At 63.8% G+C, this 115343-nt stretch carries 104 protein-coding genes (2 of these 104 cut by a window edge); 25 read left to right on the forward strand and 79 right to left on the reverse strand.

The window, feature by feature from the left end; all coding sequences use genetic code 11:
- From GA566_RS24010 to GA566_RS24030, 5 genes are all read right to left on the reverse strand, one after another.
- A protein-coding gene (locus tag GA566_RS24010; protein ID WP_160474226.1) for a LysM peptidoglycan-binding domain-containing protein crosses the window boundary here: on the reverse strand, positions 1 to 6624 show its 5' end (the start). It extends 8175 nt beyond the left edge of the window; the window shows 6624 of its 14799 coding nt (coding positions 1–6624); it begins with the start codon at positions 6622 to 6624; the stop codon falls past the left edge of the window.
- Between the two features lie 325 nt (positions 6625 to 6949).
- Positions 6950 to 7537, reverse strand: coding sequence for a 2OG-Fe(II) oxygenase (locus GA566_RS24015; RefSeq protein WP_160474227.1), 588 nt, complete (start codon positions 7535 to 7537; stop codon positions 6950 to 6952).
- 73 nt (positions 7538 to 7610) lie between these two features.
- Complete coding sequence (locus GA566_RS24020) at positions 7611 to 7799, reverse strand: hypothetical protein (RefSeq protein WP_160474228.1); 189 nt, start codon at positions 7797 to 7799, stop codon at positions 7611 to 7613.
- A gap of 23 nt (positions 7800 to 7822) precedes the next feature.
- On the reverse strand, positions 7823 to 10141 hold the full coding sequence (locus GA566_RS24025; protein ID WP_160474229.1) for a YcaO-like family protein: 2319 nt from the start codon (positions 10139 to 10141) through the stop codon (positions 7823 to 7825).
- Positions 10138 to 11241, reverse strand: coding sequence for a hypothetical protein (locus GA566_RS24030; protein ID WP_160474230.1), 1104 nt, complete (start codon positions 11239 to 11241; stop codon positions 10138 to 10140). The genes GA566_RS24025 and GA566_RS24030 overlap by 4 nt, the downstream gene beginning before the upstream one ends.
- A gap of 301 nt (positions 11242 to 11542) precedes the next feature.
- On the opposite strand from GA566_RS24030, the gene GA566_RS24035 reads away from it, so the two are divergent.
- Positions 11543 to 12136 (forward strand): tetratricopeptide repeat protein, encoded by a 594-nt coding sequence (locus tag GA566_RS24035; protein WP_160474231.1) that lies wholly within the window; start codon positions 11543 to 11545, stop codon positions 12134 to 12136.
- Between the two features lie 55 nt (positions 12137 to 12191).
- Positions 12192 to 12593 carry a class I SAM-dependent methyltransferase gene (locus GA566_RS24040; protein ID WP_160474232.1) on the forward strand — a complete coding sequence of 134 codons (402 nt, stop codon included), beginning with the start codon at positions 12192 to 12194 and terminating at the stop codon, positions 12591 to 12593.
- Positions 12594 to 12619: 26 nt separating this feature from the next.
- On the opposite strand, the gene GA566_RS24045 is transcribed toward GA566_RS24040, so the two are convergent.
- The 33 genes from GA566_RS24045 to GA566_RS24205 form a co-directional block, all read right to left on the reverse strand.
- A complete protein-coding gene (locus tag GA566_RS24045; protein ID WP_160474233.1) occupies positions 12620 to 13816 on the reverse strand; it encodes a hypothetical protein in 1197 nt (398 codons plus the stop codon).
- Positions 13817 to 13845: 29 nt separating this feature from the next.
- Positions 13846 to 14661: a sigma-70 family RNA polymerase sigma factor gene (locus tag GA566_RS24050; protein WP_160474234.1), complete on the reverse strand. Its 816-nt coding sequence runs from the start codon at positions 14659 to 14661 to the stop codon at positions 13846 to 13848.
- Between the two features lie 8 nt (positions 14662 to 14669).
- Positions 14670 to 15686: a flagellar type III secretion system pore protein FliP gene (gene fliP, locus GA566_RS33360; RefSeq protein WP_237380614.1), complete on the reverse strand. Its 1017-nt coding sequence runs from the start codon at positions 15684 to 15686 to the stop codon at positions 14670 to 14672.
- A complete protein-coding gene (locus GA566_RS24060) occupies positions 15683 to 16102 on the reverse strand; it encodes a hypothetical protein (protein ID WP_160474235.1) in 420 nt (139 codons plus the stop codon). The genes fliP and GA566_RS24060 overlap by 4 nt, the downstream gene beginning before the upstream one ends.
- Position 16103: 1 nt before the next feature.
- The gene (locus GA566_RS24065) at positions 16104 to 16349 is read right to left on the reverse strand and encodes a FliM/FliN family flagellar motor switch protein (RefSeq protein ID WP_237380617.1); all 246 of its coding nucleotides are present in this window, start codon (positions 16347 to 16349) and stop codon (positions 16104 to 16106) included.
- Positions 16350 to 16474: 125 nt separating this feature from the next.
- Entirely contained in the window at positions 16475 to 17380 is a 906-nt protein-coding gene (locus GA566_RS24070; protein WP_160474237.1) for a FliM/FliN family flagellar motor C-terminal domain-containing protein, read from the reverse strand.
- Positions 17377 to 18570, reverse strand: coding sequence for a flagellar hook protein FlgE (locus tag GA566_RS24075; RefSeq protein ID WP_160474238.1), 1194 nt, complete (start codon positions 18568 to 18570; stop codon positions 17377 to 17379). Before GA566_RS24075 ends, GA566_RS24070 begins: the two co-directional genes overlap by 4 nt.
- 22 nt (positions 18571 to 18592) lie before the next feature.
- Positions 18593 to 18988, reverse strand: coding sequence for a flagellar hook assembly protein FlgD (locus GA566_RS24080; RefSeq protein ID WP_160474239.1), 396 nt, complete (start codon positions 18986 to 18988; stop codon positions 18593 to 18595).
- Positions 18972 to 19715, reverse strand: a complete 744-nt coding sequence (locus tag GA566_RS24085; protein ID WP_160474240.1) for a hypothetical protein — start codon at positions 19713 to 19715, stop codon at positions 18972 to 18974. The genes GA566_RS24080 and GA566_RS24085 overlap by 17 nt, the downstream gene beginning before the upstream one ends.
- The gene (locus GA566_RS24090; RefSeq protein WP_160474241.1) at positions 19712 to 20185 is read right to left on the reverse strand and encodes a hypothetical protein; all 474 of its coding nucleotides are present in this window, start codon (positions 20183 to 20185) and stop codon (positions 19712 to 19714) included. The genes GA566_RS24085 and GA566_RS24090 overlap by 4 nt, the downstream gene beginning before the upstream one ends.
- Positions 20178 to 21566, reverse strand: a complete 1389-nt coding sequence (locus GA566_RS24095; protein WP_160474242.1) for a FliI/YscN family ATPase — start codon at positions 21564 to 21566, stop codon at positions 20178 to 20180. Before GA566_RS24095 ends, GA566_RS24090 begins: the two co-directional genes overlap by 8 nt.
- Complete coding sequence (locus tag GA566_RS24100; protein ID WP_160474243.1) at positions 21563 to 22336, reverse strand: FliH/SctL family protein; 774 nt, start codon at positions 22334 to 22336, stop codon at positions 21563 to 21565. Before GA566_RS24100 ends, GA566_RS24095 begins: the two co-directional genes overlap by 4 nt.
- Positions 22333 to 22941, reverse strand: coding sequence for a hypothetical protein (locus tag GA566_RS24105; RefSeq protein WP_160474244.1), 609 nt, complete (start codon positions 22939 to 22941; stop codon positions 22333 to 22335). The genes GA566_RS24100 and GA566_RS24105 overlap by 4 nt, the downstream gene beginning before the upstream one ends.
- Complete coding sequence (gene fliF, locus GA566_RS24110; protein WP_160474245.1) at positions 22931 to 24373, reverse strand: flagellar basal-body MS-ring/collar protein FliF; 1443 nt, start codon at positions 24371 to 24373, stop codon at positions 22931 to 22933. The genes GA566_RS24105 and fliF overlap by 11 nt, the downstream gene beginning before the upstream one ends.
- A 49-nt stretch (positions 24374 to 24422) precedes the next feature.
- Positions 24423 to 24749, reverse strand: coding sequence for a flagellar hook-basal body complex protein FliE (fliE, locus tag GA566_RS24115; protein ID WP_160474246.1), 327 nt, complete (start codon positions 24747 to 24749; stop codon positions 24423 to 24425).
- Complete coding sequence (gene flgC / locus GA566_RS24120; protein ID WP_160474247.1) at positions 24746 to 25201, reverse strand: flagellar basal body rod protein FlgC; 456 nt, start codon at positions 25199 to 25201, stop codon at positions 24746 to 24748. Before flgC (GA566_RS24120) ends, fliE begins: the two co-directional genes overlap by 4 nt.
- Before the next feature lie 9 nt (positions 25202 to 25210).
- Positions 25211 to 25591 (reverse strand): flagellar basal body protein, encoded by a 381-nt coding sequence (locus GA566_RS24125; protein ID WP_160474248.1) that lies wholly within the window; start codon positions 25589 to 25591, stop codon positions 25211 to 25213.
- A gap of 60 nt (positions 25592 to 25651) precedes the next feature.
- Positions 25652 to 26803: a flagellar basal body P-ring protein FlgI gene (locus tag GA566_RS24130; RefSeq protein ID WP_160474249.1), complete on the reverse strand. Its 1152-nt coding sequence runs from the start codon at positions 26801 to 26803 to the stop codon at positions 25652 to 25654.
- Positions 26803 to 27402 (reverse strand): flagellar basal body L-ring protein FlgH, encoded by a 600-nt coding sequence (locus tag GA566_RS24135; protein ID WP_237380619.1) that lies wholly within the window; start codon positions 27400 to 27402, stop codon positions 26803 to 26805. Before GA566_RS24135 ends, GA566_RS24130 begins: the two co-directional genes overlap by 1 nt.
- A 14-nt stretch (positions 27403 to 27416) precedes the next feature.
- On the reverse strand, positions 27417 to 28391 hold the full coding sequence (gene flgA / locus GA566_RS24140; RefSeq protein WP_160474250.1) for a flagellar basal body P-ring formation chaperone FlgA: 975 nt from the start codon (positions 28389 to 28391) through the stop codon (positions 27417 to 27419).
- A gap of 8 nt (positions 28392 to 28399) precedes the next feature.
- Entirely contained in the window at positions 28400 to 29191 is a 792-nt protein-coding gene (gene flgG / locus GA566_RS24145) for a flagellar basal-body rod protein FlgG (protein ID WP_160474251.1), read from the reverse strand.
- 56 nt (positions 29192 to 29247) lie between these two features.
- Positions 29248 to 30009 (reverse strand): flagellar hook-basal body protein, encoded by a 762-nt coding sequence (locus tag GA566_RS24150; protein ID WP_160474252.1) that lies wholly within the window; start codon positions 30007 to 30009, stop codon positions 29248 to 29250.
- Positions 30010 to 30025: 16 nt separating this feature from the next.
- A complete protein-coding gene (gene flhA, locus GA566_RS24155; RefSeq protein WP_160474253.1) occupies positions 30026 to 32080 on the reverse strand; it encodes a flagellar biosynthesis protein FlhA in 2055 nt (684 codons plus the stop codon).
- Positions 32077 to 33177, reverse strand: a complete 1101-nt coding sequence (locus tag GA566_RS24160; protein ID WP_160474254.1) for a flagellar biosynthesis protein FlhB — start codon at positions 33175 to 33177, stop codon at positions 32077 to 32079. The genes flhA (GA566_RS24155) and GA566_RS24160 overlap by 4 nt, the downstream gene beginning before the upstream one ends.
- A complete protein-coding gene (gene fliR, locus GA566_RS24165; RefSeq protein WP_160474255.1) occupies positions 33177 to 33947 on the reverse strand; it encodes a flagellar biosynthetic protein FliR in 771 nt (256 codons plus the stop codon). Before fliR ends, GA566_RS24160 begins: the two co-directional genes overlap by 1 nt.
- Before the next feature lie 18 nt (positions 33948 to 33965).
- Positions 33966 to 34208 carry a flagellar biosynthetic protein FliQ gene (locus GA566_RS24170; RefSeq protein ID WP_237380621.1) on the reverse strand — a complete coding sequence of 81 codons (243 nt, stop codon included), beginning with the start codon at positions 34206 to 34208 and terminating at the stop codon, positions 33966 to 33968.
- Between the two features lie 471 nt (positions 34209 to 34679).
- Positions 34680 to 35387: a hydrolase gene (locus GA566_RS24175; protein ID WP_160474257.1), complete on the reverse strand. Its 708-nt coding sequence runs from the start codon at positions 35385 to 35387 to the stop codon at positions 34680 to 34682.
- A gap of 249 nt (positions 35388 to 35636) precedes the next feature.
- Entirely contained in the window at positions 35637 to 36227 is a 591-nt protein-coding gene (locus GA566_RS24180) for an isochorismatase family cysteine hydrolase (RefSeq protein WP_160474258.1), read from the reverse strand.
- Between the two features lie 23 nt (positions 36228 to 36250).
- A complete protein-coding gene (locus GA566_RS24185; protein WP_160474259.1) occupies positions 36251 to 37135 on the reverse strand; it encodes an oxaloacetate decarboxylase in 885 nt (294 codons plus the stop codon).
- Between the two features lie 85 nt (positions 37136 to 37220).
- Positions 37221 to 38639, reverse strand: a complete 1419-nt coding sequence (locus tag GA566_RS24190; protein WP_160474260.1) for an efflux transporter outer membrane subunit — start codon at positions 38637 to 38639, stop codon at positions 37221 to 37223.
- Positions 38640 to 38646: 7 nt separating this feature from the next.
- On the reverse strand, positions 38647 to 39690 hold the full coding sequence (locus tag GA566_RS24195; protein WP_137926470.1) for an HlyD family secretion protein: 1044 nt from the start codon (positions 39688 to 39690) through the stop codon (positions 38647 to 38649).
- Positions 39687 to 41237, reverse strand: a complete 1551-nt coding sequence (locus tag GA566_RS24200; protein ID WP_202126860.1) for an MFS transporter — start codon at positions 41235 to 41237, stop codon at positions 39687 to 39689. The genes GA566_RS24195 and GA566_RS24200 overlap by 4 nt, the downstream gene beginning before the upstream one ends.
- A gap of 97 nt (positions 41238 to 41334) precedes the next feature.
- Complete coding sequence (locus tag GA566_RS24205) at positions 41335 to 42570, reverse strand: NAD(P)/FAD-dependent oxidoreductase (RefSeq protein WP_137926471.1); 1236 nt, start codon at positions 42568 to 42570, stop codon at positions 41335 to 41337.
- Positions 42571 to 42795: 225 nt separating this feature from the next.
- Between GA566_RS24205 and GA566_RS24210 the strand changes: the two genes are divergently transcribed.
- Entirely contained in the window at positions 42796 to 43302 is a 507-nt protein-coding gene (locus tag GA566_RS24210; RefSeq protein ID WP_237380622.1) for a TetR/AcrR family transcriptional regulator, read from the forward strand.
- Between the two features lie 647 nt (positions 43303 to 43949).
- On the opposite strand, the gene flgL is transcribed toward GA566_RS24210, so the two are convergent.
- The 11 genes from flgL to flgB all read right to left on the reverse strand — a co-directional run bounded on the left by flgL (position 43950) and on the right by flgB (position 54948).
- Positions 43950 to 45188 (reverse strand): flagellar hook-associated protein FlgL, encoded by a 1239-nt coding sequence (gene flgL / locus GA566_RS24215; protein WP_160474262.1) that lies wholly within the window; start codon positions 45186 to 45188, stop codon positions 43950 to 43952.
- A 49-nt stretch (positions 45189 to 45237) separates the two neighbouring features.
- The gene (gene flgK / locus GA566_RS24220; RefSeq protein ID WP_160474263.1) at positions 45238 to 47163 is read right to left on the reverse strand and encodes a flagellar hook-associated protein FlgK; all 1926 of its coding nucleotides are present in this window, start codon (positions 47161 to 47163) and stop codon (positions 45238 to 45240) included.
- Positions 47164 to 47529: 366 nt separating this feature from the next.
- On the reverse strand, positions 47530 to 48537 hold the full coding sequence (gene flgJ, locus GA566_RS24225; protein ID WP_137926477.1) for a flagellar assembly peptidoglycan hydrolase FlgJ: 1008 nt from the start codon (positions 48535 to 48537) through the stop codon (positions 47530 to 47532).
- A gap of 11 nt (positions 48538 to 48548) precedes the next feature.
- Positions 48549 to 49733 carry a flagellar basal body P-ring protein FlgI gene (locus GA566_RS24230; protein WP_137926478.1) on the reverse strand — a complete coding sequence of 395 codons (1185 nt, stop codon included), beginning with the start codon at positions 49731 to 49733 and terminating at the stop codon, positions 48549 to 48551.
- 7 nt (positions 49734 to 49740) lie between these two features.
- A complete protein-coding gene (gene flgH / locus GA566_RS24235) occupies positions 49741 to 50445 on the reverse strand; it encodes a flagellar basal body L-ring protein FlgH (protein ID WP_137926479.1) in 705 nt (234 codons plus the stop codon).
- Between the two features lie 10 nt (positions 50446 to 50455).
- A complete protein-coding gene (flgG, locus tag GA566_RS24240; RefSeq protein ID WP_137926480.1) occupies positions 50456 to 51241 on the reverse strand; it encodes a flagellar basal-body rod protein FlgG in 786 nt (261 codons plus the stop codon).
- A 17-nt stretch (positions 51242 to 51258) separates the two neighbouring features.
- Positions 51259 to 52002: a flagellar basal-body rod protein FlgF gene (gene flgF, locus GA566_RS24245; RefSeq protein WP_137926481.1), complete on the reverse strand. Its 744-nt coding sequence runs from the start codon at positions 52000 to 52002 to the stop codon at positions 51259 to 51261.
- A 24-nt stretch (positions 52003 to 52026) separates the two neighbouring features.
- Positions 52027 to 53271: a flagellar hook protein FlgE gene (flgE, locus tag GA566_RS24250; RefSeq protein ID WP_160474264.1), complete on the reverse strand. Its 1245-nt coding sequence runs from the start codon at positions 53269 to 53271 to the stop codon at positions 52027 to 52029.
- Positions 53272 to 53371: 100 nt separating this feature from the next.
- The gene (locus tag GA566_RS24255; protein ID WP_160474265.1) at positions 53372 to 54043 is read right to left on the reverse strand and encodes a flagellar hook assembly protein FlgD; all 672 of its coding nucleotides are present in this window, start codon (positions 54041 to 54043) and stop codon (positions 53372 to 53374) included.
- Between the two features lie 67 nt (positions 54044 to 54110).
- Entirely contained in the window at positions 54111 to 54518 is a 408-nt protein-coding gene (flgC, locus tag GA566_RS24260) for a flagellar basal body rod protein FlgC (RefSeq protein WP_137926484.1), read from the reverse strand.
- Between the two features lie 13 nt (positions 54519 to 54531).
- Entirely contained in the window at positions 54532 to 54948 is a 417-nt protein-coding gene (gene flgB / locus GA566_RS24265) for a flagellar basal body rod protein FlgB (RefSeq protein WP_137926498.1), read from the reverse strand.
- A gap of 419 nt (positions 54949 to 55367) precedes the next feature.
- Between flgB and flgA (GA566_RS24270) the strand changes: the two genes are divergently transcribed.
- The 7 genes from flgA (GA566_RS24270) to GA566_RS24295 all read left to right on the forward strand — a co-directional run bounded on the left by flgA (GA566_RS24270) (position 55368) and on the right by GA566_RS24295 (position 62168).
- Entirely contained in the window at positions 55368 to 56123 is a 756-nt protein-coding gene (gene flgA / locus GA566_RS24270) for a flagellar basal body P-ring formation chaperone FlgA (RefSeq protein WP_137926485.1), read from the forward strand.
- A gap of 230 nt (positions 56124 to 56353) precedes the next feature.
- Complete coding sequence (flgM, locus tag GA566_RS33365) at positions 56354 to 56668, forward strand: flagellar biosynthesis anti-sigma factor FlgM (protein ID WP_160474266.1); 315 nt, start codon at positions 56354 to 56356, stop codon at positions 56666 to 56668.
- Positions 56669 to 56672: 4 nt separating this feature from the next.
- A complete protein-coding gene (locus GA566_RS24280; protein ID WP_137926487.1) occupies positions 56673 to 57137 on the forward strand; it encodes a flagellar protein FlgN in 465 nt (154 codons plus the stop codon).
- 178 nt (positions 57138 to 57315) lie between these two features.
- The gene (locus tag GA566_RS32990; protein ID WP_171020449.1) at positions 57316 to 57486 is read left to right on the forward strand and encodes a hypothetical protein; all 171 of its coding nucleotides are present in this window, start codon (positions 57316 to 57318) and stop codon (positions 57484 to 57486) included.
- Between the two features lie 132 nt (positions 57487 to 57618).
- Positions 57619 to 58662 (forward strand): FUSC family protein, encoded by a 1044-nt coding sequence (locus GA566_RS24285; protein WP_137926488.1) that lies wholly within the window; start codon positions 57619 to 57621, stop codon positions 58660 to 58662.
- A 13-nt stretch (positions 58663 to 58675) separates the two neighbouring features.
- A complete protein-coding gene (locus GA566_RS24290; protein ID WP_137926500.1) occupies positions 58676 to 59572 on the forward strand; it encodes a YihY/virulence factor BrkB family protein in 897 nt (298 codons plus the stop codon).
- A 352-nt stretch (positions 59573 to 59924) separates the two neighbouring features.
- Positions 59925 to 62168 (forward strand): NADP-dependent isocitrate dehydrogenase, encoded by a 2244-nt coding sequence (locus GA566_RS24295; protein ID WP_137926489.1) that lies wholly within the window; start codon positions 59925 to 59927, stop codon positions 62166 to 62168.
- Positions 62169 to 62269: 101 nt separating this feature from the next.
- Here the strand turns inward: GA566_RS24295 and GA566_RS24300 are convergent, their stop codons facing one another.
- Entirely contained in the window at positions 62270 to 64291 is a 2022-nt protein-coding gene (locus GA566_RS24300) for an alkaline phosphatase (protein ID WP_160474267.1), read from the reverse strand.
- Between the two features lie 212 nt (positions 64292 to 64503).
- On the opposite strand from GA566_RS24300, the gene GA566_RS24305 reads away from it, so the two are divergent.
- Positions 64504 to 66099: a serine hydrolase gene (locus GA566_RS24305; protein ID WP_370459348.1), complete on the forward strand. Its 1596-nt coding sequence runs from the start codon at positions 64504 to 64506 to the stop codon at positions 66097 to 66099.
- 70 nt (positions 66100 to 66169) lie between these two features.
- Here the strand turns inward: GA566_RS24305 and GA566_RS24310 are convergent, their stop codons facing one another.
- On the reverse strand, positions 66170 to 67660 hold the full coding sequence (locus tag GA566_RS24310) for an alpha/beta hydrolase (RefSeq protein WP_137926492.1): 1491 nt from the start codon (positions 67658 to 67660) through the stop codon (positions 66170 to 66172).
- A 357-nt stretch (positions 67661 to 68017) separates the two neighbouring features.
- Between GA566_RS24310 and GA566_RS24315 the strand changes: the two genes are divergently transcribed.
- A complete protein-coding gene (locus GA566_RS24315) occupies positions 68018 to 70186 on the forward strand; it encodes an alpha/beta hydrolase domain-containing protein (RefSeq protein ID WP_160474269.1) in 2169 nt (722 codons plus the stop codon).
- A gap of 163 nt (positions 70187 to 70349) precedes the next feature.
- Here GA566_RS24315 and GA566_RS24320 read toward each other — a convergent pair whose 3' ends face one another.
- The 3 genes from GA566_RS24320 to GA566_RS24330 form a co-directional block, all read right to left on the reverse strand.
- Entirely contained in the window at positions 70350 to 72842 is a 2493-nt protein-coding gene (locus tag GA566_RS24320; RefSeq protein WP_160474270.1) for a GGDEF and EAL domain-containing protein, read from the reverse strand.
- Between the two features lie 188 nt (positions 72843 to 73030).
- Positions 73031 to 73588, reverse strand: a complete 558-nt coding sequence (locus GA566_RS24325; RefSeq protein ID WP_160474271.1) for a GNAT family N-acetyltransferase — start codon at positions 73586 to 73588, stop codon at positions 73031 to 73033.
- Positions 73585 to 74643, reverse strand: coding sequence for a diguanylate cyclase domain-containing protein (locus tag GA566_RS24330; RefSeq protein ID WP_137927817.1), 1059 nt, complete (start codon positions 74641 to 74643; stop codon positions 73585 to 73587). The genes GA566_RS24325 and GA566_RS24330 overlap by 4 nt, the downstream gene beginning before the upstream one ends.
- 70 nt (positions 74644 to 74713) lie before the next feature.
- On the opposite strand from GA566_RS24330, the gene GA566_RS24335 reads away from it, so the two are divergent.
- Together GA566_RS24335 and GA566_RS24340 are read left to right on the forward strand one after the other, a co-directional pair.
- Positions 74714 to 75022, forward strand: coding sequence for a DUF1272 domain-containing protein (locus tag GA566_RS24335; protein WP_137927816.1), 309 nt, complete (start codon positions 74714 to 74716; stop codon positions 75020 to 75022).
- 109 nt (positions 75023 to 75131) lie between these two features.
- Entirely contained in the window at positions 75132 to 75485 is a 354-nt protein-coding gene (locus tag GA566_RS24340) for a DUF1428 domain-containing protein (RefSeq protein ID WP_137927815.1), read from the forward strand.
- An 11-nt stretch (positions 75486 to 75496) separates the two neighbouring features.
- On the opposite strand, the gene catA is transcribed toward GA566_RS24340, so the two are convergent.
- The 7 genes from catA to GA566_RS24375 are packed head-to-tail and all read right to left on the reverse strand — an operon-like array spanning position 75497 to position 80992.
- Positions 75497 to 76414, reverse strand: a complete 918-nt coding sequence (gene catA, locus GA566_RS24345; protein ID WP_137927814.1) for a catechol 1,2-dioxygenase — start codon at positions 76412 to 76414, stop codon at positions 75497 to 75499.
- Between the two features lie 31 nt (positions 76415 to 76445).
- Positions 76446 to 77507, reverse strand: coding sequence for an NADH:ubiquinone reductase (Na(+)-transporting) subunit F (locus GA566_RS24350; protein ID WP_160474272.1), 1062 nt, complete (start codon positions 77505 to 77507; stop codon positions 76446 to 76448).
- 18 nt (positions 77508 to 77525) lie between these two features.
- Entirely contained in the window at positions 77526 to 77888 is a 363-nt protein-coding gene (locus tag GA566_RS24355; RefSeq protein ID WP_137927812.1) for a phenol hydroxylase subunit P4, read from the reverse strand.
- A gap of 42 nt (positions 77889 to 77930) precedes the next feature.
- Positions 77931 to 79466 carry an aromatic/alkene/methane monooxygenase hydroxylase/oxygenase subunit alpha gene (locus tag GA566_RS24360; RefSeq protein WP_160474273.1) on the reverse strand — a complete coding sequence of 512 codons (1536 nt, stop codon included), beginning with the start codon at positions 79464 to 79466 and terminating at the stop codon, positions 77931 to 77933.
- Positions 79467 to 79491: 25 nt separating this feature from the next.
- A complete protein-coding gene (locus GA566_RS24365) occupies positions 79492 to 79764 on the reverse strand; it encodes an MmoB/DmpM family protein (protein ID WP_137927810.1) in 273 nt (90 codons plus the stop codon).
- Entirely contained in the window at positions 79757 to 80776 is a 1020-nt protein-coding gene (locus GA566_RS24370) for an aromatic/alkene monooxygenase hydroxylase subunit beta (protein WP_160474274.1), read from the reverse strand. Before GA566_RS24370 ends, GA566_RS24365 begins: the two co-directional genes overlap by 8 nt.
- A 27-nt stretch (positions 80777 to 80803) precedes the next feature.
- Positions 80804 to 80992 (reverse strand): phenol hydroxylase subunit, encoded by a 189-nt coding sequence (locus tag GA566_RS24375; protein WP_160474275.1) that lies wholly within the window; start codon positions 80990 to 80992, stop codon positions 80804 to 80806.
- A gap of 339 nt (positions 80993 to 81331) precedes the next feature.
- Between GA566_RS24375 and GA566_RS24380 the strand changes: the two genes are divergently transcribed.
- Positions 81332 to 83017, forward strand: a complete 1686-nt coding sequence (locus GA566_RS24380; RefSeq protein WP_237380624.1) for a sigma-54-dependent Fis family transcriptional regulator — start codon at positions 81332 to 81334, stop codon at positions 83015 to 83017.
- 4 nt (positions 83018 to 83021) lie between these two features.
- On the opposite strand, the gene GA566_RS24385 is transcribed toward GA566_RS24380, so the two are convergent.
- The 4 genes from GA566_RS24385 to GA566_RS24400 all read right to left on the reverse strand — a co-directional run bounded on the left by GA566_RS24385 (position 83022) and on the right by GA566_RS24400 (position 87580).
- A complete protein-coding gene (locus GA566_RS24385; protein WP_160474276.1) occupies positions 83022 to 83444 on the reverse strand; it encodes a rubredoxin in 423 nt (140 codons plus the stop codon).
- 99 nt (positions 83445 to 83543) lie between these two features.
- Positions 83544 to 84842 carry a gallate dioxygenase gene (locus GA566_RS24390; RefSeq protein WP_160474277.1) on the reverse strand — a complete coding sequence of 433 codons (1299 nt, stop codon included), beginning with the start codon at positions 84840 to 84842 and terminating at the stop codon, positions 83544 to 83546.
- A 21-nt stretch (positions 84843 to 84863) separates the two neighbouring features.
- The gene (locus GA566_RS24395) at positions 84864 to 86192 is read right to left on the reverse strand and encodes an aromatic acid/H+ symport family MFS transporter (protein ID WP_160474278.1); all 1329 of its coding nucleotides are present in this window, start codon (positions 86190 to 86192) and stop codon (positions 84864 to 84866) included.
- 167 nt (positions 86193 to 86359) lie between these two features.
- Complete coding sequence (locus GA566_RS24400; protein ID WP_137927805.1) at positions 86360 to 87580, reverse strand: LysR family transcriptional regulator; 1221 nt, start codon at positions 87578 to 87580, stop codon at positions 86360 to 86362.
- Between the two features lie 130 nt (positions 87581 to 87710).
- On the opposite strand from GA566_RS24400, the gene GA566_RS24405 reads away from it, so the two are divergent.
- The 9 genes from GA566_RS24405 (at position 87711) to GA566_RS24445 (ending at position 97724) form a co-directional block, all read left to right on the forward strand.
- Complete coding sequence (locus GA566_RS24405) at positions 87711 to 88844, forward strand: 4-oxalomesaconate tautomerase (protein WP_137927804.1); 1134 nt, start codon at positions 87711 to 87713, stop codon at positions 88842 to 88844.
- Positions 88845 to 88853: 9 nt separating this feature from the next.
- Positions 88854 to 89879 carry an amidohydrolase family protein gene (locus GA566_RS24410; RefSeq protein WP_160474279.1) on the forward strand — a complete coding sequence of 342 codons (1026 nt, stop codon included), beginning with the start codon at positions 88854 to 88856 and terminating at the stop codon, positions 89877 to 89879.
- Positions 89880 to 89924: 45 nt separating this feature from the next.
- Entirely contained in the window at positions 89925 to 91016 is a 1092-nt protein-coding gene (locus tag GA566_RS24415; RefSeq protein WP_160474280.1) for a porin, read from the forward strand.
- A 323-nt stretch (positions 91017 to 91339) separates the two neighbouring features.
- Positions 91340 to 92563 carry an FAD-binding oxidoreductase gene (locus GA566_RS24420; RefSeq protein ID WP_160474281.1) on the forward strand — a complete coding sequence of 408 codons (1224 nt, stop codon included), beginning with the start codon at positions 91340 to 91342 and terminating at the stop codon, positions 92561 to 92563.
- A 259-nt stretch (positions 92564 to 92822) separates the two neighbouring features.
- On the forward strand, positions 92823 to 94085 hold the full coding sequence (locus GA566_RS24425; RefSeq protein WP_160474282.1) for a flavin-dependent oxidoreductase: 1263 nt from the start codon (positions 92823 to 92825) through the stop codon (positions 94083 to 94085).
- 30 nt (positions 94086 to 94115) lie between these two features.
- Entirely contained in the window at positions 94116 to 95261 is a 1146-nt protein-coding gene (locus GA566_RS24430) for an ABC transporter substrate-binding protein (RefSeq protein WP_137927799.1), read from the forward strand.
- On the forward strand, positions 95258 to 95743 hold the full coding sequence (locus GA566_RS24435; protein WP_137927798.1) for a DUF3237 domain-containing protein: 486 nt from the start codon (positions 95258 to 95260) through the stop codon (positions 95741 to 95743). Before GA566_RS24430 ends, GA566_RS24435 begins: the two co-directional genes overlap by 4 nt.
- A gap of 3 nt (positions 95744 to 95746) precedes the next feature.
- A complete protein-coding gene (locus GA566_RS24440) occupies positions 95747 to 96244 on the forward strand; it encodes a MarR family winged helix-turn-helix transcriptional regulator (protein WP_160474283.1) in 498 nt (165 codons plus the stop codon).
- A gap of 229 nt (positions 96245 to 96473) precedes the next feature.
- Positions 96474 to 97724 carry an IS256 family transposase gene (locus tag GA566_RS24445; protein ID WP_160471830.1) on the forward strand — a complete coding sequence of 417 codons (1251 nt, stop codon included), beginning with the start codon at positions 96474 to 96476 and terminating at the stop codon, positions 97722 to 97724.
- Between the two features lie 175 nt (positions 97725 to 97899).
- On the opposite strand, the gene paoC is transcribed toward GA566_RS24445, so the two are convergent.
- From paoC to GA566_RS24500, 11 genes are all read right to left on the reverse strand, one after another.
- Positions 97900 to 100092 (reverse strand): aldehyde oxidoreductase molybdenum-binding subunit PaoC, encoded by a 2193-nt coding sequence (gene paoC / locus GA566_RS24450; RefSeq protein ID WP_137928427.1) that lies wholly within the window; start codon positions 100090 to 100092, stop codon positions 97900 to 97902.
- The gene (locus tag GA566_RS24455; RefSeq protein WP_137928426.1) at positions 100089 to 101048 is read right to left on the reverse strand and encodes a xanthine dehydrogenase family protein subunit M; all 960 of its coding nucleotides are present in this window, start codon (positions 101046 to 101048) and stop codon (positions 100089 to 100091) included. Before GA566_RS24455 ends, paoC begins: the two co-directional genes overlap by 4 nt.
- Positions 101045 to 101692 carry an aldehyde dehydrogenase iron-sulfur subunit PaoA gene (paoA, locus tag GA566_RS24460; RefSeq protein ID WP_160474284.1) on the reverse strand — a complete coding sequence of 216 codons (648 nt, stop codon included), beginning with the start codon at positions 101690 to 101692 and terminating at the stop codon, positions 101045 to 101047. The genes GA566_RS24455 and paoA overlap by 4 nt, the downstream gene beginning before the upstream one ends.
- 195 nt (positions 101693 to 101887) lie before the next feature.
- The gene (locus tag GA566_RS24465; RefSeq protein WP_370459349.1) at positions 101888 to 102367 is read right to left on the reverse strand and encodes a flagellar protein FlhE; all 480 of its coding nucleotides are present in this window, start codon (positions 102365 to 102367) and stop codon (positions 101888 to 101890) included.
- A complete protein-coding gene (locus GA566_RS24470; RefSeq protein WP_137928424.1) occupies positions 102367 to 103083 on the reverse strand; it encodes an RNA polymerase sigma factor FliA in 717 nt (238 codons plus the stop codon). The genes GA566_RS24465 and GA566_RS24470 overlap by 1 nt, the downstream gene beginning before the upstream one ends.
- 116 nt (positions 103084 to 103199) lie before the next feature.
- Positions 103200 to 104015 (reverse strand): P-loop NTPase, encoded by an 816-nt coding sequence (locus tag GA566_RS24475; RefSeq protein ID WP_160474285.1) that lies wholly within the window; start codon positions 104013 to 104015, stop codon positions 103200 to 103202.
- Positions 104016 to 104027: 12 nt separating this feature from the next.
- Positions 104028 to 106649, reverse strand: a complete 2622-nt coding sequence (gene flhF / locus GA566_RS24480; protein ID WP_160474286.1) for a flagellar biosynthesis protein FlhF — start codon at positions 106647 to 106649, stop codon at positions 104028 to 104030.
- Between the two features lie 10 nt (positions 106650 to 106659).
- Positions 106660 to 108750: a flagellar biosynthesis protein FlhA gene (flhA, locus tag GA566_RS24485; protein ID WP_137928422.1), complete on the reverse strand. Its 2091-nt coding sequence runs from the start codon at positions 108748 to 108750 to the stop codon at positions 106660 to 106662.
- Positions 108747 to 109892, reverse strand: coding sequence for a flagellar biosynthesis protein FlhB (flhB, locus tag GA566_RS24490; RefSeq protein ID WP_160474287.1), 1146 nt, complete (start codon positions 109890 to 109892; stop codon positions 108747 to 108749). The genes flhA (GA566_RS24485) and flhB overlap by 4 nt, the downstream gene beginning before the upstream one ends.
- A gap of 315 nt (positions 109893 to 110207) precedes the next feature.
- Entirely contained in the window at positions 110208 to 111326 is a 1119-nt protein-coding gene (locus tag GA566_RS24495) for a hypothetical protein (RefSeq protein ID WP_160474288.1), read from the reverse strand.
- Positions 111327 to 111423: 97 nt separating this feature from the next.
- Complete coding sequence (locus tag GA566_RS24500; RefSeq protein ID WP_160474289.1) at positions 111424 to 112131, reverse strand: YceH family protein; 708 nt, start codon at positions 112129 to 112131, stop codon at positions 111424 to 111426.
- 144 nt (positions 112132 to 112275) lie between these two features.
- Here GA566_RS24500 and GA566_RS24505 point away from each other — a divergent pair, with 144 nt between their 5' ends.
- On the forward strand, positions 112276 to 113226 hold the full coding sequence (locus GA566_RS24505; RefSeq protein ID WP_160474290.1) for an ABC transporter substrate-binding protein: 951 nt from the start codon (positions 112276 to 112278) through the stop codon (positions 113224 to 113226).
- Between the two features lie 177 nt (positions 113227 to 113403).
- Here GA566_RS24505 and cheZ read toward each other — a convergent pair whose 3' ends face one another.
- The 3 genes from cheZ to GA566_RS24520 form a co-directional block, all read right to left on the reverse strand.
- Positions 113404 to 114039 carry a protein phosphatase CheZ gene (gene cheZ / locus GA566_RS24510; protein ID WP_137925520.1) on the reverse strand — a complete coding sequence of 212 codons (636 nt, stop codon included), beginning with the start codon at positions 114037 to 114039 and terminating at the stop codon, positions 113404 to 113406.
- Positions 114040 to 114051: 12 nt separating this feature from the next.
- A complete protein-coding gene (gene cheY / locus GA566_RS24515; protein WP_137925519.1) occupies positions 114052 to 114438 on the reverse strand; it encodes a chemotaxis response regulator CheY in 387 nt (128 codons plus the stop codon).
- Between the two features lie 92 nt (positions 114439 to 114530).
- On the reverse strand, positions 114531 to 115343 hold the 3' portion of the coding sequence (locus GA566_RS24520) for a chemotaxis response regulator protein-glutamate methylesterase (protein ID WP_160474291.1). It continues 261 nt past the right edge of the window; only the last 813 of its 1074 coding nucleotides appear in the window; the start codon falls outside the window, past its right edge — the gene reads right to left on this strand; its stop codon occupies positions 114531 to 114533.

Here is a 115343-nt window from a genome sequence, read left to right on the forward strand (position 1 = left end):
GCGCGTCGTCTTGCCCGCGGTGAAGTACTGCGCGGCTCCCGTCGCGCTGGAGTCGTAGGTGAATGCCTGCGGTTCCACGAGCTCCACCACGCGGCCGAGCCTGTCGTAGGTACTGGTGATCTGACGATCGAGGCTGTGATCGATACCGGCTGCATTGATGGCGGCTTCGAGCGTGGCACGCGTCGGCGCGCCCGCAGCGCCGTTGAATGGCGTGTTCGACAGGCTCGTACGTGTGGCGTAGCGCACCAGGCGGCTCACCTCGCCATACGTATTGCGGGTATAGCCGGTGACGTAGCCCTCGGCGTCGAGCTCATACAACACATTGCCGAGCGCGTCGTAGACCTTGGCGCTGGTGTTGCCAGCCACATCCTTGCCGCCCACGGCGTTGCCAAGGGTGTCGTACCAGGTCTCGGAAGACAGCACGCGGACGGTTTCCACGCGACCCGCATTACCGTACTGGCCGTTAGCCGCCACGTTGCCGAGCGCTTCGCTGTAGACAGCAACGGGGGGGAAAGTCGTCTTGATCTGGCGGCCCAGTGCGTCGTACTCGTAACGCGTGGTACGTTCTTCCGTGCGGCCTGCTGCTTCGGTACGCGCCAGCAAATTGCCCAGTGCATCGTACTGGAACCGCGTTACCACCGAGCCGTATCCGTTCTGGGAAACCACCAGGGTGCCGCCGGCACCCGTCGCGGACACACCGGTCAACAGCACCTGCGGCGACGTTTCCTGGACCAGGCGACCACTGGCGTCGTAGTCGTAGGACCAGACATTGCCGAGCTTGTTGGTAAAGGTAAGCTTTTCGCCCAGGCCGTTGTAGGTGTAACGCTCGACCGCACCGAGCGCATCGGTGCTCGCCACCAGGTTGCCCGACGCGTCGTACGTGAAACTGTTGACCCGATCCATCGTCGCCGCGGCCACCACTGCCGCACCGATTGCCTCAGCCGTGCTTGCCGCAGACGCCGGAATTGCCAGGGCGTACTGCGTGGTCTTCACGATGTGGCCGATGCCGTCGTACTCGTTCTTCTTGACGTAGCCCAGCGCATCCACCGAATACAGCAGCCGGTTGCCCGCGTCGTACGCGCGGCGCTCGATCCGGTCGTGCGCCACGTCGGCAACGAGCTTGCCGCGCAGCGTAGCCAGCGTGGACGTGGCCGTCAGTCCGCTGGCATCGATAGCCTTGGCATATGTGCGTACCGACACGATGTTGCCCACCGCGTCGTAGACGTTCTCGGTAGCCACGCCCAGCGCGTTGATCGCCAGCGCGGCGCGGTTGGCCACGTCATAACCGTAGCGTTCGATCCGGTCCGCGCCATTGGGCTGGATGGCTGCACGGATGGCCGCCAGCGTAGGGTTGGACAGGGCCTGCGTCAGCGCGGTACCGGTCAGTGCCGTGGCATAGCGCGTGCTGACCGTGACGTTGCCGTTGGCGTCGTAGCTGCGCTCGGTCACGCCGCCCAGGGCGTTGACCTGGAACACCTGGCGATTGGCCGCATCATAGGCGTACGACGTCACCACGTCGGCCGCGCTCGACACCACGGTGCTGAACGCCGCACCGGCAGCAATCGGCGTGGCATACCGTACCGAACGGATCAGGTTGCCGGCCTTGTCGTACACGAACTGCGTGACGGCACCCACCCCGTCGACGCTCCAGACCGGGCGGTCCGCCCCATCGTATTCGGTACGGACGTGTGCATCCTTGGCGGCATTGGCCACCAGCGCCACTGCTGCCTTGATGGCCGCAGCGGTTGCAGCAGTCGCCACCGGCACCGGCGTGGCATAGGTAATGCGCTCCAGGACGTTTCCAGCCTCGTCCCACTTCGTCTCGGTCACGATGCCGCTGGCATCGATCGTATAGATCGGGCGGTTCAGGTCATCGTAGACCGAGCGCACGCGCTGATCATGCGCCGCATCGGCCGTGACCGCCGGGGTCGCCTTGCCGTCCCACTTCGACAGGTCGATCCGGTTCGCGTAAGCCACACGCTCCACGACATTGCCGTTCGCGTCGTACTTGTATTCGACCACCGCTCCGGTGCCGTCTACCGTGAAGCGCAGACGACCTGTCGCGTCGAACACGCTCGACGTCACGCCGTCACTCGCTGCCGATGCCGCAATCCGGCCTGCGATGTCGGCAATCGTCAGCGATGCCGGCAGTCCGGCCAGCGCAATGGGCGACGCGTAGGCAACCGAGCGCACCACATGACCTTCGGCGTCGTACACCGATTGTGTAACCGCGCCATTGGCACCAACCTTGAATACCAGGCGGTTGTTCGCGTCGTAAACGAAGCGTGACACATGGCCCAGCGCATCCACGCTCTGCACCATGTTGCCGTTGTTGTCGTACGCGTATGTCGTGGTCAGGTTCAAGCCCGCCGGGTCCACCTGCTCGCGGACGCGTCGGCCCGCCGTGTCGTAGCTATAGGCCGTGACCACGCCGTTGGGCGTGGTGACCGTCAGCACATGACCCGCGGCATCGTAGGCGTAGGTGGTCTGCAGGTTCAGGCCGCTTGCATCCACGGTCTGCTTCAGTACCTGGCCCTTCTGGTCGAACTGGTAACTCGTGATCGTGCCGCGCGGATCCTTCACCGTCAGACGGTTGCCCAGCGCATCGTACGTGTACGTCGTCGTCAGGTTGACGCCGGTGGGGTCCAACTGCTGCGTGAGCACACGCCCGGCTGCGTCGTACGTGTAGTTGATCGTGTTGCCGTGGACATCGATCGTCTTGATGAGGCGGCCGGCGCGGTCGTAGGTCTGTTTGGTCTGCGTGAGATTGGTGTCCGTCTGGATCAGGGTACCGTTGGGGTTGTACTTGTAGACCGTCTCGAACCCACGCGCATCGGTGAGCTTCACCGTTTGCCCATGACGGTTGCGGGACGTCACCGTCACGACGTTGCCCGGCAGGGTCACCGTCACCGTACGGTTCTTGTCCGAGTACGCGTACTTCGTGACGTTGCCCAGCGCATCGGTCTGCGTCAGCACACGGTCGAACGCGTCGTACGTGCTGCCGCGCAGGCCGCCCAGCGGATCCTTTGTCGACACCGTACGGCCGAGGCGGTCATATGTGACCTCGCTGACGTTGCCATTGCGGTCCACCGAACGGATCACGCGCCCGAATGCATCGTAGACGGCGCTGCTGACCTGGTTCAGGCCGGTGCGGTCCAGTACCGTCTGCAGGGCCAGGCCCCGGTGATCGTAGGCGGTCTCGCGCGTGACTGTGCGGCCATCGCCAAGCGCCGTGGTGCGCGAGACTTCCTCGCCGAACGCGTCGTACGCGAAGCTCGTCTGGTTGCCGGTGGCGTCGGTCGTACCCGATGCCAGTCCATTGGCCGTATACGTATAGGTGACCTTGCTGTCCAGCGCCGGGTTGCGCACGGCGTCGATGGCCGCCTGCAGCACGCTGTTGACGATGCCGCCGGCATTGGCGCCGGTCAGGTTCGCCATGCTGATCCGCGTGGCATAACGGATCGATGCCGTCAGCAGGCCCTGCGCGTTGTATTGCTGCTCCGTGACCTCGCCCAGCGGGTTGACGGTATGCGTCAGGCGGCTGTCGGCATCGTAGAAGTACAGCGTGCGCAATCCGTTGGCATCGGTGCTGCTGGTCCGGCGGCCCGCCGCGTCATACGTGTAGGTGGTGGCGTACTGCGACCAGATCGCGTCGATCTGCGCCTGCGTCATGCCGGCGGTCAGCTTGGATGCGCCTTCGGCCGACAGCTCGGCTGTCACGCGGCCCTGGATGTCGTAGCGTACGTTCAGCGTGCGGACTTCGGTGGTGCCGCTGGCGAGCACAGTCGACGTCCGGTTGCCCATCACGTCATACGTGTAGGCCGTGATCGTACCCTCGACGTTGGTCTCGGTCAGCGCCCGGTTGAACAGGTCGTACGTGCGCTGTACGGTCTGGTCCGCGGCGTTGGTAGCCGGACGGATCGTGGCCAGGTCCGATGCCGATGTGACCGTGCCTACCGCCTTGTTGGCATAGCGAACCGTCTTGGTCACGTTGCCCGCGGCGTCGTAGGTGTTCTCGGTCAGGTAGCCCTCGGCATTGACCGTGGCGATGAGCTGGCCCTTGCCGTCGTACAGGTACACGTCGCGCGCATCGGCGGCCGCATTGGCCGCCGGCAGCAGTTGTGCCAGCGTGCCCGTGGCACGCAGCGATGCGGCAGTGGCCGTGGCATACGTGATGCGTTCGGTCAGCTTCCCCGCTGCGTTGTAGCGCAGCTCCGACAGATAGCCCTCGCCGTCGAGCGTGGCGCGCAGCAGGCCGTCGGCATCGTAGAAATTACGCACGATGCGGTCGTCCGCCGACGTGGCCGGCGTTGCGCTGGCTACACCCGGATTCGCGCCCAGGCCCGCAGTATCGATCCTATTGGCATAGCGGATCACCGCCACCACACGCGAGGCGCCGTCGTATCGCGTTTCAGTCACCGCACCGGTGGCATCCACCGACTTCACCAGGCGGCCGACGCTGTCATAGATGCGCCATGACTTGCTGTCGAGTGCGGAACCGTTCGGGCGAATGCTGGCCAGCGAAGGATTCGTCGGAACACCCTGCGCATCCACCAGTTGCGATGTTACCACCGCATTGGCGTAGACGATGGTCTCGGACAACTGCCCCGTCTTGTTGTAGACGAATTCGGTCAGCGTACCGTTGCCATCAACCTCGGCGCTCTTGCGCCCGGCATCGTCGTAAAGAACCCAGCGACGTACGCCCGTCGGATCCTGGGTCATCACCAGGCGTCCGTCGGCGTCGTAGCTGTAGGTGGTCTGGCTCAGTTGCTGGGACGCCGCATTCGCCTGCGACACGCTGACCAGACGGCCGGCCTTGTCGTAGACACTGGTGGTTACCAGTCCATTGGCCGACAGCACCGACGTCTTGTTGCCGGCGTCGTCGTAGTGGGTGGCGGTCAGTTGATTGGCCGGATCGAGCGTCGCTACCAGTCGGCCCAGACCGTCGTAGCTGTACTGCGTCACGGCACCGGTGCCCGAGATAGTCTTGAGCAGCCAGCCGTGCTGATCGTATACGTATTGGAGCGTCGACGCGCCAGTGGCCACGCCATTGCCCGAGGCATCCACGGTCGCATACGTCACGCTGGACTGCAACTGACCACGGAAATCGTAGGTCATGTCGGTCTGGATGACCCTGCGCTTGTCCTGCGTGGCTGCCCAGGCGGCCGCCTGGGCCTCGGTCACCACCGACGTCTCGGTCAGCGATGCCACGTTGTAAGTGCCCGCGCCATACTCGATACTGCGCACGCGATTGCCGGCCGCATCGTAGCGATACTCGGTCACGCGCCCTTCGGCAGAGATCGTGAATCGCAGCAGCCCCTTGTTGCCGGCATCGTAGATGTAGCGCGTGGTCTGCGGCGCACCAGGCTGACCGGTCCCCGCGCCGTCCGGATCGGCCACAAGATAGGCCGTCTCGCTGAGCAGGCGGTTCTGCGCATCGTAGACACGCCGAACAGTATTGCCCGCGGCATCGCGTTGCAGCGTCTGGTTGCCGTTGGCGTCGTACTCCATGTCGATCGCCCGGCCTTCCGCGTCTACCACGCGGACCAGATCGCCATTGGCGTTGTAGGCGAACGTGGTGACCTGCCGAACGCCGCCGGCGCCCGGCGCGTCCACGCTGGTCAACTGGCCGCTGGCATCGTAGTCGTAGCGGGTGACGAGTCCGAGTGGATCGGTCACCGTGGTGCGGCGGTTGGCCAGATCGTACGTATATGCCGTGGTCTTGCCCAGGCCATCGGTGACCGTGGCGATGCGGTATTGCCCACCCACCTGCACATACGTAAACGCCAGGCTCGTGCCATCGCTCTGCGTCACCGTGGCAATGCGGTTGCTGGCGCCGTCGTACGTGTATGTGGTGCGATAGACATTGCCATCGGCCACCGAGGCGTCATCGGGCGTCAGGTCGACGGTAACGGTGCTCAGCCGATTGCTGGCATCGTAGCCATAGCTGACGGCGCTGACCGCCTTGGGGGTGCCACCAACCAGCACCATGCTGCGCACACGCGCGACGTTGCCATTCGCGTCATAGTCGAGCAGGATCGATTCGCCATCGCTGTTGGCGATGCCAATGACGCCACGGTCGCCCCAGGTATAGGTGAGCGAGCGGCCCTGCGCATCGATACTGCTGGCGATGCGCCCTGTCGGGTCATAAATCTCGTTGCGCTGCGTGTCGCCGTCAATCCACGCGAACCGGCCGGAGATGGTGTCGTAGGCGATGACGTCGTTGGCGCCGCCGCCTGCCGTCGTTACATAGAGGCTGCGCGCCGCATCATAGGTGTAGACCGCCTGCGATCCGTCACGATCGGTGCGCACCACGGTGCTGCCCGCTGTGCCCGCCGTGCCGGAGATCTGCAGCTTCGTATCCAGCCCGTTCCACCAGTTGTCGCCGTTGTCGTCGTTGAACTGGCCCTGGCTGTTGTAGGTCCGCAGGACGCTGGTCGCGCCGCCGATGCCTACCAGCCGGTCGTCACGGTCCTGGAGCACCAGGTTGCCCGTGGCAACGTTGACGTAGGCCTGCTCGCCGTTGCGCCCCTGGGCCGCGTTACCGAGGGCGCCGCGCTGCCCGAGCGTGGCGAGGGACGTAAGGTTCAGACCGAGGCTGTTGCCGCTGACGATCGCTACCATGGTTTTGTTCTTGACCTGTATATGGTGGGTTCACGAACAGTCGGCTCTGGGCATCGCCACAGCAACTCGACCGGTCCTCGAACCAGTACATCCAGCGCTTTTGGATTCCGTTTAGCGAAAGGCGGCCTCGAATAGCAGTAATCGAACGGTCATACGGGAGGGAAATGGAGACAGGCACCGGGCGCGCGGCGACGGCAGGCGCAACCGGTACGGCCGGTTGGCGGGAGAACAGCAGGATAGGGAATGCACGCCTACATCGCCGCCGTCACCATGGATGACGGGGGCGACGCACGGCGCGGGGGGCGCGTCAGGCAGTTAGGGCGGTTCAGACTGCCCAGTACTTGAAGACCAGCACGCGGCGGTCGGTCGGGCAGATGCGCGAAACGGAGCGGCCCACGTGTGCGGGGTCTCCATCGATGATCATCACGCGTCCGGGTTTCGGCATGACGGCAGAGGTAATTTCCATGTCGTCATCGAACACCAGCGTCTCGCCCGCCCAGGCAACCTTCCATTCCTTGTTGCAGTAGACCAGTGCGGTACGGTGGCGGGGACGTTCGCTCGCTTCGGCAATGTCCTGATGCAGCCGGCCTTCGGTACCAAACGTATTGGCACCAAGCATGCACTCGTACAGACGAACCGGGTAGTCGTGGCTGGCCTTGATCAGGCGCCACGCTTCGAGAATAGGGTGCAGGCTACTGTCGAGTTCGGCAAGCGTCGGCTCGATGTCGGTCGTGTACGGCGTCTCCGAAAACGCAACCGGATAGTACCAATGCATATCCAGCTCATGGGACTTGAAACGCTCCCAGCGATTCAGAAAATGCAGCGGCATCCATGAAATGCATTCGATCAGCGACTCGCACAACGCTTCTGGAATCAGCGTGTCCGAGACCCGAACGTTGGACCCAACTAACATGGTGTCTCCCAGGTTTGAAACAGACTGCGCGAAGCGGTAGCACGACCCGGCATACCGCTTCGCGATGTAGCGATCAGCGTTCGATGCCGTCGCCGCAACCACCCGAGCCCAGCGGCAGGCCCATCTTGTGGGGCGGGCGGGCGCGGTGCCACGAGCCCCAGCGGCCGCTGGCGGTCTGTTGGTTTTCCTCGATCTTCTGGTTGCGCTGGACATTGTCCGGCGACGGCGCAGACGTGAACTTCGATTTCTGCTGTTCATTCATGATGCGGGTTCCTTTCTAGCTGTTTAAGGAAACGGATGCGGGAATTTCGATCCAGGATGGACACGAGAAACCATTCCCAGGGGTTCTCGTTGGTAGCCGAACGAGATGGGCAGGAGCCCCGGCACGAATGCCTTCACCACATCGAGACGCGTACGTCCCTGCTCGATGAAACACTCGGTCGGCGTAATGTCGACGACGATGGGACTCAGCCCCTTCCCGGCGAAAGCATCCGTCAGTGCTGCCAGCGTCTTGCCCGGCGCATCTGCCGGCAAGACATCAAGGCAATCGGGAGACTTCGGGAACAGGACGCGATCCGCGCGCCGGTAATACTTTCTGAGTCCGTAGAGCTCGAAGTGGTGCTCGGTGGAGTTGACGAACTCAGGCTTGTCGATACTCGGTGCATGTCCGTGAAGCCAGGCGTAGACGCGGGCTTCGAGCTCTTCGAGCGCGCTTTCGAGCGCCTTGACGAGATCAGTGCTTGCCGCTGTTCCCATCGTCGTGAAATGACGGCCCGCGTGCTGTGCCGCCACCAGCGCCACGTGTGCGAAGTCGGACTGCAGTTGCTGCAGCGTGATCGTGCAACCTGCGGCCTCCATGGCAGCCACGCGTTGCTGCACCTCTTGCGGCAGAAGGTCTCGCGGAATTGTTACGCCCGGCTTCTGTGCCAGCCAGTGGCGCATGAAGGCGTCGCGTTCGATCACTTCCATCAGCGCTCGGAAGCCAGCATCGTCGCGCGAAACGCCTGCGGCGCACCCCGACGAGGTCACCTGCGTATAGGGCCGCGCGGTCTCGAAACCTGCATCCGCGAGGCTGGTGCGCGAAAACACCAGTTCCGCCAGGATATGCACGGGCTTGCCGTCGACCAGCCGCGTACCGCTTGCCCACGGATATTGCCGGTCCGCAGCAAACGGCAAGTAAGTGAAATCGGGGGTGTACTGCCCGTCCGCATACCGGACCACCTCACGCGGGTCAATGGCGTCGGGCAGCGATTCCGCGGCTGCCATCACGATATCGCGTGGCTGCCGGAAGCCCTCGCGTTCAATGGCCTCGGCCACCGCCTTGCGCATGGCCATCCACGGGTCGGTATCCCGGCCCCAGGTATGAGGGCGGTCGTCGCCGGGCGTCTTGACTTTTGCCCGCGCCAGATGGAAGCCCATCGAGAACGGACCATTGGCTTCATCCACCCAGGCAAAATCGATCTCCGGTGCACGCGACACCAGTTGCTGCTGGGCCTCGGTGGCCTTGGCACCAAATACGGCAGAGCCCAGCACCAGGGCTCGTTCGTGCGCACACATGCGCTGGATCACCGTCTCGTAGTAGCCACCGATCGTGGCGTAGCCCATGCCGAGCGCGGCGGCGCTCAGGTTGCCGTTGTGCAGCGCCGCACCGGCCTCCATGAACAGATACTGCAGCGACCTGCTACGGTAGCGCATCGCGCCCACGACGGGATCGGCTGTGAGGAATACGGCCCCAGTCGCAAAATGAAGATCCCACGGGCGGCCAAACGCGCGTGGTACCAGGCCGTGGGCATCCGTTACCTTGTCGAGCACCAGTTGCCTCTCGCCGGGATAGGTCACCCGGTAGACTCCCGGTTCGTGCAGCCCAATCTGGCGCTGCAGCGCCACCCACACCTGCACCAGATGCATGCCGCCCGCCGAGGCAATGGTGCGCTGAGGCGTGACGTATCCCACGCGGGGATGGCGGACCTTCACCACACCGGCCAAGCTCCACAGCAGCGCATGCAGCGCATCCACCGAGACTGGCGCGTCGTCATACGTGTACGACGACATGCGGCTGTCGAAGAACCGGTCCAGTGGCACCTGCCCCACCTCGATCGCGGCGTCCGAAGGCGCCACTGCGCCCTCTTCCTTGTTCCACAGGAAGCGACGGCAGATTTGGTTGGAGACAGCGGAACTGGCGGCCAGCCCGAACGGACTGCCCTGCAGCGCGTACCGATTGGCATGCACGGCGGCCAGGTTGGCATCGATCAGCGCGCCCTCGTCGAGCAGGAACGCGATGAAGTCACCGAAATCGCCATGTGCGGCGGCCGCCGGCAGGGCCAGGATTTCCTGGATCGTGCGCGTGCCATCGCACAGCTGGAAGACCAGCTTCAACAACGCGGCGGGCGCATCGATCTCGATGTCTTCGTACGCTGCGCGCACGGTCAGGTGATTGCCCTGGATCATCGAGGCGCCGGCGAGCATCGGCGACAGCCGCGCCGGATCGCCAATACTGGCGCGCACTGCCTCGGGAACGCCTTCCTGCAGGACGCGGTTGGGCAGCGGGGCGTCGATCGCGACGGCGTTCATGACGTCCAACACGGGTTTTACAACAGCGTTCATGCCGCAATCGCCTGCAGGTTGACGGAAGGATTGACCGCCGGCACCGGCATCAAGGATTCGGCGGGCGCGGCCGTGGCCGGGGCGGGCATCGCCTGTGAGGATGCGGCTTCGTCGGCAGCCGTACCAAACAGCGTGCCGAGCAGATGTGGATAACCTGTTGGCGGGAAGGTCGGATTGGAATTCATTTCGAGCCACCAGACCTTTCCGGCAGCGTCGACCACGCCGTCCAGCGAATAGAGCACCGGCCCCGGAAATTCCTGACGCAGGCGTGCCGCCACCACCTGCCCGGCCGCCTGGAGCTGGTCCACGAGCGGTGCATCCATGGCAGGCAAGTTGTTGTCAATGCGATTGAACCGGTCTTCATTGGCGAACAGCCGGCCGTAGCGGAAATCGATGAAAACCCGGCGGCCATTTTCCAACACCGTATGCCGATCTACCTGCTGGAAAGCGAGCGCAGCGTATACCGCCTCCATCTCCGCCCAAGTTTCCACCGACAGCCCCACGCTCGCGAAGCGCTCTGCCAGCAGCACAGCCACGGTCCGATGGCCATCGCCTTCGATCTCCGGATAGTCATGCAGGTGAGCGTGGAACGGCGTATCGCCCCAGAACCAGGCCTTGAGATTCCTGCCTGCGACGAAGGCTTCCCGGAATACCTGCCCGCCCGGCTGTCCCGGCGGCATCGCAGGCTGCGCCTGGTTCACGCGATATGGCCCACTCAGGTCATAGCCGAACGACCCACGCGACGATTTCAGGACATGGTCACCGGCGGCCGGCGCCGTGGCGTCCCAGATAGCCGGTGTAGCGATGCCCTGCTCCCGCATGCATTCCTTGAACAACAGCTTGTCCGTGGAGATCGACCACCGCAACGGCCGGTACGGCAACCAGCCGATGAAACCAGTGACATCCTCGGTCATGGCTGGTACGTAGCAGACCCGTCCGCTCATCACAGCCAGGAACTGGGGATACAGGCTGAAGTACCGGTTGCGCGTCTTGATCTCGAGTTCGAACGTCTGGACATTGATCGTCGCCGTACCACCATGCCGGTCAAGCCACGCTTTGACGGCGCGGAGGTGATTCATGGTGACGGTGATATAGCTCATGAAATGTCCAGGTATGTGTTGTTGGAGGTTTCCTTTCCCCGATCGACAAATGCCGCGTGCCAGCCACCGGGCCATGACAAGCCCTGGCCCGCGCCTTGACGTGCCTGTCTGAACCAACATATCCACGCGTTTGCAGGAATGTTTAGTCCGCAATCGGCCGGAACGGCTGCCTGGACTTTCGCCGGTGCTAAACCATGTGGAAAAGGCGCGGATATACTCCAAAGGGTCCGGTTCCGAACCCGCGAAATCGCTGTGGCCGCGGGGAGTGATGCGCGGGCCCCATCGAACCCGCGAGGAAACCATGCAGACCACCGATCCCGATGCGCTGTTGCGCGAAGCCATTGCCGCCAGCCAGCAAGGCGATAGCGAGGCCGCACTGGCGCTACTGGCACGTGTGACCGAGATGGCGCCACAAGCGGCCATTCCACATCTGCTGACTGCCGGCGAACTGGCCTCGGCTGGGCGTTACGCCGAAGCGGAAGCTGCCTTTGCGCGCGCCCTGCTGGCCGATCCCGCCCTTCACATCGCCCGTTTTCAGCTTGGACTGCTGCAATTCACGTCGGGCAATGTCGCCATGGCGCTACTGAGCTGGCAGCCGCTGGCGGCACTGGGCGAAAAACACGCCCTGGCGTTGTTCGTGCAGGGATTCACCGAGCTGGCGCAGGACAATATGTCCGAGGCCGCACGGCTGTTCCACGCCGGCATGGAAGCCAATACCGAAAATGCGCCGCTGAACGCCGATATCCGCATGGTGCTGCAACGAATGGCGGAAACCATCGCCGCCTCTCAGCCTGCCGCACCGGCTTCGAGCCAGGCGCCGGCGCAGGTTGCGGCCGCGTCGAGCGCCGAAACAGAAACACACGTGCTGCTGTCGAACTATGGATCGCTCAATTGAATGCAGGCAGCTCTTCGGCCCCGGTGAGCGTCAGTGAGTCCGGGGTGAGGCAGCCATGACGCAGATCGACAGCGCGAGCCGGCTGGCCGCCCTCATCCGGGCCCAGGTGGCGTCGCTCGGCAGCCGTCGTACCAACGCCTCCACCGCGCGCAAGGAATCGGCCCGTCAGGAAGCCGCGCACGGCACGGGCACGGAGCCGGATCTTGCCAGCGTCATCGCACGCCGCGTGGCGGCGATCGACCCAGATGACCCCGAGCGCCGACGCAAGGCATTCCGGGTATTTCTCGAATCGGTACTGTTGGCCGAATTCGGCGAGTCGCTCATGAACGATGCGCGCTTCTACCAGCTTGTGGAAGACGTCCACCTCCAGATGGAATCAGAGCCCGAGGTAGCAGCCGCCATCGAGGAAGCATCGCAACTGCTGGTACAGGGGCGGCCGGGCGCCCAGTCAGCCTGAGCGCCCGCCTTGAGTTCGATATCGGCTCACTGGGCTCCGGAATCGCCGGAAGCCCCATCAACGGTGACTGCCACCACCGGCTGGATCCAGTCCGCCATCGATCCGCCGGCCGGACCTTCGCGGCGTGCCAGCAGCCGCATGGCGAGACGCCTGATGGTTTCGCCGTCGCGAGCGTCACCATTGAGGATGGCCTGTGCATAGTGGCTGGCCAGGTTTCCCTTGTCCAGGCCGTTGGCCCGTGAGATAGAGGCCTCCGCGGCCTCGCGCTTGCCCTGCATCGCGTACGCTACCGCCAGCCCGCCATGGCTTTCACCAAAGTTGCGGTCCAGCTCCACAGCGCGTGCGAATGCGTTCTCCGCTGCGCCAATATCGCGGCGGACAATATTCGTCCAGCCGAGACCGTTCCATGTTCCCACGTGCCCGGGCATGTTCTGCACCGCGCGGTGGAAATCGAAAAGCGCATCGTCGAATTGCATTTCCAGCAGGTGAACGAAACCCAGCGCGGACCATGCCCGGCCATCTTCCGCGTGTACCGCCAGCGCTTGGCGCAATAGACCTTCCGCGCGCGCGGCGTTACGTTCGGCCAGCGCGACAGTGCCCATCGTGACGAGGGGCTCCAGCCGCTGGTCGTTTTCGCCCAAGGCGGCCACGGCCCAGGCTCGGGCCATATCCAGTTGCCCCAGGTCCAGCGCGGCCAGGCTGGCCACCCCGGCGGCCTCCGTAGCCAGTGTGTGCGCGGCCATGCGCTCGCGTGCCCAGGCGACGGCACCATCGAGATCGCCCGAATGATGCAATACGCGCAGCCACAACACCTGCAACGCGGCCGGCGCACTGGGAGCGGTCAGGGATGACAGGCGCGGCGCCAGTGCATCGCGAGCCCGCGCAAGATCACCCTGCCGGAAGGCAGCATAGGCCAGATCATGGGTGATGGCTTCGTCCGCCTCCACGGAAAGGCCGCCTGCCGCCAGCAACGCCTCCAACCGCTCGGATGCGGCGGCCCAGTTGTGCAGCGCCAGGTCGATGCGGCTCTCCTTGAACTCGACGGCGGGTCCCGTCACGCCCAGCGCTGCGGCATGACGGAGGTGAAATCGTGCGCGTTCCCACTCGCCTGCGGCACACGCCGTCTGGTAAGCCTCGTCGAGCAGGGGGAGGTTGTTCGGGTCCTCGCGCAGGTACTGTTCGAGCCTGGCAAGGCGAGCATCGGCAGTGGGGTCCTTGACCATGTGTCTATTGTCCGGTTATCGATGAGGCGTCACCACGCCGTGTCGGAGGATTGATGCGATTTCAATGATTTCCGCAGCTTGTCGAGCGCCGCACGGTGAATCTGCGCAATACGCCCCTTCGTGACACCGAGCGTGGTCGCGATTTCTTCGAAGCGGATTTCCTGCAGGTAGTGCGATCGGATCACGGTCTGCTCCTGGGAGGACAATGTTCCGATGAAATGCCGCAAGCGCTGCTGCAACTGCCGATACTCCAGGCTGCCATAGTAATGGGACGTGGGCGCGCTGGCGAGCGCGTCATTCTCGATCAGTCCGGTGCCTTCCAGCAGGAATGTCAGCGCGACACCGATGCCAACCTCGGCAAGGTATCGAAAGGGGGCATCCTTACCTGCGCCAATACTCTCTCCGGCCTCCTCTACGGCGGCGCGCGCGGCGGCCTTGACCTCCTTCATGCGTTCCTGGCGCAGTCTCACGCGCAGCGCAATCTGCTGCTGCTTCTCGGTCAACCGCTCGAGGCCGTTGAGGATGGCGCCGTGCATGCGCCGCGATGCGAAAGTCTTGAACTGCGCACCACGGTCTTCGGCATATCGGTCCACCGACTCCACCAGTCCCACCGTGGCGAACTGCAGGTATTCCTCGAACTCGATCTCATCATGGGTACGCCGGCCGTAGTAGGTAGCCGCCACGATCTGCGCATATGGCAGATAGTGGCGGATCAATACGTCGCGATCGGCCTGGGCGCCAGTTTCGCGGTAGCGGCGCCACAAGGCGGCCTCCGTGACATGGCCTGCCTCGTCACCCGGCTTCCGTTCATGCGCATCGCCATCCGTGTCGAGCTGTTTGGCCATGGTGCGCGTCAATGAAACGACCCCACCAAGGCCTTCAGCAGCACGCTCCAGCCGTCGACCAGAATGAACATCAGGATCTTCAGCGGCAGTGCGATGGTCATTGGCGGCATCATCATCATGCCGAGCGCCATCAGGATGCTCGATACGATCAAGTCGATCAGCAAGAACGGCAGGAATACGACGAAACCGATCTGGAAGGCGGCTCGCAGCTCTGACAGCATGTAGGCCGGAATCAGTTGCACGTTGCTGATATCGTCCATCGACTCCGGCTTCTTCCCCTTGGACAACTCAACCATCAGGGCCAGATCCTGTTCTCGCGTCTGGCGGACCATGAACTCCCGCATCGGGCCGCTGGCACGCGTGTATGCCTGCTCCATGGTGATGCGGCCCTGCATGAATGGCTGCAGCGACTCCGTATTGACCGTCTGGAACACAGGCGCCATGGTGAACAACGTGAGGAACAGCGCGAGCCCGATCAGCGCCGTGTTCGGCGGTGTCTCGGGCATGCCGATGGCATGTCGCAGCATCGAAAGCACGATGATGATGCGCAGGAATGCCGTCAGGCACACGAGCATGGCCGGCAATACTGCCAGCGCCGTCAATCCGATCACTGCCCGCAAGGCGAACGATGTCTCATTGGGTGAAACACGCACGTCCTGCACACGCGTCGGCTCGTTGGCACGCACGGGGGCGGCACTGATTCGAAAGGCGCTTCGTACCGGCTCCTGGTTCGCCCGCACCGGGGCCGTTCGCGCCGGCTGTTCTGCAGGCTGGTTCCCGGTGGCAGCAGGTGTGGACCGTTCAATTGCGATGCGTCCGCCGGAGGTGGCCGGCGTCTGCACTGCTTCTGCCGAGTCGTCGTCCAGTAGCGTGACCACCGTTTGCGGCTGGGCGTCCGATGCAGGAGCACGCAACGCGTCGGGTGATTGGGCCAGCGAGGCATTCGCCAGCGCAAGGCCGCCCATCGCCAGGACCATTCCGGCGATCCATCGCTGCATACGGCCGCGTGAGCGAACGGCGCTCATTGTTCGTCGCCTCCCGGAGCACGTTCACCGGCTGCGGCCTGGAGCACGGTCACCTGCCCTGCAGCATTGACGGCAGCCAGCACACGCCCGCCTTCCCAGCGTATGACATGTAGCCGCACACCACCGTGCAGTTGGGCCTGCGCAGATACTTCGATGGCGGCGTCCCGCGTGTCCGCCTGCATGCCGCGTTTCAGTACGCGTGCCAGCCAGGGCTGTTGCGTCCGCCCGCGCGCGGCGAACCAGAGCACTGCGACGACAGCGATCAGCAACAGCAGGATCGACACTCCAGCCGGCCCCGAAACGACATCATCGTCCTGCCGGAACGGCAGCGGTGCAGGCACGCCCGATGCCGCCACGGCAGATGCAGACGCGGAGCCGGCGTCCGAGCGGGACAGGATGCTATGGGATTGCGGCATGTCAGGGAACGAGCGGCGCGGGCAGTTCCGTCAGGCGTACGGCAAAGCTGTCACCGACTGCCACCAGCACGCCGCGCGCCACGACCTTGCCGTCGAGACGCACGTCAACCGGTTGATCTACATTGCGGTTCAGCTTCAGGACATGACCGTCGCGCGCCGCCAGCAACTCGCCGACCGTGATCTGGGCTTCGCCTACGCAGACCTCAAGCCGCGTTTTCACGGCCAGCAGCGGGCTGGTGGATGCCATGACCGCTGCGCTCCCAGTTGGCGCAGCCTCATGCAATGGCTCATAGGCCAGCGGTTGTGCCACGGCGGAAGGAAATTGGCCGTCGTCGGCAACGGATTCTGATGAAGTATGGATCGACATGATGCTCAGGATAGGGAATTGCCGGTATGCGCCACCGCGTGAGGCAGTAGCTGTATAGCCTTGTGTTCGTTCAGTTCACCGAGGTGGCCCGTCGCGAGCGGCCGGCCACTTTCGCCAGCCGCCTGCAGGTACAACGGAACGGGGTGGTCGAGTGCATGGCCGACAGTGATGACATCGCCAGGCTCCAGGGCCAGCAGCGCACCCAGTTCCAGTTCGATATCTGCCAATCGGACCATCAATCCGATCGATTGGCGGTGCATCGCATCAAGAACCGGCGTCAGCGGCACGCGCGATGCGCTGTCCGCCGCAACGCTGATGCGGTTCGGGATAGATGCTTTGGCAGCCAGCGGGTCAAGATGCCACCCCAGGCTCACCGAGGCCTCGCCTTCGATGGTGATCAGTCCGCAGATCGCGCCAGACCACGGCAACTGCTGCCCGGCAGGCAGCGCGGACTCAGTGTGGGCCGCATCCATCGCCATCGCATCGCCAGATAGCTTGCTGCCATCGGCGCCAGTCAGAGCCGCAACCAGTCCGCTCCATGCCCTTGCCGCCACCGCGCCGGCTATCGACGTGTCGTTGTCGTACGTGACAGGTAGTGACGATCCCTGGACTTCGCCAAACATTGCGCGCTGCAGCAGCAGCGCTGGTGCTGCTGCACCTGCAACCCACATTGCACCCTGGGCAGCGGGGCGGCCCGTTTCCAGACTCATCCACGCAGACGCTTCGCGCATGGCCGGCGGCAGCGCGAAGTCGCATGCGTTCTCCAGCGCGGACAACGCGACGTTCAGGCCCCAGTCCCTGCCAAACCGCGTGAGTCGCTCGTCGATGCCCGCGCGCAGGGCGCCAAGCTCCGCGTCGCGCCACCAGATCAGCGCGCGCGCGGTGCTTGCCTGTGTCCGCGTTCCGGTCATGCCTTGCCCTTCATCGTGAACAGTTCCTGGATCATGTCGTTGGCGGTGGAAATTACTTGCGACGACGCCTGGTAGCCCCGCTGCATGATGACCAGGTCGCTGAACTCCTGCGACAGGTTCACGTTCGAAATCTCGACCGATGTCGTCTGCAGCGTCCCAAATGCGCCAGTGCCAGCCACGCCGACGTGCCACAGCGCGTCATTGGTGGAGCGGAACAGGTTGTCGCCCACGGACGCAATGGCATCGCTGGAATCGAAACGGCCCAGCAGCAGCTGATCGCCTCGCCCCACCTGGCCGTTTGAGTACGTGAGCGTCACGAAACCATTCGTATCGAACGCCACGCCGGACAGCGACCCCGCCGCCAGGCCATCCTGCTTCGTGGCCGCGAGCGTGGACAGGTTGCCTGACGCAAACGATGTAACGTCCTTGCTGAAGTCCAGCGTGACCGACATCGGTGCCTGACCCGCTGGCGTGTAGGTAAACGTCAGACGCGCCGTGGCCGGATCGGGGCTTCCGTCCTTGAACTGCAGCGTACCGGTGCCGACCTCGACCGTGCCGTCAAGGATCGATACCTTCCAGCTGCCTGGCGTGGTCGCGCTGCCATTGGTGAACTTTGCCGACAGCGTGTGCTGCACGCCGGCGGCGTCATAGACACTGATATTGCCCACCGTCTGTTCGGTGGCCGTGCTGGACAGGTTGCCTGTCATGCTGATCGTGCCCGTCGGCCTGGCGGGCGACGTACGATAGCCGTCCAGCGAAACCACGCCCATCACCCCGTTCCTGTCGATACCCAGCACCTTCAGGCCACCGGTGCGTGTCACCAGCAGGCCATCGTCGTTGAACTCGAACTGGCCGGATCGGGTGTAGCGGACGTTGCCGTCGGCGTCCTGTATCAGGAACATGCCGAGACCATCCACCGCCACATCCATCGCATTGCCGGTCTGGCGCAGCTCACCGCCATTGAAGTTCAGTGTGGTGCCGTACGTGGCCAGCCCGAAACCGTAGTTGCTCTGGCCGCCATACAGGCCGGACTGACCACCGTTGCCGGTGGCATAGACCAGATCGCCGAACTGCAGCGTCGAACTCTTGAAGCCCGGCGTGTTCATGTTGGCGGTATTGTTGGCAATTACCTTGAGCCCTTGGGAATATCCCATCAGGCCGGTCATGCCCAGATAGATTGAATCGAGCATTGCGGACTCCCGTAAGTGCGATTCAGCGGATGGTGTTGATCTGCGACAGACTGATGCCGGGCAGCGTGGCACCTGCCGTGGTCGTGATCGTCAGTTGCGGGGTACCGCTGGCCAGCGACAGCGACGACACCGTGCCCACCGCCGTGCCCGACTGCGTGGACACCTCCACGGTCTTGCCGATGAGACCCACGGACTGCTGCGACGACTGGCTCGACAGCATGGTGTCGAGCTTCGTGTTGATCTGCTGCGCCTGCTCCAGTGACGTGAACTGGGCGATCTGGGCCATGAACTCCTGGTTGTCCATCGGCTTGAGCGGGTCCTGGTAGGTCAGTTGGGTCAGCAGGATCTTCATGAAATCCTGCAGACCGATGGAACCTGATTGCAGACTGGCGCTGCCAACGCTATCGATCGATGCCATGGATGACTCCCTCCTTTGAATATGGGGCCGGCTGTGCGGTGTCCGCGTGCGCCGAAAGATTCTGTTGCCAGGCCTTGCCATTGCAGGTCACCCCTGCCAGGGCAATACCACGCTCTGCAAGGCGTCTACGGACTTCCGAAACCGCCTGCTCGATTTGCTCGTTTGTAGGGGCCGTCATACCGATCCACAGCCGTGCTCCCGATTCGTCGACCTCCACATGCAGACGCATCGGCAGGTCGTCTCCGTCCTGATCCCGCTGCAGGCTGGGCGAAGTGATGCTAGCCGCGCTCGCGGCTCGCGCAGCGACGGGGGGGTCCTTGGCAGCGGGCTGAACCGCATTGGGAGTATCCAGGGAGGCCTGCCATGCAAGGGCAGGCGCGATCTGCGTGCTGGCCGGCGGCGTCGCCAGCTCCGCTGTGCCAAGGCCAAGCCGGATCGCCTGGATCGCTACATGCTGTACGGTGGCGGACAACGCCCTCACAGTAGTGCCAGCGGATGGCGCCGCTGTGCCAACGGCGTCTGCCGGGTGCGCGTCATCAGCCTGCGCCGCCATGCCATGCTGACGGTACGCCACCGCGCCCTGAAACCAGTCCTGGGTCTGGGCCCGCTCCATCTCGCGCTGCCATGCGCGGGAATCGACCGGCGTGCCGTTACCTCGCGCCGCACCACCGGCCTGTGTGCCAGCAGCAATATCAGCCAGCGATGACGCATCCAATGGCATGGTCATGATTCCTCCACGGGCGAGTCGGCTTGCTGCCACGCATGCCTGGCCGTCCAGTCGTCGTCCGCCGCGATGGCGGTCTGCCGTGCAACTTCCACCGCATGGGTGCGTCGGCTCTCGGCCTTATGCTGCGTCAGCAGTTCCAGAGCGCCGTGCGCTTCCGAAAGCGCGCGCTGCGCGGCTTCCCGTGCGTCCGCATGCGATTGCAGTTCGCGCGCACTGTCCTCCAGCCGCGCGCGTGTCTGGCCCAGATAGCGAAGTGCCTGCCTGCGCGTGGCGACGTCGATTGACGCGCCCTCGGTTCGGTCCAGTGCCCCGGCTACCTCCGCATGTTCCTGTTCGAGCACCGTGTGCAGGTCTTGGTGCTGTTTCCAGGCGGTAGTGGCGGCGGCCAGCACGCGCGTGGCCTGATTGACACGCCAGTCAGAACGCTTGAGCACCGGGTCGAGCGCATAGCGGAATCGGGCGTTAGCCATGGATCGGCTCCCGCTGCGCATGGCGTGTGGCGCCGCGCATGGGCTGCATGTCGAGGACTTGTGCCGGCGCGCCGGCTACGATGTCGCGCAAGGTTTCGACCGCACCCGCCCGGTCAGCGCCGCCATCGGCCTGCGTCAGGAAGCCGCGCAATCCTGCGGCGCGCGTCAGCGCGGCATCGAGTTCGGGGTTGCTGCCCGCCTCGTATGCGCCGATATCGACCAGTTGCCGGTTGCGCTCCAGCACGGCCAGGTTGCGCACCGCTTCGGTGGCCACCTTCCGGGTCGGCCGGTCCACCAGATCAGACATCAACCGGCTCGCACTCTGCAGGACATCGATCGCCGGATACTGACCCTGATGGGCCAACGCGCGGGACAGGACAATATGCCCGTCGAGCGTGGCGCGCAGTGTGTCGGCGATGGGTTCGTTCATATCGTCGCCTTCGACCAGCACCGTCATCAATGCCGTAATACTGCCGCCGCCGGGTGCGGTGCCACACCGTTCGCAAAGCTGTGGAAGCTCTGCGAACACCGACGGGGTATAGCCACGAGCCGTCGGTGGCTCCCCGGCAGAAAGTCCGATCTCGCGCCTTGCCATGGCAAGGCGCGTCACGGAATCCATGGTCAGCAACACCTGCTTGCCGGCATCGCGGAACGATTCGGCGATGGCGACGGCGGCGTATGCGGCGTGCACACGCGCCAACGCGGGCTGGTCGGACGTGGCCACCACGACCACCGAGCGTTGCATGCCCTCCGGCCCCAGTTGATTGTCGATGAACTCACGCACCTCGCGGCCACGCTCGCCAATCAGCGCGATCACATTGATATCGGCCTTGACGTGCCGCGCGATCATGCCCAGCAGCGTACTCTTGCCGACACCGCTGCCGGCGAAGATACCCACCCGCTGGCCATTGCCGAGTGTCAGCAGGGTATCGATGCTGCGCACTCCGGTTTCCAGCACATGTTCGATACGGGGCCGCTGCATCGGGTTCAGGGGCTTTGCGTGCAACGCCCGGCGCTCGGTACAGGCCGGACGGAGGCCACCATCGAGGGCCTCGCCGAATCCGTCGATTACGCGCCCCAGCAGCGCGTCGCCTACCGGGATGCTGGCCATGCGGCCGGTTGCCACCACGCGACTGCCCGCGCCAAGCCCCTGAACGGCGGTGTATGGCATCAGCGTGACGGCGCCCGGCCGTACACCGACGATTTCCGCCATGACCGTCGCATCGCCATGCCGAGTCGAGATGGCGCACACCTCGCCGATCACCGCATCCGGGCCTTCAGCCTCTATGGCGAGCCCCGATAACCGCCGCACCGTACCGGTACGTTCGGTCAGGATGACGGTGGCGGTGGCCGCGCGGACGGCGCTGAGGATGGCAGTCATGAGGATCTGACCTCCGTGGCCGCGTTTCGCCAGGCTTGCCCCAATGCAAGCAGTTGGACTTCCAGGCGCGCATCGAGGGTTCCGGCAGCGCTGTCGACCATACAGCCGCCCATCGAGACACCGTGGTCCGCGGTCCAGCTTACGGCCGCAAAACCTTGCAGGAGTGCCTGCCCATCCGGGCTTGCCTGCAGGGTCGCGAGATCGCGCGGATGCAGTCGGACGCCAAGCGCCGGCTTGCCATCCAGTTCGGCCAATGCACGCGTCACGATAGTTCGTACGGCGTCCGCCTCCACTGCGGCATCGCCCACGATGCGGCAGACCGCTTCGTACGCGATAGCCACGGCCTGTTCCTCGATCTGGCGCATGGCGCCGGTGACATGTTGCTGCACCTGTTCGAGGACATGGCGCGTCAGGGCGGCGTGCTCGGCCAGGGCGGCATCGATACGCTGGCGCTCGGCCTCGCGTGCCGAGCGGAGTTCGGCCTGTGCACTCTCCACGGCCTCGCGCGTGGCCTGCTCGACCTGCTGCGCAGCTTCGGCCAATCCTTCGCGCTGACCACGTGCAAAGCCCTCCTCGTAACCGCTGACATCGCCGGCTGGCACAACCGCTTCCGGCGCGGCCGGCGGGCCTGGCAGCGGCGCCGATGCAGCCATGCCACCCGACACCGGCGCAACGACCGGCGCAGGTGCGGTACGGCGGCGTCCAATGGTGCGCGCGGCGCCCTCGACGTCGACCGCCTTGAGCACGCGTGTGGGTGCAGTGCGGCTCATGCGGCGACCTTGCGGGAGAACAACGCCACCAGGCCAGCCACATGCTGGCGTGCACGTCCCGACGCGGCCGTTCCGTGTGCTCGTCCTGCAGGCACGTGCGCCTGCCGCGCCCCGGCGGCACGATCGAGCATCGCCTGCAGCAGCGCGGCGTCGCGCGCAGGCGCAGGGGGCACGCGAGCGGTCATGGTCGCCTCGGCAACGCGACGGGCATGGCTTGCGCCAAGCATATGCATCACGGATTGGCGCCACGGCCAATCGCTGATACCAAGCAATGCCGCCACCAACGGTACCGACTCGCGCCTCAGGATGTTGGCAATCACCTCCGGCTCCAATACGGCCACGTGGGCGATCATCGCCTCGTACGTGCCGTCGGGATGGGGCCGGACAGCCGATACCGCGCGTACGGTGGCTAGCAGCGACGGATCGCGCGGCACACCCAGCGCATCGAGTTCGTCGAGCCACTCACGCAGCTGGCCATGGGAAGAAGCCGGCAGGCGCGACAACATCCAGCCGCGATCGACCGGCGTCATCGCATGCAGGGCCAGCGCAACCCGCCGGTCATCGGCTGGCGGCACATCATTGACGCTTGTCGGCTCAACGGTCACGGTGACCTCCGTCGTTGCGCGGCTTCCCGTCGTCCTGGAGCCAGGCCTGTAACTGATTCAGCATCGCGTGGCGCTCCGCTTCGTTCATCGGCGTATGGGCGGCGGATGCCGGCCGGCGAGTCCGACCGAGCCACCAGCCCAGGCCCAGACAGACCACCACCGTCAGCAACGCCGCCAACACCTGAGCGATGCCCAAATGCTGTGCGGACCGCGTCTCCGATCCTCCAGGCGTCGCCGCAACCGCAGCAGCGTCGGTCGGGGCATCGGCAGCGGGGGCAGCATTGCCGGCACCATACGTGCCCATGGTCTGCACCAGCACCACGTCGCCGCGTTCCGCGACAATGCCCGTGGCGGTGGCAAGCAGCGCCTTGGCCTGCTCGATCTGTTCGGGCGACAGTGGCTTCTTGATGATGGCCAGCACCTGCATGCGCTTGACAGCCCCCGGTTGCCCGATCACCTGCTCCACGCGCTTGCCCACCTGATATTCGATCTCCCGCTGTGTACTGCCGCCGGCCGCGTCGCGCACGCCCAGCGGGAGTCCACCGTCATTGCTGCTTTCGCGCTCCCGCACCACCACCCCGGTCAGCGCCTGGTTACCCCGGCCAGGCGTTCCCACCACGTCCTCGGTCGTGATGCGCACCGCATCCATGCTCAGGGTCACGTCGACGCTGGCCATGGCCTGTCCGGCGCCGAACGTTCTCTCCAGCACCTCAGTTGCCTTGCGGGCCAGTGCATTCTCGGTATCGCGTTTCAAGTCCAGCCGCGCGCCGCCGTCACTACCGGCCTCCGACTGGCTGGCGCGTGTCAGCGCCACGCCCTGCTCGTTCAGGATCGTCACGTCCTGGCTGATCAGCCCTGGGATCGATGCGGCAACCAGGCGCTGGATGCCGACGGTCTGGTCCGGGGCCAGCGACTTGCCGTCCTTCATGGCAATGGTGACCGACGCCTTCGCCTTGTTGTCGGCCCGCTTGAACAGCCCATCTTCGGGTAGCGCCACATGCACCCGCGCGGACTTCACGTCTGCGATCGACAGGATGGTCCGCGTCAGCTCGCCCTGCAGTGCACGCTGGTAGTTGACCTTCTGCGCAAACTCCGTCATGCCGAAGTCGCCGGCATTGAAGAGCTCGAAACCCACGCCACCGTGCAAGGGCAGTTCCTTGCCCATCAGCTTGAGCCGCGTCTTGTGTACGAGGTCGGCATCCGTGAGAATGACCGTGCCTTCGTCTGCCAGGCGGTACTGCACCTTCATCCGGTCGAGTTCCGCTGTCATCACCGCAGCATCCTGCGGCGACAGACCCGAGAACAGCACCTGCTGGTCCGCACGCAGCAGCCAGATACCGGCGAATGCCGTCGCGCCGACGATCACGGCGGCCCCAATTACAAGACTGACCCGGCGCGTACCGGACAAGCTATTCCAGAAGTCCTTCAGCACATCATCCCCTGCGTATCGATTGCCATTTCGTTCACGGTATCCACGCGGCCTACACCTGCATGCGCATCACGTCCTGGTAGGACTCGAGCAGCCGGTTGCGTACCTGCAGCATCAGTTGGAACGCGATCTTGCTTTCCTCCAGCCGGATCATCACCTGGTGCAGGCTCTGGACATTGCCCACAGCAAGGTTCTGCATGTCCTGCTGGCTGACCAGCAGAGACTGGTTGACCTGCTGCAGCCCGGCGCCCACCATGCCGCCGAACGATGCCTGGCTGGTACGTGCCACCGAGGTTGCCGCTGGCTCGGCCTGCGCTACTGCCGGCGACACGATCGCTGCAGCGGCAGCCGCTACTTCGGCCAATGCGGGGATCGTCATACGTTGCCTCCAATTTCCAGAGCCTTCATCGCCATCGAGCGCGCCATCGTCAGCGCTGCCACATTGGCCTCGTAGGCGCGCGTCGCGGCCATCATCGTCATCATCTCTGTGGCCGTATCGACGCCCGGGTAGGCGACGAAGCCCTGCGCGTCGGCGTACGGATGTCCCGGTTCATATGTCCTGCGTGCCGGTGCGGTAGTGGGTTCCACCCAGGCACCCGGCGCGGCCAGTGCGCGATCGACCATCGCGTTGAATACGCCACCGTCCGCAGACACGGAACTGGCCATCTGCGGCGTGCGCGCGTAGGAAACCACCCGCATTGGCTGGAAAGCCGTGCCGTTGGCACCTGTCACCGTACTGGCATTGGCGAGGTTGAGCGTGGAAACGTCCACGCGCATGCGCTCCAGGCTCATGCCCAGTGCGCTGACGGCAAAGGATTGTTGGTAGTCCATGTCGGGTGTCTATCGTTTGCCGTCGGATGCGGCACTCGCGAGAATCGAGAAATGCTTGTCCAATGCGGAGGCCAGCGCCTGGTAGTGCAGCGCGTTCTCCGACATCGCCGCGACTTCCTGGTCTGGTTGTACCGTTGCTGCCGCACCGCTGGCATCGAATGCGGGCTGCAACGACATACGGACAGCGAACATGGATGCCGGATCCGTCGCGGCTGTTGCCTGGCGTACGGCGCCGCCCTCGATCCGCGCCGCGAAACGCAGACGCATCGGCACGTAGCCCGGCGTGTTGGCATTGGCCACGTTGGCCGCCAGCACTCGATGCTGCAACGACGCAGCGTCAAGCGCCAGCGACAGTGCCGCTGTGGTGACCCCTTCGATTCCTGGAACCATCGTCCACCCCTTTATCGTTAATGTCCTTCAGGCAGTCACACCGGCTCTGCCTCCGATGCCTTACTGCACCACCAGTTCGGCGTGCAGCGCTCCCGCCGCCTTGACCGCGCGCAGGATCGAGATGATGTCGCGTGTATTGGTCTTCATCTGTGCCAGCGCCTGCACCAGATCCGCCACCGTGTTGTTGGTGGCCGCAACGAATGCCGGTGAATTGCGCTCTTCCACATCCACCCGCGAGTTGGTCACGATCGCCGTGCGGACGCCCGGGTTATAGCCATAGCCGACGAACATCGGTTGCGACGCCGTATGGTCAGTTACGATGGAGATCTTCAGGTCGCCATGCGAAATGGCCACCTTGGCCAGTCGCACGTCGCCGCCAGTCACCACGGTGCCGGTACGCTCGTTGATCACGACTTTCGCGCGCCGGTCAGGCTCGACCGTCACGTTCTCCACGCGCGAGAAGAATCTGACCGCATGGCCGCGCTGCGCCTCGGGAATGTTGATCTGGATGCCGGACGCATCGCGAGCCTCCGCCAGCGCGGCCCCCAACTGGGCATTGATGGCGTTAGCCACCCGGTTCGCCGTGGTGTAGTCGGGCTCAGACAGGACAAACGTGATGTTCTGGCGCGCGTCCACCATGTTGGCATCCGTACCCACTTCCACAGTGGCTCCCGCGGGAATCGCCCCCACGGTAGGATGATTTTTCTGCACGACGTTGCCGTTCGCATCGTATCGGTAGCCACCAACCGACAATGGGCCTTGTGCCAGGGCATAGATACGCCCGTTGGGCGCCTTGAGTGGGGTCAGCAGCAGCGTGCCGCCAACCAGGCTGCGCGCATCTCCCGCGGAGGTCACTGTCACATCCACCGTGTCACCTTCGCGTGCAAACGTCGGCAAGGCGGCAGTCACCATGACCACGGCGACGTTGCGGCTTTGCACCTGCTCGGGCGCGATTGTCATGTTGAACTGCGAGAACACGTTAGCCAGCGCCTGCTTGGTGGAGCGATTGGTGGGCGCGTCACCGGTACCGGCCAGGCCGGTCACGACGCCGTAGCCCACCAGGGCGTTCTCACGCCAGCCCTGCAATTTCCCGAGATCCTTGACGCGGACAGGAGCTTCGGTAGCCGCATGTGCCGTGGCAGCCAGAAACACAATGCCAAGCAGCATCACGCCCCACAGATTGGCCAGCGGGGAAGTCACGATGTTCTTCATCACAGCCCCAGAAAATCCAGCGCCTTGCGCCACCAGGCGCGCGTCTGCCGTTCGGAGAGATCGCCTTCCCCTACATAGGTAATCCGTGCGTCGGCGATACGCGTGGACAGTACGACGTTGCTGTCGGAGATATCGAGCGGACGCACACGACCTTCGAGATTGATGCGCTGCTGCTCGCCATTGATTACGAGCGATTGCTCGCCACCCACGCGCAGATCGCCGTTGGGAAGGATCTCCTGCACACGCACCGTCAGCAGGGCCAGGACCTTGCCCGCGCGGCTGGTACGGCCCCCGCCGTCAAAATCGCCGGCGACGCTGAGATTAGCGGCGAATGGCGGCGTACGCGTCACCGTAAGGTTGCCGCCTACATCATTCTTGCGCCGGGTAGCTGTGTCGGCATTGGCAGCGGCCGACGCATTCTCGTAGACCTGAACGGTAATGACGTCATCCACGCGGAATGCCTTGTTATCCGCGGTGAGCGGGCGAAACCGTTGCTCACTGAACAGGCTTTCTGCGACGGCTGGCAGACTGCTGGCACACAGCAGGACAGCCACGCCGCAGGCCGTTGTCGATCTCAACAAGAAGCGCTTCATGTTCATGCTCGGCATGTCCTTCACTGAACGAGTTCCACGGTGCCATCCTCGGCGACGCGCGCCAGGACAGGCGCGTTACCGGCGGGCATGCGCACCTGCACCCGGCCGCCGGGCCAACCATCCTGCAGCACCTCGGCACGGCCCTCCAGCGCAATGGCACCGATCTGGCTGCGCAACGTCACCATCTGCCCGCGCGCCACCGCCGGCACGGCTTGCACCGCCGCTTGCAGCAACGGTGTGCCGGCCAGCACGTTGTGGCGTATCCGCGAGCCGTCAGGAATGACCGCCACAGGCGCGCTGCCGAGCCGGGCGATGTCGACCTGCTTGCGCTCGAAGTCGTCGGTGCGCAGTGCATTTCCGGCGCGGACGTCGTGGCGCGCCACCCACGCATCCTGGTAGACATTGACATCGAAAGCGACGGAAACCGTGCGGACGAAATCCCCGGCCACCCAGATATCGATCCAGACAACCATACGTCGAGTGGCCAGTTGGTTATCGGGAATCTCCCGCGGCCGCAGCTCAAGGCTGCCCGCCGGCACGGCAAGCGCCTGGATATCCTGCGCTGCCGATGCCGCAAAGCGTGCGTGGCGCGCCTGCAGCCAGGATTCGAGGCGCTGGCGGGCCGCTGCCTGGATCTGTTCTCCCGAGAGTGCCTGCATGGCGCGTTCGATGCGCACCCGCGGCGCGCCTTCCCACACCACGGCATGCTCTGGGAGCTTCACGTGTGTCTGCACAAAGCGTGCAAGCGTCTTTGCATCCACCACCACGGCCTCGCCGGTACGCGGTGCAGGCCCGATCGACATCGACATCAGTTGCCGCAGCGTATTGAGATCCTGCGTGCGCAGTTGTGCCACATCGCCCAGCGCCACGTCGGCACGATGCACCTGTGCGCGTTCGGGCAGCACCACATGCACACCGGGAGCGGCCACGGCCATGCTGGCCCCCAAGCAGGGCAACACAAGCAGCGGCAGCAGGGATCGAAGCACGCGTCGCATGGCTATGCTCAACGTCGCAGGTTGTTGATCATGCCGAGCATTTCGTCCGATGCCTGGGCAATCTTCACGTTGGCTTCGTACGCGCGCTGCGCCACCATCAGGCTCACCATCTCGTCTACGAGCTTGACGTTCGACGATTCCACAAAGCCCTGCTGGATCTGCGACATGCCGTCATCGCCAGCGCGCATGGCGATGGGCTCGCCGGTGTTGTCGTTGGTCCGATAGAGGTTGTCGCCCATCGGCGTGATAGCGGATGCGTTCGGGAACTTGACCAGTTCCAGCTGTCCGGCATCGGTGGCCGTGGATTGCCCACTCACACGCACCATGACGTGTCCGTCGGCTGTAATCGTCATGTCCGTCGCGTTCTCGGGGATGGCAATACCGGGCTTGAGTGGATATCCACCCAGCGTGGACAACATGCCATCGGGATTGACTTTCAGCGTCCCGCCTCGTGTGAAGGCGCGGCTACCGTCCGGCATCTGCACCTCGATGAATCCCTGTCCTGCGATGGCGATGTCGTACGGCGAGTCGGTCTTCTTCAGGTCGCCCACATCCAGCACGCGGCCCATGCTCGCGACGCCAACGCCCATGCCGGTACGTGTGGCGGCGCCCAGGCCCGCTACGGCGTCGATGCCGGTAGAGGCCAGTTGCCGGGTCTCTTGCGATACCAGATCGGTAAAACTGACCCTGGATTTCTTGAACCCGGGCGTATTGACGTTGGCCAGATTGTTGGCAATCGTGTCGACGTTGGTCTGCTGGGACTGCATGCCGGTGGCGGCGATGTGGAGTGCATCAAGCATGGCGCGCGTATCTCGTGGTCGTGTTCAGGGTCGTGGTCATTGGCGTCCGGCGAGGCTCAGCCCTCGCCAAGTTTGCGGATAGCCTGTCCGACCATCTCGTCGTAGGCCTGGGTCATGCGCTGCAAGGATTCGAAGTGGCGCATTGTTTCCACAAGCTGTGACATCTCGGTCAGTGCGCTGACATTGCTGTTCTCGAGGTAGCCCTGGCGAACGCTCTGGGTCGTATCGGGCGACAGGGTCATGCCCTCACCCTGCGCCCAGAGCCCGTCGCCCAGGCGGCGCAGCGACTTGGGTTCGGCAAATGTCACCAGCTTTAGCTGGCCAACCACGTTGCTGCCCTCGCGGATAACGCCGGCCTGGTCGATCTTCGGATTGGAAGTGGTGAGCACGATCTCGCCCCCCCGTCCCATCACCGCGTTGCCACTCGCCGTCACCAGGCGGCCTCGCGTATCGAGCCTGAAGTCGCCATTGCGGGTGTAAGCCGGGCCCGAATCGGTGGCAATCTCGAAAAACTCGGAACCGGTCAGCGCCACTTGCAGGCTTGCACCCGTGCTGCGCAGGGTGCCGGCACGCGTATCGGACACGGTAATCGGCGCGAATCGCGCCGCCGAGCCAGGCGCCATCGATGCCCCCGGCACGCCGCTCGCATGGCCGGCTTCCACTTGCGCGGAAAACGGCATCGCCGACGAGCGCGGCAAGGCGCCCACCTCGCGGCGGTATCCCGGCGTAGACGCATTGGCCAAATTCAGCGCGATACGGTCCAGCCGGTCTGCATCCGTTTGCAATCCGGTAAGGGCCACGGCCAGGGTTTGTTGCACGATCTGCTCCTTCGTATTAGAGACTCACGACGCCAAACGACTTCAGTTCCACCGCGTGTGGCACCTCGGCCATCGAGATCACGCGCAGGTGCGGCAGCACGCGTTCCGAAAGGCTGCGGACATGCCGCCGCAGTTCGGGCGCGCATAGCACCACGGGCAGAAGATTGCTTTTCATCATTTTTTCGGCATGGAAGACCAGTCTCTGGATAAACTGCTCGGCCATGCGCGGATCGAGCACGAAATGTCCGCCGGCCTCGGCCGACTGCAGGGTCTGCAGGAAGCCTGCTTCCATCGCGGCGTCCAGCGTCAGCACCTGGAGTGCGCCGGCATCGCCCACCAGTGCCTGGCAGATGGCAGGCCCCAGGCGCTGGCGCACGGCCTCGGTCAGCGTCAGCGGATCCTTGGTCGCGCGACCCGCGTCGGCAAGGGTTTCCAGAATCGCCTCGACATGGCGGATGCTGACCTTCTCGCGCAGCAAGTGCTGCAACACCTTCTGTACGTCTCCCAGTGACAGCACTGTGGGGATCAGTTCCTCGACCAGCCCCGGATGATCGTCACGCACGCGCCCCAGCAGGCGCTCGGCCTCGGCGCGCGTGAGTAGCGTCGCCGATTCACGGCGCAGGATTTCCGTCAGGTGCGTGAGGAACACCGTCTGTGCATCGACCAGCGTAAACCGGGCCGCGATGGCTGCCTCGCGCTGCCCAGCGTCGATCCACAGCGCCGGCAGCCCATACGTGGGGTCCTTGGTTGGCTCGCCTGGAATCGCGCGAGTGTCCCCAGACGGATGAATCGCCAGCAGCTGCTCCATCCGTACCTCGGCCTTCGCCCGCACCACGCCGTCGATCTGGATCTCGTACTGATTCGGCCCCAGGCGCGCACCCTCCCGAAAGCGCACCGGAGGCAGCACGAGGCCCAGATCCTGTGCATGCTGCTTGCGGAACAGCGCGATGCGCTCCATGAACAGCCCACCTTCCTGGCTGACCAGCGGCAACCACGCGGTGCCGACATGTACCTCGATCGGCTCGACGGCAAGCGAAGCGTAACCGGCGTCGTCCTTGCCGCCGGACGGCGTCTCTGCAGCGGCATCCGCTCTTCCGTCTTCGTGTGCGGCACGACGTTTAATACGGGCAGCCAACAGCGCAACGCCAACGACGAGTACCAAAAGCACGAGTACCGGCAACGACGGAATGCCGGGCAGCAGTACCAGTCCGCCCAGCGCACAGGCGACGAGAAGCAGCGTCTTTGGGAACGACGTGATCTGGCGGAGCACCTCGTTGCTGAGGTTGGCATCCGACGCCGAGCGCGTCACGATGATGCCGGTGCCCACCGCTATCACCAGGGCTGGAACCTGTGTCACGATGCCATCCCCGATCGTGAGCAGGGTGTAGGTCTGCAAGGCTTCGGACCAGCGCATACCGAACTGCATCGTCCCGATGACCAGGCCGCCGACGATGTTGATCAGCATGATGATGATGCCTGCAATGGCATCACCCTTTACGAACTTGCTCGCACCGTCCATTGCGCCGTAGAACGCTGCTTCCTTCTCCAGGTTCTTCCGCCGACGCTGGGCTTCCTCCTGGTCGATGAACCCCATGTTCAGGTCGGCATCGATACTCATCTGCTGGCCGGGCATGCTGTCCAGCGTGAAGCGGGCCGCGACCTCGGACACCCGTTGCGCACCACTGGTCACGACCACGTACTGCACGACGATCAGGATCAGGAAAACGATCAGCCCGATCACGTAATTGCCGCCCACTACATACGAACCGATGGCCGCGATGACCTTGCCGGCATCGGCATCTGCCAGGATCAGCCGCGTTGCTGCGACGTTCAGCGACAAACGGAACAGCGTGGCAATCAGCAGCAATGACGGGAATGTGGAGAACTCCACAGGCCGCGCCATGTAGAACGTGAGCAGAAGAATCAGGAACGCGAACGAGAAGTTCGTGAGGATCAGGAAATCCAGCAGTCCGCGCGGAATCGGCGCGAACAGCACCAGCAAGATGCCAAGTACGAGGCCAACCAGCAGTACGTCTCCCTGGCCGGACAAGAGTTTGCGCCAGTTACTCATGACGTCGCGCCTCCTGCCGTCATCGCATGCGCCGCCTGCCGCGAACGCTGCATGGCCAGAACCCAGACCATGATTCGCGCAAGGTCGGCATACAACGCGGGCGGAACATGCTGCCCGATCTCGACCTGTCGGAACAACGCTCGCGCCAATGGCCGGTTCTCCACGATGGGCACGCCATGCGAACGCCCGATCTTGCGGATGGCAAGTGCAAGTGTTCCAGCACCCTTCGCCACCACACGCGGCGATTCCATCTCGCCGTGGCGGTATTCAAGCGCAATGGCAAGGTGAGTCGGGTTGGCGATGATCACGTCGGCGCCGCCAGCGTTGGAGGCCGCACCGAGCTTCCTCGCCATCTTCTGGCGCAACTCGCGCTGACGTTGTCGAATGCGCGGGTCACCTTCGCGCTGCTTGTGTTCGTCCTTGACTTCGCGCTTGCTCATGCGCATACGCGTGGCGAACTGGCGCCGCATGAACAACAGGTCCACCGCGGCAATCAACGTCAGAATGATGACCACCCGCATGCCGATGGCGCCAATATCATTGAGCATGGTTTCCACATAGCGGCGCGGCGGCAGGGCCGCGAGATGGTGGAATTGCGGCAGAAGGTCTACGAGGGCATACCACACGACGAGCGCCAGCAGCGCGAGCTTCACACAGGAACGCAGCGCCTGGAACAGCGTCCGCACGGACAGAAGCTGCTTGAGCCCCGTCACGGGGTTCAAGCGGTTCCAGTCGGGCTTCAGGGCCTTCGGCGCGAACATCGGACCGGTCTGCAGCACATTGCCCACGATAGCCGCCACCATCACCGTAACCAGGAATGGCATCAGCGACCACACCAGGTGGTCCAGCGTCGTGGACACCAGCCCCATGATCTGCGCGCTGTCGTGCGACATGGCGGCCCGCTGCAGCAACGCACTGTCGAAGCGGAATTCATGCAGGATGCCCTCCAGTCCTCGCGCATGCAACGTGGCGATGACAACGGCCATGACCAGCGTGCCGGTCACCTCCTGGCTCTTGGGCACCTGGCCCTGTTCGCGCGCCTGCTCCAGCTTGTAGGCCGAAGCGGCTTCGCTCTTATCGAAGTCTTCGTCGGCCATTATCGGAACAATGCCTCCCAGTTGTGAAAGACAGCATTGAAGATACGCGCGACGTAGTCACCCGCCGCGCCAAGCCAGACCGCCAGCGCTCCGAGACCCACGATGACTTTGATCGGCATGCCGAGCACGAACATGTTCATCTGCGGCAGGTTGCGCGCCAGCAGCGACAATCCCAGTTCTACAAGCAGCAGGCACGTCACAACCGGCGCCACCAGCGCGAAACCCAGCACGAACATGCCGGAAACATGGCGCAGTACAACTGGAAGGCTCTGCTGAATGGGCCACGGCGCGCCGAGTGGAAAGTGTTCGAAGCTGTATGCCAGCGCGCGAAGCAGCGTATGGTGCGCGTCCAAGGCAAAGAAGCAGAGCACCGCCAACTGCGTCATGGCGCCCGTCAGCAGCGGCAGGCTTTGCCGAGTGGCTGGATCGAACAACTGCCCCATACCGAATCCGATCTGGATGTCGAGCACGCGACCGGCGACGGAAAATGTTGCGAACGCCAGCAGGATGCCAAGACTGAGCAGAACACCTATCGACACCTCCAGGCAAGCTGCGCCAAACAACGACGCGAGATCTGTCTGGCCGCGATAGCTGGTCGTTGGTAGCGCCGCCGACATTGCCGCCGCAATGCCCAGCACTACGAGCACACGAACGACGGCGGGCATTGGAATAGCCGATAGCACGGGAGTCATGGCAAACACCATGCCAATGCGGATGCTGACAAGCAGCGCGGATACGGCCCACGGGCCATAGGAGAGGCTTCCCACCACGACGTCTGCCGGACGGTGTTAGAACAGGGTGGGAATACTGGTCCAGAGCTGCGTGCAATAGCTTGTGAGCTTGCGCAGCATCCACGGACCCAGGGCGATCAGGACGATTCCGGAGGCGATAAGCTTCGGAACAAATGTGAGAGACATTTCCTGGACCTGCGTCACCACTTGCAAGAGGCTGATGACTAGTCCTACCGTCATGATGACTGCGAGCAGTGGCAAGCAGACCGTCAGGCCCGTCCACAGCAGGCCCGACATCATGCGTAACGCGAGATCCGCATGCATAGCGACCCAACCCTTCTTTTTTTTGCCGATTCGGCTGTTTGTTTTTTGTTATTCCCATGCTTGCGCACCCCTTCCCAAGGGGTTGTCTGCGCAAACACATTCCAGACATCGTACATCCGCAACGCGGCCGAATTGTGCGACCTGGCGGTTTGGAGAACAAGCCCAACTTTCTTGGGGTATGCCTCCAGAAAACCATGGAGGGTCTTAAAGCCATTAAAAAAGCACTATTTGCGGCCGATTTGCTGCCATGAAATTGGCAATTGACGTTTTCTTGCCACAATTAGTATCTTGGATCGTTTATCACTTTTATCGCTTACACCAATAGTCGACTGTTGGCAGCACACCACGCTCGAGCGCCGTTACCAATACGCAAAAAATGAAGACCGCTCCCATCCAGGCGAGCGGCCCTCCGGAGAACCAGTCTCCCTGAAGCTGTTGTGACTTGACTTAGAGTTCGATCACCGGCGCATGCACCGGAGCAATCGACTCATGCGTCGTCTGCGTGCGTTGCGCGGCCTTGTGGACCATCGTATAGGCGTAGTCGATGCCCATGCCGTAGGCGCCCGAGTGTTCCTTGGCCAGGCTCGTCACGGCGTCGTACGTTTCCTTGTTCTTCCAGTCACGCTGCCATTCGAGCAGCACTTGTTGCCACGTCACCGGCACCACGCCGGCCTGGATCATGCGCTGCATCGCGTAGTCGTGCGCTTCCTTGGTCGTGCCGCCCGAAGCGTCCGCCACCATGTAGATCTCGTAGTCGCCTTCGAGCATGGCGCACAGGGCAAACGTGGTGTTGCAGACTTCGGTCCACAGGCCGGCGACGACGATCTTCTTGCGGCCATTCGCGGCCAGTGCGTCGCGCACCTTCTGGTCGTCCCAGGAATTCATCGAGGTGCGTTCGAGCGTTTCCTTGCCGGGGAACACGTCGAGCAGTTCGGGGTAGGTATAGCCGGAGAACGATTCGCTCTCGACGGTGGTAATCGTGGTCGGCACGTCGAAGATCTTGGCTGCCTTGGCCAGGCCCACGACGTTGTTCTTCATGGTCTGGCGGTCCATCGACTGCACACCGAAGGCCATTTGCGGCTGATGGTCGATGAAGATCAGTTGGCTATTGCGCGGGGTCAGGACTTCCAGCTTGGCGTTGTTGGCGTTCGACATGGTGATTCTCCGGAATAAAAGGTATTCAATAAGTTTGAGGTTTTATCGGGCAGCGCTGGCTTGGCTTCGTTGCGTTGCTGCGCTGTCCATGGGTTGAACTATAGCGGTGGCCCCGCCGTAGAAAAACGGGGGTTCGCTGTCATAGTTGTTCAAATTTATTGAAATAAGGAATCGGAGGATTTCCGTAGGGAATGAAGCGGATGGGATTCCTGCGCCCGAAGTCGCGCGCCGCTACGCGGGAGCGATTCGCTAAGCGCTTGCAGCGTCGTTGATGATTTGATCCACCGACGTCACGGCAGCGATGGCCGTGAGGTTTTTCATCGACCTGCCGTGGTCGTCCTCGCTACGCGCGGCACACGCATCCTCGACGATCACCACCTGATAGTCCCGGTCATGCGCGTCGCGCGCGGTGGACTCTACGGCCCATGTGGTGCTGACACCCGTCAACACCAGCCGCTCGATATGGTTCGCACGCAAGATCGCTTCGAGCGGCGTGCCATAGAACGCGCTGATGCGATGCTTGACCACCACGTGGTCGCTCGCCTGCACATCCAGCCCATCGACAAACGCCGTACCCCAACGCCCAAGCGCAAGCGCGCCCGCCGTATGCGCCTTGCCGAAGAACGGCGACGCCTTGGGCTGCTCGGCATATTGCGCGGTGAAACCCACCTTCACGAAGATCACCGGCCATTGCCGAGAACGCGCTTGCGCAATCACCGCATTCACGTTGCGCAACAGGTTGCGATCCTGCGCGTGGGCCGCCGTACCGCCACCGGCGAGCTTGCCCTGCGGATCGACGATGTCGTTGATGACATCGAGCACGATCAATGCAGTCTTCATCGGCGCTCCTTCAGTCGTCGCTCTCAGTCTTCGCTCTTGTATCGCGCATCGAGTTCGTCGTACAGGGGCTTCCGGACCAGCCGCTGACGCTCGTTGAATGGCACGACAATCGCCGGGTTCTCGTCCATCTGTCCGTTCGACTTCAGCATGCCCAGCGCCTGCTGCATACCGCGCACCGCGCCCTGCAGCGCCGCATTCGCATAGAGCACCAGGCCATAGCCGAGCCCTTGCAGCGCATCGCGCCCCTGCACGGGTGTCTTCCCGCCAATGACGATGTTGATCAGCAACGGGGTCTTGAACAACTGCGGCAATCGCTGGATATCGGGCAACCCTTCGATGGCCTCCAGGAACAGGATGTCCGCACCCGCCTCTGCAAAGCGGTGCCCGCGTTCGATGGCATCCTCGATGCCATGCACCGCCGCCGCATCGGTACGCGCGATGATCTGGAAATCGGCATCGTCGCGTGCATCGGCAGCCGCGCGGATCTTGGCGGCCATCTCGTTCATACCGACGACATGCTTGCCGGCAAAATGCCCGCACTTCTTCGGCATGACCTGGTCTTCGAGCTGGATGGCATCGGCGCCTGCCCGCTCCAGCGTGCGCACGGCATGCTGGACGTTGAGCGCATTCCCGAAGCCAGTATCCGCATCCACGATCAGCGGCAGCGCCACGGCGTCGCGTACACGCGCCGTGTGTTCGGCGATATCGCTGAGCCCGATGAAGCCGAGGTCCGGCAAGCCAAACGACATATTGGTCACGCCAGCGCCAGTCAGATAGACCGCCTGGAACCCCAGATCCTCGATCACGCGCGCACTCATGGCATTGAAGGCGCCCGGCACCAGCACCGCTTGCTTTGACGCCACAAGTTGCCTGAACGCCTGTCTGCGCGCAGAAGTGCTGGATGTCATCGCTCGTCTCCTGTGACCCCGCTTGTGGAGGATCTTCACCGAAGATAGGCGCCCGCATGGGAAGGTCAAGCCGTTTCTATGCGGATCAACCGATGGGCCCACCCGGCCATCCACCACCGAGCGCCTTGTACAGGCGAACCCGGCCGATTGCGGTCTTCGTGCCGCTTTCGACCCTGGCGGACTGGGCCAGCAATAGCGTGCGCTGGACATTGAGCACGTTGAGGTAGTCGATAGCGCCCTCCTTGTAGCGTTGTTCCGCTACGGCCAACGCCTCGCGATTCTGCTCGACAGCCTCGGTGAGATGGCGATGCTCGCGCTCCTGCGCGGCGTAATCGGACAGCACGTTGCTCACCTCATGCCAGGCCAGCAATACGGTCTTGCGATACGCAATCGCAGCCGCTTGCTGCTGCGCCTTTCGCAAGGCCAGCGTGCCGACCAGCCGCCCGCCCTGGAAAAGCGGCAGGTAGAGGCTTGGGCCATAGGTCCATTGCTGCGCGGCCCACGAGCCGAAACTCGAACCATTGAGCGTCTGATAGCCGTAGTTGGCACCCAGCACGACGCGTGGATAGAAGTCGGCCTTGGCGGCGCCGATCTCCGCGGTGGCACGATGCAGATCGGCTTCTTTCATGCGGATGTCTGGACGCCGGCGCGCGATCTCCGACGGAATACCCACGGGGATTTCGTGCGTGTCGTCGTTGGTACGCGACGGAGATTTCAGCAGCTCGTCATCCAGCGTGCCGGGCGCCTGGCCGACGAGCATCGCCAGCGCGTTCAGCAAACGGACCTGCTCGGCCCCAAGCGCCTCCATCCGTGCGCGAACCGTACTGATCAACGCTGTGGCATTGTGTACGTCAAGACGCGTAGTGACGCCGTTCTCGTAGCGCGAGTTCACCAGGGCGAGGCTGCGTTCCGCGATCAGCAGGCTTTCGCGCGTGACCGATAACTGCTCACGCACGCCCTGCAGCTTCAGGTAGTCGGAAGCCGTCTCCGCAGCAACCGAGAGCAGCACGCCATCCATTTCAGCCGAGGTCATCGTGACTTCGGCCTGCGCGGCTTCGATCCTGCGTCTGACGTGCCCCCACAGATCGACTTCCCAGCTCAGGTCAAACGCCGCGCCCCACAGCTCATAAGGCGATTTCCCATCGCGCCCGGAAGGATCGATCCATCCCTTCTCGCTCTCTTCCGCGCGACGATAGGAGGCACCGACCCCGACATTGGGAAACTGCGATGCACCATTCACTTTCAGATGAATGCGGCTTTGTTCCAGACGGTTGCTCATCGCCAGGACGTCGAGGTTGCCCGATACGGCGCGCTCGACAAGGCTTGCCATTTCCGGGTCATCGAACGTCCGCCACCAGTCATGCGCCACGTCTCCCGCGCCGCAAGTCGGCGCACCGCATTGCCAGGACGCCGGCAGTTCCGCGGGCGGGGCCACGAAGTCAGGCCCTACCGCGCATCCACCCAGTGCAATCGACAGCAGGCACCCGCCCAATCCTTTGCGCATCCCCATCTCAAACCCCGTCCTTCGTCTTGACACTGACCACGACGGACATGCCGACGCGAAGCAGGTCTGCGTCGACGCCAGGTTCGTCGAAACGAATTTTCACCGGCACGCGTTGCACGACCTTGGTGAAGTTGCCAGTGGCGTTGTCAGGCGCCACCGGCGAGAAACTCAGACCCGTGGCAGGCGCCACACTGTCAAGATGCCCCCGGAAGGATTTTTCCGGATTGCCATCCACCTGGATGGTCACCGACTGGTGCGGTTTCATCCGCGCCAATTGCGTTTCCCTGAAGTTCGCCACCACGTAGATATCGTCGAGCGGCACGATGGCCATCAAGGGCGTGCCGGCTGACACGTAGGCACCTACCCGGGCAGATCGCTGCCCCACCATGCCATCGAACGGCGCCACGATGTGCGTGTACGAGACATTGAGCACGGCTTTCTGAAGCGTCGCTTCATGGCGTTGCAACTGCGCCTGCGCGGCTTCGAGCTGCGCGGTCAGCACCATCAATGTTCTGGATGCCGCCTCGCCCGACGCTACGTCGCGGTCCCGGTTCGCACGTGCCGCACTGAGGTCGGCGTCGGCGCGTTGCCACTCCTGCTGGGTACCAGCGCCGGAACTGGAAAGATTGCGATACCGCTGCGCATTCAATTCCGTAAAGCGCAGGCTTGCTTCGCTCGCGCGCACGCTGGCGCGTGCCTGTTCGACGAGCGCGCGCTGCCGGGCAATGCCCGCTTCCAGGTTCTTGATATCGGCGCGCGCCACGGCCACATTCGCCGTGGCCTCGGCCTTTGCCGCCAGATAATCGGCGGCATCGATGCGGGCCACCAGTTGGCCGGCCTTCACGCGCTGGTTGTCCTGCACCAGTACCTCGGTGATCTGACCCGTGACGCGTGGGGACACATACACCGAATCCGCACGGATGTAGGCGTCGTCGGTGCGCTGTTGCCGCCCGGCGTCAAAGATGCGAAAGCCGGCGTACAGGGCACAGGTCACGGCGGCGGCGCCGATCAGTGCATAGAAGATTCGGGGAGAGTGGCGAGGGACAGTCATGATCTGACGGGAGATTGAGGCGGAAAGGCACGAACAGGAACAAACCAGAGCACAAGTGCCATCAGTGCAATGACGAGGATCAGCGCGAGGAAGGTATCGGCATAGGCGAGTACGAACGCCTGTTGTCTTACCTTTTCCGCAAGCACGCGAGCCGGTATCTGCAACGGACTCGCGTACGCTGCGGTCATGGCGTGATCAAGCAGGACGTTGGCGTGGAAGTGCTCGCGCCAGGTGACGAAATTGCTGAAGGCCGCGGCGGCTACCGTCGATGCCAGCGCACGCATACTGTTCACCATGGCGGACGCGAACGGTCCTTCGGCAGGCGCCACCACGCCAGTGGCCATCATCAGCAGCGGCACCACCACCATGGGCTGCGCCACGGCATGCATGAGCTGGAGGACGAAGAACTGTTCGCGAATCCAGTCCGGGGTGAGATATGCGCCCGCAAGGCAGGCCAACGTCATCAATGCGAGGCCGGTAGCGATCACGTAACGGCAGTCCACCGTGCGCCGATTGACGATGAAGGCGACCAGCGGCGACAGCACAATCTGCGGTACGGCAATCAGCAGGGCCAGATCCATCGTCTGCACGGGACGATAGCCGTGGATACGCGCGAGGTATGCGGTGGGCAGCGCGCTGCCGGCGAACGTTGCGCACACGAACAGCATCAGCGTGGCAATGCCATAGGCGAAGTTTCGCCGGCGCAGCAGCCTGAACTCGAACAACGGTGCGGGGTGGTGGAACTCGTGCACGAGGAAGGCCAGGAGACTCGCGGCGCCGCACGCCGACAGGACGCCAATCAGCGGCGAGGCAAACCAGTCCAGCCGTTCTCCGTGCGCCAGCGCGAGCGTCGTGCACGACAAGCCCGTCACGCCGAGCAGTGCGCCCTTCCAGTTGAATTTGCGAATGCGGTCAAGATGCACCGGGTCCTGTGGAATGCCATGCCAGATCAATGCGGCGGACAGCAGACAGAGTGGCATGAACTGCCAGAACAGCAGCCGCCAGTCCGCGCTTTCGGTCCAGAACGCGACGAGCGGCATCGTGATGTTTGGGCCGAACGTCGAGGTCAGCGCATACGCCGACAACCCGAAGAGCCGGTAGTGCGCGGGCAGGAAGCGCAGCGCTGCCGTCATCAGCATCGGCGGCAGGCAGCCACCGACCAGCCCTTGCAGCACACGCAGCAAGAGCAGGATTTCAAAGTTCGGCGCGAACGGGCAGAGCACGCTGATCAGCCCGAACAGCAGCGTGGCTCCCGTGGCGAAGCGGCGCATCGAAAAGGTGTTCGCCAGCCAGGGTGCCAGCAACATCGCCGAGACTTCGGCGGCTGCATAGCTCGACGACAGCCAGATCCCTTCGTCGCGGCCCAGACCGTAGCCGCCCAGGATATCGGAGAGGCCAATATCGCCAGTGCGGTTGTTGATGCCGGACACGAGCGCGGCAATCAGCACGCCTTTGAGCCCGATGCCGAGCCGCAATGAAAACGGGGCATGAACGGGCGCGGCGCCGCCAGTCGGGGCGTGCGGGGACAACGTGGAGGAAACACTCACGGCTCAAAGCGCTGAAGTTGGAGATGGAAGCAGTCCGGCTGACGAACCGGTCGCACGACGATGGGATGCAGCAATCGCGCGACCGGACGGCCGATGGTCAGGCGCGCGAAAGCGGCTCCAATACTGGCGGCCGTTGCAGCTCGGTCGAGGCCGCATCGAAGATATCGGCCCGGCTGCCGTTACGCGGCGGATAGATGCGTTCGCGATTGATGACCTGCTTGGTCTGCTTGGCTTGCTCGCCAATGGCGACGACTTCGCGGTCCCACCCCTGGGCGTACACCGCGCCGGCCGGACCCAGATCGATGATGTTCGTGTACCAGTCGATATGCAGCGGCAGCAGATCCTCGCCAAACAGTTCGCATACGACGTTGTGACCCGCGTACCGCCCCATCGGTCGGGCGTGCTGGCAAGACATCACCGATGGATGCTCGCCATCGATCAAGGCGTGCGCCACATCGCCTGCCGCATACACGTCGTCCATGCCTTGCACGCGCATGTAGGCATCCACCATGAGTCGGCCATGCACGTCGCGCTTGCCGCTAAAACATGTGGTCAGCTCGCTCGCACGCATGCCCGCGCACCAGACCACGGTGGAGGTGTCGATATGCTGCCCGTTGTTCAACGTCAGGCCGTAGCCGCTCAGGGACTTCACCGTCGCGTGCGGGAACAACTCGATCCCAAGCTCCCGACAGCTTTGCTCGATCACTGCCTGCGCGCCACCGAGGTGGCCAGCGATCTTCTCGTTGCTATCGACCAGGATCACGCGCACCTGCTGCGCGGCGTCGGGGATGCCGCTGGCCACCGCGGCTGCGCGCAACCGCGCCGGCAGTTCGCAGGCCAGTTCCACGCCCGTCGCACCCGAGCCCACCACCACCGCCGTGTACTGACCGGGATAGGGCGCGCGGGCATGCAGCGATGCGATGTGTTCCTGCAACCGATGGGCTTGCGCGTAGGTATCGACATCGAACGAGAAGACATCCACATCCACGATGGGCGGCCGCTCCAGCTTGCTGCCGCTGGCAAGCACCAGCTTGTCATACCGCGTGGTGATGAACTTGCCGTCGGACTCGATCCGGACGGACTTGCCATGCGTGTCGATATCCACCACGTTGCCAATCTGCAGCGTCACGCCGATGGGATCGAGTACCTCTCGCAACGGTACCAGTGTGGCGGCGAGGTCGTCCTCATAGTTGCGTACGCGAATGCTGTGCTGCGCGTCACGATTGACGAGCGTGATGTGCACAGCCTTGCCCAACGTTTCCGCCATGCGCGCCGCCCCAGCCGCTGCCCATAACCCGGCGAAACCGCCGCCGACTACCACTATTTCCTTCACGTCAGAATCCTCGCTATTCGGGGGGCCGAAACCCCTGATTGACTGTGCCGATCGACCCAGCAATAATGCGAGCAATCGCTCGTCTTTTCAACTCGCGTTCCGACCATGGCCCGACAACCCGAGACAACACCCCGCAAAGCCCCGCGCCAGCGCCGTTCCATGGCAATGGTAGACACCATTCTGGAAGCCAGTGCTCGCGTTTTGATGGAGCGGGGATATGCCGAAATGAGCACGAATGCAGTCGCCCAGCAGGCCGGCATCAGCGTCGGGTCGCTCTACCAGTACTTTCCCAACAAGGCGTCGTTACTCACCGCGTTGCATCAGCGACACGGCATCCACATGGCCGAATCGATCGAGAAAGTCTTGGGGGAAGCGCACGAAGAAGGACTGCGCGGCGCCGTCACCAGCCTGATTCGCGCGGCAATGGCTGCCCACGAAGTGGAGCCGGAACTGCATCGCTTGCTGGAGAAGGAGCGCCCGCTGCTGGAAGCCAACATGGGCGCAGCCGGAGATCGCATCCATCGCCATGTGATGGAGTTACTGCTGCGGCACCGCGACGAACTGCGCCACGACGACCTGGACATGGCCGCGTGGATGACGATGAAGATGACGGAAGCGCTGGTGCATGGCGCCGTGCTGGAAGCGGTGGACGGCCAGAACGCGCGGAACGTCGAGGCAGGGATCGTCGACGGGATTCTTGGATTTTTATCGGCGACGCCGAAGCAGGCATGAGGACGCTGGGTCTATAGCGGTTGACAGCGACAGCGCCCCCAGGTAGCCACCAATGAGAGAGGTGCCTCGCAATGGGACTACCAACTCATAGTCGTGTCCCGATGCCGGCGTGAAGGCAGCTGCATCGCCACAGATGTAGCTCCCGTCGACTCGCGCATCGAGTTGTAGCCTCAATGGACGGTTCCCCGTGACATACCGCTCCAAGACGGGGAAAGTTGCACGCGCGCCATAGAACACGCCGGCGAGATCGATTGACATCACCTTGCGCCACTCGTCGACCGACGCCTCGGTGGCCCGGCCCTCGGATGCCACGCCGGCATTCTGGTGACGGGAGGCCTCGTCTTACTTTGGTTTGGATACGTTTCAATGCCTGGCAGATTGCCCAACGGGCACTCGAGTTGAGCAGTCGAGACTAGGGATCGTGAAGCTCGGCAGTTGTCTGTGCCCATACAAGGGCTGGACGATGCCGACCTAGTAGACGGCACGAAAAAAAAGACCCGCCCCGTGTAAATTGGGGCGGGTCTTTCTATAGCGGCCACAGAGCCAATCGTTCCAGGCTGTTTAGCGAGTTTGACAAACGCACAAGCAGCGATTTGCCAACTCGCATTCCCTCAGAACAACCTTGTTTTTACCTCACCACCATCCGCTTACCGCAGATACTGGAACAAATTCATGCCCTGGATCTGCATGAACGATTGCTGCGCGCCTTGCAGTGCCGTCTGGCGCTGGTAGTACTCGCCGATTGCCGCAGCGTAGTCCAGGTCCTGCAGGTTCGACAGCGTCTGCGCGTTGCTCAGGTCGCGGTTCTCGCCGATGGTGTCGAGTGCGTCCAGTTCGTTCATGCGCGAACCCACCGATGCACGTACCGTCAGCACGTTGTCGAGCGAGTTGTTGTTCTGGCGCAGGCCCGTGGCAATCACGTTCTGCAGGTTGGCGTTGGCCGTTTCCGGCGACGTGCCGGAGTTGATCGGCTGCTTCAGTGCGTCGATGACGCTCTTGAGGTTGGCGAACACATCGGCGCCAGCCTGTTGCGCGGGCTCTGCGGACATCGTGTCGCCGTCGGCCGGGGTGCCCTTCACCGAGAACGAAACGCCTGCCACGTTGATGGAACCGCCGTCAACGTAGTCCACCGGGCCGCCGATTGCCGCACCCGTCGTCGCGTTGGTCACCGTGTATTGCATCTTGCCGGTGCCGGCGTTGGTCTGGAACGTGACCGCCAGCTTGGTGCCGTAGAGGGGGTTGCTCGGGTCGGTCACGGACGGCGCGCTGTACGTGGCCGTGCCCGTGTTGGCACTGTTGCCTTTGAGCACGTAGCCGGCGCTGTTGCTCACCGACTGGAATACTTCCGCGCCCGTGTTGCCCGCGGGCATCTGGCGCGACACATCCACTTGCAGCAGCTTGTGGCCGGTATCGCCCTGGTACGTCACGTTGCCGGCGGCGTCGGCCGCGAACGGCACGGTGCCGGTTTTCAGGCCCGCGAACAGGTAGTTGCCCGTGCCGTCGTCGGCATTGGCCAGACCCAGCAGTTGGTCGTACTGGCCTTGCAGCGCGGTGGCCAGCGAGGCGCGGTCGGTATCGCTCAGCGTACCGTTACCGGCGTTCACCAGCAGCGTCTTCACGCTCTGCAGCACCGTGGTCACGGTAGTCAGCGAGTTTTCTTCCAGTGCCAGCGCCGAGTTGGCTTCCTTGCGCGAAGCGGTGTACTGGCCGTTCACGGCACCTGCCTGCGTCACGCCCAGCGCGCGCGTGGCGGCAACCGGATCGTCCGAAGGCGTGAGGATACGACGGCCCGTGCCCAGCTGTTGCTGAACATGCATCAGCAGGGACTGCTGGTTGTTCATCGACTGCAGGCCCTGGCGGTAGAGGGTAGAGGTTGCGACGCGCATTGCGAGGATTCCTTCGGGTTGATCTCAGGGACGGCGGGTAGTGGGCCGCTTAGCGGGCGATGCCGATCAGGGTGTCGAAGACCGTGCTGGCTGCCTGGATGACCTTGGCGTTGGCCTGGTACAGCTGCTGGAACTTCAGCAGGTTCACGGTTTCCTCATCCATGTTCACACCCGACACGGACTGCTGCGCGGCGTAGACCTGGTTCGTGATGCTGTCCTGCGAGGTGGAAGCGATCAGCGCCGACTTCGTCTTGCTGCCCACGTCGTTGACGAGCGTGGCGTAGGCGTCGTTGAAGCTCGACGTGCCGTTGATCGTCTTGGCAGTCTGCAGCTTGGCCAGCAACAGCGCGTTGCCGTTGTCGGACACGGAGCCGGCGTTGTTCGACAGCGTGAACGTGTCGCCATCCTTGGGCGTGCCGCCGAAGCTGAACGTCATGCCGTTGATCGTGTAATCGACGCCCGTGGCCGTGGCGGTGGGCGCCGGCTGCGGTGCCAGCGGCGTACCCGCGGCATCGGAGAAGATGTAGGACGTCGTGGCGGCGTCGTACTTCACCGTCAGCGGTCCGGCCAGCAGCGAGAAGCCAGGCGCCACATTGGTCAGCTTGGCCGTGGCCGAGCCGGCATTGTTCGTGGCGGCGTCGGCGCGCGACGGCGAGGCGGCAGCAATCTTGGCGGGGTCCGTGATCAACGTATCGAAGCCAGCGGCGGCATTGCGCGTGGGCTGGATCTCGAACGAGTCGCTCACCGTCATGGCACTATCCAGATTGATCTGGAAGCCGTCAGCTTCGAGCGTCATCGGATACGTGGCCGTGGCCAGCGGCTGCGTGGCGACTACGGTGTTGTCCGACTTGCGCGTCAGCGTGTAATTTCCGTTGGTCAGACGCAGCGTGTAGTCACTGACCGTCAGGTTGCTCGTGTTCGTGATCGTAGCCTGAACGATGGCGCCCGAGGTGTTCTTCGCGTTGGCAAACACTTGCGCCTTGCCCAGCGCAAACAGATCGGTGCCGATGGCGCCGTTCAGGTCGATACCGAGCTTGTGCTGGTCGTTGAACTTCTGGCCGATGGCCAGCGAGAGGCGGCCGATGGCGTTCTGCGCGGCGTCGAGCGAGTCGGTGCGGAATCGCAGGAAGCCACCGAGCGAGCCGCCCGTGATCGAACCTTCTTCCGCCTCGTACGTGCCATTGCTGCCCGGCACCGTGTAGCCGATCACGGTACGGCTGGGGTCCGATGCCGAGGGAATCGCCTTGATGTCGTACGAATCGGTGCCCAACACCAGCGGTTGACCGTTGCCGACGACCACGTTGTACGTATTGCCGTCCTGGATCACCACCTTGGCGCCGACGAGTTCGGTCAGCTTGGCCACGGCCTGGTCACGCTGGTCGAGCAGGTCGTTCGGCGCCTGGCCGCCCGATGCGGCGGTCATGCGCGAGATCTCGCCATTGAGTTTCGCGATTTCCTTCGTGTAGTCGTTGACCTGCGTGACCGTCGACTTGATCTGCGTATTCAGGCCGTCCTGCAGTTGCTTGAAGTAGTCGCTCGACGACTTCATTTGACCAGCCAGCGCTTGCGCGGAGGACAGCAGGCCCTGACGCGCCGCGGCATCGGCCGGCGTGTTCGACACGGTCTGCACCGCAGCGAAGAACTTCTGCATCAACGGCGCCAGGCCGCCCTTCTGGTCAGCCAGCAGGTTGTCGATCTGCGAGATCTGGTCGGCGTACGTGGCCAGATCCGAGCTGGCCGAGGTGGCGCCACGCAACTGGCCCGTCAGGAAGCTGTCGTACACGCGCTGCACGGTGAGCGTGTTGGAACCCTGGCCGTAGAAGCCCGAGCCCGTGTACTGGCCGCCAGCCGAGGCGATGATCGTGTTCTGGCGCGTGTAGCCGGGGGTGGCTGCGTTGCTGAAGTTGTGGCCCACGGTTGTGAGGGCGTTCTGCGCAACGTTCAGGCCCGACAGACCAATATTAAACAGAGACATGTTCGTCTGACTCCGGATCGAATGGCTAGCCGGCGGCGTCAGGCCGGCGGCGATGGATACGTTGGATAACGGCGCGAAAGTGGCGCGACTTTAGCGCCGCAATTGTGTGAATTTCGTGGTTGTTGTTAGCGCTTACTCTTGACACATCCGAGCGTGCAAGCGGGTACAGCGCGACCGGGTGGTAGCGTTGTCCTTGGAAATTCTGTGGTCTTGCTCCCCTCTCCCGCTGTGCGGGAGAGGGGTTGGGGGAGAGGGCCGGAGGTTCTGCTTGCCAACTGGTGGCAATTTGAACGGCTGGCCCTCTCCCCCGCCCCTCTCCCAGAGGGAGAGGGGAGCAAACAATCGGGAATCAAATGTCTCGACTTCTTACGTCGAAACCTTCTTCATGATCCGCACCAGCTTCTCGCCGTACGCCGGATCGGTTGCATACCCCGCGCGCTGCAGACCATGCGCGGCTTCATCGGCGTTCGATGCCGATACCACGTTGGCATAGCGCGGGTTATTCGTCAGCAGGCGCGCATAGTCGTTGCACGCTTCTTCATAGGAACCATAGGAGCGGAACTTCGCGCGGGTCTTGACCGGCTGGCCATCCACGTATTCCGTGGTGAGAATCTCGGTGGTCGGGCCCTTCCAGTTGGCGCCGGCCTTGATGCCGAACACGTTGAACGAGGTCGAGCCATCGGGATTGCGAATTTCGCGGCGGCCCCAGCCGGATTCCAGCGCGGCCTGGCCGACGATGAGCTTGGCCGGCACGCCCGAGGCGCGCGCGGCGGCCATCGCGGGCTCTGCCATGCGATTCACGAAATTGCTGATGTGTTCGGGCGAATCGTCGGGCAACTGGCCGAGCTGCGACTGTCCGTTGCCCTGCCACTCGGACTGATTCTGATACTGGCGCACACCGGCCGTGGGATTCCATGCGCCACCGGGCAGCGTCGTGCCAACCGGCGGGCCATCGGCATCGGTCGCGCCTCGGCTGTTGAGCATCTGCGCCATCTCGGCATCGCGTACGCTGGCACCTGTAATGCCACCTGCGGCGGCCATTCCCGGCGGCAACTCGGTGCCGGTGGCACGTGCAAGCTGCCGCAGCATGGCGTCTGCCAGGCCGATGCCGCGCGACGAAATCTGCTGCGACATCTGCTGGTCCATCATCGACATGTAGAGCTTGGTCTGCTCGTTGTCGAACAGGCCATCCGACGGCGTGGCATCGCGCATGCTCTTGAGCACCATGTGCGTGAACACAGCCTCGAACTGCTTGGCCGCAGCCTGCAGCGTGGCGGTGGTGTTCCCGGCGCGCGACTGGTTCTTCAGCGCTTCAAACCCTTGCGTGTCGAGGGCGAAGCGCTGGGTCAGATCGCCCGCGCTGCTCGTCGTCATCCCTGCCGCCATCAGATGATCTCCAGTTCGGCGCGCAGTGCGCCGGCCGAACGCATCGCTTCCAGAATCGTCTGCAGGTCCTGCGGCGTGGCGCCCAGCGCATTCAAACCCTTGACCACGGCGGCCAGCGACGCACCTGCCTTGACGATCTGCAACGATCCGCCATCGCGCTTGAGGTCGATCTGGGAGACCGGCGCCACCACGGTCTGGCCCTGGCTGAACGGTGCAGGCTGGCTGATCACCGGCTGCGTATTGATGACCACCGACAGGTTGCCGTGCGCAATTGCGCAGTCTTCCACGGTGACCGTCTGGTTCATCACGATCGATCCGGTGCGTGCATTGAGGATGACCTTCGCGGCGGCCTTGGCCGGCGTGACATCGAGGTTCTCCACGCGTGCCATGAAGCCCACGCGCGCGGCCGGCGTCTGCGGCGTGCGCACCTGCACCACGCGTCCGTCCATGGCGGCGGCAGTGCCCGGGCCAAGGTTACGGTTGATGGCTTCGACCACGCGCTCGGCAGTGCCGAAGTCTGTGTCCTTGAGTTCGAGATTGACGTAGCCGCCCTGCGGCTCGAACGGCGCCACGGCGCGTTCGACGATGGCGCCGTTCGCAATGCGGCCCACCGCGAGCTGGTTGATCTGCACCTTGCTGCCATTGGCCGACGCACCGGCGCCACCCACCAGCATATTGCCCTGTGCCACGGCATAGACCTGGCCATCGGCGCCCTTGAGCGGCGTCATCAGCAGCGTGCCGCCGCGCAGGCTCTTGGCGTTACCCATCGACGAGACCACCACGTCCATCTGGCTGCCCGGCTGCGCATACGGCGCGAGTGTGGCGGTGACCATCACCGCGGCCACGTTCTTGAGCTGCATGTTCTTGCCAGCCGGCAGCGTGATACCCAGCTGCGACAGCATGTTCTGCAAGCTCTGCGTGGTGAACGGCGTCTGCATGGTCTGGTCGCCGGTGTTGTCCAGCCCCACGACCAGTCCATACCCGATGAGCGGATTGTCGCGCACGCCCTGGAACGTTGCCAGGTTCTTCAGGCGTTCCGCATGCGCGGCGCCCGTGCCGAACCCGAACAGCAGGGCCAGCACAAGGCAGGCAAAAGATACCGCACGGCCATAGCGGGAACGAAGACCGGGCGGGTTGCCGAAAAGCGAGCCTGGCATGTTGAGAGGCATCGGAGGCAGAAACATGGCGGGATCAGAACGGTAGGACATTGAGGAAGAAGCGCTGCAGCCAGCCCATGTTTTGTGCTTCGTCGATGTACCCCTTCGCGGTGTACTCGATGCGTGCATCCGCCACCTGCGTGGACAGTACGCCGTTGTCGCCCGTGATCGTGCGCGGATTGACCACACCCGAGAAGCGGATGAACTCCGCGCCCTGGTTGATGGCCATCTGCTTCTCGCCGGACACCACGAAGTTGCCGTTCGGCAGCACTTCAAGCACCGTCACCGTGATGGTGCCGTTGAACGTGTTGGCCGCCGACGCACCGCCGCTGGCCTTCAACGCATTGGCACCGCTCACGTCGGCGTTCTGGCTCGTGCTGAACAGCCCCGCCAGGGCGCGCGGCACCGCATTGAACGCGAGGTTCGTGCTGCCCGTGCGGCTGGCGTTGGTGCCCGAGTTCTTGCTGGCGTTGACGTTTTCCGTGATCACGATGGTCAGGATGTCGCCAACGTTACGTGGCCGCCGGTCCTCGAACAGCGGATTGCTGGCGTACGAGGATGCAAAGATCGAACCCGAAGAGGGGCCCAGCGGACGCGGTTCTGCGCGTGCCGTGGTGGGCAACTGCACGAGCGGCTCCTTGGGCACCAGCGCGCAGCCGCCGCTCGCCAGCGTAGCCAGGGCGACGATGGCGTAGACGACGATTGCACCGATGCGATACTGCTTGGCGGCCATGGTCATTCCCGTTTCTTCAACCCATCTGGGTCAGGCGTTGCAGCATCTGGTCAGACGTCTGCACAGCCTTGCTGTTGATCTCGTAAGCGCGCTGGGTCTGGATCATGCTGACCAGTTCTTCCACCACGTTCACGTTCGACGATTCGACATAGTTGTTCTGCAGCGTGCCCGCACCGTTCAGGCCCGGCACCGTGGTGTTCGGTGCGCCCGAGGCGTCGGTCTGCGCGTACAGGTTCTCGCCCAGGCTTTCCAGACCGGTCGGGTTCGCAAACGTGGCAACCTGGATCTGGCCCACCGTCACGGCGTTGGTCTGGCCCGGCTGCGTCACGGTCACCGTACCGTCGCGTGCGATGTTCAGGCCCGTGTAGTTGGCCGGCAGCGTGATGGCCGGGTTCAGCACGAAGCCGCTCGACGTGACGAGCTGGCCGTTCGGGTCTACCTGGAACGAACCGTCACGCGTGTAGGTGGTGGTGCCGTCCGGCATCGTCACCTGGAAGAAGCCCTGGCCGATGATGGCCACGTCGCGCGCATTGCCCGTTTGCTGGGGGTTGCCTTGCGTATGAATGCGTTCCGTTGCCACGGGGCGCACGCCGGTACCGATCTGCATGCCCGACGGCAGCACGGTCTGGTCCGACGACAGCGCGCCAGGCTGGCGTACGGTCTGGTACATCAGTTCCTCGAACACCGCGCGGCTTTTCTTGAAGCCCGAGGTCGACACGTTGGCCAGGTTGTTCGAGATCACGTCCATCTGCGTCTGCTGCGCGTCGAGGCCGGTCTTGGCAATCCAGAGAGAGCGGATCATGGTGTTCCTAGAATTCGTTAGTTGTTCGACAGCAGCGCATTGGCACGCTGGTCATTGGTGTCGGCGCCCGTGATCATCTTCATCTGCATCTCGAAGCGGCGCGCATTGGCGATCATTTCCACCATGGACTCCACCGGGTTCACGTTGCTGCCTTCGAGCGCGCCGGAAATCACGCGCACGGTGGCGTCCTGCTGCAGTGGATCCACGCCGGGACGCAGGCGGAAGTAACCATCGTCACCGCGCGCCAGCCCTTCGGGCGGCGCCGAGACGACGCGCAGCTTGCCAACCTGCGCCAGGCCGTTGGCCGCTTCGCCCGGACCACGTGCCACCACGCTGCCATCGGTACCGATGGACACCGTGGCGCCCGGCGGCACGGCGATGGGGCCACCATCGCCCATCACCGGCCGGCCAGCCGAGTTCTGCAACTGGCCGTCGGCCGACACCTGCAGCGCTCCCGCGCGGGTGTAGGCTTCCGAGCCGTCCGGCATCTGCACCGCCAGCCAGCCGTTGCCACCGAGGGCAACGTCGAGGTCGCGACCGGTATAGGTCAGCGGCCCGGCCTTCATGTCGGCGCCCGGTGTCGAGGCCAGCGTGAAGGCGCGCGTCTGCGTTTCCTGGCCCTGCACCGGTACTGCACGGTACAGGTTCACCTGCGCCTTGAATGCCGGCGTGGAGGCGTTGGCCAGGTTGTTCGATACTGCGGCCTGCTGGTCGAGTATCTGCTTGGCGCCCGACAGGGCGGTGTAGATCAGGCGGTCCATGGCGATCCGTCAGCGGGGGCCGGCTTAGATGTTCACCAGGGTCTGCAGGACGGTGTCCTGCGCCTTGATGGTCTGGGCGTTGGCCTGATAGTTACGCTGCGCAACGATCAGGTTCACCAGTTGGCCGGACAGGTCCACGTTCGACTCTTCCACGGCGTAGGAACGCAGCTTGCCCAGCGAGCCGCCTGCGGCACCCAGCAGTTCCTGGCCCGACGAACCGGTGGCGCTCCACACGTTGTCGCCTTCGGGCTTCAGGCCTTCGACGTTGCCGAACGATGCCAGGGCGATCTGGCCCAGCGACAGCGTCTGTTCGTTGGAATACGAGCCCAGGATCGTGCCGTCTTCCTGCACGGCGTAGCTGACCAGCGCGCCCGAGGTGTAGCCGTTCTGCACGATGCTCTTCGGGTCGTTGTCCGCACCGAACTGCGTGCTGCCCGTCAGGTCCAGGCGTGCCGTCATGGCGGCAGCGCCGTTGGCGGCCGGCAGCGTGACGTTGGGCATGGTGGCAGCCGTCGGCGCGCGCAGCGTACCGTTGGCGTCGTAGGACAGCGTGACCGTCTGCAGCACGTTGCCGTTGGCGTCGGTGACGTTCATCGACCAGTCCGTACCGCCAAAGGCGTTGGTCGGTGCCGGGGCAACGGGCGGGCCGGCCACGACCGACTTGCCGAAGTAGGCGGTGAGCTGCTGCTTGTTGCCCAGCGAGTCATAGGCCGTCATCGGCGTGCTGTAGCTGAACATCGACGAATCCGCACGGACGGCAGGCGTGCTGGCGAACACGTTGGTCGGCGCGGCGCTACGCGAGTCCAGCTGGAATTGCGCGGCAATGTTCGTGGTGGCCTTCGGCGGCATCTGCGCGTTGCTGATCGTCAGCGGCTGCGGCGCCACACCACCAGCGGTGGTGCCGGCCGGGTAACCCGTGACCTGCAGGCCCGTGCCGTTCACCAGCGTGCCGTCGTCCAGACGCGAGAGCTGGCCGTTACGCGAGTAGAAGACCTGGCCGTCCTGGTTGACCAGGCGGAAGAAGCCGCTGCCGTTGCTGATGGCCACGTCCATGCTGCGGCCCGATGCCGAGACCGTGCCGTTGCTGAACGATTGCACCACGGCGTTCACGCGCGTGCCCAGGCCGATCTTCGAGCCTGCGTACACGTCGGCGAACTGTGCCGTCGATTGCTTGAAGCCAACCGTGTTCGCGTTGGCGATGTTATTGCCGATCACGTCCAGGTTGGACGCTGCGGCATTGATGCCGCTTACCCCTTGACCAAAACCCATGATTTTCCCCTATGTAGGCTGTCGTTCGTGAATTGCCCGCGCGTATGCCGGACCGGGTTGATACGTGAATGTCTTGATAAAAACCGTGTTGCCGTGCCGATCAGGAAATGCGGCGCACGTCGTCGACGTTGGCCATCTTGCCGTCGCCCAGATCCACCAGCACGCCAGTGCTGTCGCCGCTGATGGCCTGCACCTTGCCGTAGATCAGCGGGATCGGGCTCACGTCCTTGCCGCCGGCCGTGGCCGTGACCTTGAACGCATAGTCGCCGTCTGCGACGAGGTTGCCCGCATCGTTCTTGCCGTCCCACTCCACGTCATGCACGCCGGCCTTCTGGCCCTTCATGTCGATGGTGCGCACCACGTTGCCCTTCTCGTCGAGCACCTGCACGGTCACGGCGTCTGCCGTCGTCGGGATGTCCACGCCGAACTTGCCCGACACGCCATCGGTCACGGTCAGGGCGTTGCCCGGCACCATCACGGTCTTGCCGATCAGTGCGGCGGAGTCCATCGCACGGCCAGCCGCGGTTTGCGTCAGCAACTGCGTCATGGTCTCGTTCATCGTCTGCAGACCGCTCACCGTGCTGATCTGCGCCAGTTGCGAGGTCAGCTGCGAGTTGTCCATCGGATTCAGCGGGTCCTGGTTGGTCATCTGCGTGACCAGCATTTTCAGGAAATTGCTCTGCAGGTCGGCTGCGCTTGCGCTACCGCTTTGCAGGGCCTGGTTCACCCCCGAGTTGGCGGTGCTGTTACCTACGGAAGAAGTCGATGCCATGTTGTGTTCCGGCTAGTGTTCTTGAATTCTGGAAATCGGAGATACGGAAAACGCGTTTCGGCTGGCGTCACTGACCAATGGTCAGCGTCTTGAGCATCATGGTCTTGGCGGTGTTCAGCACCTCCACGTTGGCCTGGTACGAACGCGATGCCGAGATCATGTTGACCATCTCTTCCACCGGGTTCACGTTGGGCATCGTCACGTAGCCATTGGCATCGGCCAGCGGATGCGTGGGGTTGTGGATCATGCGGGCCGGCGCGGAATCCTCCATCACGCCCGCCACCTGCACGCCACCCACATCGGTCTGGCCCGGTGTCGGGGCCATCTCGAAAATCACCTGCTTGGCCTTGTACGGCTGGCCGTTCGGCGCCACGGCGCTGTCGGCATTGGCCAGGTTCGACGCCGTCACGTTCATGCGCTGCGACTGCGCGGCCATGGCCGAACCGGCCACGTCGAAAATGTTCATGGAACCCATTGCAGCGCCCCCCTTAGTTCTGGATCGCGGACAGCATCGTCTTGATCTTCGAGCTCATGACGGTCAGGCCCGCTTCGTAGTGCACCGTGTTGTCGGCAAACGCCACGCGCTCGGTGTCCATTTCCACGGTGTTGCCATCGATACTCGATTGCAGCGGAATGCGGTACTGCAGGTCGCGCTCGTTGTTGCTCATCGCAGGCGCCTGCGCCGGCATGTGCCGCACGGACGTAGTGGACAGCGACACGCCGTCGCGCTGCTGGTTGCCGCGCTCCACGGACTGCGCCAGCGTGCTGGCGAAATCGAAATCGCGCGACTTGTAGCCCGGCGTATCCGCGTGGGCGATGTTCGAGGCAATCACCGATTGCCGCTGGGTCCGCAGGCTCAGTGCTTCCTGCTGGAAGCGGAACGCCGCATCGAGTCTGTCCATGATGTCTGCCTTTCCTGCTTTGGCTGTGGCTTCATTTCGGGGAGAGAACTGCCGTAGACCTGGGTATACCTTCCGCACACGCCAGACCGGGCTTCTTCAGGGTTGCCATCTTAGGGGCCGGGTTGTCACGCCAATCGTGCGAATAGGCAGGAGAAACCCGCGCATTTCCGGTTCGGTCTCTCGCGCGAGCCTGCCTACAATGACTCCCACTGACCGATGCCAAAACCTGGCTCGCCCGCCCCGCGCGGCGCGCCGCACAAGGCTTCGCCGTCAGTGCCAGGCGCGGCGCCGTCACGGTGCGCCAACCGCCTGTGCAAACGTTTACCGATGTTCAACTGTTGTGCGACGGCATCGACCGCGGGTTTACGCCTCCGTATTGGATTCGCAGCCCCTGCCGTCTCATCCTTGCTGGGATGACCCCTATGACTTTCTCTCGCCAGGCCGCCGCGCTGATGGCATTCGCCGGCATTGCGCTGGCGCCGTCCGCCATGGCCGCTCCCGCCCAGGTCACGCCCGTTGCGCCGCCCGGTGCGGCACCGCAAACCCAGGCCGCCCAGAATCCGTTTGCCGATGACCCCGCGCGCGTGGCCGTCGAACAGTTCCTGCAGCGCCAGTCCATGGGACTGCCGGGCAAGATCAGCGTGCAGGTGGTGCCGCCCTCGGGTGGCCGCGCGCCGGACTGCTTCAACCCCGAACCGTTCCTGCCCGCCGGCGCGGCCCCATATGGACGCGTCAACGTGGGCGTGCGATGCGGCGGCGACCGGCCGTGGACGCGCTATATGCAGGCCCGCGTCTCGGTGATGACCGATTACTACGTGGCCGCGCGTTCGATGGGTCCCGGCGAGACGATCTCCGCCGCCGACCTTGAACTTCGCCAGGGTGACCTGGCCGCCCTGCCGCGCGCCGTGGTGACCGATCCGGCACAAGTGGAAGGGTCGGTATCGGCCAACCGCATCGCCGCCGGCTCGCCGCTGCGCACGGATCTGCTCAAACGGCCGATTGCCGTGAGGCTCGGACAGACGGTCAACGTCACTGTGGAAGGCGAGTCGTTCCAGCTATCGAGCGAAGGCAAGGTGCTGAACGACGCTCCCACCGGCGCCCATGTGCAGATCCGTCTGCGCAACGGCCAGGTGGTCAGCGGCGTGGTGCGCAGTGGCGACACTGTCGTGCTGCAGTAACACAATCGGGTTAGCGTCACAAAGTTGTACCGGGAAGTTAGTCGTCACACGGGCTGGGACCCTCGACCAGGCAGGAAAATGATGTGGCAGCAACCGGCGCAGGCAGACCGTGCGAGAATGCGGCGAGCCCGTTCCGGGATCGGCGGAAAAGCGTCGGAAAACACAGGATCGAACCTAAAGTTTCCGGCGGCCAGTCCGATAAGTCAGAGGAACCCAGCAAGGATTTCACCGTGAAGATCAATAACTCCACTCCGTCCCGGCCCGCCGACACCGCGGCTACCGAAGGCAACGCCCGTGCGGCGGCCACCGGTGCCACGTCGGACCCTACCGCCCTGAGCGGCGTCAGCGTCAGCCCCCTGGCTGCGCAGGTTCGCGAGATTGGTACGCGCCTGCTGCAGGACAGCGACAGCGACATCGACGCCGCCAAGGTTGCGGAAGTCCGTCAGGCGATTGCGGAAGGCCGGATCAAGATCGATCCCAGCAAGATTGCCGATGGCTTGCTCGCCTCTTTGCACGAGCTGAGCCAGGCACCCAGCCAAACCTGACACCATGAACCAGGCAGCCCTGATCCAGTCCCTTTCGCTTGAAGCCAACGCCATTGCGGCCTTCGGCCGTGCCCTTGCAGATGAGCGCGAAGCCATCAAGCGACAGGATTTCCAGGCGTTGAGCACGTTGCTCAACCAGAAGATGGAACTGGCCCAGGGGCTGAACCTTGCCACCGCCGCGCGCGAGGCCCAGATGATCGCGCAAGGCTTGCGCGTTGGTCCCGGCGGCCTGCTGGTAGGCCGCGAGGTTGACCCGCAGGTTGCCGAACTCTGGCGCAAGGTGGTGTTCTTCGCCCACAAGGCCAAGGATGCCAACGAACTGAATGGCGCCATCGTCCATGCCCATCTCGAATTCACGCAGGAAGCCATCCAGGTCCTGCGCCAGGGCGGCACGCCGCCCAACGAGATGTATGGCCGCGATGGCAAGGCGAACACCGGCGCCGCCGGCGTGAGCCTGGCCGCAGGCTGATCGCCCCACGCCTTCCCCGACCCGGCACGCGTCAGCGCCTGCCTACGTCATGCTCGGCCAACGTCCTATGTTGGCCGGCGCGCTTCCTCCCTACATTGACGGTAGGCCACTCGCCTTTGGGGTCATCCCGATGCGGCTAGTGGCATCCGGTAAGCACAACAATGTCCGGAGGACCGCCATGTCATTTGCACTTTATGTAATCGGGCTCCTGCTGCTGGTGGGCGGCATTGCGTGGGCCATGTCCACTGCGGGCCTGGCGCCCGTCTATATCGGTATTGCCTGCGTGATCGTGCTGGGTATCGGCATCATGTCGGCGGTATCGCGCACGCGCACCAAAGATCCCTCGTAGTGCCGCGGCGTGGAACTCTCTCCACCGCCGGGCTCGCCGCAGCCCCATGTTTCGCAGAATGTAAACATTGCGGAACATGGGGCTCGCTCTATACACTCGAAGCGTTCAGATCTCCGCACGGTGATCGTCGCCATGTTCGAGGCACTGCGAAAAACAACCAGCGCGCTGTTTGACCCCGACCGTCGATTCCGCCAGGCTCGCATCTTCCACGCCGTCCGCGTGGCGCTTGCCCTGCTGGCCTCGATCGCGCTGACTACCGGCATCAATATTCCGCATGGCGAATGGGCCACCATCACGGTGCTCGTCGTCATCGGCGGGCTCCAGCACCACGGCAACATCCGCAAGCGCGCCGCAGAACGCGGGGCCGGCACCGTGCTGGGCGCCCTGCTCGGTCTCTTCATCATCGTCCAGGGTACGTACTTCGGCATTCCGATGCTGACCTGGGGACTGCTCGCCCTGATCAGTGGGTACTGCGCCTATCACGCGGTGGGCAAGGGTGGATACGTGGCGCTGCTGACCGCCATCACCGTGATCATTACCGCCGGGCACGGCAACCAGGATGTCTATGACGCGGTATGGCGCACCGTGGATGTATTGATCGGCACGCTGATCGCGCTGGTGTTCTCGTTTGCACTGCCCGCCTATGCCTCGTATTCGTGGCGCTTCAAGCTCGCCGGCCTGCTGCGCGCCTGCGCGGCGGTGCATGCCAAGATCGAGCGCGGCATGCGCGACGAGAAGGAGCGGCAGCAGGACATGATGAAGCTGTCCGCTGCGCTCGTGCAGTTGCGCAGCCTGATTCCATCAGTAGCCAAGGAAACCAACGTCACATCCGCCGATCTCGAAGAGGTGCAACACAGCGCGCGCGTGTGCATCAGCGCATTGGAAATGCTGGCGGCTGTGGAACCCGACGTGGCCGATACCAACGCCGATGGCAAGGAGCAGACCATCCGCGATCTGCTGCTGGAGATGGCCTCGGCGCTGGAGGCTGGCGACGAGACCATGGTGCGTGAGAACACGTCGCTGCCCGCGCCACATCCCGACGATCCGTCGATCGGCCACAGCTCGCACGCCTTCCTGACGCTGCAACTCTCATCCGAACTCGCTCACCTGCGCGACCACCTCTCGCAGATGGCCGTCCAGACCCGCTTCCCGTACACGATGCGGGTAACGGGTTGATGGCCGCATGGCCATGCAGTGGCTAGACACCCGCACGCGGCAGGTTCTCCAGCATCCCGCGCGCTTCCTGCTCCAGGCACTGAAGAACTTCCGCGCCAACCAGGGCCTGCTGTTGGCGGGCGCAGTGGCCTACTACGCGCTGCTGTCGATCGTGCCGTTGCTGATCCTGATGATGATTGGCCTGTCGCATGTGATCGAACCCGACCGGCTGCTGGCCACGCTGGCGCGTTACCTGGAATGGCTGCTGCCCGGTCAATCGCGCGCACTGGTGGGTGAACTCTCGCGGTTCCTGACCAATCGATCCGTCATCGGCTGGGTACTCGCCATCACGATGGTCTTCTTCAGTTCACTGGCCTTCACCGTGCTGGAAAACGCCATGTCGGTGATCTTCGTCCACCGCGTGGCCATCCGGCGCCGGCATTTCCTGGTCTCCGCCATCCTGCCCTATTGCTACATCCTGGTACTCAGCGTGGGCCTGCTGATCGTGACGGTCATGGCCGGCGGCCTGCAAACCCTGGGGGAGCGGCACCTGGAGGTTCTGGGCTACGACTGGTCACTGGATCACCTCTCGGGCGGCCTGCTCTACCTGCTGGGATTCGTGGGCGAAGTGCTGCTGCTGACTTCCATCTATCTGGTGATGCCGGTCGGCCGCCTGTCCGTGCGGCACGCGCTGATGGGTGCCCTGTTCGCCGCCGTGTTCTGGGAAATCTCGCGCCACGTACTGGTCTGGTATTTCTCGACCCTGTCCCAGGTCGGGCGCGTCTACGGCTCGCTGACCACGGCCATCGTCGTGCTGCTGAGCCTGGAGATCGCGGCCACCCTGCTGCTCTTCGGCGCCCAGATCATCGCCGACTTCGAACGCGGCGAAGGTCCGCCACGCGGCGCCCGCGATGGCGCATTCCATACCTGACCACGCGCGGACTATATTGGTACGTCGTAGCCCCGTGCATCCTTGAGTAGCGCATCCGCCACATTTTCGTGGAGATACCCGAGTAGGCTACTTGGACTCTTCTATAAGACATAAGAATTGCGCATTTCGTCCAGCGGATAACTGCGTCAAATTGACGGAGGTTACGCGAAGATGACAGCACGAAGTCGGATAGAAGTTAAAAACCGAGCGGAATGCGTCTGCATGCACCGAACAAATTTCACATGAAGGATCACACCCCCGCCATGCAAAATCAGGCAAAATTCCATCCTTGCCTCGATCCGCAACCCGGAGCCGGGGCATTCCCCAACCCGAATTTGATGCGAGATACGCGATGAGCAACCAGCAGCCCACCATCATCTACACCCTAACCGACGAAGCTCCGCTGCTGGCCACCAGTGCCTTCCTGCCCATCATCCGCACGTTCACCAAGCCTGCGGGCGTGAACGTGGAAACCAGCGACATCTCCGTGGCTGGCCGTATCCTGGGCGAATTCCCCGAGTTCCTGACCGAAGAGCAGCGCGTGCCGGACAACCTGGCCGAACTGGGCAAGCTCACGCAGAACCCGGACACCAACATCATCAAGCTGCCGAACATCAGCGCCTCGGTGTTCCAGCTGATCAGCGCGATCAAGGAACTGCAGTCGAAGGGCTACCGCATCCCCGACTATCCCGAAGATCCGAAGACCGACGAAGAAAAGGCCATCCAGAAGCGTTACTCCAAGTGCCTGGGCAGCGCCGTGAACCCGGTACTGCGCGAAGGCAACTCGGACCGCCGCGCGCCTGCCGCCGTCAAGAACTACGCACGCAAGCATCCGCACAGCATGGGTGACTGGAGCATGGCCTCCCGCACCCACGTGGCGCACATGAAGCACGGCGACTTCTACCATGGCGAGAAGTCCACCACGCTGAACGGCGCCCGCGAAGTGCGCATGGAACTGGTCACCAAGAGCGGCAAGACCATCGTGCTGAAGCCGAAGGTCGCGCTGCAGGACGGCGAGATCATCGACAGCATGTTCATGAGCAAGAAGGCCCTGCTGGCCTTCTACGAAGAACAGATGGAAGACGCGCGCAAGACCGGCGTCATGCTGAGCCTGCACGTCAAGGCCACCATGATGAAGGTGTCGCACCCCATCGTGTTCGGCCACGCCGTCAAGGTCTTCTACAAGGACGCGTTCGCCAAGCACCAGAAGCTGTTCGACGAACTGGGCGTGAACGTCAACAACGGCCTGGTTGACCTCTACACCAAGATCGAGCAACTGCCCGAATCGAAGAAGGAAGAAGTCATCCGCGACATGCACGCCTGCCACGAGCATCGTCCGGAACTGGCCATGGTGGATTCGGCCAAGGGCATCTCGAACCTGCACGCACCGAACGACGTGATCGTGGATGCGTCGATGCCGGCCATGATCCGTATCGGCGGCAAGATGTGGGGCGCCGATGGCCGCACCAAGGACACGAAGTGCCTGATTCCGGAATCGACCTTCGCCCGCATCTATCAGGAGATCATCAACTTCTGCAAGACCAACGGCGCATTCGATCCGGTCACGATGGGCACGGTGCCCAACGTGGGCCTGATGGCACAGAAGGCCGAGGAATACGGTTCGCACGACAAGACGTTCGAGATCAGCGAAGACGGCGAAGCCCGCATCGTCGACAACGCCACGGGTGAAGTCCTGTCGGCGCTGACGCAGCAAGTGGAGCAGGGCGACATCTGGCGCATGTGCCAGGTCAAGGACGCACCGATCCGTGACTGGGTGAAGCTGGCCGTGACGCGCGCCCGCAACTCGGGCATGCCGGCCGTGTTCTGGCTCGACCCGTACCGTCCGCACGAAGCCGAACTGATCAAGAAGGTGGAAACCTACCTGAAGGATTACGACACCAACGGCCTCGATATCCAGATCATGTCGCAGGTGCGCGCCATGCGCTTCACGCTGGAACGCGTGATCCGCGGCCTGGACACCATCTCGGTGACCGGCAACATCCTGCGCGACTACCTGACCGACCTGTTCCCGATCATGGAACTGGGCACCAGCGCCAAGATGCTGTCGATCGTGCCGCTGATGGCCGGTGGCGGCATGTACGAAACGGGCGCCGGCGGTTCGGCTCCGAAGCACGTGCAGCAACTGGTGGAAGAGAACCACCTGCGCTGGGATTCGCTCGGCGAGTTCCTTGCCCTGGCCGTGTCGCTGGAAGAACTCGGCATCAAGTCGGGTAACGCCCGCGCCAAGACCCTGGCCAAGACGCTGGACGCTGCAACCGGCAAGCTGCTCGACAACGCCAAGAGCCCGTCGCCGAAGACCGGCCAGCTCGACAACCGCGGCAGCCAGTTCTACCTGGCCATGTACTGGGCCCAGGAACTGGCCGCGCAAACCGCCGACGCCGAACTGGCCAAGACGTTTGCACCGCTGGCCAAGACGCTGACGGAAAACGAGAAGACCATCATCGGCGAACTCTCGGACGTGCAAGGCAAGGCCGTGGACATCGGCGGCTACTACAAGCCGGACGAAGCCAAGCTGGCCGCCATCATGCGCCCGAGCAAGACGCTGAACACGGCGCTGGAATCGATCAAGGGCTGAGTCGTTTCCCGACCGTTGGACTGACATGGCCGCGCAGATTGGCGGCCATGAAGAAAAACCCCCGGAGCATCGCAGCCCGGGGGTTTTTCTTTTCTGTCCGGCTACAGCACGCTCACATCGGCCGTATTCGATGTGACCTGCAGCGCTTGCGTCCCGCCCGTGGCCACTGACGGCGCGGTGCCGCCCGATACCCGCTGCATCGTATGGAACGTGCAGTTGAGCTTGTCCGGCGTCAGCGTCACCAGCGCGTACCCTTCCGCATTGGTATCCACGTGGCGCAGCCATGGATTGAACGTCCGCAGGGTGCTGTCGAAGGTGTTGATCAGCGTGCCGCCCACGTTGCTGTAGATCAGGTCGCGCAACGCGGCGAATGCCTGGTCATTGTCCACCACCGCGCGAAATGAACTGAGCAGCGTGTTGCTCGACAGGCCCGCCGTCACCAGGTCCACCATCACTGGTGCCGGGCTGGGCGCGTCGAAGTCGTCCATCACCTGCCCCGCGAAGAACGCGTGGATGTCACCGCTGAGCGCCACCACGTTGCGGATGCTGTTGCTTTTCAGGAACGCCATCAGGTTCTTTCGCTCGGCATTGAAGCCATCCCACTGGTCGGCGTTGAGAATGAACTTGCCGAGCAGCGTGACCGACGGCAGCCGCGCCTCGATGAACGGCTTGATGGTGGCGTCGAAACCCGCCGCGTCGATGCCCACGGATACCAGCACGTTGCGCAAGGCCGCGTAACCCAGCCCCACGTAAGTGCCTGCCGCCTTGGCAACGGCCAGGTCGCTGGCCAGCGCAGTTGCCATTGCACTCTCCACCGGGGCCAGCGTGCCATTGACGAGCACCAGCGCACGGGCGATCAGCTTCGACAGCGCCTCGGTGATATCCACCTCCATTCGCAGCATCGAGAGCTGGTTGCCCCAGAGCTTCCACGTCGTGTTGCCACCGCCCATGCGGTCCTGCCACCACGCACGCTGCACATCGCCCAGCATCGACACAGGCGTCAGTACCCCGCCAGCATTTGCGATCTTGGCGGCTTCCGCTGCCGCGAGCGTATCGGCCTCCACCAGGAACACACTCCCCACGGCGCGTCCGGTGGATTGCTCGGGGATGATGTGGTCCGCCCGGTACAGCCGCTCGTCGGTCATCACCAGCGTGGCGAGATTGCCGAACGTGAACGCGCGGTATATCTGGATGTTCTGAAACGAAGGGTTGTCCGCGTCGAAACTCACATCGGCAGGCATGAACTCGAACCATGCCTGGTTGGCTGCGCGTCGGCGCGCCGTGCGTGGCGTGAGGTCATCGTCCGAATCGTAGGTCTGGCGGTCCTGCCAGCAGTTATCTGAAAACTCATGATCGTCCCAGATGGCGATCATCGGCGCCGAAGCATGCAACGCCTGCAAGCGGGCATCCGCCCGGTAGCTGCGATACAGGTAGCGGTAGTCGTCGAGCGTGGTGGCGTAGACACTGCCGTCGGGCAGCGCCGTACCGCTGGGCAAGGTAAGCGGCGCATGCCGATCTTCGACGAGTCCCGTGCGCGAGCCGCCTGGCACGGCTTCGTAGATGTAGTCGCCCACATGGACGATGAAATCGAGATCCTGCTGCGCCAGTTCCTCCATGCCGGCCCAGTGGTTGGCGTTCCAGTCCTGGCAACTCACGAATGCGAAGCGCAGTTGCGACAATGCCGTGCCCGCCGTGGCGGCCGTACGCGTACGGCCCGTCGCGCTTGCCCGGTTGCCAAGCAGGAATCGGTAGTAGTAACGCGTACCGGCGCTCAGACCGGTCACCTTGTTGCGCAGTGTGTAGTCCCATTCTGGACGCGCCATGAGCGGCTGGTTGACCAGCAGGGTCGGTGGCGCGAAGTCGTCCTGCGTGGCGACCTGCAGGCGCACGACAACGGGCCGCTTGCCGTTGGTTCCCTCCACGCGTGTCCAGACAATCACGCTGTCGGGCCGCGGGTCTCCGGAGGCCACACCATGCACGAAGTTGAAGTTTTCAGGATTGCCGGAATCGCCGGCGGGGTCGGGCGGTGGATCATTCCCGCCACCACCGCAAGCGGCCAGGCCAGTTGCGGCAACGGAAACGGTAAGAAATCCTCCCAACCTGAGAAATTGGCGTCGGTCCATGGCTGTTCTTCCTTGTATGTGGGGATAGGCAGCCAGGGACGGGTTGCCACGCAAGGCACCGGGCTTGCTTGCGGGGCAGGTCGCAACTCGATACTAGGCGGGCACTACTGCTTGTGCCGTCGGTGTTCGTCCGACAGTTTCATCGCAGCATCGAACGCAGCACGCGCAACGCGACATTCACAACGCGGCAGGCATCGCCTACAGTACATAGCATGCTTCGGCGCCAGCGGCGCCTTCCCAAACAGGGGAACGCCTTGAGCCCACCGCAAGACCGCCGCCGCTTCCTGGGCGCTGCCCTCGGCAGCCTGCTGGCTCCCGCCCTGCCCGCCTGCGGCGGAGACGACGATCCCGCGCCGCAGCCTTCGCCCGGCACCATTCCCGACGCACAGATCACGCAGGCCATCGCCCAGGTCGATGCGCTCGCAACCACCCTGATGACCAGCTCCGGCGTGCCGGGCATGGCCGTTGCCGTGGTGCGCGGCGGACAGACTGTCTATGCACGCGGCTTTGGCCGGCGACTCGTGACAAATCCTGCACCGGTCGATGCGGACACGGTGTTCCAGCTTGCCTCGGTCTCCAAGTCGGTGGGCGCCACGGTGGTGGCGCGGCAGGTGGGGCGCGGCAGCATCCGGTGGGACACGCCGGTCGTGCAGCCATTGCCGTGGTTCGCGCTGTCCGACCCGGAGGCCACGCAGGCCGTGACGGTCGGCGATCTCTACGCGCATCGCTCCGGACTGCCCGACCATGCAGGGGACCGTCTCGAAGACATGGGCTACGACCGGCGCGAGGTCCTCACGCGGCTGCGCTATCTGCCCGTGCATCCGCTCGGTGCTGTCTACGAGTACACGAACTTCGGCATGACCGCCGCCGCCGAAGCGGTGGCCACCGTCGCGGGCATCGACTGGGCCACGTTGTCGGAGCAGGCAATCTACCAGCCGCTCGGCATGACCCGCACCAGTTCGCGTCATGCCGACTTTGCCGCCCGCGACAACCGCGCGCTCGGCCACGTCAGGGTCAACGGCAACTGGGTGCAGGGCATGGGCACGATGCCCGATGCGCAATCGCCGGCAGGGGGCGTCAGTTCCTCGGTCAACGACATGGCGAAATGGCTCGTCATGCTGCTGGCCAAAGGGCAGTACGCCGGCCAGCAGGTCGTCGATGCCGCCGCGCTGGCACCCGCGCTCGACGCGCAGATCCAGAGCAATCCGCCCGTCAGCGGACGCCCGGCCAGCTACTACGGCTACGGCTTCAACGTCGGCACGACCGAACTGGGCCTGGCATCGCTGAACCATTCCGGCGCGTTCGCAGTGGGCGCGGCCACGAGCTTCACCGCCGTGCCGTCGCTGAACCTGGCCATCGTCACGCTGACAAACGGGTATCCGATTGGCGTCCCCGAGACGCTGAACGCGCAATTCTTCGACCTGGTGCAGTACGGTGCCATCCGTCGAGACTGGGGCGCGATCTTCACCGATGCCTTTGCGCCGCTGCTGGCTCCCGAAGGCCGGCTCGTCGGCCAGCCGCCGCCAGCCAGCCCGCTGCCCGCCCGCGCGCTTTCCACCTACACGGGCACCTACCGCAACGATTACTACGGTCCGCTACAAGTGACAGAGCAAGGCGGCGCACTGGTCATGACGCTCGGCGCACGGCCCCTCACGCTGCCGCTTTCGCACTGGGACGGCGACGTCTTCACGTTCACGCTGCAAAACGAGAACGCATTGCCGGGCACGATCTCGCGCGCGGAATTTTCGAGCGATCGCGTGTGGCTGGAGTATTACGACCACGAAGGACTGGGAGTGTTCGTCCGCTAGGCGCGGCACGCTCAGACCGGGCACGCGACGATTGCCGTGCGTGCCGGTCTGCCCGCTCACTTCCCATGCATCACGGCGTGCAGCTCGCCCCAGGCGTGAGCGCTATCACCTGCCGCAAACCCTTCGTCGTGGCATCGTCGTCCGCACCTACCGTGTTGTCGGTGAACGTGCAACCATAGTTGGCATTCGCCACCACCGATGCCGTCAGCACGTCATCGCCCGCCGGCCGTGGGCCGCCCTGCTCCCACGCCACCATGTCGTCGAACGCCTTGTTCTGCTCGGCAACAGTGAAGTCGCAGTGCGCGATGCCGCGAATGGCGCGCTGCACCAGCCATGACGACGTACCGTTGGCATCGGCGCGGCGCTTGTAGATCTGCTCCATGCTGAAGGGCACGTACATATCGCCGAGCGTATGCAGTGTCACCACCGGCACGCTGATCTTCGCAGCGGTCTGCGGAATCCAGCGCAGGCCATCGCGACGCACGCGATTGGCGTCCGCCACCGGCTTCACACGGAAGATTGCTGCATTGAATGCCTGCTCTTCGACGGACAGCGCAGGATCGTCGTCGAACTGGTAGCGCAGCGCGGTAGTGTCCACCACGTTCTGCGTCAGCATGCCGTCGACCGTGCCATCCGAGCCGAACGTGCTCCATACCGCGTCCTGGTACGCCTTGGACGCCGGGCTCTTGCCGAATCCCAATTCGAACAGCGGACGTTCGCCACCCGTGAGGTTCTTGACCACGGCCTTGAGCTTGTCGCCCGCAGCAGTGGTGGCCGAGGGATACGTGGTGAACAACGCAGCTACCAGCGGCGTCACGATCTGCGCCCAGTTCGACACCGGCCACGATGTGGCGGGCATCCCGCCCAGTTGTTGCGCGGCGGTCTGGTAGCCCCCGAAGTAGTTGAACAGCTCCGTATCGCCGAGCACGCCGCACATCGGCACCGCCCCGTGGTACGAGACCTTGTGCACCGCATTCTGAATGTTCTCGGCATCCACTGCGGCGGCGGCGATGTGCCCGCCCATCGAATGGCCGACGATGTACGTGCGTGTGGGCGCCGCGAGTGTGCGGCCATTCTGCTTGGCGATATCGGCAAACGCCAGCGCCAGCGCATTGGTGTCCTCGATACCGGCGCGCACGTCGTAGTAGTTCGTGGAATAGGTGGACGCCGCCCATGCATAGCCCGCTTCCAGCAGATGCCTGCGAATGCCCGGAATGCTGACCGACAGCGCGGACCCCATGCCCGCATAGCCATGTGCATACATCACGAGCTTGCCATTCCACGCAGTGGGCACTTCCACCACGTAGCCGGCCTTGCCGAGTACACCGCTCCAACGATCGGACGCCGGCGCACCTGCCAGGGGCGCGATCTTCGCGGCCAGCGCTGCGGGATCGACCGTGAAAACACGGCTGTCCTGCGGACGGACATCTTCCGGCTGAACCGTGGGCGGTGGCGGGGGAGGCGGCGTGGTCGTCGATCCGTTGTCGTCGTCGCCACCGCAACCGTAAAGCAGCAGGCCGGCAGCCAACGCCAAGGCAGTGCTCTGGAATGCGCGATGCATGTTGTCTCCTCTGTCTTCTTTATCGTGAGTGTGGAGTGCGCCGGCACGCGTCCTCGATCCGCAGCATTCGCAAAGGCAATACCCTTCCCCCGCGTGGCAACGCCCGACCAATGTACCCGTTGGGATACCTACCGCCAAGTATCCAAACGGGCGACTGAATGCCCTGCGCTGCGCTGCATCATGGGGTTATCACGGCATCCCAATGGCGAAGTCACAAGGGACATCCTTCTGCTGTATCGATAAATCAATCCAAACAATCAATTTATCAGCGCAATCCTCGACACCTATAGTTGAGCCGCCTTCCGCCCCATGCGCGGCAGGTTTCAACACAAAGAGATAAGACCGAGGAGACATCAGATGGAAGGACGTGCACATGGCCGGCACGCGGCGGCGCTCGCGCTGACGGCGGCACTCGCGGTAGCAGGCTGCGGCGGCAGCGACGATAACGGCAGCAGCAGCGGTGGAAATAATGGCGGCGGCTCGGGTGGCACCCCAACGGCGCGCACGCCGGCACAGACACTGACGATCACTGGGCGGCAGGATTTCGCCGGCACCTATGGCGACGTTGGCCAGTACGAACAGGTAAGCGGCACCCTCCGTGGCGAGGTCGATCCCAAGGACCCCAAGAACGCCATCATCCAGGACCTTGCGCTGGCCCCCGTGAACGCCAACGGCATGGTCGAGTACACCGCCGACTTCACGATGCTGAAGCCCAAGGACATGAGCAAGGCCAGCGGCGTGTTGCGCTACGACGCGCCGAATCGCGGCAACATCCTGACCATGCCGAACCCGGCCACGTCACCCAGCGATGCCGTGTATTTCGAACGCGGCTACGTGATGCTCTACTCGGCCTGGCAGGGCGATGTGCCAAAGTCCAGCGCGGCGCGCCTGACCGTTACCGTACCGGTGGCGAAGAATGCCGACGGCACCTCGATCACGGGCACCTATCGCACGGAACTGGTGCCGTCGACGGCCACCGCCGCCATGTCGCTGCCCGGTGGCGTGTTCAACGGTACGATGATCCCGTATGCGCCGGCCAGTCTCGACAACACACAGCCCGGTTACTCGCTGACGCGCCGCCAGAACGAGACCGATGCACGTGTGGCCATTCCCGCCGCCGACTGGAAGTTCGCGAAGTGCGACGGCAGCGTACCGTTCCCCGGCACGGCCGATCCGGCCAGCATCTGCCTGCGCGGCGGCTTCGATCCGCAGTACCTCTACGAACTCGTCTATGTGGCAAAGGACCCCAAGGTCATGGGCGTGGGCCTGGCCGCGTTGCGCGATACCGTGACGTTCTTCCGCAGCGCGGCTGCCGATAGCGCAGGCACGCAGAATCCGTTGGCTGGGCGCATCCGCTACACCATCGGCCAGGGCACGTCGCAGTCGGGCAACGCGATGAAGACATTCCTGCACCTCGGCTTCAACCAGGCACTCGATGGATCGAAGGTCTTCGACGGCATGTATGCCCACGTGGCCGCGCGCCAGACCAACATCAACACGCGGTTCGCGGTGCCGGGTGGGGGTGGTGGCCTTCGCACCGACCACACGGCATTCGGCCAGACAGCGCCGCGCGGACTCGATAAAGACTACGTCGACGACATCGCCGGCAAGTCCGGCGGCGTGATGGCGCGCTGCGCGGCCACCAGTACCTGCCCGAAGTTCTTCCTCGGCTTGTCGGGCACGGAGTTCTGGCAACTGCAAGGGTCACCGGTGCTGACCGATGCGAATGGCTTCGCCGACCTCAAGCAGCCTGACAACGCGCGCATCTACTACTACACGGGCACGCAGCACGGCGGTGCTGGCGGCACGGCCAGTATCAGCTATGCGCCCACGCGCAACGTCTATCCGGCCGGCACCGTGATCCATTTCAACGACACGTTCCGCGCGCTGTTCCTCGATCTGGAGGACTGGGTGGTCAAGAACACCGCGCCGCCGCCGAGTCAGGTGCCGACGCTCGCCGATGGCACGCTCGTGCGGCCCGCCAGTCTGACGTTCCCGGTCATGAAGGGACTCTCCTGGCCTGTCGGTGGCGTCTCCACACCGATCCCGGCCTTCCAGTACCTGGCGCGCTACAACGGCTACTCGCTCCTCGATTTTGGCCCGCAATACCGCCGGGAGGATGAGTCGGGCATCGCGACGGTCCTGCCACCCGCGAACCTGAACCGCGACTACGCGATCCTGGTGCCGCAGGTGGACGCCACCACGGGCATCCCACGCGCAGGCATCCGCTCGGCGGAAGCGCGCGCACCGGTCGGCACCAGCATCGAGTTCAACTACGTTGCCACGCCGGGCATCACCGACCTGTCGAACCTGACCGGCGCGTTCATCCCCTTCCACAAGACAGAAGCCGACCGCATCGCGGCAGGGGATGACCGCCCATCGCTCGAATCGCTCTATACGAACCAGGCCGGCTATGTCGCCGCTGTCACGGCCGCGGCAAACGACCTCGTCGCACAGCGCTTCCTTCTGCAACGGGATGCCGATGCCATCGTGGCACGCGCCGTGGCGAATCCGGTGTTGCCGTGATGGTGTCTCCCCTCTCCCCGCGTGCGGGAGAGGGGTTGGGGGAGAGGGCGGGCGCATCAATCCGCGACCTGTCTCAATTTGAATCCCCTGCCCTCACCCCCGCCCCTCTCCCACTTCGTGGGAGAGGGGAGAAAACCGATCGCGATACGACACGTAAGACGCTTTACCCCACCGTCGCCCGAAACCACGCCTCCATGGCTGCCGGCACCTCGCCGCCGCGTGCCAGCTTTAGCGCCTCTTCCTCGGGGACAGGTCGGCCCAGCAAATATCCCTGCCCCTCGTCGTAACCCTCCTCGCGCACCACCGCCAGTTGTTCCGGGGTCTCGATACCTTCTGCTGTCGTGCGCACGCGGAACGCTGCGCCGAGGCTGCGCACCGCGTGCAGGATCGCGCGCGATTCGTTGCTGGTGGCGAGGTCCGATACGAAGGAGCGGTCGAGTTTGATCTTGTCGAAGGGGAAGCTGCGCAGGTAACTCAGCGACGAATAGCCGGTGCCGAAATCGTCCATGGCGATGCGCACGCCCATGCCGCGCAACTCGCGCAACATTTCCAGGTTGACGCGATCGTTGCGCAGCAGGACGGACTCCGTGATCTCCAGTTCGAGGCGCGACATCTGTACGCCAGCCTCCTCCACCGCACGTCGCACGGCAGCCACGAGCGCCCGGCCCCGGAACTGCAGCGGCGACAGGTTCACGCCCACGCAGATGCCCGACGGCCAGCGCGCCAGTTGCCGGCATGCTTCGCTCAGCACCCATTCGCCAATGGGCACGATCAGTCCGGTCTCTTCTGCGAGCGGAACGAACTCGGCGGGTGACACCAGTCCATGCAGCGGATGACGCCATCGCACCAGGGCTTCGAAGCTGCGCAGGTGTCCCGAGCGCAAGTCGTAGATCGGCTGGTAGTGCAACTCGAATTGCCCGGCGGCCAGCGCGTGATGCAGCGCGCGTTTGCGTTCGAGCCGCACCTTCGTGCGGTCGCCTTCGTCTGCCGAGAAGAAGCGGCATGTGCCCGGCCCTTCGGCCTTGGCCTGATAGAGCGCCATGTCGGCCGCTTGCAGCAGATCGTCGGCGTTGGCGCCATCGGTCGGAATCATCGCGATGCCGATGCAGCCACCCAGCGTCACAGGCTCGCCATTGAGCCGGAACGGTAGCGACAACTGGCAGATGAGATGCCGGGCGAGATGTTCCACAGCTTGCCGGTCCGCAACCTGTTCCTGGATCACCACGAACTCGTCGCCACCGATGCGCGCCACGGCATCGGGTTCCGCCACGCAGTCGAGCAATCGCTTCGCCACCTGTTGCAGCACGATATCGCCCACGTAGTGCCCGAAGGCATCGTTCACGCCCTTGAATCCATCGAGATCGATATACAGCAGCGCGGAACATCTGGCCGGACAACTCGTGGCGATCGTCTGTCCGATCCGTTCGCGCCACAGCAGACGGTTGGCGATACCGGTCAGCGGATCATGGCGCGCCATGTGCGTGAGCGCCGCCTGATTGGCGATCAACTGCTGCTCGGCAAGCTTGCGTGCAGAGATATCGCGCAGGAAGACCGACAGCCCTTCCGCAGTGGGATACACATGCACCTCGTACCACGCCTCCAGTGGTTGCAAGTAATGCTCGAACACCACCGGCCGCTGCGTCTGCACGGCGCGCGCGTATTGCTGCGCGAACACACCGTGCCGTTCCTCGGGAAAGATGTCCCACACCGAGCGACCCAGCGCCGGATCGCGTCCCGCCATCGCCCGCCCCGCCTTGCCGTTGAAATACGTCAGGCGCCACGCATGATCGAGTTGCACCACGGCATCGGTGGTGCTTTCCAGTACGGCGGAGAGACGCGCGGCCAGTGCCTCGGTATCGCGTCGCCGCTCGGCCAGCGCCATATTGGCGCGCTTGCGGTCGTCCACATCCTCCAGCGTGCCGTACCAGAGCACCACGGCGCCATTCGCATCCAGACGAGGGGCTGCCCGCGCGCGAAACCATCGATAGCTGCCATCGGCCATCCTGACCCGATACTCGCGATCGAAATTCTCGCGGCTCTGCAGCGCGTGGACCCATGTTTCCACCACGCTTGGCAGGTCATCGGGGTGCACACAACGCCCCCATCCCTCGCCCAGCGCCTCTTCGGCAGGCATGCCTGTCAGTTCCGTCCAGCGCGGCGGGGCTTCGGTTACCTGCCCGCTTGCATCGGCGGTCCATGGAATCTGCGGATTCAGCGCGACGGCCCACCGGTAGTGCTCCTCGCTTTCGCGCAGTGCCTGCGCGAGCTTCTGCGATGCCGTGATGTCCGTGACCCACACCAGCAACAGTGGTTCTCGCGCATCGGGCATGGTCACCAGACGCTTGCGGGTGCGCAACACCCGAGGCGCACCGTCGGGCCCCTGCACCGTCTCCGTGCTTTCATGGCCGACGCCCGTCGCAAACACCTCCAGATCGACGGCGCGATAGCGCTCGGCGCGCGATGCGTCCAGCAATTGCGCATCGGCATGACCCAGCAGTTCCTCGGCTGGACGCTGCATCAACGTGCACAGCGCTTCGTTGACGAACACCCACCTGCCCTGCCGATCCTTGAGCAGCAGAGGTTGTGGGAACTGCCAGAGCACGTCGTCGAATGCCGCGCGGATGGACGGCGCGTGCTTCGGTCTCCGATCATTCATATCGTGTGGCAACTTGTAGCCATTCAAAAACGCTCCCGCTGGCCTGGATGCACTGGTGTAACGAAGACATTACGCGACATGGACACTTCGCGGCAGCCTGTTTATCGGCATTCAGACGGGCGTTTTGATGGGATTTGCAACAGTCGTGCGGGATGCGTGGGATAGATCACGCGAAATGATGGCAATGGTCAATCGGAGGGGAGCGGCGCGCACATTCTGTACAACACATGTCGCGCCAACCGATGTCCAGCGGGTAATGCCGGATGGTCAAAATCGCCATCCACGTCATGCCGCATGCCGAGCCGCTGCATGACGTGCTCGGAGCGTTGATTGACGGCGGCGGTGAACGACACGATCTCTTTCAGGCCGACGACCTGGAAACCGAAATCGAGTGCGGCGCGTGCGGCCTCGGTAGCGTAACCGTGTCCCCAGTGATCATGCGCGAGTCGCCAGCCAATTTCCACGCACGGGCCGAACGGCGGATGCCATTGCGGCACCGCCAGGCCGGTGAAGCCGATGAATCTGGATGTGGTCTTCAACTCCAGCGCCCAGAGTCCGAACCCGTGCTGCGCATGGTGCGCAACGATGCGGTCGAACAGCGCATCGCTCTGTGCGTCGTCGAGTGTGGAAGGAAAGCATGCCATCACGCGCGGGTCTGCGTTGATGGCGCGAAAGGGCACGCGGTCCGCTTCGCGCCATGCCCGCAGGCAGAGCCGCGCCGTAGGCGCTGGCGCGGCGGCGTTCAACGCGAATGCACCTTGAACGAATCGCCCTGCATGCCCGCGCGATCCACGGCGGCGATGCGGTTCCGGCCGTTGTCTTTGGCGTGGTAGAGCTGCGCATCGATCAGGTTCACGAATGCGGTGGCATCGGTGCGGTCACCGGGTACGATCGTTCCCACGCCGAAGCTGGCCGTGAGGCGTTGCTCGTAAGGCGAGCGCAAGTGGGGAATCGCGGCATCGGCCAGCAATTCGCGGCAGCGCTCGGCAATTTTCACGGCGGTATCGGCATCGGTATCGGCCAGCACCATCGCAAATTCCTCGCCACCGAAGCGGCCAAGGAAGTGGTCGCTGCCCACGGCCTCGCGCAGTACGGCAGCCACGCGCTTCAGGCATTCGTCGCCTTGCACGTGGCCGTAGTAATCGTTGAATGACTTGAAGAAGTCGATGTCCGTGATGATCAGCGAGAGCGGTGTGCCGGCCTGTTCCGCCGCCTGCCACTGGTTGGCGAGCGTGACATCGAACATGCGGCGATTGCCCACGCCCGTCAGGCCATCGGTGAACGACAGCCGCTCCAGTTCCTGCTGCAGTTGCGCGAGCTTCTCTTCGGTACGCTTGCGTTCGCTGATATCGAACATGAAGCCGATCAGCGACTCCACCTCGCCATTCGGCTTGCGCACCACGTGCACCACATCGCGCAGCCACACATAGCCACCGTCTGCCGTCAGCGCGCGGTAATCGGCTTCATGGTCGGTGCCCGCCTGCGATTGCGACACGCAAAAGTTCACCACGGCTTCGCGGTCATCGGCATGCATCCGGTCTGCCCAGTCATTGACCGTCTTCCATGTCGAAGGTGCCCATCCCAGCAGTTTCTCGATCTGCGGACCGATATAGGCAAACTCCATCGTCGCCCAGTCGATCTTCCACGGAATGGCCTTGGTCGATTCCAGCAACGTCTGATAGACCGCCGTATCGTGCTCGCCGGGCGGATGTCCGCCAGGTGCCAGGCTTTCCTCATGGCGCAGGAAGGCGGCCCTGAGGGGGCTGTTGGCGGATTCGTCGCGGTCGTCGTGGGTCGTCATGGGAACCAGTCGCTTGCTGTGAGAGAAGGCGGCTATGATGGCACGAACCGATTCCCAGGAAGGAGAGACCATGCTCGAACTGCGCCCGACGTGTGAGAACTGCAACACTGCCCTGCCGCCGGCCTCCACTCAGGCCCGCATCTGCAGCTTCGAGTGCACGTTCTGCGCGGATTGTGTGGACAATGTCCTGGGCAACGTCTGCCCGAACTGCGGCGGCGGCTTTGCACCGCGCCCTGTGCGTCCTGCCCGTGACTGGAAGAACGGCAACACCGTGGGCAAATACCCGCCGTCATCGACGGTCAAGCATCGGCCTGTGGATGCTGCAGTGCACGCATCGTTTGCGGCATCGTTGCGCGACATTCCGGCCGAGGATCGATAGCCCCGCGTCCGGCAATGCGATGCATGCCGTATCCGTCGCACGGCTTTTCCATGGACTATTCTCGAAGACCCTGCCCATCCAAATCGATCATCGATCAAGGAGTCTACCCATGGCATATATCGACGGATTCTTGCTGGCTGTGCCCACGGACAAACGAGAAACCTATCGCGACGTGGCGGAAAAGAGCGCCGTGCTATTCAAGGAACACGGCGCGCTGAAGGTGGTGGAATGCTGGGGAGACGATGTGCCGGAAGGCAAGGTCACATCGTTCCCGATGGCCGTCAAACGCAAGGACGACGAGACCGTGGTGTTCTCGTGGATCTGGTGGGCGGACAAGGCGAAGCGCGACGCCGGCATGGCAGCCGTCATGCAGGACGCGCGCTTCAAGGAGATCATGGAGCCGATGCCTTTCGACGGACAACGCATGATCTTCGGCGGCTTCGAGGTAATCGTCGACGCCTAGGCTGTCGCAACCTAGGCCGTTGCCACCGACCGCTGCCTTGCCACTTCCGCCTGCGGTGCCCCCGCACTGTCTGCATGGAGCGTGAAGTCGAAACTGATCTTCGCGAACGGCCGGTCAGCGCCGGCCGCCTGCATCGCAGCCTGATCGTCCACGCGCGTCACTGCTGGCACCAGCCCCTCGCGTGTGGCGAAAGCAAAGTCGTCCCACAGGAACGGATCGCCATCGATATTGATTTGCGTAGTAAGCTTGCGGTGTCCCTTTGCGGAAACAAAGAAGTGGATGTGCGCCGGGCGGGTGCCATGCCGATCCAGTTGCTTGAGCAGCCGATCCGTCGTGCCATTGGGCGGCACGCTGTAGCCCACCGGCATGATGCTGCGGAAGCGATAGCGTCCTTGCTCATCGGTCACGATGCTGCGGCGCAGGTTGAATGCGCTTTGCGTGGGATCGAAGTGCGAGTAGTTGCCGAGCGAGTTGGCGTGCCACACCTCCACCACGGCACCCGGCAGCGCGTTGCCGTTGGCGTCCCTGACCTGTCCTTCCATGAACAGCAGTTCCCCTTCATCGGTGCCGTCGTCCAGGCGCGCCGCGCCCTGGGCCACGGGTGCGCCTGCGACATAGAGCGGCCCTTCGATGGTGCGCGGCGTGCCACCCGCGATACCCACCTTTGCCTCGGCCTCGTCCATGCGCAGATCGAGGAAATGGTCGAAGCCGAGTCCCGGCGCAATCAGTCCCAGTTCGCCACCCCGTCCCGCCTCGGCCAGGAAGTTGAGTCCCGACCAGAATTCCTCGGGCTGCACATCGAGGTCTTCGATCATGTAGAACAGGTCGCGCACCATCCGGTGCACGATCGCGGCGATGCGCGGATTGGCATGCTGGCCGGTGGTCTCCTCGATGTGGTTGAGCACCGCGTCGATCTGAATCTTGTCCATGGTTGTCTCCTTCGTGGGGTGGTCTTCGTTGTTACAGCGAACGGAACAGCGGACTGCGTGTGGCCTGGCTGGCATCGGCGGCCGACAGGAACTTCTCGGTGAAGATGTCTTTCTCGAACAGCCTGCCTTGCATGAGCTTGGCGATGCAGGCTTCGATCATCGGCGGCGGCCCGCACAGGTAGGCACGCCAGCCGCGAAAGTCGTGGCCGAAATGGCTCGACGCCACGTCATGCACGTAGCCACGCTCGCCGGCCCACGTGCTGGCCTGTGGTTCGGCGGACAACACCGGTACATACGTGAAGTTGTCGTGCTGCTCTGCCAGCGCCGCGAACTCCGCGCAGTAATACAGTTCATCGACGGTACGCGCGCCCTGTACCAGTACGATCTGTCGCGTATCGCCGGATTCGAGCAAGTCCAGCACCATCGAGCGCGGACTCGACAGTCCCGATCCGCCGGCCATGAACACCAGCGGACGCGGATCGCTCTTGCGCACGAAGAAGCGTCCCAGCGGCCCGGACAACTGCAGCCGCTCGCCAACCTTCAATTGCTCGTGGATGTAGGTGGTGGCACTGCCACCGGGTACGAGTCGGATATTTAGTTCGATCTCGTCGGACGAAGGCGCCGACGCAATCGAAAACGCACGCGGTGCCGCTTCCTTGCCGATCCAGACATTGACGTACTGCCCGGGCTGGAAACACATGGCCTCGCCACCTTCGATACGCAGGAACACACCCTTGATGGTGGGCGTCAGCGATTCGATGCGCGTGACTTCCGCCGTGAAGTCCAGCAGCGGCAAACACGCGTGATCGGGATCGGGCTCGATGTCCGCTTCGATGGTCATGTCGGACAGCAACGTGGCGCAGCAGGCCAGGCACTTGGCTTCCTCGCGCTCGAAGTCCATCAGCGCGAACGGCGACGCTTCGCCGTGTTCGATCTCGCCGTCGAGCGTCTGGACCTTGCAGGTGCCGCACAGGCCGTGACCGCAGGCATGAGGCAGCCAGACACCGGCACGCAGGCAGGCGTCGAGGACCGTCTGGCCCTCGGCCACATCGATGGTCTGGCCCAGCGGTTCGATGGTCAGTTGATAGCTCATGACAATCTCTCCCTCGCTTCAGTTGCAGGAGCCGGCGATGCCGCGCAATTCCGGCGTGCGCAGCCGCAGCAATGACTTGTGGCCCAGGCCGTTGTCGATCAGGCTGGCTTGCGCATCCGGCGTGAACGGCGTGTTGCCGCGCAACCACTGGACTGATGTCCAATCGATGACAGCGCCTTCGGGATGTGCACCCAGCAGCGGCACGATCACGTTATCGACGAGCGCGCTGAACGGCATGTCAGGCGGCAACGGCAGTGTGAAAGGACTGCAGAACAGGCGATGCTGATCCCAGCCGAAGTACACAAGCTGGTTGCCTCCAAAATTCTCCACGCGATCGCGGACCTCACCCGTGTAGCCGGGCGCTAATGCAATGACTGGCATGATGTGTCTCCGTTGTCTTGTCGAGCGTGCGTGCGTGCGGGCTTATTCGTGGCCCGTCCAGCGCTGCCAGTTCGCCCGGTCAGGCGAATCCGCATAGTCGCCGCGGTCTTCCGGCTTCAAGTGATACCAGTCCAGTACCTCGGGCAGCGTGGCGCCGCCGCAGTTGCCCTGGAAGATCTGGTGCACCGGCAACCACGCCTGCACATACTTCTCCGGTTCATCCACGAAGATGTCGCGGCAGCCATCCGAACAGAAGTGGTAGTGATCGCCGTTGTGCTCGGCCTCGCGATAGCAGATCTGCGTCGGATCGTCGGGCTCGGTAAAGGCCATCGGAATCTGGCAGATCTGGCACAGCATCGGCAGACCCGGATTGGTCCAGCGCTTGCCAGCTTCCTGTTGCTGCTTCCAGTAGTCGAAGCGCGGCCGATAGTGTTCGTCGAAACTGTCCGGGTACTTCTGCGCGAGCCAGTCCATTTCATTGGGCTCGGGCACCCACGTATGAATCGCCGCTGCATGGTTGAAGTTGTAGAAGATCGACCACGCGATATGCGAGAGGTGATCCTTCTCCTTGGCGGCCTGCTCGTGATACTTCGGCATGCGGATGCCATAGCGCGCCAGGTCGGTGAACAGCGCGCCACCGTTCTGCTCGAAGTAGATCTCCCAGGCTTCCTTCCAGCTCATCACGCGCTTCGGACACATGTAGTCCATCATCATCGCCACCAGCGTCAACAGCCGATAGCCGCGCCAGAACCACTTGTCGATCCACTTCTGGATGATCGGCAAGTTGGCAGGGTCCTGCTCCAGCATGAACTTGACCACCTCCAAGCCCAGCGTCATGTGCCGCGATTCATCGGATTGCGCCGAGAAGCCGAACGTCACCGTGGCCATGTCGCCGTTGTACGCGGCGCCCGACATGAACGGCATGAACAGCAGGTTGGTCAGCACGTATTCGAACGAGAACGAGATGGCCGTGATGAACTCGAACGGCCCCGCCGTCATGGCATCCTCGAAGTACGACTTCGGCACCGACAGATACCAGAGGCGGTCATGCAGATGGCGCCAATCGGAGAACCCGTTGAAGAACTTGTTGTAGTGGCTGATGGTGTGGATCTGCGTCTGGCAGTGGCGCAGTTCGTCGATCGATTGCATCTGGCAGGCCACGCGCGCACCCACGCCGCGCAGGCTGCGGCCCGTCATGGCGAAGCCGCGATGCGCCGCATATTCGAGCGGCGACACGCCCGTCAGGAACAGCTTCAGCGCATTGACGTAGCGGGCATCGCTGACATTGAGCTGGCCGTTGTTCTGCTGGAAGGCGTCGATGATCGCGTAGAGCTTGCGTTCCTTCTCGGACTGGAATTTCCAGTACGAATCCATGGTCAGGCGGAACGGGTCTTCCCAGCCGTCCCAGTCGTGAATCACGATGCCTTCGAACTTGTCGTGCGGGAACACGCGGTCCATCGGCTGGTAGGTGGTGTCCCATCCCAGGTCGCGCGTCAGGATCGCGTATTTCTCGCGGATCGACAGCTTCGGCTTGACGGCTGCCCGTGCGGCCGCTGCGGTGGCGGTAGTGGTGGTCATGGTCTGTCTCCTGCGCAGTGCGCGCTCAGTGCCACGCGAGCACGAATGCGTCTTCGGTTTCGTCGATATTGCCGGCCAGCGAGATCAGGCCGAGTTGCAGTTCCTGCAGATCCCACGCGCGGCCAATGCGTTCTTCCACGCTGGCGCGATGGATGGACAGTCGACCCGGGGCGTCGATCTTCACCATGGCGGGGTAGCGATGCACCGTGGCGTGCGGGTTGTCCTCTACGATGGCGTCGATCACGGCGCGCATGTCCTCGGTGGCTTGCAGGGCGATGAACACGGGTGCGTTACTCATGGTGGTCTCCCGATTCGGACTGGCGGGTCAGGCCGAGGCCGGACAGTCGCTTGTTCAGCGCATCGACGGCGCTCGCCAGTTCGGCCTCGCCATCCGAGCCGAACAACCGCAACGACAAGGGCCGCAGCGCGTGCGTGAATCGATCGAGCCATTCGAACGCGAACCCTGCGATGACGGCAGCGTTCTCCGGGCTTTCCTGCGCGGCCGTCTTGACCGTGGCGTCCACCCAGCGTGTGGACTCCGCATACCAGACCGCCATGAAATCCGTCACCAGCGAGAAGGCCGGGTTGGTGGCCGAGCGGTAGCGATCGAACTGCTGGTACACGAGTGGATAAACGAGACCATCAAGTACAAGGTTCTGCGCCACATGCAGTTCGAACCAGTCATCGCGCACGAGCAGGTCTTCCGAGGCGTGGCGCAGCGGCTGCCACGTCATGTCTTCCATCCAGGCCGTCTTGGCCTGCTCCACGGCCTCCTTGTCGCCGATCACCAGTCCCAGGCGCGTCAGATACTGCGCGATGCCGAGGCGATCCATCGTATGGAACATCGCCGCCTGCGTGATGGCCGAGCCAAAGCCGTACGCGGTAATCGCAGCGTTGTTCATGTTCGCCGCCCACTCCAGATGGCGCAGCGGCACCACACCGGTAATCAGCACGTCTCGCACGTCCGCAGGTAGCGCGCCCAGCAGTCCGCGCTTCTCGACGAACTCGAAGTTCTTCTCCATCGCATCCTGCTGACGGGCGCGGGCGTTGACGTAGGCACCGTAGAAGTACTGCCGGGGGTCCTTCAGCGCGTACCAGTCCTGCATGACCACGCGGGTGCGGCGTGCATCGTAGAGTTCGTACTGTGGTTGCCAGAGCGGACGATAGTGAAAGCTCGTCACCGGCTGCAGGTCGAACATGGCCTCTTGATAGCGCGTGGCTGGCTTGTCAGCACCGAGTCGCCGCGCAATATGGGCGAAGGTTTGCCGGATCGGACTGACGCTGCTGTCGGTCCGGATATCGATTTGCATGGCTGTCTCCTGGTGTTCTTGTGGGCTTCAAATACGATCTGACGGGGCGGGCAGTGTTTGCGCAGACTGATCGACGCAGAACTGCTGGAAGTGCGCGGGCGGCATCACCAGCTCCACGAAGATGGCCGGGTCACCAATCGAAAACTCGAATTCGACCCAGCGTTCGTCGCGCTCGACCACACGCACATAGCGCTGGTCCTTGAGGGAAAGGGGCATGTCTCGCTCCGGTTGCGTTGCACGCGCCGTTTGGCGGCGCATTTTTTTTGAAGTCTTGTGCAGGACCTATAGCGAGCGGCGTGCCAGCTGACGAGAAGCGTTGTGGCACAAGGCTTTGCGGCCGATTCCTTGCGATGCCGGAGCGCAAGGCTGCTTGATCATTTGATGAGGTGATCAGGGCCGATTTCATCAAATGATCAAATCGGCATTCGCTGCGCCGCAGCATTGATGCGAGGAGTCGCATTTGCCCCTATGCGGCGATAGAAAGGCGCATGCTAGGCTTGCGGAAAACCGAGGCGTTTCGCCAGAAAACGTCCGCATGAACTCCGGAGTGAGAGGATGACAACGCCCCCCAAGCTGCCCGAACAACCCCTGCAAGAACCCTCTGAAGCGCCGTCCTCGGGACCGGATCTTTTCGACCTCGCATCGCTTCTGACGATCGATGCCAAGGCCGCGCAGATCCGCCTGGGCGAATCGCGCATGGTGCTGATGCATACGGAAGCGCTGAGCTATCTGCGCCGCGAGATTCTGGACACCCTTGGCCTGGAACGCGGCAAGGGTCTGCTGATCCGCATGGGCTATGCGCAAGGCATGCGCGACGCCGAGATGGTCAAGCGCGAACGCAAGGAAGAACTCGCCAGTTCCCCGCACGAGGCATTCCTGTGGGGTCCGCAACTGCATATGCTCGAAGGCGTCACGCGCGTGGAACCGGTGCGGCTGGAAGTGGACCGCGACACCGGCCACTTCTACGGCGAGTTTCTCTGGAAGGATTCGTGGGAAGGCGAAGCGCCGTTCAATGAAGAACTCAGCCGCGAAGAAGCTGGCTGCTGGGTGCAGCTTGGCTATGCATCGGGCTATTCGAGCACCTTCATGGATCGGCTGGTCATCTACAAGGAAACCGAGTGCGCACGGCGTGGCGATGAACAGTGCCGCATTGTCGGCAAGCCCGCCGAGGCATGGGACGATGCCGAGTATCTGAAATACTTCGAACCCGATTCCGTCATCAGCGATCTGCTCTCGCTGCAACAAGAAGTCAGCACGTTGCGCGAAACGCTGTGCGGTGCCAACCAGGGCAATCTGATTGGCCAGTCGCCTGCATTCCGCGAGGCATTCGCGCTATTGTCCGCCGCCGCCGACAGCCACATCACCGTGCTGTTGACTGGCGAAACCGGTGCGGGCAAGGAGATGTTTGCGCGCTGGCTGCATGACAACGGCCCGCGTCGCGAGCAGCCGTTCATTGCAGTGAACTGCGCGGCGATTCCGCATGAACTGATCGAATCCGAACTGTTTGGCGTGGAGAAAGGCGCCTACACCGGTGCGCAGCAATCGCGTCCGGGACGCTTCGAGCGCGCGCATGGCGGCACGCTCTTTCTCGATGAGATCGGCGACCTGCCACTCGCCGCGCAGGTCAAACTGCTGCGCGTGTTGCAAAACAACGAGGTGGAACGACTGGGCGGTGTGGAAGCACGCAAGGTCAACGTACGGCTGATTGCTGCGACCAACGTGAACCTGGCACAGGCGATCAAGCTGGGGCAGTTTCGCGCAGACCTGTTCTATCGGATCAGTACGTATCCCGTGTCGATCCCCGCATTACGCGAGCGCAAGGACGATATTCCGGAACTGGCACAGGCGTTCATCACGCGTTTCAACGCGCGCTATCAGAAGCAGGTGCGCGGCCTGACGGGCCGCGCACGCGACGCGCTCACGCAATATCCGTGGCCCGGCAATATCCGCGAACTCGAAAACATGATCGAGCGTGGCGTGCTGCTGGCGTCGCCCACGGGCATGATCGATGTGCCACACCTGTTCGCGAGCCAGCAGGCCGGCGCAGACTGCCCGGATGCCGGAGAAGATACCGATGCGCAGATCGAGCGACTGCTGAACCAGGGACTATCGTTGCCGCAGATCGAGGCAAAGCTGATGCAACTTGCCATGACAACCACGCGCGGCAACCTGTCGTCGGCCGCGCGCATGCTCGGCATCACGCGGCCACAACTGGCTTATCGATTGAAGAAAGACGCTTAAGCGCTCAGAACTCCACCATCGCGAAGTCTTCCTTGCCGACATCGCACTCCGGGCAGCGCCAGTCGTTGGGGATGTCTTCCCAGCGCGTGCCGGGTGCGATGCCATCCTCGGGCCAGCCCGCCGCTTCGTCGTAGACCCAGCCGCAGATGATGCACACCCACTGCTTGAATTCGGTCTCGACGGCGGGCGCTTCGCTTTGCGCAGTGTTACCTGCGCTGCTCGCGGCCTTGTCGCCGGCCGGATCTTCGAGGCTGAAGACGAGCGGTGCGGCGGTGCCTTCGGTGGCGCGGGCCAGATGGCTTTGCAGGCGCTCCAGCAGGGCCTGGGCTTCCTCCAGCGAGAGATCGACCCAATACGGATCGCCAGCGCCATCGTTCAGGCGTTGCGGAGAAAACTGAAGTTCGACGGAAGTGCCTTTCGTGTACATGCGGGGGCGAGTGCAGAGTAGAAAAGAAAACAGCGCCGTATATGGCGCCGTTTTCCTGAACTTCAAGTGACCTGCGTGTCATCTCGTCACAAGAAGCCTTCAGGTCTTTCCTTGCGAGAAGCTGCTGCTCACCTGCCCACCCGCCACCGAATACAGCGCACCGGGTGCGTTACGCGTCTTCTGGAAATCTTCCAGCGACTGTCCGCGCATGGCCGCATAGATGTGCAGGTTCGACACACCGCTGACGGCACCGAGCTTCTCCAGCAGGAAGAAGATGACGCCGTAATGAATCATGCCGCGCCAGTCGCGCCGCGTGATGAGATCGCGTTCCTCATCGTTCAGCTTGGCTTCCTCATACGTGGCAACGGGATCATTGCGGAAGCGCTCGCGGAATTCGGGATCGATCAGTTGATGCAGATAGCGATTGATCCGATACGCGCGCACGCTGGTCTCCAGCGTGAACGGGTACGTGCCTTCGAGCGCCTCGATACCCTTCAATTGATGACCGATACGTTCGCGCTGGATTGCCGCGCGATCGGCAATCGCTGCATCGCTTTCCGTCTCGGCATCCTCGTACACCGCCACCGCGATGCCCGTCATCGACGGCAGGTAGTAGTCGCGATGCAAGCACCGCACGTGTTGACCCATCGCTCCGCGCATCACCATCCACATCACGACCTCGGCGCTCTCGAAACCACCGCGCTTGGCAAACTCGGCATGCGTGATGTCGAGCAGCGTCTCGGGCTCGCGCTCGAAGCGGTCGAGAAACTCGTGATCCCACGCGGTGTTGTTGAAGCCCGCGCGCTCGCCATGCACCTGGTGCGACAAGCCACCCGTTGCCACCACGGCCACCTTGATATCCTCGGGGAAGCTCTCTACCGCACGGCGGATGGCCTGGCCGAGCTTGAAGCAGCGTCGCGCCGTGGGTGCCGGGAATTGCAGCACGCCGACTTGCAGCGGCAGGATCTTGACCGGCCATTCGCCATCGTGCGGCAGCATCACCGACATCGGCGAGAAGCATCCGTGATCGAGCGCCTTGTCCTGGAAGAACGACATGTCGAACTCGTCGGCCACGAGCGATGCGCCCACGTGCCGCGCCAGCGCAACGTGTCCGCGCGCAGGCGGCAACGCACGTGGGCCGCCGCCTTCGTCAGCCGCTTCATATTGTTCGCCGATGCCCAGTGCAAACGCCGAGTAGTGATCGAAGAAGAACGACGTGACGTGATCGTTGTAGATCACCAGCAACACGTCGGGCTGCTTCTGCGCCAGCCATTCGCTGACTGGCGCATAGGCCGCGAAAATCGGCGCCCACGCGGGGTCCTGCTGCTTGCCCGCATCGAGCGCGAAGCCGATGGTGGGCGTATGGGATGACGCGATCGCGCCGATAATCCTTGCCATGTCTTTTCTACCGTAACAACTTCAAGCCGTGACCGGATGCGGTTGTGCCTTCCGGGTCGAAACAATGGAAATGGCTGCGAGCGTGGCGGGAATGGCCAGCACGGCAATCACGGCACTGAACGTCCATCCCATCGACAACAGCACGCCGCCTGCCATCGAACCGGTAATGCTGCCAAAGCGACCGATGCCGAGCATCCAGCTCACACCCGTGGCGCGCACCGGCGTGGGATAGCACTGCGGTGCGAAGGCGTTGAGACCGGTTTGCGCACCGCTCATGCAGAAGCCCGCCAGCAGCACGTATGCGGCGAACATCGACGATGTGACGCTGCCCGATGCCAGCAGCAGGATAAACACCGCCCCCATCACATACGATACGCCGATCACGCGGTTCGGTGCGAAGCGGTCCATGCAGTAACCCACCACGAGCGCACCAACGGTGCCGCCCAACTGGAACAACGCCGTGAGATTGGCCGCGCGCTCGATCGGCAGGCCGGCATCCTTGATCAGCGTGGGCAGCCATCCACTCAGCAGGTAGATCACCAGCAGGCCCATGAAATACGTGGCCCACAACGCCAGCGTCATGCTGCGGAAGCCCGACGACAGCAGCGTGCGCACCGGCTGCTTGCCAGACACCGGCGGCTCGCTGAGCGTGAACGTGGTGCCATCGGCAATATTGCTGCCCACTACGCGACGCAGCGTGCGGGCGATACGATCCGGCGACGCGTTGCGCACCACCATGTAACGCACCGACTCCGGAATCAGCAGCATGTAGAACGGCAGGCAGATCAGCGGAATCGCACCGCCGACGATCAGCACTGCGCGCCAGCCATGATGCGGAAGAATCGCGGCGGCACCAAAACCCACCAGTGCCGAACCGAGGTTGAAACCCGTGAACATCGTGGCCAGCAACATGCTGCGCGAACGCTCGGGCACATACTCGGACAGCAGCGTCGTGGTGCTGGGCATGGCAGCACCCAGGCCCAGGCCCGTCAGAAAGCGCAGCAGCGACAGCGTGGCCACGCTATCCGCGAAAGCACACAGCAGGTTGAACAGGCCGAACAGGAAGATCGATACCAGCAGCAGCTTCTTGCGGCCAAAGCGGTCGGACAGCGGTCCCACCATCAGCGCACCGGCTGCGAGACCGAGCGGTGCCGCGCTCATCACCAGACCGAAGGCCGCTTTCGAGATCCCCCATTCGCGGGTGATGTCCGGTGCCAGAAAGCCCATGATCGCCACGTCGATGCCATCGGTGGCCACAATCAAAAAGCACAGCACCAGCAGCAGCCACTGGTAGCCGGACATCTTTCGTTCGTTGATATGCTCTCGAATATCGAGCCGTTGGGTTGTCATCGTGCCGTCTCCTGGCGTTCCGCCGCGCCGTACGCAGCGGATTCTCGTTATCAAATCTCTAATCGCCGCGAGCGCGGCCGGCCATGCACCCCCTTGCACATGGCAACGGCAGTCTACGTTTTGGCAGGATTCGCAGTATTGCTTTGTGGGGCGCGCTGCGTTGCCTTTTACTTATCGGTTGGGGTTTCCATGGATTGGCTCGCCTGTCGCAGCGCGGCGATCAGGGCATCGGCACCCGGCGACAGCCGTGCACCGGCGCGCGTGGTGATACCGATGCTGCGCGTGGTGTCGCGCAGAGGCAGATCCAGCTCGCGCAGCCATCCTGCGTCGATCTCGTGACGCAACTGGTGTGCGGACAGCGCGGTCACCATATCGCCCTGCAGCAATAGACCGCGTACCAGCGCCAGATCGCCGGTTTCCACCAGCGGCTGCGGCAGCGCAAGCCCGCGTGAGGCGAACACGCCATCGAGTGCCTGCCGCGATGGTGATGCGGCACGCGACAACACCCATGGATAGGGCGCCAGGTGTTCCAGTTTGAGCCGCTTCCTTCCGGCCAGTGGATGCGATGCGCGCGCGATCAGCGCGATGCGGTCGGCAAACAGCACTTCCGTGGCAAGCCCCTGTGAAGGATGCGGACGTAGTGCGCCGAGAATGAAATCGATACGTCCACTGAGCAGGCCCGCTGTCAGTTCCTCATAGGGACTTTCCAGGGTCTCGAAGGACAGGCGCGGGTGGCGACTATGTACATCGGCAATCGCCATCGGCAGCAGCAACGTACGGCCCAGCGGCAACGCGCCGATAGTGACAGCGCCTACGAGCACCCCCTGCAACGCGGCGATATCGGCGCGAATGTGACGCAGATCCGCCAGCGCACGCTCGAAGCGCACCACCCAACGGCTCCCCACGTCGGTCGGGACCATGCCGCGCGCCGTGCGCGTGAAGATGGGCTGGCCCAGTGCATCTTCAAGACGCGATATCGCCTGACTGACGGCCGATTGCGAGACGCCAATCGACGCGGCAACGCTGGGCATGTGATGGACTTCGGCCAGCAACGCCGCCACTTCGAGCCGACGTTCGTTGTGCAGGGCTTCCAGACTCGCCACCGTGACACCGGGCCGCGTGCGCAGCCGCACGGCTTCCTCGCGCACCTCGCGCAACGCCGCCTCGATATGGCGCGCCCGCTCCAGCACGATCTCTCCGGCGCGCGTCAGCAACATGCCGCGCCCCTTGCGCTCGAACAGCGCCACGCCAAGCGTCTGCTCCAGCGCCGCCACCGAACGCGCGATGGCGGACGATGCCCGATGCAGCGTTTCAGACGAGCGGCGCACGCCGCCGGCCGCCGCCACACCGGCAAAGACGTGAAGGTGATGCAGGCTGACTGTCTCCATGTCGTTCTCTTTCTCGTTCTGTTCTTGTCCCCGCGATAAGCAGATTAGAACAATTGTCCCGCGACATCGCAACCAAGGATTTGTAGCGGACGCTGATACTTGCGAGCACTGAACGACCTTGCACCACGCCATGACGCCCTGCCGAGAATCCGATCTGCGCGCCATTTCCTGCACCCTGATGCGGGGTGGCACGTCGCGCGGACCATTCTTTCTGGCCAGCGATCTGCCGCAGGACATTGCCACGCGCGACCGCGTGTTGCTGGCCGCGATGGGCAGTCCCGATCCCCGACAGATCGATGGACTCGGCGGCGCACATCCGCTGACCAGCAAGGCCGGTATCGTCTCGCGCGGCACGCCGGGGCATGCCGATCTCGACTTCACGTTCGCGCAGCTACAGCCGAATGGCGACACCGTGGACACCACGCCCAACTGCGGCAATATGCTGGCCGCCGTGCTGCCCTTCGCCATCGAGCGCGGCCTCATCACGCCGCAGGGCGATGTCACGCGTGCCCGCGTCCACACACGCAACACGGGCATGCTTTGCGATATCACGATGCAGACGCCGCAAGGCAAGCCACGTTTCGGTGGCGATGCGCGCATCGACGGCGTGCCCGGCACTGCTGCGCCCATCGTGATCGATTTCCTCGATACCGCTGGTTCTGTCTGCCGCGCGATGCTGCCCACTGGCAACGCCATCGATACGTTGACGATCCCCGATCCGCGCAGCGGCAAGCCTTTCAGCGTGACCGCCACGCTGATCGACAACGGCATGCCGATGGTGCTGATTCGCGCCGCCGATCTGGACCGCACCGCGCGCGAGGCCGTGGCCGATCTCAATGCCGATACTGTGCTGAAGCAGCGCATCGAAGCATTGCGGATCGTGGCGGGCGAGGCCATGGGACTCGGCAACGTCGCCAGCAAGAACTATCCCAAGATGTGCCTGATCGCATCGCCGCGCGATGGCGGCAGCCTTTCCACGCGCTGTTTTATCCCTCGCGTTTGTCACGACGCGATTGGCGTGCTGGCGGCAATCACGGTCGGCACCGCATGCGTGTTGCCCGGCACCGTCGCCGAAGGTGTCGCCGTGATCGACGCCGGCCCGATCCATACGATTGGCGTGGAGCATCCCACCGGCGCCTTCACCGTCGAACTCGAAACCGATCCGGCGCGTCCCGGAGCGATTCTCCGCAGCGCGCTGGTCCGTACGGCGCGTCCCATCATGCGCGGCGAGGTGCTGGTGCCATCCAGCGTCTGGCCTGACTGACACCTGTTCATGATCATCGATTGCCACGGCCATTTCACTACGGCCCCTGCGTCCCTCGAAGCCTGGCGCCAACGCCAGATCGCCAGCCTGACTGCGCCGGAGCTCGCGCCTTCCATCGACGACCTGCGCATCTCCGACGATGAACTGCGCGACGCTATCGAAGGCAACCAGCTACGTCTGATGCGCGAGCGCGGCGCGGACCTGACGATCTTTTCGCCGCGCGCCTCGTTCATGGCACACCACATCGGCAATGCAGAAACCAGCGCCACATGGGCGGCCATCTGCAACATGCTCTGCCATCGCGTGGCGCAGCTATATCCCAAGCATTTCGTGGGTGCGGCCATGCTGCCGCAGTCGCCCGGTGTGGATACGCGCACATGCGTGGCCGAACTCGAGCGCTGCGTGCGTGAATACGGATTCGTCGGCGTGAACCTGAATCCCGATCCGTCTGGCGGACACTGGACCTCGCCACCGCTCTCGGACCCGCACTGGTTCCCGATCTACGAAAAGATGGTGGAGCTGGACGTGCCCGCGATGATCCACGTCAGCACGAGTTGCAACGCGTGCTTCCACACCACGGGGGCGCACTACCTTAACGCGGATACCACAGCGTTCATGCAGGTGCTGACCAGCAACCTGTTCCAGCGCTTTCCCACGTTGAAGTTCGTGATTCCGCATGGCGGCGGCGCGGTGCCGTATCACTGGGGCCGCTTCCGTGGGCTGGCGCAGGAACTCAAGCTGCCACCGCTGCAGGATCACTTGCTGAACAACGTGTTCTTCGATACCTGCGTCTATCACCAGCCCGGCATCGATCTGCTGACACGCGTGATTCCCGTGCGCAACGTGTTGTTCGCCTCGGAAATGATTGGCGCGGTGCGTGGCATCGATCCCGAGACCGGCCACTACTACGACGACACGCGCCGCTATGTCGAGCATGCCGCGCTATCGGATGAAGACCGCCATCTGATCTTCGAAGGCAACGCACGACGCGTATATCCGCGCCTGGACGCGCAATTGAAGGTGCGCGGCATGTAGCAACCGATCGATTCATCCAGAAAAAAATCAACGGAGGAGAGAGAAATGAAACTGCGCCACCTGGCGTTGTCCATCGCGCTTGGCTTGCCCGCCATCGCACAGGCCCAGTCCGTGACGCTCTATGGCGTCGTGGATACCGGCATCGAGTATCTGAATCACGTCGGCACGGCCAGCAATTCCGTGGTGAAGATGGCCAACCTGAGCGGCACCGTACCGTCACGCTGGGGCCTGCGTGGCACCGAGGACCTGGGCAGCGGCCTCAAGGCCAATTTCGTACTCGAATCGGGCTTCGCGCCCGACAGCGGCGTGACGAACCAAGGTGGACGACTGTTCGGCCGGCAAGCATGGGTAGGGTTGAGCGGCAACTGGGGACAGGTCAGTCTGGGACGCCAGTACACGATGATGTTCTGGGCCATGCTCGACACTGACATCCTCGGACCCAACGCCTACGGCTCCAGTTCGCTCGACAGCTACCTGCCCAATGCACGCGCAGACAACGCCATCGCCTACAAGGGCAAATTCGGCGGCTTCACGGTGGGCGCCACCTACAGCTTCGGGCGCGATAGCGTGAACGCGGGACCGAGCCCGTCCGGCACGAACTGCGCCGGAGAGAACGCCGCGGACAAATCCGCGTGCCGCGAATGGTCGGCGATGCTCGGCTATGAAACCAACTGGTGGGGCATTCTGGGCGCGTACGATTCCCTGCGCGGCGGCCCCGGTGCATTCGGCGGTCTGACGTCGAGCGAGTTGAAGGATGATCGCGCCACGCTCGGCGGCTACATGCTCGTCGGCCATGCCAAGGTCGGCGCCGGCATACTTGCCCGCCGCAACGGCGCGCTCGCCACACCGCGCAGCAATATGTACTACGCGGGGCTGGCCTACGACATCACGCCGCAAATCACGCTGTCTGGCGAGGCGTTCTACCTCGACTATCGCCACAGCTCGGACCGCGCCTGGCTCGGCGCCGTCCGCGCCAGCTACGCGTTCTCCAAGCGCACCTCTGTCTACTCGACACTCGGCTACATCAACAACAACGGCAACCTCGCCCTCTCCGTGGACAGCGCATCCACCGGCGCCTCACCCGTGGCCGGCGGCTCGCAGCTCGGCGCGATGGTCGGCATCAAACACACCTTCTGACCCTGTTTCGGCACGCAGGGTGCTCTGCTTCCCACGCCCCGTCAGTGCTGGCGGCGCGTGGGTTTTTTTGTCGTGTTTGATCTGGCACCGTTGCGACGAGGGATCGACTGATGCACAATCGCATCACTGCCCTAATCTGTCCTCTCCCGGATGTATATACCGGTGATGACTCTAGGTCGATTGGCCCGCCTTGTGCGGGCCAACATTTTTTCTACCTCCCGCTTTTTTCTTCTCGGCCGCCATCGCGCGTGACACACTCGCGCATGCACCATCCTGGCGCGCCCTCTTGCCCTGCGGCGCAATCGGCAGTACCGTTTCGCGCCATGAGCGCTCCCACTCCCTCCTCTGAAAGTTCCGCCGTGCGTGTCGCGGTGATTGGTGCCGGCATCGTCGGCAGTTGCATCGCGCTGACGCTACGAAAGCGTGGTGCTGCGGTGACGCTGATCGATCGCGAAGGGCCGGCCAGCGGTTGCAGCTTTGGCAACTCCGGCGCGATCAGCGTCAGTTCCATTGCGCCGCTGGCGATGCCCGGCGTCTTGGCGTCGGTGCCGAAGATGCTGGTCGATCCCGATAGCCCATTGCATTTGCGGCTCGGCTATCTGCCTGCGGCGGCGTCGTGGCTGACACGCTTCGTGCTGTCGGCTTCGCCGGATCGCGTGGAGCAGGCGGCCAGCACGCTCGCCGCGCTGCACGCTGGGTCCATCGACAAGCACGAGGCGCTCACGCGCGAAGTGGGCGTGCCGGAACTCTTCCTGCGGCGCGGCCATCTGCATCTGTATCGCGATGCGCAGGCGCTGGCCGATGACAACGCGGCGTGGCAGTTGCGTGAGCGCTTCGGATTCCGTTTCGAGCGGCTCGACCGTGCGTGCATCGACGCGCTGGAACCCGGTGTTGCGCCGCACTATCAATCCGCCATCTACCTGGCCGATCACGCCACGATCCTCAACCCTGCGCGCTATACGCAAGCCGTTTCCGCCGCGTTCATCAACCGTGGCGGAGACTTCCTGCGTGACGACGTGCAAACGCTGCAACGCGATGGCGAACGCTGGACCGTCACGGGTACGAAGGGTACGCACACCTTTGATCATGTGGTGGTGGCTGCCGGTGCATGGTCGCGCAAGCTGCTCGATCCGCTTGGCGTGCGGCTGCATCTCGAAAGCCAGCGCGGCTATCACGTACAGTTCACCGGCGCGCGCGACATCGTTTCGCGCACGGTCGTGCTGACCGATCAGAAGATCTTTGTCACGCCGATGGAAGGTGGGTTGCGCGTGGGCGGCACCGTGGAGTTTGCGGGACTGAAACGTCCGCCCGATCCGCGTCGATCCGCGATTCTCGAACGCATTGCGCGCGAGACATTCCATGGACTCGATGGTCGCCCCGTGACTACGTGGATGGGCCATCGCCCCTGCATGCCCGACTCGGTACCGGTGATTGGCGCGGCGCCGGGTCAGCGTCACCTCTGGCTCGCCGTGGGCCATGGACATCTGGGACTGACCGATTCGATCAATACCGCCGAGCGCATTGCCGGTGCGTTGCTGGGCGCGTGACATATCGGCCAGCCAGTCAGGGAAATCGCTAACTCTCTCCGCGAGTAATTAGTTATACAGTAGAACAATTCAGCGGCAGGGTAGTTGCTCCCCTCTCCCCCTGGGAGAGGGGTTGGGGGTGAGGGCTGGAGGTTCTGCTTGCCAACCACGTCGCAATTTGCGCGGCCGGCCCTCACCCCGCCCCTCTCCCGCAAGCGGGAGAGGGGCGCACACCGCGAGCTAATCAAGAATCTGCGGGTCAAAATCGCGGAGGAGACATATGAAGATTGCAATTGCCGGCGGCGGCATTGGCGGGCTGACGCTCGCCCTGCTCTGTCATCGCCATGGGCTCGATGTCGAGGTGTATGAAGCCAGCGAGTCATTGCGTCCGCTTGGCGTCGGCATCAACCTGCTGCCCCATGCCGTGCGCGAACTCTCTGCGCTGGGTCTGCAGGATGCGCTCGCGCAGATTGCCATCGAAACGTCTTCGCTCTCCTACTACAACAAGCTCGGGCAACGCATCTGGCATGAACCGCGCGGGCGTGCGGCGGGTTACGACTGGCCGCAGTTCTCCGTGCATCGTGGCGAATTCCAGATGCTGCTGTACCAGACCGCGCTGGAGCGGCTTGGTGCAGATCGCATGCATACCGGGCATGCACTGGAGTCCATTGTCGACACGGGTGGTACATCGAACGCGCCCGCCCAATTCACGCTGCGCCGTCGCAGTGACAACGCGCTGGTGGAAGCAGAGGCGGATGTGCTGGTCGGTGCCGACGGCATTCATTCCGCAGTGCGGCGGCACTTCTATCCCACGGGCGATACCCCGCAGTTCTCGCGTCGCTTGCTGTGGCGTGCCACCACCGATGCGGCACCGTATCTCGATGGCCGCTCGATGTTCATGGCCGGTCATCAGGACCAGAAGTTCGTGGCCTATCCCATCTCTGCACCCCTGCACGCACAGGGTCGCTCGCGCATCAACTGGATTGCCGAATTGCGCGTGCCCGATGACTATCCCGATTCGCCGCCGCGCAGTGACTGGAACCGCGAAGTCGACAAGTCCGTGTTCCGCGCCGCGTTCGAACAGTGGCGCTGGGACTGGATCGATATTCCCGCATTGATCGATGGCGCCGAAGCCATCTACGAATTTCCGATGGTCGACAAGGACCCGCTGCCGCGCTGGACGTTTGGCCGCGTCACGCTGCTTGGCGACGCCGCGCATCCGATGTATCCGATTGGCTCGAATGGCAGCGCGCAAGCCATCGTCGATGCCCGCTATCTGCTGGATTGTCTGCTGGGCGAGCGCGATATCGGCTATGCCCTGCGTGAGTACGAGGCCGAGCGGTTGCCGCGCACCGCCGGCATCGTGCTGCGCAATCGCATGAACGGTCCCGAGCAGGTGATGCAGCTTGCCGAAGTGCGCGCGCCGCAGGGCTTTTCCAATATCGACGATGTGATTCCACGCAGCGAGCTTGAAGCCATCTCCCAGCGCTACAAGACGCTGGCAGGCTTTGGGCAGCAGCAGTTGCAGACGCCTCGCCCCTAGCTCATTCCCATAAGAAACGGAGAGACAACCATGCCCCAGTTCCGCATTCCCCGTGCCTGCATTGCCCTCGCTGCATTGAGCATCGTCAGCGGTGCCGCCCTGGCCGACGTGACCGTTGGCGTCAGCATTGCGTCCACCGGCCCATCGGCTTCGCTCGGCATTCCGCAGAAGAACACCATGCCGTTCCTGCCCGAGACCATCGGCGGCGAGAAGATCCGCTACATCGTCATGGACGATGCCTCCGACCCGACACAAGGTACGAAGATTGCGCGACGCTTTGTCTCCGAGGACAAGGTCGACATCATCCTCGGATCGTCGGCCGTGGCGCCTTCGATCGCGATTTCCGAAGTGGCCGACGAGAGCCAGACCGTGCAGCTCGCGTTCTCGCCCATCGAACTGAAGCCGGGCCGTGGCGCATGGACGTATCGCCTGGCGCAACCGGTCAGGCTGATGGCCGATGCGGTGGCCACTGCCGCCAAGGGCAATGGCGTGAAGACCGTGGCGTTCATTGGCTTTGCCGATGCCTATGGCGAGACCTGGCTCAAGGAGTTCACCGCTGCCGCCGAAACCAACGGCATCCGCGTCATTGCGGCCGAGCGTTACGCGCGGTCGGACACCAGCGTGACCGCGCAAGTGCTGAAGCTGATGTCCGCGCGCGCCGATGCGGTATTGATTGCCGGTGCGGGCACGGGTGCCGCGCTGCCGCACACCACGTTGCGCGAGCGCGGCTATACGGGGCCGATTTACCAGACGCACGGCGCGGCCACGCGTGACCTGATCCGCATCGGCGGCAAGGCCGTGAACGGTGCGATCCTGCCGGCCGGTCCCGTGATCGTGGCGGAGCAACTGCCCGCGAGCAGCGAGGTCAAGAAGCCGGGCATGGACTACGTGACACGCTATGAGAAGCAATATGGTCCCGAGACGCGCACGCAGTTCGGCGCGCATCCATACGATGCCGGTCTCGTGTTGCAGCGTATCGTGCCGGTGGCGTTGAAGAAGGCGAAGCCGGGTACGCCGGAGTTCCGCAAGGCGTTGAAGGATGCGCTGGAAAGCGAGCGCAACATCGTGGTATCGCATGGCGTGCTCAACTACACCGCGCAGGATCACTTCGGCTTCGATCAGCGCGGACGTGTGCTGCTCACCATCGAGAACGGTAACTGGAAGCTGCTCAAATGACGCCGGATATCGCCACGCCGACGCTGGAGCACATTGCAGACTTCAGCTTGCAGGTGGCGCCCCCTACCGAGGTTGGCGTCACGCCACTGGGCCAGCGCCGCGTGATCCCGATCCTGTCGGGTACCGTGCGCGGACCGCGCCTCAACGGGCATGTCGTGCCGGGTGGCGCAGATTTCCAGTTGATCCGGCATGCGGGTGGCGATGATGTCACCACCGCCGACATCGAGGCACGCTACGTGCTGGAGACGCATGACGGTGCGCGCATCTACATCGTCAATGCAGGGGTGCGCAGCGGCCATGCCTCGGTCATCGCGCGCCTGAATCGTGGCGAACAGGTCGATCCGGCCGAGATCTACTTCCGCACGGCGCCGCGCTTTGAAACTGCAGCGCCGCAGTATCGATGGCTCATGCAGCATCTCTTCGTCGCCTCTGGCGCACGCTTTCCCGATCGCGTGGAACTGCGTTACTTCATGGTGCGCTGACGCATGCCCATTTCCCGCAAACCGCGCGAGACGCTGGCCCCCGACCCTGACACCGGCCACTTCGAACCGCATGTCCCCGATGTGGACTACGGCGTGCTCGATTCACTGATCGGATATGCGATCCGCCGTGCGCAGATTCGCGTCTACGAAGATTTCGTTTCATCGCTCGCTGCGTGGAACATCACGCCCCCGCGTTTTTCTGCGTTGCAGATCATTGGCCGCAATGCGGCATTGAAGCTGACCGACCTCGCGCAGATCCTTGGCATCGCACGTTCCGGTGCAGTGTTGCTGGTGGATGCGCTGGAATCGATGGGACTCGTGGAGCGTTTGCCATCGGCAACGGATCGGCGCGCGTATGGGCTGGCGTTGACTGACGCAGGAAGGCAGACGCTGGAGGACGTGACCGCAGCAGTTTGTGCGCATGACGCGCGGATTGCTGCAGGGTTGTCGGCGGAGGAACAGGGAGTGTTGAAGGGGTTGTTGGAGCGGTTGGGGCGTTGACGCGGCCTCTCCTCCGGTTTTGGCTCCCCTCTCCCACAAAGTGGGAGAGGGGTTGGGGGAGAGGGCCGGAGGCTCTGCTTGCCGACCACGTCGCGGTTTGCACCGCCTGCCCTCTCCCCCGCCCCTCTCCCGCTTGCGGGAGAGGGGAGCAAACCTTCGCGGAGCGGTCGCGTTTAGGGCCTGTCAGGAATTTTGTGTGTAGGGCATAACATGTCGTTAAGGAGCATGTATGCCACGCAAACCGAAAGCCCCATTGCGGGAATTGCCCGCCATCCCGAAGGAATTGATTGATCAGTTCGTCAAAGGCCCGATGACCGCCGAGGCGGTGCAGGATGCGGCCATGGCGTTCAAGAAGGCGCTGATCGAGCGTGCGCTGGGTGCCGAACTGGGCCATCACCTGGGCTATCCAGCCGGTACCGAGCGCCCGGCAGAGACAACCAATCAGCGCAACGGCAAGAGTGCCAAGACGGTGCTGACCGAGGACGGGCCGCTGCGCCTGGACATCCCGCGCGATCGGGATGGCAGCTTCGCTCCGATCTTGATCCCCAAGCACGAGCGGCGCTTCACGGGGTTCGATGACAAGATCATCGCCATGTACGCCCGCGGCATGACGGTTCGCGAGATTCAGGCGTTTTTGGTCGAGCAGTACGGCACCGAGGTTTCGCCCGAGTTCATCAGCTCGGTGACCGACTCGGTGATGGAGGAGATCACGGCATGGCAGGGCCGTCCGCTCGAGATCATGTACCCGGTGGTGTTCTTCGATGCCCTGCGGGTCAAGATGCGCGAGGACGGCGTGGTGCGCAACAAGGCCGTCTATCTGGCGCTCGGCGTCTTGCCCGATGGGACGCGCGACATCCTTGGCCTATGGATCGAAACCACCGAGGGCGCCAAGTTCTGGATGAAGGTCTTCAACGATCTTAAAACGCGCGGCACGCAGGACATCCTGATTGCGGTGACCGACGGCCTCAAGGGCATGGAGCCCGCGTTAAACGCCGTATTCCCGAACACCACGCTGCAGACCTGCATCGTGCATCTGATCCGGGGCAGCCTGGACTACGCAGGGTGGAAGGACCGTCGGGCGGTGGCCGCAGCGCTCAAACCGATCTACACGGCGCCCAGCGCGGAAGCGGCCATGGCCGAGTTGGCAGCCTTTGAGCAAGGGCAATGGGGACAGCGGTACACACCGATCCCGGCTGCCTGGCGCCGGGCTTGGGATCAGGTCATTCCATTCTTTGCATTCCCGCCGGCGATCCGCAAGATCATCTACACGACGAATGCCATCGAAAGCATCAACGCGCAGCTACGCAAGATCATCAAGACCCGAGGCCACTTCCCCAGCGACGAAGCTGCCACCAAGCTGTTGTGGCTGGCCCTGCGCAACATCACTGGAAAATGGGGGATGGCAACGCATGACTGGAAGGCGGCCATGAATCAGTTCGCAGTGTTGTACGAAGACCGATTTACCCACCCGCACCTCTGAGAGAATGCAGGCTTGCCAATCCATTCGACCGGCAAGCCTCTAGCTGTCCTGCACACAAAAAAACTGACAGGCCCTCAAGATACGACATCGGCAATTTGAACTGCCATGCCCTCACCCCCAGCCCCTCTCCCACTTCATGGGAGAGGGGAGCAAGACAGCGGTGAGCGAGAGTGACTTATGCCACCACCGGCATCCCCGCCAGCAACTTATCCAGCGTCACCGGATAATCCCGCACCCTCACACCCGTCGCGTGGTACACCGCGTTCGCCACTGCTGCAGCCACGCCGCAGATACCCAACTCGCCCACGCCCTTCGCTTTCATCGGCGACGAGATCGGATCGGTTTCATCCAGGAAAATCACCTCCTGATGCGGAATATCGGCGTGCACAGGCACTTCGTAGCCCGCCAGGTCATGATTGACGAAGAAGCCAAGCCGCGTGTCCACGGCAAGTTCCTCCATCAATGCAGCGCCCACGCCCATCGTCATCGCGCCGATCACCTGACTGCGCGCGGATTTCGGATTGAGGATTCGCCCCGCCGCACAGACCGCCAGCATACGTTGCACGCGGATCTCTGCTGTGGCCATATCCACGGCCACCTCCACGAAATGGCTGCCAAAGGTGGATTGCTGATATTTCTTGTCGAGGTCGCCGAACTCGATCGCGTCTTCGGCGGACACACCCGCGAACTGCGCGAGCGGCACGCTACGGCCACCTGCACGGATCTGGCCACCTTCGAACGTCACGTCATTGGTGTTGAACCCTGCGCGCCGTGCCAGCGTCTGGCGCAGCTTGTCGCATGCTGCATACACACCCGCGGTCGAACTGTTGGCGCCCCACTGTCCACCCGATCCCGCCGATATCGGAAACGATGAATCGCCGAGCCGCACCACCACCTGTTCGAGCGGCACGCCCATCATCTCCGCAGCGGTCTGCGCGATGATTGTGTACGTGCCCGTGCCGATATCGGTCATGTCGGTTTCCACCACCACCGCACCACCCTGATCGATACGCACACGCGCGGCGGATTTCATCACCAGGTTGTTGCGGAATGCCGATGCCACGCCCATGCCGATCATCCATCGTCCTTCACGCATCGACCCTGGTTTCGGGTTGCGACGATTCCATCCAAAGCGCTCGGCGCCCTGCTGCATGCATTCCACAAAACGACGCTGCGAAAACGGACGCTCTGGCTTCTCGGGATCGACCTGCGTGTCGTTGACGATGCGAAACTGCACAGGGTCCATGCCAAGCTTCTCGGCCATTTCGTCGATGGCGATTTCCAACGCCATCATCCCCGGCGCCTCGCCCGGCGCACGCATCGCGTTGCCTTCGGGCAGATCGAGTGTGGCAAGCCGCATCGCGGTCATGCGGTTGGCGCCCGCATACAGCAAACGCGTCTGCATGACCGCCGTTTCCGGATCGCCACCCTCCAGGTTGCCGGACCAGCTTTCATGGCCGATGGCCGTGATCTTGCCGTCGCGCGTGGCGCCGATGCGAATGCGCTGGATCGTGGCCGGACGGTGCGTGGTGTTGTTGCCCATCACCGGACGCGTCAGCGCCACCTTCACGGGACGACGCGCGGCGCGCGCACCCAGCGCCGCCAGCAACGCCTCCGCGCGCACGAACAGTTTCCCGCCGAAGCCACCGCCGATAAACGGCGAGATGACCTGCACATTCTCCTTCGGCACCCGCAGCGTTTCAGCCAGATCCTTGTGCGCCCACGCGATCATCTGGTTCGATGTCCACAGCGTGAGCCGGTTGCCATTCCACGCGGCAATCGACGCATGCGGCTCCATCATCGCGTGCGACTGGTCCGGCGTGGTGTACTTCGCATCGAGTTGCACGGGCGCTGCGCCAAAGGCTCCTGCGAAATCACCTACGGCGGTATCGGGTTCCTGATCCTTCGACGGCGGCTTGGCGTAGCAGCAGGCGTGAGCCAGATCGTAGCTGCCGGATTCTTTCGTGTATGACACCCGAATCATCATGGCCGCCGCGCGGGCCTGTTCGAATGTCTCCGCCACCACCAGTGCAATCGCCTGATGATAATGCTGGATCTCGGGACCGCCCAGCAGCTTCGCCGCATTGCGCTCGCCCTTGCCCAGCTTGCCCGCATTGGCGGCTGTCACGATGGCGAGTACGCCCGGTGCGCGACGCGCGGCATCAAGTTGCATCGATGCGATGCGGCCCTTGGCGATGCCTGCGCCGAGCACGTAGCCGTACGCCTGATTCGGCACCACGTCGTGACGTTCGTACGCATACGGCGCGGTGCCTGTGGTCTTGCGCGCGCCATCGATGCGGTCGGTGGGATGGCCGACCACACGCAACTGGTCGATCGGATTGGTGGTAGCAGGAGTGTCGAACTTCATGACTTCGCTCCTTTCTCTTGCATCATCACCGCAGCCAGCGTACGGCGCACGAGCTGCAGCTTGAACTCGTTATCGGTTGTCGGTGTGGCGCCATCGAGCAATCGTTGCGTGACCGCAGTGGGTCCGTGCGCCATCTCCGCATCGGCGGCTTCCACGCGCCACGGTTTGTGTGCCACACCGCCCAGCGCCACGCGCCCCGTGCCGTCTCGCTGCACGATGGCTGCCACGGAGATCAGGGCAAACGCATACGATGCGCGATCCCGCACCTTGCGATAGACATGCGTGCCGCCCAGCGGGGCCGGCAGCGTGACGGCGGTAATCAGTTCGCCGCGCTCCAGCACCGTTTCGATATGAGGTGTATTGCCCGGCAACTTGTGGAAGTCCGCAATCGGAATCACGCGGCGTGCGCCGTTGGGCTGCACCGTCTCCACGCTCGCGTCGAGCACACGCATCGCCACGGCCATGTCGCTGGGATGCGTGGCAATGCACGCCGTGCTGCTGCCGATGACTGCATGCTGGCGGCTGATGCCACCAATCGCCGCGCATCCGCTACCCGGATTGCGTTTGTTGCACTGCTGGTTGGTATCGTAGAAATAGGGGCACCGCGTGCGCTGCAGCAGATTACCCGCCGTGGTGGCGCGGTTGCGCAACTGGCCCGAAGCCCCCGCGAGCAACGCGCGCGACAGCACACCGTAGTCGCGTCGCACTCGCGCATCGGCAGCCAGATCGGTGTTGCGCACCAGTGCGCCGATGCGCAATCCACCTTGCGGCGTCGCTTCGATCTTGTCGAGCGCGAGACCGTTCACGTCGATCAGGTGCGTCGGCGTCTCGATGCCGAGTTTCATCAGGTCCAGCAGATTGGTGCCGCCCGCGATGAAGCGCGCACCGGGCGATTGCATGGCTGCCGCCGCAGCCTCGGCGGGGGAATGCGCACGCGCGTAGGTGAAGGGGTTCATGACTGGCTCCCTGCAACTTCGGTGATCGCTTCGAGGATATTGGAGTAGGCGCCGCAGCGGCAGATATTGCCGCTCATCCGCTCGCGGATCTCGCCTGGCGATGCATGCGGCCGCGCGTTGAGATCGGGACTGACATGACTCGGAATACCTGCGCGGATTTCATCGAGCACGGCCACGGCCGAGCAGATCTGTCCTGGCGTGCAATAGCCGCATTGATAGCCGTCGTGCTTCACGAAGGCCACCTGCATCGGATGCATGCGCGTGGGCGTGCCGAGTCCCTCCACGGTCGTCACCTTCGCACCTTCGTGCATCACGGCCAGCGTCAGACAGGCATTGATGCGCCGCCCATCGACGATCACCGTGCAGGCGCCGCACTGTCCGTGGTCGCAGCCCTTCTTCGTGCCCGTGAGATGCAGATGTTCGCGCAGGGCATCGAGCAGCGTAGTGCGCGTGTCGAGTTGCAGCGAGCGGGGCTGCCCGTTGACCACGAACGAAACGTTTGCCGCCATAGGCGTCATCGACGCCGTGGTACGCTGTGTGGAAGGCGTGGCCGCGCCAGCCGGTACGGCAACCGCCGAGACCGAGGCCGCGCCGGCCATCACGAACTCGCGCCGCGAAAGTTTGATGTCGCTAAATTCTTCCATCGTCGATCCTTTCAGGCTCATGGGCTGAGGGAGCAACGTGGCGAGACTTGCGCGTAGGAATTACACGGCGATCATGCTCGCCGTGTAGCCAGGGTCACACAGGAAGGGAATTGCGGGGTTCTGTGTCGCGCACTCTGCACGTTGCGTGGCCGGAAAGGCGCACGAAACGTGCCATCGAGCGCGCAGTGCTGACAGTCAGCGATAGCTGACGGTAACTTCGTTGCTGCGGCCCTGCAGCATCGGGGCAAGGCTGCCCTGACCCGGCACGCGATACGCGAAGACAAAACCCTTGGTGGCGTTGTCGCCCACAAAGGCGTCGGTCTTGCCTTCGGCGCCCGGCAACAGCACGCATCGATCTGCGTTGCACAGGTAGGCTTGCATGTCGACCGGCGGCACGCGCGTGAAACTGTAGCGCCAGCGCACGGACGTGATCTGTCCCGATGCCTGCGGCATGGTGGCCACCGGCATCACGGGCGACGACAACGTGCGCTGGCCCCGATTCGTGATCTGGGGCGCCTGCACCGAGGCAGTCCACGCGTAGCGCGATCCGGCAAGCTCGTACGTGGCCTTCATGAACACCGGCGCCACGGTCTGCGCATCGCTGCGCGCAGCCGCCAGTGCGAAGCCCGCGCAGAGCGCGGCAGCGATGCAGGGGTTGACCATGGCGCTGCGCATCACAGCATGCCGCGCAGTTGATTGCGCAGACGCGTGATGGCCTGGCTGCGGATCTGGCACACGCGCGATTCCGTGACCTCCAGCACCGCGCCGATCTCGCGCAGGTTCAGTTCCTGGTCGTAGCACAGCGACAGCACCAGCTTCTCCCGTTCGGGCAGCTTGTCGATGGCGCGGATCAGCGCATCGCGCATGCCGGACTCCATCAGCACGGTGAGCGGGTTACCGTCATCGGTCACGCCGAGGTGGCGATCCAGGAAATCTTCTTCTCCCGAGCGCTCGAAATCCTCGTAGTGCAGCAACTGGCAGCCATAGACCTCGTTGAGCAGCTCCTGGTATTCGTCGAGCGCCATCTCCAGCTCGGCGGCCACTTCCGAATCGATCGGTGTACGGCCGAGCTTCTGTTCGAGCTGGCGCTGCGTGCGTTCGATCTTGCGCGTGAACTGCCGCAGGCTGCGCGACTGCCAGTCGTTGGCGCGCACCTCGTCGAGCATGGCGCCGCGAATACGCTGGCTGGCATAAGTCTCGAACCGCGCACCGTGGTTGTCTTCATAGCGCTTGGCGGCGTCGAGCAGGCCGATCATGCCGGCCTGGATCAGGTCGTCGATCTGTACGCTGGCGGGCAGTTTGGCCGCCAGTTGCAGCGCGATGCGCCGCACCAGTGGCGCGTGTGACTTGACCACGTCCGCCTGCTCGAGCTTTCCCTGAATCGTGTACATGGTGGAACTCTCGGTAAATGCTGTCTGTGTGTGCCGGGGCCGTCGGAGACGATGGCGGCCACTGGCTGGCTGAGTTTCGGTTTCGGGTCTTGTCGGGACTTCTTGTTCTTGGCGTGTCACGCGGGCACGGCCGAAGCCATGCCCTGGGGCGATGATTCGTGGCGCAGCGGCCATGCGCCGGTACCACCGGCGATGTGCCGCAACGCACCGGTGGCCGCAGCGGCGGGGTACGCCTCCACCACGCACCGTCCAAGCTGGAGCGCACGCGCTACCAGCGGATCCATCGGCAGATACCCTGCCAGGCTGGCCTCCACGCCCAGGTACTGGCTCGCCGTACGGGCCAGGTTGCGCGCGAGGGCCACGACCGTCCCTTCCGCCGCCGCAAGATTCACGACGAGCTGGAACTGACGGCATGCATATTCATGGTGCAGCCGCTTGATGCAGGCATACGCGGCGGTGATCGAATTGGCCTCGGGCCGCATCACGATCACCATGTTGTGCGCAACTGCAGCCAGCGGTGACAGCGCGCCCGTGCCATCGCGGCGTGCATCGACGATCACGGTGCGCATGTCGGGCCATTGCGCGGACATTGCGGCGTCATCGAGCCGCGTGCCCGACGGCAACGCGCCGGCCGGCAGCACGGCAATGCCCGTGGCGGCGCGCGTGCCGATGGCCGAGGCCAGCGTCGTGCGGCCTGCCATCACGTCACCCAGCGTGGCCGTGGGCGATGCACCCGCGAGCCGCGTGGCGCGTGCGCCGAACGTGTCTTCATCGACCAGCAGCACGCGTTCGCCCTGCATCGACAACGCGTTAGCCAATCCCAACGCCACGGTGGTCGTACCGGCGCCGGGTTCGGCACCGACTACGGCAATCCGCCGCGTGACGCGGGGCGCCAGCAGCCGGCGCAGACTTTCTGCCTGATCGGAAGCCATCGGATTCAAGTCTTACTCCCCTGCGGCCGCAAACTGCGGCATGGCTTCGGTGGACTGCATCGCACGCATCGCGTACATGGCAGCCTCGGCCGGCTCTTCCACCTTCTCCGCTTCCACCATCGAAGGCGAGGCGGTGTTGCGGCCCGGATAGTTTTCAAGCACGTCGAGCAGCGCCAGCAGGCGGCCCATGCCTTCGTTCAGTACGGTGCCCGCCACCGGCGCATTCACGCGTGCCGAGGCACGGCCCGCGAGGCGCGACAGGAACGCGGGCGCGGTCTGCGTGGGCGAATGCTGCAGGCGCAGCGTGGTCAGGCCCAGTTGCAGCGAGGCCATGCTATTGCACAGCGCGGCATCGTCATCGCCCGGTTGTGCGAAATGTTCCATCGCGTGGCGCAGCGTGCGGAATTGTTCTTCGGCAGCCAGCGTCCATTGCGACCAGCGTGCGACCTGCGCGGCCACATCGGCCAGTGCAGGATCGCAAAGCAGGTAATCGACGGACAGCATCTCGCCGCTTTGGCGATCCACCAGGCGCGACACCACGAGGCATGCCTCGCTGCCGACCTCGCCACCCGCGCCGCGCTGGCGTGCCGCGGTACGGACCTGCCCGTCCGGAATACGGACGAGGCCATGGGCCAGCCAATGCACCGCATCGCGCTCACGAAACTCCACATCGCCAATCGCATGGAACGTCAGCGTGTCGGCGATCGTATCGAGCTTGTTGGCCTGGCCATCGGCAATCACGCGCGTGGTCTTGCGCGTGCCGGCGACCCAGCGCTCGCCCAGTTGCTGCCAGCGCGCCAGCGTGGCGGGCGTGGGCAGCGACGACACCAGATTGACGATGGTGCGTGCAGCGGCCAGCGTGCTGCGCACGGTAGCGGCATCCGCATCGGCTTCTGCTTCGGCGATCGACTGACGTGCGCGCGTGGCCGGCACAACGGTGCTGGCGAGCGGCAGGCCATCGCGATCCGCGAGCCACAGCGTGTGCTGCATCATCTGCGGGGCGCGGCGGCCTTCCACGGCGTGCGCGGCGTTGTGCGTGACGGCCAGCACATACTTGTCGCAGGCGCGGCTCGCCTCGCGGCACATCGTCAGTCGAACCTGCTGGGCCATCGGACGCAGTGCCGTGGCACCTGCCGTGCGTTGCTGCCAGAGCTGGCGGGCCAGCTCGAAGCCATAACGTTCGGCGTTCAGTTCTTCCACGCAGACGCCTACGGCACTGGCGCTGTCGGTCAGCGAACGCAGCATGTCGTCGGCACCGCTGCGTTCCGGCTGGCGCGGCGCGGCTGCGGCTTCTGCGTTGGCGGCCTGACGGCGCGCCACATCGGCGTCATTGAACAGCGAGCCACGGCGCGGCGTCAGGAAGGCGCGCTCCACGAGTGCGTCGGCCTGTGCCAGTTCCAGATGTTCGGGCACGCGCTGACCCGTCGAGGCGTAGTACACCGGCAGGCGGTGACGGATCACCACGTCGAGTACGGAGCCGAGGTGCGTGGCTTCATCGAGCTTGCTGATGATGCAGCCATCGATACCACCGGCAGCCCCGGCGCCATCGTTGCGATAGGCGTGAACCACTTCGTTGAGCGTGTCGCCATGCGCGGCGCCATTGAGCAGCAGCACGCGTTGCATCGGCGTCTGCACGCCAGCCAGCATCGCGATCTGATCGGACAGGCTGCGGTCGCGCTGGCTCATGCCCACGGTGTCGATGATGACGAGGTGCTTGTCCTTCATCGCCGACAGCGCGAAGCGCAGGTCCGCTGCATCCTTCACGGCATGCACGGGCACGCCAAGGATGTCGCCATAGATGCGCAGTTGTTCGTGCGCGCCGATACGGAAGCGGTCGGTCGTCAGCAGTGCCAGGCTTTGCGGGCCATTGCGCAGCACAAAGCGCGCGGCCAGCTTGGCGGTGGTGGTGGTCTTGCCCACACCGGTCGGACCGATCAGGGCCAGTACGCCGCCTTGCGAGAACAGTGCATCCTCGTTTTCGAGGACGGGCACCTTGCTGGCGATTTCCGCGCGAATCCACGCCATCGCGGCAGGACGATCCGTACCGACCGGCAGGCGTGCCAGCAGCGTGCGCGACAGTTGGCCCGAAAACCCTGCATTGATCAGCCACTCGAACAGCGACTCGCGCAGCGGATCGCCAGCGGCCACGCCCGGTGCGCTGGGGTGTGCCAGGCCGGCAAACTGCCGTTCGAGCATCGAGCGCATCGAGGCGAGTTCGCCACGCAGATCGCCCAGCGCGGCACCTTCGGGCGCGGCAGTGGGAGCGGTAGCGGCAAACGCGTGATGCGACGGCGTGATCGACGAAGCTGCAGGTGCCAGGGAAGGCAGCGGCGACATCGACGGTGCATTCAGCAGGCCGAGCGGTGCGTAACCGGGCACGGCTGGCTCATGGTCGTCGTGCAGTGCCTGCAGCATCTGCAGTTTCGAGGGCGCAGTGGCGATGGCAGGCACGACGGGTTCGTACATCTGCGCGCTGGCGCTGACAGCGCCGAGGTCGGTGTCGCGCATGGCCACGATTTCCACGCCGCCTTCGATGCTGCGGTTCGACAACACCACGGCGTCGGGGCCCATGGCCTCACGTACCTTGCGCATCGCCTCGCGGCCATTGGCCGCCACAAACTTTGCCACGCTCATGATTCAGTCCTTACGCTGCACCGCCGATCATGGCGGTGATACGGATATTGCGGTTGTCCGGTACTTCGGCGTGCGACAGCACTTTCAGTTGCGGCAGCGTGCGGCGCAGGAAGCGCGCCATCAGCGGCCGCAGCGGCGCCGGCACCAGCAGCACCGGATCGAAGCCCATCTGTTCCTGGCGCACCACGGCGCCCTGTGCCTGCTGCAGCAGCGCATCGGCCAGACCCGGCTCGATGCCGCCGCCGTTGGTCATGGCCTGCGTCAGCACGCGCTCCAGCCCGGCATCCAGGCCGATGACCTGCATGTCCGCGTTGTTCGGGAACAGTTGCTGCGTGATCGCACGGCCCAGTGCCACGCGCACGAGCGTAGTGAGTTCGGATGGATCGCTGACCTTCGGTGCATGCTCGGCCACCACGTCGAGGATGGTGCGCATGTCGCGGATCGCCACGCCTTCGTCCAGCAGGTTCTGCAACACCTTCTGCAAACCCGTGAGCGAGATCGTCTTCGGCACCAGGTCTTCGGTCAGCTTCGGGGCTTCCTTGCCGATGCGGTCCAGCAGCGATTGCACTTCCTGACGGCCCAGCAGTTCCGACGCGTGCATCTGGATCACGTGATTCAGGTGCGTGGCCACCACGGTGCTGGCATCCACCACCGTGTAGCCGTATGCCTGCGCCTGTTCCTTGAGGTTGGCATCGATCCACACCGCCGGCAGGCCGAACGCCGGATCGCGCGTGGCCGCGCCTTGCAGCGTGCCGCTGACCTGACCGGGATTGATCGCCATCCATTGGCCGGGATTCGCTTCGCCGCTGCCCACTTCCACGCCCTTGAGCGTGATGCGGTAGGCGTTGGGCTTCAGTTCGAGGTTGTCGCGAATGTGTACCACCGGCACCAGGAAGCCGATGTCCTGTGCGATCTTCTTGCGGATGCTCTTGATACGGCCCAGCAGTTCGCCGTTCTGCCCGCGATCCACCAGCGTGATCAGCCGGTAGCCCACTTCCATGCCGAGCGGGTCCACCATCGTGACGTCTTCCCACGTGGCTTCCGCGGCTTCGGCTGCGACGGCGGGCTTGCGCTCTTCCTTCGCCTTGGTTTCCGTAGCCTTGACCTCGCGCTTGGTCATATGGCGGCCCAGCCAGATCAGGCCGCCGGCCAGTGCCAGGAAGGCGAAGTGCGGCATGCCGGGGATCAGGCCCATCAGGCCGATGATCGCGGCGGTGATGTACATCACGCGCGGATTCGAGAACAGCTGGCCCGTCAGCTGCTGGCCCACGTCCTGCTCGTTCGACACACGCGACACGATCACACCGGCTGCCGTGGAAATCACCAGTGCCGGGATCTGTGCCACAAGGCCATCACCGATTGTCAGCAGCGTGTAGTTGTGAACGGCGGTGCCGAAGTCCAGGTCGTGCTGCACCATGCCGACCACCATGCCGGCAGCCACGTTGATGAACATGATCAGCAGGCCGGCGATGGCGTCGCCGCGCACGAACTTCGACGCACCGTCCATCGCACCGTAGAAGTCCGATTCCTGCGCCACTTCGGCACGGCGCTTGCGCGCGCCTTCTTCATTGATCAGGCCGGCGTTCAGGTCGGCGTCGATGGCCATCTGCTTGCCGGGCATGGCATCGAGCATGAAGCGCGCGCCAACTTCCGCGATACGCCCCGCACCCTTGGTAATCACCATGAAGTTGATCACCACCAGGATGGCGAACACCACGATACCGACCGCGAAGTTGCCGCCCACCAGGAAGTGGCCGAACGCCTCGATCACCTTGCCGGCGGCGTCGGGACCGGTATGGCCTTCGAGCAGCACCACGCGCGTGGATGCGACGTTCAGAGACAGGCGCAGCAGCGTGGAAAACAGCAGCACGGCCGGGAACGCGGCAAAGTCCAGCGGGCGCTGCGTGTACATGCCCACCAGCAGCACCATGATGGCCAGTGCGATGTTGAACGTGAACAGCAGGTCCAGGATGAACGGCGGCAGCGGCAGGATCATCATGCCGAGGATCATGACGATCAGCAGCGGACCTGCCATCGCCTTCATCTGGGTGCCGCCGCGCATCAACGCGGGCAGGTTGAAAAGATTGGTCAGTGCGTTCATGCGCGGCTTTCCGGTACGGCGAGTTCATCGGGCACAGCCAGATCCGACGGTGCGTCGGGCTGCGGACCATAGCTGTAGTGCCAGTTCTTCAGTTGAAACACCCAGGCCAGGATTTCAGCCACGGCGGTATACAGTCCCGCCGGGATTTCATGGCCCAGTTCCACGTGACGGTGCAGCGCCCGCGCCAGCGGCGGAGCAGACAACACCGGCACGCGATGCTCGGCGGCCAGCTCGCGAATGCGGGCGGCCACCTCGTCAGTGCCCTTTGCCACGACGCGCGGCGCATTCCAGCGCGCCTTTTCGTCGTAGCGCAGTGCCACGGCGAAGTGGGTGGGGTTGGTCACCACCACGTCCGCCTTCGGCACCTCGGCCATCATCCGGCGACGCGCCATGGCCCGCTGCTGCTGGCGGATACGGGCCTTGACGTGCGGATCGCCATCGGTTTCCTTCATCTCCTGCTTGACCTCTTCCTTGGTCATGCGGAGCTTCTTGTAGTACTCCCATAGCTGCCAGGGCACATCCAGCGCCACCACCAGCAGCAGGGAACCGGCCACGATGCCGCACACATACAGCACGAGTTCCATCGTGTGCAGCATGGCTTCCTCGACCGGCGCGTTCATCAGCGCGATGGCTTCCGGCAGCTTGCGCCAGACCATCCAGCCACCGACGCCACCGACCAGCAGGGACTTGGCGATGGCCTTGGCGAGTTCCACCAGCGAATGCATCGAGAACAGGCGGCCCAGCCCGGACAGCGGGTTGAGCCGTTTGAAATCGGGCATGAACGACTTGGTGGAGAAGATCCATCCGCCCAGCGCCATCGGCGCCACCAGCGCGGCCACGCCAAACATCAGCAGCAGCGGCATGAAAGCCAGCAGCGCATCGAAAATGGCGATGCCGAACTGCGACAGCATCCGGTTGGTATCGAACGCCGTGGCCGGCTCGAACGCCAGGCTCGTCTGCATCACGGCGTTAAGCTTGCGGCCCAGCGTGCCGCCCAGGGTCCAGAGCCCGATGACGCCCGTCATCAGCATCACGAACGTGCCAAGCTCGCGCGAACGCACCACCTGCCCCTCCTCGCGCGCCTTTTCAAGGCGCCGGGGTGAGGCGGGTTCGGTTTTCTCGAGATCGCTTTCCTCGGACATGCAGGCTCCAATACGAAGCGCGCGGGCGGCACTTCGTCACCGAGGATTATCAAATCCGGGCAGGGAAAGCATTGGGAGGAAAAGGCGGGGAAACAGGTGCCTGTTTCGGGAATGAAGGGGGCAGCGAAAATAACGGCCCGAGGGGTGCGTTCTTTAGAGCCGCCGCCCTTAATTTGTGACGAATATGGCCACTAATGGTCCGTATCGGCACCGGAATGACGGCATGTTGTCACGTTTTGGGCGTCACCTTCGGGGGAACAGGGAGGGTTTTCCCGCCCTCCCCCCCGGTTGTCGCGATCATTCCGGGCATCCGGATCATGAAAGGTAGTCGGCATAGCGCTGCCGCAGCCACGCCATTCCTTGATCGCTGGAAACAGTGCAGTTCAACTTGGACCGAAGCGCCTCCATCCGGACCCGCGCCATATTGAGCACGCCGCTCCAGGAACAGAGGCCGATGCGCAGCGTGGCGTCCTGATAGGTACAGCCGAAGGCGCCTTGCATGTACTGCACCATTCGGGTCGCTTCCGGCGTCATCTCGTTCGAAAGCGCGATGAACGTCCATCGTGTATTGGCCTTGTCGAACCGCTCGTCCGACGCCACGGCCATCGCGTAGCGTTCGATCTGCCCTTTCGCCTCCATGTCGACCTTTTTCATCGGACGCTTCAATTCCACAACGAGAAATTCCCGCTGCAGGCCCGGGGCTGGCAATTCGCGCCCCAGCACAAAGTCGATGAAACCGCGTTTGCCGTCGTCGCGGAGCACCGCTTGCTGAAGCCACCCCTTGCCCATGTCGAGCTTGTGGACATGCTTGCGCAACACCGTGTTCAGGCTCTCCCCGCTGCTCGTCAGCCGGAATTCTTCACCGAAGATCCACGTCTCGTTTTCAATCAGGCGATGCAACTGTCCGCGCTCGCGGAAGCCGCGCTTGTTACCGATGTCGAACAGCATCGACTCCAGGCCGGTCAGGAAGTGAAGCCGGTCTGTCACCAACCGGCTGCATTCGATCATCGAGGACAACGAGGTCAACTGCATCAGCCCGAGCAGCTCGCTGGTCCTGGCGGCGGGCAGGTTGAAAACTTCGGCAAGCACCTGCTTCAAGGGGCCAGCGCCCGCTTCAAGCGTCGCCTTGAGCATCGCCAGGGTGAAACGTCGATCATGCACGGTCCCCGTCCGGAACACCTCCAGGCATTCGTCGATACCCAGCGCGCAGATATCGAACATATCGCGCCGCGCGGCTTCGAGCGGATCGGCTGCCAGACCACCAAAGGGGTAGATACCTTCATCTTTCCAGCCCTGGATCAGCGTGCTTGCCTTGCGGGCCCGCTGACGCCTCTGCGTCGCTTCCAGCGACTCCCTGGCCACGTCGACCAGCTGCAGCAGCGCCGGGTCAATGCGTGACACGGCAACAGCGGCCCCCGGATTTCTGAATCCCATTGCAAACTCCCTGACCATGAACATGCAGGAAGACTAGCAATGCACTCCGCCCGATGTACTGCGCCAGGTCGTGCAACAGGTCCCTTTCAGATTCGTCTCATTCCAGCCGCCCCGCCTCCACCTCGATGCCCAACTGACCGGCCATCTCCACCACCAGCGCCTGCAGTTTTGCCACCTTGTCTTCGAGCGCGCGGTGGCTGATGCGCAGGGCTTCCAGTTCCGAAGGGGATGCGGCGGACTCCGCGCCGGATCGGTAGGCGGCCGTGCTTTCCGGGATGCTGACTTCGCCGCAGAGCAGGTGCATCCAGCGGTGTTCACGCTCGCCCGGGGCGCGGGGCAGGCGGACTACCAGTGCGGGGGTGCGCTCCGCGAGTTCATCGAGAAAGCCTTCGACGGACGAGATATCGGCAAAGGCGTGCAGGCGTGCGGTGTTCAGGCGCAGTTCGGCGGCGGTTTGCGGGCCGCGCAGCAGCAATGTGGACAACAACGCCGCCGACTGGCTGGGCACGCCGAGCACCTTGCCGAGATTCTGTTCGAAGCGCGGCACGCGGCTGCTGCTGCCTTCAAACACGAGGCTCAGCGATTTCAGGCCGTCGATGGCGGTCAGGATCTCGTCCTCGGTCACGCTCATCACGGGCGAGCGCGCGGTCTTCTGGTTGCAGCCCGATGCCAGCGCGTTGAGCGACAGCGGGTAGGTATCGGGCACGGTGAACTGCTTTTCGAGCAGCACGGCCACCACGCGGCCTTCGAGCGCGGTCAGTTCGCGAAGGGCGGGGCGGGAAGCGGGTGCGGAGGTCTGGTCCATCGTCGGCGGCAGGTTGGATGCGGTGCCACATTGAAGCGCAAGCGCCCCGCCGATGCAACCGGCATATGGATTTGCGAAAACATTCGTTGGCCGGTGTCCGTGTTGCACGTACGGTCAGGGCTTCGACTCACTTCCCGCCACGCCATGAACCGCTCCCGCCGCCACTTCCTGAACGCCGTCAATGCCGGCGCCATGCTCGCGCTCGTTCCCGCCGTGCATGCCGTGCAAGCCCAGACGCGGCCCGTGCTCAAGGCGGGCGACCAGAAAGGCGGATTGCGCGCCCTGCTGGAAGCGGCCGATGCGTTGAAGGGTGTGACCTACGACATCCAGTGGACCGAATTCCCCGCCGCCGCGCCACTGGCCGAGGCGCTCAATGCGGGCGCGGTAGATAGCGGCCCCATCGGCGATGCACCGGCCATCTTCGCATTGGCTGCCGGGACTCGGATCAAGCTGATCGGCGTGAACCGGTCCGACCCGTATGGCACGGCGGTGCTGGTGCGCCCCGATTCGCCGCTCAAGACCGCCGCCGATCTCAAGGGCAAGCGCATCGGCACGAATCGTGGATCGATCGGACACTTTGTCACGCTCAAGGCACTGGCATCGGCCGGATTGAAACCCGAGGACGCCGACATCCGCTTCCTGCCGCCCGCAGACGCGAAGCTGGCACTGACCAACGGATCGGTGGATGCGTGGGCCACATGGGAACCGTACACGGCGATGGCGGAGACCAGCGGACATGCGCGCGTGCTGGTAAGCGGGCGAGGCTTGTGGTCCGGGCTCAGTTATCTGGCGGCGACGGAATCTGCATTGGCAAGCAAGCGCGCGGTGCTGGGCGATTTCCTGCAGCGCGTGGCGCGTGCGCAGGCGTGGTCCTACCAGCATGTGCCGGAGTTCTCGGCCACGCTGGCGCGCATCATCGGCATTCCACCGGAAGCGGCGCGATTGCAGTTCGAGCGACGCAAGACGCAATGGCAGGCCATCGACGCGGAAGTCGTGGCCGTGCAGCAGCAGACGGCGGACTTTTACTTGAAGACGGGGTTGCTGAAGCAGAGGCTGGAGGTGGCGGGGACGTTCGAGCGGTTGGTGGTGGGTTGACCAAGGACCACGGCTTCCCATGGTTTGCTCCCCTCTCCCTTTGGGAGAGGGGCGGGGGAGAGGGCTGGCGGTGCAATCTGCCACTTGTCGGCAAGCAGAACCGCTTTGCCCTCTCCCCCAACCCCTCTCCCGCGATGCGGGAGAGGGGAGCCAAAACAGCGAGGGGAGCAACGAAACTCAGAACCCCAAGCTCGCCAGCAAATCATCCACCTGCGACTGATCCGCCACCACGTCGGCCTTGCCTTCGGGGTTGATCTGCGGGCCGTTCATCAGCGTGGGCGGAGCTTCCACGCGGCGATCGGCGGGCACGTTGTCGATCAGCACCTGCAGCAGTTCCTGCTCCAGGCCGCGGATCATGTCCATCATCTTCTTGATGACCTGACCCGTCAGATCCTGGAAGTCCTGCGCCATCATGATCTCGAGCAGGTGGCTGCCCGTGGCCTTGGTCTTGGCCGGCACGTCGGTCAGGAACTCGCGGGTATCGAGCACCAGCGCGCGCGCGTCACCCAGTTCCACGGGCTTCTCGAACCACGCCTCCCAGCGCTTGTCGAGCGCGTTGGCGCGGGCTTCGAGTTCTTCCTGCAGCGGTTGCGCCAGTTCCACGGCCGTGAGCGAACGCTCGGCGGCCTGCTCGGTCATCGCGGCGATGTAGCTGAGGCGGTCGCGCGCATCGGGAATGGCCTGCGCGGCCTTCTCGATCTCCTTGTCGAGCCCCAGCTCCCGCATGTTGTCGCGCAGCATGCGCGTCAGGTTGCCGATGCGATGGATGATCTGATCGGCCGATTCTTGGCTGAAAGTCGGAGTCGTCGACATATCGCGTACCTCTTATTGAGCCAGCTTCTCGAAGATCTTGGTGATCTTTTCGTCGAGCGTTGCGGCCGTGAAGGGCTTCACGACATAGCCGTTGGCACCGGCCTGTGCGGCGGCGATGATGTTTTCCTTCTTGGCTTCGGCCGTCACCATCAGCACCGGCGTCTTTTCGATACCAGGCGTGGCGCGGATCGATTGCAACATCGTCAGGCCGTCCATGTTCGGCATGTTCCAGTCCGACACCACGAACTGGAAGCTGCCGTCCTTGGCCTTTTCCAGACCGGCGGCGCCGTCTTCGGCTTCCTCGACGTTGTTGAACCCCAGCTCCTTGAGCAGGTTGCGAATAATCCGACGCATGGTCGGAAAGTCGTCGACCACGAGGATCTTGATGTTCTTATCCACTTTACGGCTCCAATACGGTTGCGGATGACAGTGCCATCCGGTTGTTGTTGCTGATCTGACCTCTTCGCGCGCGGCGCCTTGTCGGTCCGGGCCTACACGCGTTGCGCCCGCGCACCAAACGTTGCCAGGTGCGCCATGACGCGCTGGCTCATCTGGTGCAGGGGTACGACTTCATGCACGCCGCCGGTGGCGATGGCCTCCTTCGGCATGCCAAACACGATGCAGGACTGCTCGTCCTGCGCCAAATTGTATGAACCCGCTTCCTTCATGCGCAGCATGCCGCGCGCGCCATCCTTGCCCATGCCGGTCAGGATCACGCCGGTCACGTTCTTGCCGCCGTGGATCGCCGCCGAATCGAACAGCACATCCACCGAAGGACGATGGCGATTGACCGGTGCTTCCTGCGACAGATGCGCCACGTAGTTGGCGCCGCTGCGCGTGAGCAGCAGGTGCGAATCGCCGGGCGCGATATACGCATAGCCCGGCAGCACGCGCTCGCCATGCTCGGCTTCCTTCACCGTGATGCGGCACAGGCCGTTGAGCCGTTGCGCGAACGATTTCGTGAAGCCGGCCGGCATGTGCTGCACGATCATGATCGCGGGCGAATCCGGCGGCAGCGGCATCAGGAATTCCTTGATGGCCTCGGTGCCGCCCGTCGATGCGCCGACGATGATCAGCTTTTCCGTCGACAGCAGCGGCGCGCGCAGGATCGGCGCGGCCGGCGCACTGCCCGGTGCCGATTCGGTGCGGGCCTTCACGCGGGCACGCGACGCCGCGCGCAGTTTATCCGCGATGGTGTCGGTGTATTCGATCAGCCCTTCGCGAATGCCGAGCTTGGGCTTGGTCACGAAATCGACGGCACCCAGCTCCAGCGCGCGCATCGTGATTTCCGATCCGCGCTCGGT

The organism is Cupriavidus sp. SW-Y-13, assembly GCF_009793345.1.
GTDB lineage: Bacteria > Pseudomonadota > Gammaproteobacteria > Burkholderiales > Burkholderiaceae > Cupriavidus.

Excerpts from the sequence above, each read along its gene's own strand:
- GA566_RS24390 (WP_160474277.1), bottom strand. The coding sequence starts at position 84,842 with ATGGCAAGGATTATCGGCGCGATCGCGTCATCCCATACGCCCACCATC.
- flhF (WP_160474286.1), bottom strand. The coding sequence starts at position 106,649 with ATGAGCGTGGCAAAGTTTGTGGCGGCCAATGGCCGCGAGGCGATGCGC.
- GA566_RS24050 (WP_160474234.1), bottom strand. The coding sequence starts at position 14,661 with ATGGCCAAACAGCTCGACACGGATGGCGATGCGCATGAACGGAAGCCG.
- GA566_RS24100 (WP_160474243.1), bottom strand. The coding sequence starts at position 22,336 with ATGAGCCGCACTGCACCCACACGCGTGCTCAAGGCGGTCGACGTCGAG.
- GA566_RS24020 (WP_160474228.1), bottom strand. The coding sequence starts at position 7,799 with ATGAATGAACAGCAGAAATCGAAGTTCACGTCTGCGCCGTCGCCGGAC.
- GA566_RS24130 (WP_160474249.1), bottom strand. The coding sequence starts at position 26,803 with ATGAAGAACATCGTGACTTCCCCGCTGGCCAATCTGTGGGGCGTGATG.
- GA566_RS24340 (WP_137927815.1), top strand. The coding sequence starts at position 75,132 with ATGGCATATATCGACGGATTCTTGCTGGCTGTGCCCACGGACAAACGA.
- GA566_RS24330 (WP_137927817.1), bottom strand. The coding sequence starts at position 74,643 with ATGACGACCCACGACGACCGCGACGAATCCGCCAACAGCCCCCTCAGG.
- GA566_RS24430 (WP_137927799.1), top strand. The coding sequence starts at position 94,116 with ATGCCCCAGTTCCGCATTCCCCGTGCCTGCATTGCCCTCGCTGCATTG.
- GA566_RS24135 (WP_237380619.1), bottom strand. The coding sequence starts at position 27,402 with ATGAACATGAAGCGCTTCTTGTTGAGATCGACAACGGCCTGCGGCGTG.
- GA566_RS24185 (WP_160474259.1), bottom strand. The coding sequence starts at position 37,135 with ATGACATCCAGCACTTCTGCGCGCAGACAGGCGTTCAGGCAACTTGTG.
- GA566_RS24365 (WP_137927810.1), bottom strand. The coding sequence starts at position 79,764 with ATGAGTAACGCACCCGTGTTCATCGCCCTGCAAGCCACCGAGGACATG.
- GA566_RS24350 (WP_160474272.1), bottom strand. The coding sequence starts at position 77,507 with ATGAGCTATCAACTGACCATCGAACCGCTGGGCCAGACCATCGATGTG.
- catA (WP_137927814.1), bottom strand. The coding sequence starts at position 76,414 with ATGGACAAGATTCAGATCGACGCGGTGCTCAACCACATCGAGGAGACC.
- flgC (WP_137926484.1), bottom strand. The coding sequence starts at position 54,518 with ATGGGTTCCATGAACATTTTCGACGTGGCCGGTTCGGCCATGGCCGCG.
- GA566_RS24315 (WP_160474269.1), top strand. The coding sequence starts at position 68,018 with ATGGAAGGACGTGCACATGGCCGGCACGCGGCGGCGCTCGCGCTGACG.
- paoA (WP_160474284.1), bottom strand. The coding sequence starts at position 101,692 with ATGGAAGAATTTAGCGACATCAAACTTTCGCGGCGCGAGTTCGTGATG.
- GA566_RS24285 (WP_137926488.1), top strand. The coding sequence starts at position 57,619 with ATGTTCGAGGCACTGCGAAAAACAACCAGCGCGCTGTTTGACCCCGAC.
- GA566_RS24495 (WP_160474288.1), bottom strand. The coding sequence starts at position 111,326 with ATGGGATTCAGAAATCCGGGGGCCGCTGTTGCCGTGTCACGCATTGAC.
- GA566_RS24310 (WP_137926492.1), bottom strand. The coding sequence starts at position 67,660 with ATGCATCGCGCATTCCAGAGCACTGCCTTGGCGTTGGCTGCCGGCCTG.
- GA566_RS24290 (WP_137926500.1), top strand. The coding sequence starts at position 58,676 with ATGCAGTGGCTAGACACCCGCACGCGGCAGGTTCTCCAGCATCCCGCG.
- GA566_RS24440 (WP_160474283.1), top strand. The coding sequence starts at position 95,747 with ATGCCCATTTCCCGCAAACCGCGCGAGACGCTGGCCCCCGACCCTGAC.
- GA566_RS24355 (WP_137927812.1), bottom strand. The coding sequence starts at position 77,888 with ATGCCAGTCATTGCATTAGCGCCCGGCTACACGGGTGAGGTCCGCGAT.
- GA566_RS24295 (WP_137926489.1), top strand. The coding sequence starts at position 59,925 with ATGAGCAACCAGCAGCCCACCATCATCTACACCCTAACCGACGAAGCT.
- GA566_RS24065 (WP_237380617.1), bottom strand. The coding sequence starts at position 16,349 with ATGGCATCCACCAGCCCGCTGCTGGCCGTGAAAACGCGGCTTGAGGTC.
- flhB (WP_160474287.1), bottom strand. The coding sequence starts at position 109,892 with ATGTCCGAGGAAAGCGATCTCGAGAAAACCGAACCCGCCTCACCCCGG.
- cheZ (WP_137925520.1), bottom strand. The coding sequence starts at position 114,039 with ATGTCGACGACTCCGACTTTCAGCCAAGAATCGGCCGATCAGATCATC.
- GA566_RS24255 (WP_160474265.1), bottom strand. The coding sequence starts at position 54,043 with ATGGCATCGACTTCTTCCGTAGGTAACAGCACCGCCAACTCGGGGGTG.
- fliE (WP_160474246.1), bottom strand. The coding sequence starts at position 24,749 with ATGACGATCCCCGCATTGGCCGAAGTAGCGGCTGCCGCTGCAGCGATC.
- flgG (WP_137926480.1), bottom strand. The coding sequence starts at position 51,241 with ATGATCCGCTCTCTCTGGATTGCCAAGACCGGCCTCGACGCGCAGCAG.
- GA566_RS24060 (WP_160474235.1), bottom strand. The coding sequence starts at position 16,102 with ATGCCGCAATCCCATAGCATCCTGTCCCGCTCGGACGCCGGCTCCGCG.
- flgE (WP_160474264.1), bottom strand. The coding sequence starts at position 53,271 with ATGGGTTTTGGTCAAGGGGTAAGCGGCATCAATGCCGCAGCGTCCAAC.
- GA566_RS24175 (WP_160474257.1), bottom strand. The coding sequence starts at position 35,387 with ATGTCGAACGCCAACAACGCCAAGCTGGAAGTCCTGACCCCGCGCAAT.
- GA566_RS24280 (WP_137926487.1), top strand. The coding sequence starts at position 56,673 with ATGAACCAGGCAGCCCTGATCCAGTCCCTTTCGCTTGAAGCCAACGCC.
- GA566_RS24035 (WP_160474231.1), top strand. The coding sequence starts at position 11,543 with ATGCAGACCACCGATCCCGATGCGCTGTTGCGCGAAGCCATTGCCGCC.
- GA566_RS24455 (WP_137928426.1), bottom strand. The coding sequence starts at position 101,048 with ATGAACCCCTTCACCTACGCGCGTGCGCATTCCCCCGCCGAGGCTGCG.
- GA566_RS24040 (WP_160474232.1), top strand. The coding sequence starts at position 12,192 with ATGACGCAGATCGACAGCGCGAGCCGGCTGGCCGCCCTCATCCGGGCC.
- GA566_RS24045 (WP_160474233.1), bottom strand. The coding sequence starts at position 13,816 with ATGGTCAAGGACCCCACTGCCGATGCTCGCCTTGCCAGGCTCGAACAG.
- GA566_RS24410 (WP_160474279.1), top strand. The coding sequence starts at position 88,854 with ATGATCATCGATTGCCACGGCCATTTCACTACGGCCCCTGCGTCCCTC.
- GA566_RS24190 (WP_160474260.1), bottom strand. The coding sequence starts at position 38,639 with ATGCGCAAAGGATTGGGCGGGTGCCTGCTGTCGATTGCACTGGGTGGA.
- GA566_RS24335 (WP_137927816.1), top strand. The coding sequence starts at position 74,714 with ATGCTCGAACTGCGCCCGACGTGTGAGAACTGCAACACTGCCCTGCCG.
- flhA (WP_160474253.1), bottom strand. The coding sequence starts at position 32,080 with ATGAGTAACTGGCGCAAACTCTTGTCCGGCCAGGGAGACGTACTGCTG.
- GA566_RS24085 (WP_160474240.1), bottom strand. The coding sequence starts at position 19,715 with ATGACCATGCCATTGGATGCGTCATCGCTGGCTGATATTGCTGCTGGC.
- GA566_RS24385 (WP_160474276.1), bottom strand. The coding sequence starts at position 83,444 with ATGTACACGAAAGGCACTTCCGTCGAACTTCAGTTTTCTCCGCAACGC.
- GA566_RS24320 (WP_160474270.1), bottom strand. The coding sequence starts at position 72,842 with ATGAATGATCGGAGACCGAAGCACGCGCCGTCCATCCGCGCGGCATTC.
- flgA (WP_137926485.1), top strand. The coding sequence starts at position 55,368 with ATGACTTTCTCTCGCCAGGCCGCCGCGCTGATGGCATTCGCCGGCATT.
- fliP (WP_237380614.1), bottom strand. The coding sequence starts at position 15,686 with ATGAGCGCCGTTCGCTCACGCGGCCGTATGCAGCGATGGATCGCCGGA.
- GA566_RS24400 (WP_137927805.1), bottom strand. The coding sequence starts at position 87,580 with ATGGAGACAGTCAGCCTGCATCACCTTCACGTCTTTGCCGGTGTGGCG.
- paoC (WP_137928427.1), bottom strand. The coding sequence starts at position 100,092 with ATGAAGTTCGACACTCCTGCTACCACCAATCCGATCGACCAGTTGCGT.
- flgG (WP_160474251.1), bottom strand. The coding sequence starts at position 29,191 with ATGCTTGATGCACTCCACATCGCCGCCACCGGCATGCAGTCCCAGCAG.
- GA566_RS24095 (WP_160474242.1), bottom strand. The coding sequence starts at position 21,566 with ATGACTGCCATCCTCAGCGCCGTCCGCGCGGCCACCGCCACCGTCATC.
- GA566_RS24505 (WP_160474290.1), top strand. The coding sequence starts at position 112,276 with ATGAACCGCTCCCGCCGCCACTTCCTGAACGCCGTCAATGCCGGCGCC.
- GA566_RS24015 (WP_160474227.1), bottom strand. The coding sequence starts at position 7,537 with ATGTTAGTTGGGTCCAACGTTCGGGTCTCGGACACGCTGATTCCAGAA.
- GA566_RS24230 (WP_137926478.1), bottom strand. The coding sequence starts at position 49,733 with ATGTTTCTGCCTCCGATGCCTCTCAACATGCCAGGCTCGCTTTTCGGC.
- flgF (WP_137926481.1), bottom strand. The coding sequence starts at position 52,002 with ATGGACCGCCTGATCTACACCGCCCTGTCGGGCGCCAAGCAGATACTC.
- flgH (WP_137926479.1), bottom strand. The coding sequence starts at position 50,445 with ATGACCATGGCCGCCAAGCAGTATCGCATCGGTGCAATCGTCGTCTAC.
- flgJ (WP_137926477.1), bottom strand. The coding sequence starts at position 48,537 with ATGACGACGAGCAGCGCGGGCGATCTGACCCAGCGCTTCGCCCTCGAC.
- GA566_RS24300 (WP_160474267.1), bottom strand. The coding sequence starts at position 64,291 with ATGGACCGACGCCAATTTCTCAGGTTGGGAGGATTTCTTACCGTTTCC.
- GA566_RS24080 (WP_160474239.1), bottom strand. The coding sequence starts at position 18,988 with ATGGCATCGATCGATAGCGTTGGCAGCGCCAGTCTGCAATCAGGTTCC.
- GA566_RS24195 (WP_137926470.1), bottom strand. The coding sequence starts at position 39,690 with ATGACTGTCCCTCGCCACTCTCCCCGAATCTTCTATGCACTGATCGGC.
- GA566_RS24435 (WP_137927798.1), top strand. The coding sequence starts at position 95,258 with ATGACGCCGGATATCGCCACGCCGACGCTGGAGCACATTGCAGACTTC.
- GA566_RS24475 (WP_160474285.1), bottom strand. The coding sequence starts at position 104,015 with ATGGCTTCCGATCAGGCAGAAAGTCTGCGCCGGCTGCTGGCGCCCCGC.
- flgC (WP_160474247.1), bottom strand. The coding sequence starts at position 25,201 with ATGGACTACCAACAATCCTTTGCCGTCAGCGCACTGGGCATGAGCCTG.
- flhA (WP_137928422.1), bottom strand. The coding sequence starts at position 108,750 with ATGAACGCACTGACCAATCTTTTCAACCTGCCCGCGTTGATGCGCGGC.
- GA566_RS24160 (WP_160474254.1), bottom strand. The coding sequence starts at position 33,177 with ATGGCCGACGAAGACTTCGATAAGAGCGAAGCCGCTTCGGCCTACAAG.
- GA566_RS24070 (WP_160474237.1), bottom strand. The coding sequence starts at position 17,380 with ATGACCGGAACGCGGACACAGGCAAGCACCGCGCGCGCGCTGATCTGG.
- flgL (WP_160474262.1), bottom strand. The coding sequence starts at position 45,188 with ATGCGCGTCGCAACCTCTACCCTCTACCGCCAGGGCCTGCAGTCGATG.
- GA566_RS24305 (WP_370459348.1), top strand. The coding sequence starts at position 64,504 with ATGCTTCGGCGCCAGCGGCGCCTTCCCAAACAGGGGAACGCCTTGAGC.
- GA566_RS24415 (WP_160474280.1), top strand. The coding sequence starts at position 89,925 with ATGAAACTGCGCCACCTGGCGTTGTCCATCGCGCTTGGCTTGCCCGCC.
- flgA (WP_160474250.1), bottom strand. The coding sequence starts at position 28,391 with ATGCGACGCGTGCTTCGATCCCTGCTGCCGCTGCTTGTGTTGCCCTGC.
- GA566_RS24465 (WP_370459349.1), bottom strand. The coding sequence starts at position 102,367 with ATGCGCAGCGCCATGGTCAACCCCTGCATCGCTGCCGCGCTCTGCGCG.
- GA566_RS24395 (WP_160474278.1), bottom strand. The coding sequence starts at position 86,192 with ATGACAACCCAACGGCTCGATATTCGAGAGCATATCAACGAACGAAAG.
- GA566_RS24360 (WP_160474273.1), bottom strand. The coding sequence starts at position 79,466 with ATGACCACCACTACCGCCACCGCAGCGGCCGCACGGGCAGCCGTCAAG.
- GA566_RS24375 (WP_160474275.1), bottom strand. The coding sequence starts at position 80,992 with ATGCCCCTTTCCCTCAAGGACCAGCGCTATGTGCGTGTGGTCGAGCGC.
- GA566_RS24405 (WP_137927804.1), top strand. The coding sequence starts at position 87,711 with ATGACGCCCTGCCGAGAATCCGATCTGCGCGCCATTTCCTGCACCCTG.
- GA566_RS24210 (WP_237380622.1), top strand. The coding sequence starts at position 42,796 with ATGAGCACGAATGCAGTCGCCCAGCAGGCCGGCATCAGCGTCGGGTCG.
- GA566_RS24370 (WP_160474274.1), bottom strand. The coding sequence starts at position 80,776 with ATGCAAATCGATATCCGGACCGACAGCAGCGTCAGTCCGATCCGGCAA.
- GA566_RS24445 (WP_160471830.1), top strand. The coding sequence starts at position 96,474 with ATGCCACGCAAACCGAAAGCCCCATTGCGGGAATTGCCCGCCATCCCG.
- GA566_RS24425 (WP_160474282.1), top strand. The coding sequence starts at position 92,823 with ATGAAGATTGCAATTGCCGGCGGCGGCATTGGCGGGCTGACGCTCGCC.
- GA566_RS24180 (WP_160474258.1), bottom strand. The coding sequence starts at position 36,227 with ATGAAGACTGCATTGATCGTGCTCGATGTCATCAACGACATCGTCGAT.
- GA566_RS24420 (WP_160474281.1), top strand. The coding sequence starts at position 91,340 with ATGAGCGCTCCCACTCCCTCCTCTGAAAGTTCCGCCGTGCGTGTCGCG.
- GA566_RS32990 (WP_171020449.1), top strand. The coding sequence starts at position 57,316 with ATGTCATTTGCACTTTATGTAATCGGGCTCCTGCTGCTGGTGGGCGGC.
- GA566_RS24075 (WP_160474238.1), bottom strand. The coding sequence starts at position 18,570 with ATGCTCGATTCAATCTATCTGGGCATGACCGGCCTGATGGGATATTCC.
- GA566_RS24030 (WP_160474230.1), bottom strand. The coding sequence starts at position 11,241 with ATGAGCTATATCACCGTCACCATGAATCACCTCCGCGCCGTCAAAGCG.
- flgK (WP_160474263.1), bottom strand. The coding sequence starts at position 47,163 with ATGTCTCTGTTTAATATTGGTCTGTCGGGCCTGAACGTTGCGCAGAAC.
- GA566_RS24170 (WP_237380621.1), bottom strand. The coding sequence starts at position 34,208 with ATGATGTCGGGCCTGCTGTGGACGGGCCTGACGGTCTGCTTGCCACTG.
- GA566_RS24090 (WP_160474241.1), bottom strand. The coding sequence starts at position 20,185 with ATGGCTAACGCCCGATTCCGCTATGCGCTCGACCCGGTGCTCAAGCGT.
- GA566_RS24380 (WP_237380624.1), top strand. The coding sequence starts at position 81,332 with ATGACAACGCCCCCCAAGCTGCCCGAACAACCCCTGCAAGAACCCTCT.
- GA566_RS24470 (WP_137928424.1), bottom strand. The coding sequence starts at position 103,083 with ATGTACACGATTCAGGGAAAGCTCGAGCAGGCGGACGTGGTCAAGTCA.
- GA566_RS24500 (WP_160474289.1), bottom strand. The coding sequence starts at position 112,131 with ATGGACCAGACCTCCGCACCCGCTTCCCGCCCCGCCCTTCGCGAACTG.
- GA566_RS24125 (WP_160474248.1), bottom strand. The coding sequence starts at position 25,591 with ATGGTTCCAGGAATCGAAGGGGTCACCACAGCGGCACTGTCGCTGGCG.
- GA566_RS24025 (WP_160474229.1), bottom strand. The coding sequence starts at position 10,141 with ATGAACGCTGTTGTAAAACCCGTGTTGGACGTCATGAACGCCGTCGCG.